The sequence below is a fragment of the Pseudomonas sp. COW5 genome, from assembly GCF_026240005.1.
GTDB lineage: Bacteria > Pseudomonadota > Gammaproteobacteria > Pseudomonadales > Pseudomonadaceae > Aquipseudomonas > Aquipseudomonas kribbensis.
Genome location: NZ_JAPHVP010000001.1, coordinates 5,231,085 through 5,346,427 on the forward strand (window position 1 = coordinate 5,231,085; position 115,343 = coordinate 5,346,427).

The 115,343-nt window shown below is 60.8% G+C and carries 92 protein-coding genes and 2 riboswitches (2 of these 94 cut by a window edge); of the genes, 46 read left to right on the forward strand and 46 right to left on the reverse strand.

Annotation, left to right across the window (positions count from 1 at the left end; genetic code table 11):
• The 5 genes from OQ248_RS23940 to OQ248_RS23960 all read left to right on the forward strand — a co-directional run.
• Positions 1 to 88: the 3' portion of a DNA polymerase Y family protein gene (locus OQ248_RS23940; protein WP_265814258.1), read on the forward strand. The gene continues 1,328 nt to the left of window position 1, outside the view; only the last 88 of its 1,416 coding nucleotides appear in the window; its start codon lies beyond the left edge, outside the window; its stop codon occupies positions 86 to 88.
• Positions 64 to 3,162 (forward strand): error-prone DNA polymerase, encoded by a 3,099-nt coding sequence (locus OQ248_RS23945; protein ID WP_265814260.1) that lies wholly within the window; start codon positions 64 to 66, stop codon positions 3,160 to 3,162. Before OQ248_RS23940 ends, OQ248_RS23945 begins: the two co-directional genes overlap by 25 nt.
• 255 nt (positions 3,163 to 3,417) lie before the next feature.
• The gene (locus OQ248_RS23950; protein ID WP_167748751.1) at positions 3,418 to 4,104 is read left to right on the forward strand and encodes a CsgG/HfaB family protein; all 687 of its coding nucleotides are present in this window, start codon (positions 3,418 to 3,420) and stop codon (positions 4,102 to 4,104) included.
• Between the two features lie 29 nt (positions 4,105 to 4,133).
• Positions 4,134 to 4,502, forward strand: coding sequence for a DUF4810 domain-containing protein (locus OQ248_RS23955; protein WP_192558170.1), 369 nt, complete (start codon positions 4,134 to 4,136; stop codon positions 4,500 to 4,502).
• Entirely contained in the window at positions 4,499 to 5,158 is a 660-nt protein-coding gene (locus OQ248_RS23960; protein ID WP_085710127.1) for a DUF799 domain-containing protein, read from the forward strand. The genes OQ248_RS23955 and OQ248_RS23960 overlap by 4 nt, the downstream gene beginning before the upstream one ends.
• 66 nt (positions 5,159 to 5,224) lie before the next feature.
• Here the strand turns inward: OQ248_RS23960 and OQ248_RS23965 are convergent, their stop codons facing one another.
• From OQ248_RS23965 to OQ248_RS23995, 7 genes are all read right to left on the reverse strand, one after another.
• Positions 5,225 to 5,887 carry a flavin reductase family protein gene (locus tag OQ248_RS23965; protein WP_265814261.1) on the reverse strand — a complete coding sequence of 221 codons (663 nt, stop codon included), beginning with the start codon at positions 5,885 to 5,887 and terminating at the stop codon, positions 5,225 to 5,227.
• Positions 5,888 to 5,898: 11 nt separating this feature from the next.
• A complete protein-coding gene (locus tag OQ248_RS23970) occupies positions 5,899 to 7,386 on the reverse strand; it encodes an amidohydrolase family protein (protein WP_265814262.1) in 1,488 nt (495 codons plus the stop codon).
• Complete coding sequence (locus OQ248_RS23975) at positions 7,383 to 8,579, reverse strand: amidohydrolase family protein (protein WP_265814263.1); 1,197 nt, start codon at positions 8,577 to 8,579, stop codon at positions 7,383 to 7,385. The genes OQ248_RS23970 and OQ248_RS23975 overlap by 4 nt, the downstream gene beginning before the upstream one ends.
• A gap of 260 nt (positions 8,580 to 8,839) precedes the next feature.
• Positions 8,840 to 9,892, reverse strand: coding sequence for an extracellular solute-binding protein (locus OQ248_RS23980; RefSeq protein WP_114883500.1), 1,053 nt, complete (start codon positions 9,890 to 9,892; stop codon positions 8,840 to 8,842).
• A gap of 15 nt (positions 9,893 to 9,907) precedes the next feature.
• A complete protein-coding gene (locus tag OQ248_RS23985; RefSeq protein WP_265814264.1) occupies positions 9,908 to 10,696 on the reverse strand; it encodes an ABC transporter permease in 789 nt (262 codons plus the stop codon).
• Entirely contained in the window at positions 10,693 to 11,610 is a 918-nt protein-coding gene (locus tag OQ248_RS23990) for an ABC transporter permease (protein ID WP_085710121.1), read from the reverse strand. Before OQ248_RS23990 ends, OQ248_RS23985 begins: the two co-directional genes overlap by 4 nt.
• A 1-nt stretch (position 11,611) precedes the next feature.
• Positions 11,612 to 12,697, reverse strand: coding sequence for an ABC transporter ATP-binding protein (locus OQ248_RS23995; RefSeq protein WP_265814265.1), 1,086 nt, complete (start codon positions 12,695 to 12,697; stop codon positions 11,612 to 11,614).
• Between the two features lie 139 nt (positions 12,698 to 12,836).
• Between OQ248_RS23995 and OQ248_RS24000 the strand changes: the two genes are divergently transcribed.
• The 3 genes from OQ248_RS24000 to OQ248_RS24010 all read left to right on the forward strand — a co-directional run bounded on the left by OQ248_RS24000 (position 12,837) and on the right by OQ248_RS24010 (position 18,430).
• Positions 12,837 to 13,526, forward strand: a complete 690-nt coding sequence (locus OQ248_RS24000; RefSeq protein ID WP_265814266.1) for a GntR family transcriptional regulator — start codon at positions 12,837 to 12,839, stop codon at positions 13,524 to 13,526.
• A 132-nt stretch (positions 13,527 to 13,658) separates the two neighbouring features.
• On the forward strand, positions 13,659 to 15,770 hold the full coding sequence (locus tag OQ248_RS24005; protein WP_265814267.1) for an ATP-binding protein: 2,112 nt from the start codon (positions 13,659 to 13,661) through the stop codon (positions 15,768 to 15,770).
• Positions 15,771 to 15,799: 29 nt separating this feature from the next.
• Positions 15,800 to 18,430: an excinuclease ABC subunit UvrA gene (locus OQ248_RS24010; RefSeq protein ID WP_265814268.1), complete on the forward strand. Its 2,631-nt coding sequence runs from the start codon at positions 15,800 to 15,802 to the stop codon at positions 18,428 to 18,430.
• A gap of 120 nt (positions 18,431 to 18,550) precedes the next feature.
• On the opposite strand, the gene OQ248_RS24015 is transcribed toward OQ248_RS24010, so the two are convergent.
• The 7 genes from OQ248_RS24015 to OQ248_RS24045 all read right to left on the reverse strand — a co-directional run bounded on the left by OQ248_RS24015 (position 18,551) and on the right by OQ248_RS24045 (position 24,739).
• Positions 18,551 to 20,494 carry a response regulator gene (locus tag OQ248_RS24015; RefSeq protein WP_265814269.1) on the reverse strand — a complete coding sequence of 648 codons (1,944 nt, stop codon included), beginning with the start codon at positions 20,492 to 20,494 and terminating at the stop codon, positions 18,551 to 18,553.
• The gene (locus tag OQ248_RS24020) at positions 20,484 to 21,359 is read right to left on the reverse strand and encodes an ATP-binding protein (RefSeq protein WP_265814270.1); all 876 of its coding nucleotides are present in this window, start codon (positions 21,357 to 21,359) and stop codon (positions 20,484 to 20,486) included. Before OQ248_RS24020 ends, OQ248_RS24015 begins: the two co-directional genes overlap by 11 nt.
• Positions 21,352 to 22,362, reverse strand: a complete 1,011-nt coding sequence (locus OQ248_RS24025; RefSeq protein WP_265815141.1) for an ATP-binding protein — start codon at positions 22,360 to 22,362, stop codon at positions 21,352 to 21,354. Before OQ248_RS24025 ends, OQ248_RS24020 begins: the two co-directional genes overlap by 8 nt.
• Entirely contained in the window at positions 22,359 to 22,763 is a 405-nt protein-coding gene (locus OQ248_RS24030) for an anti-sigma regulatory factor (RefSeq protein WP_265814271.1), read from the reverse strand. Before OQ248_RS24030 ends, OQ248_RS24025 begins: the two co-directional genes overlap by 4 nt.
• A complete protein-coding gene (locus OQ248_RS24035; RefSeq protein WP_007959463.1) occupies positions 22,760 to 23,122 on the reverse strand; it encodes an STAS domain-containing protein in 363 nt (120 codons plus the stop codon). The genes OQ248_RS24030 and OQ248_RS24035 overlap by 4 nt, the downstream gene beginning before the upstream one ends.
• Positions 23,123 to 23,125: 3 nt before the next feature.
• Positions 23,126 to 23,977, reverse strand: coding sequence for an STAS domain-containing protein (locus tag OQ248_RS24040; protein ID WP_265814273.1), 852 nt, complete (start codon positions 23,975 to 23,977; stop codon positions 23,126 to 23,128).
• Positions 23,978 to 24,217: 240 nt separating this feature from the next.
• On the reverse strand, positions 24,218 to 24,739 hold the full coding sequence (locus tag OQ248_RS24045; RefSeq protein ID WP_265814274.1) for a DUF4142 domain-containing protein: 522 nt from the start codon (positions 24,737 to 24,739) through the stop codon (positions 24,218 to 24,220).
• Positions 24,740 to 24,944: 205 nt separating this feature from the next.
• On the opposite strand from OQ248_RS24045, the gene OQ248_RS24050 reads away from it, so the two are divergent.
• The gene (locus OQ248_RS24050; protein ID WP_085710111.1) at positions 24,945 to 25,187 is read left to right on the forward strand and encodes a DUF465 domain-containing protein; all 243 of its coding nucleotides are present in this window, start codon (positions 24,945 to 24,947) and stop codon (positions 25,185 to 25,187) included.
• Positions 25,188 to 25,296: 109 nt separating this feature from the next.
• Complete coding sequence (locus tag OQ248_RS24055; protein WP_265814275.1) at positions 25,297 to 25,464, forward strand: hypothetical protein; 168 nt, start codon at positions 25,297 to 25,299, stop codon at positions 25,462 to 25,464.
• Between the two features lie 137 nt (positions 25,465 to 25,601).
• On the opposite strand, the gene OQ248_RS24060 is transcribed toward OQ248_RS24055, so the two are convergent.
• From OQ248_RS24060 to OQ248_RS24075, 4 genes are all read right to left on the reverse strand, one after another.
• On the reverse strand, positions 25,602 to 26,678 hold the full coding sequence (locus OQ248_RS24060) for an SMP-30/gluconolactonase/LRE family protein (RefSeq protein ID WP_265814276.1): 1,077 nt from the start codon (positions 26,676 to 26,678) through the stop codon (positions 25,602 to 25,604).
• A complete protein-coding gene (locus OQ248_RS24065; protein WP_265814277.1) occupies positions 26,675 to 27,820 on the reverse strand; it encodes an SRPBCC family protein in 1,146 nt (381 codons plus the stop codon). Before OQ248_RS24065 ends, OQ248_RS24060 begins: the two co-directional genes overlap by 4 nt.
• Positions 27,821 to 27,929: 109 nt before the next feature.
• On the reverse strand, positions 27,930 to 28,793 hold the full coding sequence (locus OQ248_RS24070) for a LysR family transcriptional regulator (protein WP_085710108.1): 864 nt from the start codon (positions 28,791 to 28,793) through the stop codon (positions 27,930 to 27,932).
• A 238-nt stretch (positions 28,794 to 29,031) separates the two neighbouring features.
• Positions 29,032 to 30,750 (reverse strand): hydrogenase maturation protein, encoded by a 1,719-nt coding sequence (locus tag OQ248_RS24075; protein WP_265814279.1) that lies wholly within the window; start codon positions 30,748 to 30,750, stop codon positions 29,032 to 29,034.
• Positions 30,751 to 31,047: 297 nt separating this feature from the next.
• Here OQ248_RS24075 and OQ248_RS24080 point away from each other — a divergent pair, with 297 nt between their 5' ends.
• From OQ248_RS24080 to OQ248_RS24140, 13 genes are all read left to right on the forward strand, one after another.
• Positions 31,048 to 31,554, forward strand: a complete 507-nt coding sequence (locus OQ248_RS24080; RefSeq protein WP_265814280.1) for a sigma-70 family RNA polymerase sigma factor — start codon at positions 31,048 to 31,050, stop codon at positions 31,552 to 31,554.
• Positions 31,551 to 32,501 (forward strand): FecR family protein, encoded by a 951-nt coding sequence (locus OQ248_RS24085; RefSeq protein ID WP_265814282.1) that lies wholly within the window; start codon positions 31,551 to 31,553, stop codon positions 32,499 to 32,501. The genes OQ248_RS24080 and OQ248_RS24085 overlap by 4 nt, the downstream gene beginning before the upstream one ends.
• Positions 32,502 to 32,592: 91 nt before the next feature.
• The gene (locus OQ248_RS24090) at positions 32,593 to 35,514 is read left to right on the forward strand and encodes a TonB-dependent receptor (protein ID WP_265814283.1); all 2,922 of its coding nucleotides are present in this window, start codon (positions 32,593 to 32,595) and stop codon (positions 35,512 to 35,514) included.
• A 249-nt stretch (positions 35,515 to 35,763) separates the two neighbouring features.
• The gene (locus tag OQ248_RS24095; RefSeq protein WP_248742166.1) at positions 35,764 to 36,255 is read left to right on the forward strand and encodes an MbcA/ParS/Xre antitoxin family protein; all 492 of its coding nucleotides are present in this window, start codon (positions 35,764 to 35,766) and stop codon (positions 36,253 to 36,255) included.
• On the forward strand, positions 36,252 to 36,755 hold the full coding sequence (locus tag OQ248_RS24100) for an RES family NAD+ phosphorylase (protein ID WP_119428384.1): 504 nt from the start codon (positions 36,252 to 36,254) through the stop codon (positions 36,753 to 36,755). The genes OQ248_RS24095 and OQ248_RS24100 overlap by 4 nt, the downstream gene beginning before the upstream one ends.
• Positions 36,756 to 36,871: 116 nt before the next feature.
• Positions 36,872 to 39,526 (forward strand): TonB-dependent receptor, encoded by a 2,655-nt coding sequence (locus OQ248_RS24105; RefSeq protein ID WP_265814284.1) that lies wholly within the window; start codon positions 36,872 to 36,874, stop codon positions 39,524 to 39,526.
• 114 nt (positions 39,527 to 39,640) lie between these two features.
• Positions 39,641 to 41,491: an extracellular solute-binding protein gene (locus OQ248_RS24110; protein WP_265814285.1), complete on the forward strand. Its 1,851-nt coding sequence runs from the start codon at positions 39,641 to 39,643 to the stop codon at positions 41,489 to 41,491.
• Positions 41,478 to 42,542, forward strand: a complete 1,065-nt coding sequence (gene yejB / locus OQ248_RS24115; protein WP_265814286.1) for a microcin C ABC transporter permease YejB — start codon at positions 41,478 to 41,480, stop codon at positions 42,540 to 42,542. The genes OQ248_RS24110 and yejB overlap by 14 nt, the downstream gene beginning before the upstream one ends.
• The gene (locus tag OQ248_RS24120) at positions 42,542 to 43,564 is read left to right on the forward strand and encodes an ABC transporter permease (RefSeq protein ID WP_265814287.1); all 1,023 of its coding nucleotides are present in this window, start codon (positions 42,542 to 42,544) and stop codon (positions 43,562 to 43,564) included. The genes yejB and OQ248_RS24120 overlap by 1 nt, the downstream gene beginning before the upstream one ends.
• Before the next feature lies 1 nt (position 43,565).
• On the forward strand, positions 43,566 to 45,200 hold the full coding sequence (locus OQ248_RS24125; RefSeq protein WP_265814288.1) for an ABC transporter ATP-binding protein: 1,635 nt from the start codon (positions 43,566 to 43,568) through the stop codon (positions 45,198 to 45,200).
• 35 nt (positions 45,201 to 45,235) lie between these two features.
• Positions 45,236 to 45,763 (forward strand): PAAR domain-containing protein, encoded by a 528-nt coding sequence (locus OQ248_RS24130; protein ID WP_134826519.1) that lies wholly within the window; start codon positions 45,236 to 45,238, stop codon positions 45,761 to 45,763.
• A gap of 12 nt (positions 45,764 to 45,775) precedes the next feature.
• A complete protein-coding gene (locus OQ248_RS24135; protein ID WP_265814289.1) occupies positions 45,776 to 46,828 on the forward strand; it encodes a hypothetical protein in 1,053 nt (350 codons plus the stop codon).
• Positions 46,825 to 47,415, forward strand: a complete 591-nt coding sequence (locus tag OQ248_RS24140; protein ID WP_265814290.1) for a hypothetical protein — start codon at positions 46,825 to 46,827, stop codon at positions 47,413 to 47,415. The genes OQ248_RS24135 and OQ248_RS24140 overlap by 4 nt, the downstream gene beginning before the upstream one ends.
• 56 nt (positions 47,416 to 47,471) lie before the next feature.
• Here OQ248_RS24140 and OQ248_RS24145 read toward each other — a convergent pair whose 3' ends face one another.
• Together OQ248_RS24145 and OQ248_RS24150 are read right to left on the reverse strand one after the other, a co-directional pair.
• Entirely contained in the window at positions 47,472 to 47,789 is a 318-nt protein-coding gene (locus OQ248_RS24145) for an SCP2 sterol-binding domain-containing protein (RefSeq protein ID WP_114883460.1), read from the reverse strand.
• Between the two features lie 48 nt (positions 47,790 to 47,837).
• Positions 47,838 to 48,548 (reverse strand): histidine phosphatase family protein, encoded by a 711-nt coding sequence (locus OQ248_RS24150; protein ID WP_265814291.1) that lies wholly within the window; start codon positions 48,546 to 48,548, stop codon positions 47,838 to 47,840.
• Positions 48,549 to 48,753: 205 nt separating this feature from the next.
• On the opposite strand from OQ248_RS24150, the gene sohB reads away from it, so the two are divergent.
• Positions 48,754 to 49,776: a protease SohB gene (sohB, locus tag OQ248_RS24155; RefSeq protein WP_085710096.1), complete on the forward strand. Its 1,023-nt coding sequence runs from the start codon at positions 48,754 to 48,756 to the stop codon at positions 49,774 to 49,776.
• Positions 49,777 to 49,837: 61 nt separating this feature from the next.
• Here sohB and OQ248_RS24160 read toward each other — a convergent pair whose 3' ends face one another.
• Both OQ248_RS24160 and OQ248_RS24165 read right to left on the reverse strand, forming a co-directional pair.
• A complete protein-coding gene (locus OQ248_RS24160; protein ID WP_085730747.1) occupies positions 49,838 to 50,332 on the reverse strand; it encodes a DUF934 domain-containing protein in 495 nt (164 codons plus the stop codon).
• Complete coding sequence (locus OQ248_RS24165) at positions 50,316 to 51,974, reverse strand: nitrite/sulfite reductase (protein WP_265814293.1); 1,659 nt, start codon at positions 51,972 to 51,974, stop codon at positions 50,316 to 50,318. Before OQ248_RS24165 ends, OQ248_RS24160 begins: the two co-directional genes overlap by 17 nt.
• A gap of 525 nt (positions 51,975 to 52,499) precedes the next feature.
• On the opposite strand from OQ248_RS24165, the gene OQ248_RS24170 reads away from it, so the two are divergent.
• Complete coding sequence (locus tag OQ248_RS24170) at positions 52,500 to 53,573, forward strand: ABC transporter substrate-binding protein (RefSeq protein ID WP_248740626.1); 1,074 nt, start codon at positions 52,500 to 52,502, stop codon at positions 53,571 to 53,573.
• A gap of 6 nt (positions 53,574 to 53,579) precedes the next feature.
• Here the strand turns inward: OQ248_RS24170 and OQ248_RS24175 are convergent, their stop codons facing one another.
• The gene (locus tag OQ248_RS24175; RefSeq protein ID WP_065257810.1) at positions 53,580 to 53,798 is read right to left on the reverse strand and encodes a DUF2970 domain-containing protein; all 219 of its coding nucleotides are present in this window, start codon (positions 53,796 to 53,798) and stop codon (positions 53,580 to 53,582) included.
• A gap of 100 nt (positions 53,799 to 53,898) precedes the next feature.
• The gene (gene metH, locus OQ248_RS24180; RefSeq protein WP_265814294.1) at positions 53,899 to 57,609 is read right to left on the reverse strand and encodes a methionine synthase; all 3,711 of its coding nucleotides are present in this window, start codon (positions 57,607 to 57,609) and stop codon (positions 53,899 to 53,901) included.
• A gap of 158 nt (positions 57,610 to 57,767) precedes the next feature.
• Between metH and OQ248_RS24185 the strand changes: the two genes are divergently transcribed.
• The 3 genes from OQ248_RS24185 to nfuA all read left to right on the forward strand — a co-directional run bounded on the left by OQ248_RS24185 (position 57,768) and on the right by nfuA (position 61,798).
• Positions 57,768 to 60,062 (forward strand): fatty acid cis/trans isomerase, encoded by a 2,295-nt coding sequence (locus OQ248_RS24185; protein WP_192551833.1) that lies wholly within the window; start codon positions 57,768 to 57,770, stop codon positions 60,060 to 60,062.
• A 59-nt stretch (positions 60,063 to 60,121) separates the two neighbouring features.
• Positions 60,122 to 61,123 (forward strand): acyltransferase, encoded by a 1,002-nt coding sequence (locus OQ248_RS24190; protein ID WP_265814295.1) that lies wholly within the window; start codon positions 60,122 to 60,124, stop codon positions 61,121 to 61,123.
• A gap of 90 nt (positions 61,124 to 61,213) precedes the next feature.
• Positions 61,214 to 61,798 (forward strand): Fe-S biogenesis protein NfuA, encoded by a 585-nt coding sequence (gene nfuA / locus OQ248_RS24195; RefSeq protein ID WP_007959519.1) that lies wholly within the window; start codon positions 61,214 to 61,216, stop codon positions 61,796 to 61,798.
• Positions 61,799 to 61,941: 143 nt separating this feature from the next.
• Here the strand turns inward: nfuA and cobM are convergent, their stop codons facing one another.
• The 4 genes from cobM to OQ248_RS24215 form a co-directional block, all read right to left on the reverse strand.
• Positions 61,942 to 62,688, reverse strand: coding sequence for a precorrin-4 C(11)-methyltransferase (cobM, locus tag OQ248_RS24200; RefSeq protein ID WP_265814296.1), 747 nt, complete (start codon positions 62,686 to 62,688; stop codon positions 61,942 to 61,944).
• 91 nt (positions 62,689 to 62,779) lie between these two features.
• Complete coding sequence (locus OQ248_RS24205; protein ID WP_085710087.1) at positions 62,780 to 63,193, reverse strand: cobalamin biosynthesis protein; 414 nt, start codon at positions 63,191 to 63,193, stop codon at positions 62,780 to 62,782.
• Entirely contained in the window at positions 63,190 to 63,891 is a 702-nt protein-coding gene (locus tag OQ248_RS24210) for a CbtA family protein (protein ID WP_265814297.1), read from the reverse strand. The genes OQ248_RS24205 and OQ248_RS24210 overlap by 4 nt, the downstream gene beginning before the upstream one ends.
• Positions 63,892 to 63,902: 11 nt before the next feature.
• Positions 63,903 to 64,100 carry a CbtB domain-containing protein gene (locus OQ248_RS24215; protein ID WP_016983301.1) on the reverse strand — a complete coding sequence of 66 codons (198 nt, stop codon included), beginning with the start codon at positions 64,098 to 64,100 and terminating at the stop codon, positions 63,903 to 63,905.
• Positions 64,101 to 64,220: 120 nt separating this feature from the next.
• A riboswitch (cobalamin riboswitch) is annotated at positions 64,221 to 64,442 on the reverse strand.
• 894 nt (positions 64,443 to 65,336) lie between these two features.
• Positions 65,337 to 65,547, forward strand: a riboswitch (cobalamin riboswitch).
• Between the two features lie 98 nt (positions 65,548 to 65,645).
• Here OQ248_RS24215 and cobW point away from each other — a divergent pair.
• The 6 genes from cobW (at position 65,646) to OQ248_RS24245 (ending at position 76,603) form a co-directional block, all read left to right on the forward strand.
• Positions 65,646 to 66,719 (forward strand): cobalamin biosynthesis protein CobW, encoded by a 1,074-nt coding sequence (gene cobW / locus OQ248_RS24220; RefSeq protein WP_085710085.1) that lies wholly within the window; start codon positions 65,646 to 65,648, stop codon positions 66,717 to 66,719.
• Positions 66,720 to 66,722: 3 nt separating this feature from the next.
• Positions 66,723 to 70,571, forward strand: a complete 3,849-nt coding sequence (cobN, locus tag OQ248_RS24225) for a cobaltochelatase subunit CobN (RefSeq protein WP_265814298.1) — start codon at positions 66,723 to 66,725, stop codon at positions 70,569 to 70,571.
• Between the two features lie 2 nt (positions 70,572 to 70,573).
• Positions 70,574 to 71,587 (forward strand): AAA family ATPase, encoded by a 1,014-nt coding sequence (locus OQ248_RS24230; RefSeq protein WP_265814299.1) that lies wholly within the window; start codon positions 70,574 to 70,576, stop codon positions 71,585 to 71,587.
• A 101-nt stretch (positions 71,588 to 71,688) separates the two neighbouring features.
• Entirely contained in the window at positions 71,689 to 72,252 is a 564-nt protein-coding gene (locus tag OQ248_RS24235; protein WP_265814300.1) for a VWA domain-containing protein, read from the forward strand.
• 40 nt (positions 72,253 to 72,292) lie between these two features.
• The gene (locus tag OQ248_RS24240) at positions 72,293 to 73,936 is read left to right on the forward strand and encodes a phospholipase D-like domain-containing protein (RefSeq protein ID WP_265814301.1); all 1,644 of its coding nucleotides are present in this window, start codon (positions 72,293 to 72,295) and stop codon (positions 73,934 to 73,936) included.
• A gap of 69 nt (positions 73,937 to 74,005) precedes the next feature.
• On the forward strand, positions 74,006 to 76,603 hold the full coding sequence (locus tag OQ248_RS24245) for a P-loop NTPase fold protein (RefSeq protein ID WP_096821600.1): 2,598 nt from the start codon (positions 74,006 to 74,008) through the stop codon (positions 76,601 to 76,603).
• Positions 76,604 to 76,614: 11 nt separating this feature from the next.
• Here OQ248_RS24245 and OQ248_RS24250 read toward each other — a convergent pair whose 3' ends face one another.
• Positions 76,615 to 77,841 (reverse strand): NADH:flavin oxidoreductase/NADH oxidase family protein, encoded by a 1,227-nt coding sequence (locus tag OQ248_RS24250; protein WP_265814303.1) that lies wholly within the window; start codon positions 77,839 to 77,841, stop codon positions 76,615 to 76,617.
• A 79-nt stretch (positions 77,842 to 77,920) separates the two neighbouring features.
• On the opposite strand from OQ248_RS24250, the gene OQ248_RS24255 reads away from it, so the two are divergent.
• Both OQ248_RS24255 and OQ248_RS24260 read left to right on the forward strand, forming a co-directional pair.
• Positions 77,921 to 78,331, forward strand: coding sequence for a MerR family transcriptional regulator (locus OQ248_RS24255; protein ID WP_085710079.1), 411 nt, complete (start codon positions 77,921 to 77,923; stop codon positions 78,329 to 78,331).
• Positions 78,332 to 78,626: 295 nt separating this feature from the next.
• Positions 78,627 to 80,183, forward strand: coding sequence for a TerC family protein (locus OQ248_RS24260; RefSeq protein ID WP_119428364.1), 1,557 nt, complete (start codon positions 78,627 to 78,629; stop codon positions 80,181 to 80,183).
• Positions 80,184 to 80,188: 5 nt separating this feature from the next.
• Here OQ248_RS24260 and OQ248_RS24265 read toward each other — a convergent pair whose 3' ends face one another.
• From OQ248_RS24265 to OQ248_RS24285, 5 genes are all read right to left on the reverse strand, one after another.
• Entirely contained in the window at positions 80,189 to 81,265 is a 1,077-nt protein-coding gene (locus OQ248_RS24265; protein WP_265814305.1) for a diguanylate cyclase, read from the reverse strand.
• Complete coding sequence (locus OQ248_RS24270) at positions 81,249 to 82,127, reverse strand: DUF4434 family protein (protein WP_265814306.1); 879 nt, start codon at positions 82,125 to 82,127, stop codon at positions 81,249 to 81,251. Before OQ248_RS24270 ends, OQ248_RS24265 begins: the two co-directional genes overlap by 17 nt.
• Positions 82,127 to 85,285 carry a phage receptor gene (locus OQ248_RS24275; RefSeq protein WP_265814308.1) on the reverse strand — a complete coding sequence of 1,053 codons (3,159 nt, stop codon included), beginning with the start codon at positions 85,283 to 85,285 and terminating at the stop codon, positions 82,127 to 82,129. The genes OQ248_RS24270 and OQ248_RS24275 overlap by 1 nt, the downstream gene beginning before the upstream one ends.
• Positions 85,282 to 87,456 (reverse strand): cyclic di-3',5'-guanylate-activated glycosyltransferase NrfB, encoded by a 2,175-nt coding sequence (gene nrfB / locus OQ248_RS24280; protein WP_265814309.1) that lies wholly within the window; start codon positions 87,454 to 87,456, stop codon positions 85,282 to 85,284. Before nrfB ends, OQ248_RS24275 begins: the two co-directional genes overlap by 4 nt.
• 335 nt (positions 87,457 to 87,791) lie before the next feature.
• Positions 87,792 to 88,223, reverse strand: a complete 432-nt coding sequence (locus OQ248_RS24285; protein ID WP_265814310.1) for a thioredoxin family protein — start codon at positions 88,221 to 88,223, stop codon at positions 87,792 to 87,794.
• A 334-nt stretch (positions 88,224 to 88,557) separates the two neighbouring features.
• Here OQ248_RS24285 and OQ248_RS24290 point away from each other — a divergent pair, with 334 nt between their 5' ends.
• From OQ248_RS24290 to OQ248_RS24325, 8 genes are all read left to right on the forward strand, one after another.
• Positions 88,558 to 89,406, forward strand: coding sequence for a transporter substrate-binding domain-containing protein (locus OQ248_RS24290; protein ID WP_265814311.1), 849 nt, complete (start codon positions 88,558 to 88,560; stop codon positions 89,404 to 89,406).
• 51 nt (positions 89,407 to 89,457) lie between these two features.
• A complete protein-coding gene (locus tag OQ248_RS24295) occupies positions 89,458 to 90,120 on the forward strand; it encodes an amino acid ABC transporter permease (protein ID WP_007960243.1) in 663 nt (220 codons plus the stop codon).
• Positions 90,121 to 90,129: 9 nt separating this feature from the next.
• Positions 90,130 to 90,792 carry an amino acid ABC transporter permease gene (locus OQ248_RS24300; RefSeq protein ID WP_265814313.1) on the forward strand — a complete coding sequence of 221 codons (663 nt, stop codon included), beginning with the start codon at positions 90,130 to 90,132 and terminating at the stop codon, positions 90,790 to 90,792.
• The gene (locus OQ248_RS24305; protein ID WP_134020291.1) at positions 90,789 to 91,586 is read left to right on the forward strand and encodes an amino acid ABC transporter ATP-binding protein; all 798 of its coding nucleotides are present in this window, start codon (positions 90,789 to 90,791) and stop codon (positions 91,584 to 91,586) included. The genes OQ248_RS24300 and OQ248_RS24305 overlap by 4 nt, the downstream gene beginning before the upstream one ends.
• 31 nt (positions 91,587 to 91,617) lie before the next feature.
• Entirely contained in the window at positions 91,618 to 92,007 is a 390-nt protein-coding gene (locus tag OQ248_RS24310) for a RidA family protein (RefSeq protein WP_007912330.1), read from the forward strand.
• 78 nt (positions 92,008 to 92,085) lie between these two features.
• Positions 92,086 to 92,850 carry an IclR family transcriptional regulator gene (locus OQ248_RS24315; RefSeq protein WP_134827127.1) on the forward strand — a complete coding sequence of 255 codons (765 nt, stop codon included), beginning with the start codon at positions 92,086 to 92,088 and terminating at the stop codon, positions 92,848 to 92,850.
• A 39-nt stretch (positions 92,851 to 92,889) separates the two neighbouring features.
• Positions 92,890 to 94,110 carry an amino acid deaminase gene (locus tag OQ248_RS24320; RefSeq protein WP_265814317.1) on the forward strand — a complete coding sequence of 407 codons (1,221 nt, stop codon included), beginning with the start codon at positions 92,890 to 92,892 and terminating at the stop codon, positions 94,108 to 94,110.
• Positions 94,110 to 95,045 carry a sugar kinase gene (locus OQ248_RS24325; RefSeq protein WP_265814318.1) on the forward strand — a complete coding sequence of 312 codons (936 nt, stop codon included), beginning with the start codon at positions 94,110 to 94,112 and terminating at the stop codon, positions 95,043 to 95,045. The genes OQ248_RS24320 and OQ248_RS24325 overlap by 1 nt, the downstream gene beginning before the upstream one ends.
• A gap of 48 nt (positions 95,046 to 95,093) precedes the next feature.
• Here OQ248_RS24325 and OQ248_RS24330 read toward each other — a convergent pair whose 3' ends face one another.
• Both OQ248_RS24330 and OQ248_RS24335 read right to left on the reverse strand, forming a co-directional pair.
• Complete coding sequence (locus OQ248_RS24330; protein ID WP_065260528.1) at positions 95,094 to 95,369, reverse strand: peptidylprolyl isomerase; 276 nt, start codon at positions 95,367 to 95,369, stop codon at positions 95,094 to 95,096.
• A gap of 50 nt (positions 95,370 to 95,419) precedes the next feature.
• On the reverse strand, positions 95,420 to 97,957 hold the full coding sequence (locus OQ248_RS24335; protein ID WP_134827099.1) for a PAS domain-containing protein: 2,538 nt from the start codon (positions 97,955 to 97,957) through the stop codon (positions 95,420 to 95,422).
• A 127-nt stretch (positions 97,958 to 98,084) separates the two neighbouring features.
• Here OQ248_RS24335 and OQ248_RS24340 point away from each other — a divergent pair, with 127 nt between their 5' ends.
• Together OQ248_RS24340 and OQ248_RS24345 are read left to right on the forward strand one after the other, a co-directional pair.
• Positions 98,085 to 99,194, forward strand: a complete 1,110-nt coding sequence (locus OQ248_RS24340; RefSeq protein WP_265814319.1) for a PilT/PilU family type 4a pilus ATPase — start codon at positions 98,085 to 98,087, stop codon at positions 99,192 to 99,194.
• A gap of 263 nt (positions 99,195 to 99,457) precedes the next feature.
• On the forward strand, positions 99,458 to 103,255 hold the full coding sequence (locus OQ248_RS24345; RefSeq protein ID WP_265814320.1) for a hypothetical protein: 3,798 nt from the start codon (positions 99,458 to 99,460) through the stop codon (positions 103,253 to 103,255).
• 27 nt (positions 103,256 to 103,282) lie between these two features.
• On the opposite strand, the gene OQ248_RS24350 is transcribed toward OQ248_RS24345, so the two are convergent.
• The 10 genes from OQ248_RS24350 to OQ248_RS24395 form a co-directional block, all read right to left on the reverse strand.
• Positions 103,283 to 105,247, reverse strand: coding sequence for an acetoacetate--CoA ligase (locus tag OQ248_RS24350; protein WP_265814321.1), 1,965 nt, complete (start codon positions 105,245 to 105,247; stop codon positions 103,283 to 103,285).
• A 121-nt stretch (positions 105,248 to 105,368) separates the two neighbouring features.
• On the reverse strand, positions 105,369 to 106,142 hold the full coding sequence (hbdH, locus tag OQ248_RS24355) for a 3-hydroxybutyrate dehydrogenase (RefSeq protein WP_119428349.1): 774 nt from the start codon (positions 106,140 to 106,142) through the stop codon (positions 105,369 to 105,371).
• A gap of 7 nt (positions 106,143 to 106,149) precedes the next feature.
• On the reverse strand, positions 106,150 to 107,541 hold the full coding sequence (locus OQ248_RS24360) for a GntP family permease (RefSeq protein WP_265814322.1): 1,392 nt from the start codon (positions 107,539 to 107,541) through the stop codon (positions 106,150 to 106,152).
• Between the two features lie 275 nt (positions 107,542 to 107,816).
• Positions 107,817 to 109,232, reverse strand: coding sequence for a sigma 54-interacting transcriptional regulator (locus OQ248_RS24365; RefSeq protein ID WP_265814323.1), 1,416 nt, complete (start codon positions 109,230 to 109,232; stop codon positions 107,817 to 107,819).
• A 40-nt stretch (positions 109,233 to 109,272) separates the two neighbouring features.
• Entirely contained in the window at positions 109,273 to 110,847 is a 1,575-nt protein-coding gene (locus tag OQ248_RS24370; protein ID WP_265814324.1) for an ABC transporter ATP-binding protein, read from the reverse strand.
• 13 nt (positions 110,848 to 110,860) lie between these two features.
• Complete coding sequence (locus OQ248_RS24375; RefSeq protein ID WP_114883385.1) at positions 110,861 to 111,883, reverse strand: ABC transporter permease; 1,023 nt, start codon at positions 111,881 to 111,883, stop codon at positions 110,861 to 110,863.
• A complete protein-coding gene (locus OQ248_RS24380; protein WP_265814325.1) occupies positions 111,883 to 112,944 on the reverse strand; it encodes a microcin C ABC transporter permease YejB in 1,062 nt (353 codons plus the stop codon). Before OQ248_RS24380 ends, OQ248_RS24375 begins: the two co-directional genes overlap by 1 nt.
• Positions 112,944 to 114,812, reverse strand: a complete 1,869-nt coding sequence (locus tag OQ248_RS24385) for an extracellular solute-binding protein (protein WP_265814326.1) — start codon at positions 114,810 to 114,812, stop codon at positions 112,944 to 112,946. Before OQ248_RS24385 ends, OQ248_RS24380 begins: the two co-directional genes overlap by 1 nt.
• 135 nt (positions 114,813 to 114,947) lie before the next feature.
• On the reverse strand, positions 114,948 to 115,229 hold the full coding sequence (locus tag OQ248_RS24390) for a peptidylprolyl isomerase (protein WP_041478733.1): 282 nt from the start codon (positions 115,227 to 115,229) through the stop codon (positions 114,948 to 114,950).
• Between the two features lie 96 nt (positions 115,230 to 115,325).
• Positions 115,326 to 115,343, reverse strand: the 3' end of a protein-coding gene (locus OQ248_RS24395; RefSeq protein WP_119428342.1) for a triacylglycerol lipase. The gene runs 852 nt beyond the window's last position; 18 of the gene's 870 nt are visible here — the last part of the coding sequence; its start codon lies off the right edge, out of view; its stop codon occupies positions 115,326 to 115,328.

The following is a 115,343-nucleotide window of genomic DNA, read 5'->3' on the forward strand; positions in this document are numbered from 1 at the left end:
GATCCAGAACCGCGCCGGCCAGCAAGGCTGGGCGTACCGGGCAGTGGGCGAGGGCGGCCCGTTGTGGCTCCAAGGCTGGTTCGCGTGAATCAGGGGTATGCCGAGCTGCACTGCCTGTCGAACTTCAGCTTCCAGCGCGGCGCGTCCAGTGCGCTGGAATTGTTCCAGCGGGCGAAGAAGCACGGTTATCAGGCGCTGGCGATCACCGATGAGTGCACTCTTGCCGGGATCGTCCGTGCCTGGCAGGCGGCCAGGTCCGTAGAGCTGCCGCTGATCATCGGCAGCGAAATCCGCATCGAGAACGGCCCGAAACTGGTGTTGCTGGTGGAGAACATCGAGGGTTATCAGGCGCTATGCGGCTTGATCACCCAGGCTCGACGGCGAACCCAGAAAGGTCAGTATCAAATACTGCGCGAAGATTTCAGTGAACCGCTGCCGGGGTTGCTGGTGCTGTGGGCGCCGGATACGGTCGATGACGTGGAAGAGGGCCGCTGGCTGAAACAGACCTTCGGCGAGCGGCTGTGGCTGACGGTGCAGTTGCATCGCGGGCAGAACGATCAGCAACGACTGGCGGCACTGCTGAGTCTGGCGGATGAACTGCAGATTCCGGCCGTGGCCAGCGGCGATGTGCACATGCACGCCCGTGGTCGCCGGGCCTTGCAGGACACCATGACCGCGATCCGTCATCACGTCCCGGTGGCCGAAGCCGGGTTGCGCCTGCACCCCAATGGCGAGCGGCATTTGCGCAGCCTCGATGTGTTGAGCGAGTTGTATCCGCAGATCTTGCTGGAAGAGTCCGTGAAGCTGGCCCGGCGCTGCACGTTCGACCTTGGCCAGTTGCGTTATCAATATCCGAAAGAACTGGTGCCCGAGGAACATGACGCCAGTTCCTGGCTGCGCCACCTGACTGAACAAGGCATCGCCTGGCGCTGGCCGAAAGGCGCGCAAGCCAAGGTGCTCAAGCAGATCGACGATGAGCTGGAGCTGATCGCCGAACTCGGCTACGAAAGCTACTTCCTCACCGTGCACGATGTGGTGCGCTACGCCCGGGAACAGAAAATCCTCTGTCAGGGCCGCGGTTCAGCGGCCAACTCGGCGGTGTGTTTTGCCCTGGGCATCACCGAGATCGACCCGGATCACACCACGTTGCTGTTCGAGCGTTTCATGTCGAGAGAGCGCAACGAGCCGCCGGACATCGACGTGGATTTCGAGCACGAGCGCCGGGAGGAAGTCCTGCAATACGTGTTTCGTCGTTATGGCCGCCGTCGTGCGGCGCTGACGGCGGTGGTCAGCACCTATCACGCCGCCGGCGCAGTGCGCGACGTGGCCAAGGCCCTGGGTCTGCCGCCGGACCAGATCAATGCGCTGGCCGACTGCTGCGGCCACTGGAGTGATGAAACGCCGCCCGTGGAGCGCCTGCGCGAAAACGGCTTCGACCCGGACAGCCCGATCCTGCACCGGGTGCTGAGCCTGACCGGGCAACTGATCGGCTTTCCCCGGCACCTGTCGCAGCACCCCGGCGGTTTCGTGATTTCCGAGCAGCCGCTGGACACCCTGGTGCCGGTGGAAAATGCCGCCATGGCTGACCGCACCATCATCCAGTGGGACAAGGACGACCTCGATGCGGTCGGGCTGCTCAAGGTGGATATCCTCGCCCTCGGCATGCTCAGTGCGATTCGCCGCTGTTTCGACCTGCTGCGCCGTCATCGCCATCAGGACCTGAGCCTGGCCAGCATCCCGCCTGACGATCGCCCGACCTACGACATGATCAGCCGCGCCGACACCATCGGCGTGTTCCAGATCGAGTCCCGGGCGCAGATGTCGATGCTGCCGCGCCTGCGCCCGCAAAACTTCTACGATCTGGTGATCGAGGTGGCCATCGTCCGGCCGGGGCCGATCCAGGGCGGGATGGTCCATCCGTATTTGCGCCGGCGGAACAAGGAAGAAAAGGAAACCTATCCGTCGCCGGAGCTGGAGGTGGTGCTTAAACGCACCCTTGGCGTGCCGCTGTTTCAGGAACAGGTGATGCAGATCGCCATTGTCGCTGCCGACTACAGCCCCGGCGAGGCCGACCAGTTGCGGCGTTCCATGGCCGCGTGGAAACGCCACGGTGGCTTGGAGCCGCACAAGGAGCGGTTGGCCGCCGGCATGAAAAAAAACGGCTACAGCCCGGAATTCGCCGCGCAGATCTTCGAGCAGATCAAGGGCTTCGGCAGTTACGGTTTTCCCGAGTCCCATGCCGCCAGTTTTGCCTTGCTGACCTATGCCAGTTGCTGGCTCAAGTGCCATGAACCGGCAGCGTTCGCCTGTGCGCTGATCAACAGCTGGCCGATGGGTTTCTACAGCCCGGATCAGATTCTTCAGGATGCGCGCCGGCATCATTTGCAGATCCGCCCGGTGGACGTGCGCGCCAGCGACTGGGATTGCAGCCTGGAGCCGATCACCGGCGAGCAACCGGCGATTCGCATGGGCCTGCGCATGATCAAGGGCTTTCGCGAAGAGGATGCACGGAACATTGAAAAGGCTCGGGCGAGGGGCGCGTTTGCCGATGTCGCCGATCTGGGTGACCGGGCCGGGCTCGACAGTCGGGCCCAGGCGTTGCTGGCGGACTCAGGAGCGCTGCGGGGCCTGGCCGGGCATCGCCATCGGGCACGCTGGGAGGTGGCCGGAGTGCAGAAGCAGCTCGGACTGTTTGCCGGGTTGCCGAGTCAGGAGGAGCCGGATGTGCGGCTGCCCACACCGAGTGTCAGCGAGGACCTGTTCACCGACTACGCCACGCTGGGCACCACGCTGGGACCGCACCCGCTGACGTTGTTGCGCGACGAGTTGCGGGCGCGGCGCTGTCGCAGTTCCCGGGAGTTGCTGGAGGTCGAGCACGGCCGGCCGGTCAGCGTGGCGGGGCTGGTGACCGGCCGCCAGCGACCGGCCACCGCCAGCGGCGTGACCTTTGTGACCCTGGAGGACGAGTTCGGCAACGTCAACGTGGTGGTCTGGCGCGATCTGGCCGAGCGTCAGCGTCAGGTGCTGGTCGGTTCGCAACTGCTCAAGGTCGATGGCCGCTGGGAGCGCGAAGGCGAGGTGCGGCACTTGATTGCCGGACGCTTGAGCGATCTCAGCCCGTTGCTCAACGGGATTCGGGTGCAAAGCCGCGATTTCCACTGACAACCTCTGAACCTGTGGGAGCGAGCCTGCTCGCGATGGCGTCCAGTCAGCCGATAGTTATTTCGTCTGATGCATCGCTATCGCGAGCAGGCTCGCTCCCACAGGATTTTGTGTCTGACATTAAGCCAATTCAATGGCGTCAAAAAAACCTGTCCTCACTGATGGCACTTTGGCATAATGCCGGCCCTTTCCCGATCCCCCACGATTTTTGCCGTGCCGGGACACATCATTTTTCAGAAGGAATGCACAGTGAGAATGATCTCCCGGATGTTGGTCTCGGGCGTTGCGATTGCCGTCCTCGGCACCCTGGCCGGCTCGCTTTCCGGTTGCGCCACCGAAAGCTCCCGCGCATTGCCGGTGGCCAAAGTGGAAAGCGCCACTCAAGCCTGGACCGGTGTCCGTATCCCGATGGCCGTGGGCAAATTCGACAACCGTTCGAGCTACATGCGCGGGATCTTCTCCGACGGCGTCGACCGTCTCGGCGGTCAGGCCAAGACCATCCTGATCACTCACTTGCAGCAGACCAACCGTTTCTCCGTGCTCGACCGCGACAACATGGGCGAGATCCAGCAGGAAGCGGCGATCAAGGGCCAGGCCCAGCGTCTGAAAGGCGCCGATTACGTGGTCACCGGTGACGTCACCGAGTTCGGCCGCAAAGAGACCGGCGATCATCAGCTGTTCGGCATTCTCGGCCGTGGCAAGACCCAGGTCGCCTACGCCAAGGTCAACCTGAACATCGTCAACATCAGCACTTCCGAAGTGGTGTATTCGACCCAGGGCGCCGGCGAATACGCCTTGTCCAACCGCGAAATCATCGGCTTCGGAGGCACCGCTGCCTACGACTCCACCCTCAACGGCAAAGTCCTCGATCTGGCCATGCGCGAGGCGATCAATCGCCTGGTCGATGGCATGAACGCCGGCGCCTGGAAACCGGGCAACTGATAGACGCCCAACGCAAGGAGCAACACACCATGAATCTGTCCCTGTCCCGGCCGCTGATGGCCATGACACTGGCTGCCAGCGCGTTGCTGGCCGGTTGCAGCAGCCCGCAAACCCTGTACCAGTGGGAAGGCTACCAGCCACAAGTCTACGAATACTTCAAAAGCGAAACGCCGAAAGAGGCCCAGGCCGAAGCGCTGGAAGCCGATCTGCAAAAGATCCGCGCCAGTGGCAAGCCCGTACCGCCGGGTTACCACGCACACCTCGGTCTGCTGTACCTGAGCATGGGCAAGGACGATCAGATGGTGCAGCAACTGCGCACCGAGAAGACCCTGTTCCCCGAGTCCGGCACCTACATGGACTTCTTGCTCAAGAACGCCAAGACCGGAGACGCCAAATGATCTCCCGTGCCTTGAAACTGCTGGCCGCCGGCCTGGCGCTGACCGTTCTCGGTGGCTGCGTCGCACCGAAAACCGTGGACTATTCGGCGTACAAGCAAGCGCGTCCGAAGTCCATTCTGGTGCTGCCGCCGCTGAACACCTCGCCGGACGTCAAGGCGTCCTACAGCTTGTTGTCGCAAGTGACGTTCCCGCTGGCCGAGGCCGGTTACTACGTGCTGCCGATTACCCTGGTCGACGAGACGTTCCGCCAGAACGGCTTGACCACGCCGGATGACATCCATCAGGCGCCGGTCAACAAACTGCACGAAATCTTCGGTGCCGACGCGGCGCTGTACATCACCGTCAGCGAGTACGGCACGCGCTACATGGTGATCAGCAGCGAAACCGCCGTCACCGCCAGCGCCAAACTGGTGGACCTGAAAACCGGCGCCACTTTGTGGACCGGTGCGGCCCGGGCGTCGAGCGAAGAGGGTGGCAACAACAGTGGCGGCGGCCTGATCGGCGCGCTGATCACCGCGGCGGTAAAACAGATCGTCAACAGCTCCACCGATGCCGGCTACCCGATTGCCGGTGTGGCCAGCAATCGACTGCTGTCGGCCGGTCATCCGGCAGGCCTGCTGTACGGGCCACGGTCGCCGAAGTACGGGACTGATTGAGCAAACGATGTAAATCCCTGTGGGAGCAAGCCCGCTCCCACAGGGGTAATGCGTTGCTCTGTTGATTTATTTGGCTGCGGGCCAGAACCGTTCGCCACCCCCCGGTGCCTCCGTCCACGCTTGCAACGAGCGGGTCGGCAGATCGAAGTAATCCCGGGTCCGCGCATAACCATGGCCGCCCATGCGCCCGATCGCATCCAGCCCCAATTGATCGATGTACAGGGTTTTCGGGTCGATCAACTCGTCGCGCACGTGCGCCATCAACACCTCGCCAAAAATGATCTCCCGTGATTGGCCGATGTTCAGCGCCATCATCCGCCGACATTCCAGCGCCACCGGTGCTTCGCCGATTCGCGGGCATTTGACCGAGGTGCCGGGGATCGCCGTCAGGCCGGCAGCCGTCAACTCATCGAAGCCCGGCGCGAACGGCACCGCGCAAACGTTCATGGCCTCCACCAGTGCATCGTTGACGATGTTGACGGTGAACTCCTGGTTCATCTGGATATTGCGCGTGGTGTCCTTGGGGCTCTGGTCGCCGTAGTTTTCGACACCGAGCGCGAGAATGGGCGGGTCCGCCGACAGCGCATTGAAGAAACTGAACGGCGCCGCGTTGACCCGGCCTTCGCCGTCGATGGTGGTGACCAGAGCAATCGGGCGCGGCACCACGCTGCCAATCAGAATCTTGTATTTTTCCCGTGGGCTCAGTTGGCTGAAGTCGAAGCTGTGCATGGCAGTGTTCTCTAAAGAAGTGGATCGATGGCGCTCAATGGCGCCTCGGCGCTGTAGTCGTCGGCAAAGGGAATGGCCGGCTGGAACAGGGTTTTCCAGTCCGGTCGGCCAAAAGCCCGGTCGCTGTGGCTGCGCATCAATTTTTCGTATTGGCGTTGGGCCTGGCGTTGCAGGGCCGGGTAGTCGACGCCGTTGACCTGACCGTCGTGCATCACGCAGCGACCGTCGATGTAACTGGCGATGCAGTCGTCGCCGCGCCCGGCCAGCAGCAGGTTTTTCAGTGGATCGAACAGCGGGCCCAGATGCAGACCACGCAGGCTGAATACGGTGATGTCGGCTTTGGCCCCCGGTGCCAGGCGACCGAGGTCGTCACGGCCCAGCGCCTTGGCGCCGCCGAGGGTTGCGGCGTTGTACAGGTCGAGGCTGCTGGTCAGCGATGGCCCGCCCTCCATCAACCGGGCGATGTTCAAACCGTGGCGCATGTTGGCCAGCAAGTCCGCCGGCCAGGTGTCGGTGCCGAGGGCGAAGTTGATGCCTTTGGCCCGATAACGGCCGAACGAATTCAGCGCCTCGCCATCGCGGGCGAACACCAGCGGGCAGTGCACCAGACTGGCACCGCCGTCGATGACTCGTTGCAGATCGTCATCGCCCGAGGTGTAGATGCCGTGGGGCAACAGGCTGCGCGGGCTGAGCAGGTCGAGTTGTTGCAACCAGCCCAGCGGAGAAGCACCGCGCAATTGCTCGACCATCGCGACTTCACTGGTGGCCTGACAGCAATGCAGACGCATCGGTGCATTCAGTTCGCGGCTCAATGCGGATGTGCGTTGCAGCAGCGCAGGGGTGCAGGTCTGGATGCGATCCGGCAGCAGTGCGCCACGAATCAGCCCCGCGTGCGCGCCATCGAAATCCTTGAAAAACCGTTCGGCCGCGTTGAGCCCGGCCAGGCCCCGCGCCTCATCCCAGTGATGGGCGAGGGTGCCGTCGGCGCGCCAGTAACTCATGCCGCTCATGTAGCAGGGGCCGAGATAGGTGCGCAGCCCCAGTTCGCCCGCCACGTCGGCGACAGCGGCGAACTCGTCATAGGTCTCCGCCCATTCGCGGTAATACATCGAAGTGATCGGCATCGCCGTGGTGATGCCGTTGTGGATCAACTGGGTGAAGGCGTAACGGTATTTGAAGATTTCTTCCTCAGGGCTGAACGACTCACGCGGGCCGGCCGCCAGATACTCCGCCGACCACATCCGGCCCATGGCGCGTTCATCGCCGTTGTCCAGGGTCAGCACCGTGGAGTCGAGATCGCCGAGGGCGTCGAGGTCGATGAAGCCGGGGCCGATCAGTGCATTGCCGTAGTCGATCCACTGATCCACCGGCCCTTGGTAACCGCGTCCGACAAACTCGATGCGCGAGCCAGCGAAAACCACTTCGCCGTCGCGCCACAGCACATGTCGCGTGCCGTCGAAGCCGACCACGCAACCGGCCTTCAGGCCGATCCGTTTCACAGACGGCTGCCCAGTAAACGACCGCCGCTGGCGATCAGTTCACCGCCGCGATAGACCTGACGCACCGGCCGCGCGACCACGGCTTCACCGAGGGTTTCGACCGGCATCAGCAGAAAATCCGCCGGCCGGCCGATGTCGAAACCGTAATCCTCGATCCCCAATGCAAGTGCACCATTGACCGTTGCCGCTTCGAACGCCGCCGCCAGTTCATCGTCCTTGCCCAGGTCGAAACGGAACGCCAGCAGCATCGCCCGTTCGAGCATGTCGCCGTTGCCCATCGGCGACCACGCATCACGGATACCGTCGGAGCCGAGGCACACGTTGACCCCGGTCTCGCGCAGCGCCAGAAACGGTGGCACTGCGCAGTCCGCCGGCGCCGAACTCATCAGCGAAATCCCCAGCGCAGCGAGGCGTTCGGCGACGGGTCTGACCTGGCTCCACGGCAGCATGCCGAGGCAATAGGCGTGGCTGATCATCACCCGGTTTTGCAGGTTGAAGCGCTCGGTGTAATCGGCGATCCGGGCGATCTGCCACAGGCCCAGTTCGCCCTTGTCGTGCAGGTGAATATCCACGCCGCGCTGGAATTCGCTGGCCAGTTTGAATACGAAATCCAGCTGCGCGATCGGGTCGTTATCGATGCCGCACGGGTCGAGTCCGCCGACGTTTTCCACGCCCAGGGCCATGGCTTCGCGCATCAACTCGGCGGTGCCGGGACGGCTGATCAGGCCGGTTTGCGGGAACACCACCAGTTGCAGGTCGATCAGGTCTTTGTAGCGTTCGCGCAGTTGCTGCATGGCTTCGACGTGACGCAGGCCGAATTCCGGATCGATGTCGACGTGGCAACGCATGGTCAGCGAACCCCGGGCGATGCAGTTTTCCAGCAGCGCGCCGGCGCGTTCGGCAATCGGCGCCTTCACTTCGCGCAACACGCGGCGCTCGTTGCTGATGTAGTCCTTGAGCGTCGGGCCGGCGCTGTTCGGGCGCCAGGGTTGGCCATAGAGCGTCTTGTCGAGGTGGACGTGGCTTTCCACCAGCGGGGCCGTGAGCAGCTGGTTCTGGCCGTCGATGTCGGTGGCGGCCAATGGTGCGTTGGAGGCCGGACGGCGTTGGGTGAACTTGCCGTTTTCGATCAGCAGGTCTTCGGCGGAGGCGCCGTAGGGGCGGATGTTTCTGAGCCAGCGGGGGGCAGTCATTGGAACCTCGTTTGTTCTTTGGATTTATTGCCCTCACCCTAGCCCTCTCCCGGAGGGAGAGGGGACCGAATGGGGGATATTGATGAGCTACGCCGACCTGAACGAATGGCTCTGAATCCATAATCGACTTGAACGATCAGGTCGATGTATGACGCCAGACACCTCGATCAGTCCCCTCTCCCTCGGGGAGAGGGCTAGGGTGAGGGGGTTCTCCAGGTCGGTCTGGGTGGTCGGCGTTCAGATAAACCGGCGACCTCAGATCAACCCTTGAGCTTCGACCAGATCCGATCCTGCAGCTCCCGCGCCTTGTTGCTGCATTCCTTCTCCGGCCGCAGCCGCGAGGCGTATTCCTCGGGCATGTTGATCGCGTCCATGACCTTCCATTTCGCATCCAGCAACTGATCGCTCTGAATGCCGTTGGCATAGGCAATCGCGTTGGACACGGCCGCAGCGTTCTCGGGTTTCATCATCCAGTCGATGAAGATCTTCGCGTTGCCCGGATGCGGCGCGCTTTTCGGTACGGCGAAGTTGTCCTGGAACATCGCCACGCCTTCACGCGGGTACACGTACTTGATGGTGTTCTTCTGCAAGGTGGCGCGGGCCGTCGAGCCGTTCCAGTTCTGCATCATGATCACTTCGCCCGAGGCCATGCGGTCGACGGTGTTGTCGGAGCTGTACATCTTCAAAAACGGTTTCTGCTTTTGCAGCAGCTCAAGAATGCGCTTGGCGTCCTGCGGGTTTTCCGTGCATTCGTCGACGTTCAGGTAATGGCTCGCGGCATTGATCACGCTGCTGGAGGTGTCGAGGGCGGCGAGCTGGCCTTGCAGTTCCTTGCGTGGCTCGAAGAACTCTTTCCATGAATCGTCGAGCTTGCCCCCCGGCACCCGGGCGCTGTCATAAGAGAACCCGGTGGTGCCCCACAGGTACGGCGCCGAATATTTGCGCCCCGGATCGAAGCTCGGATCGCGGAACGGGCCTTTGACGTACTGGAAATTGCTCAGGGTCGGGGTGTCGATTTCCAGCAGCAGGTCCTGCTTGATCAGCGTCTGCATGATCGACTGCGACGGCACGATCACGTCATACGCCGCGCCGCCGGCCTGCAATTTGGCGAGCAGGGTTTCGTTGCTGTCGTAGCCGTCCATGGTGACCTTGATCCCGGTCTCCTTTTCGAACTTGGCCAGCAGGTCCACCGGGTAGTAATCGGTCCAGTTGTAGAAAAACAATTCCTTGGGCTCGGCGGCGTGGGCGCCGAACGCGGTGAAACAACTCAGGGCCAGACCGGATACTGCCAGACGCATGTTTTTGACTTTCATGAGCGCGCTCCAGGTTTATTGTTGTTTGCCGCGTTGGCCGAGCCAGAAGGCCAGCACCACGAGAACGATGGAAATCACCAGCATCAGGGTCGAGATCGCGTTGATCTCCGGTGTCACACCGGCCTTGATCGCCGAGAAGATGTACACCGGCAACGTGGTCGAACCGGGGCCGGCGACGAAGAAGGTCATGATGAAATCGTCGAGGCTGACCACGAACGCCAGCACCGAACCGGACAACACCGCCGGCCACAACAGCGGCAAGGTCACGCGACGGAACACTTGCCACGGGTTGGCGTACAGGTCGTTGGCGGCTTCCAGCAGGCTCTTGTCCAGATCGTTGAGCCTTGCGCGGATCGGCAGGTAGGCGAACGGAATGCAAAAGCCGATGTGCGCGACGATCACCGTTATCAGGCCGAGCTTGATCCCCAGCGCCATGAACAGCAGCAGGGTGGCCACGGCGGTGACGATCTCCGGCAGGATCAGCGGCAGGTTGATTCCGCCCTCGACCATTTTCTGCCCGTAGAACGGCCGGTAAGTCGCCAGCGCCGCCAGCAGCGCAATCGCTGTGGCGCACACGGTGGCGATGGTCGCGACGATGATCGAATTCAGCGCCGCCGTCTGGATCGACGGGTTGGCCAGGATCCGCCCGTACCAGGCGAACGAGAACTCGGTCCACACCGTCGCCGAGCGGTTGGCGTTGAAGCTGTAGACGATCAACACCAGGATCGGCACGTACAGGTAGGCGAGGATCAGCAGGCTGACTTCCCGGGTGGCCGGGAGTTTTTTCAGGTGCAGAGAGATCATGCTTTCGCTCCCCGGTTCAGGGTTTTCGCCGCACTGCGGCTGTAGAGGGCGTAGAGCACCAGCGACAACAGCAGAATCCCCAGCAGCAGGAACGACAGCGAACTGCCCAGCGGCCAGTTGCGTGCGGTGCCGAATTGCTGCTGGATCAGGTTACCGATCATCAGGGTCTTGCCGCCGCCGAGGATCGCCGGGGTAATGAAGGCGCCCAGGCTCGGCACGAACACCAGCAACGCGCCGGCAATCACCCCGGGCATCGACAGCGGCAGGATGATCCGGCGCAGCGCGTGCCAGCGGTTGGCGCCCAGGTCATAGGCAGCTTCCACCAGACGCCAGTCGAGTTTTTCCAGGGTCGAGTAGATCGGCAGGATCATGAACGGCAGGAAGCTGTAGACCAGACCGACGCTGACGGCGAAGTCGTTGTAGAGCAGGGTGATGCCGCCGGCGCTCGGGAACAGCGCGTTGAGGCTCTGGGCGACCCAGCCCTGTTCGCGCAGGATGATCAGCCACGCGTAGTTGCGGATCAGCAGGTTGGTCCAGAACGGAATGGTGATGAGCAACACCATCAGGTTGCGCCGGCGCGGGGTCAGGCTCGACATCCACAACGCCACCGGAAAGCCGAACAGGAAGCACAACAGCGTGGTGCCGCCGGCCTGGAACACCGAGCGCAACAACGCCTGGGCGTAGACCCAGTTCAGCTCCAGCTCGCCGTCGAAGCCTTCCTGGAAAAACAGCTGCACGTAACTCTGCAGTTGCCATTGGGCCTGCCAGTCCACACCGCCATAGGTGTTGCGCGGCAGCAGGCTGATGTAACCCATGATCCCCAGCGGAATGGCGATCAGGGCAAGCAGGGTCAACACCACCGGGCTGAGCAACAGCGCACGGTTGAGGGAGGGGGAAGTGCTGCTGACGCTCATCTCAGGCCTCCATCAACAGGCAGGCCTGGGGCGGCAGGTGCACCGCCACGGGTTCACCGACCGCACGGCAAGCACTCAGACCCTCGTTGTTTTCCCGCAGCATGACTTTGATGTCGTTGTTCAAACGGCACTGGTACAGGGTTGCGGTGCCGACATACAGCACCGCCTCGATCACCCCGCGCAGATGATGGGGCTGGTCCGCCGTGACCAGTTGCGAACGCTCGGGGCGAAACGCCAGTTGCACGCTGCTGCCATTGACGCCTTGTGGCGGACAGGGGATTTCCACCGGCATGCCGTTGGGCACGAAGAGGTTCTGGTTGTGGTCGCCGCGCTTGAGCTGGCCGGGGAGAAAATTGATGTCGCCGATGAACTGGGCGACGAACCGGTGCTGCGGGCGTTCATAGATGTCGGTCGGGGTACCGATCTGCAGGATCTTGCCGGCGGACATCACCGCAATCCGGTCGGACAGGGTCAGGGCTTCTTCCTGATCGTGGGTGACAAAGATGAAGGTGATCCCGGCTTCCTGCTGCACGCGCTTGAGTTCGACCTGCATTTCCTTGCGCAGCTTCAAATCCAGCGCCGACAGCGGTTCATCCAGCAACAATACTTTCGGCTTCGGCGCGAGAGCCCGGGCCAGAGCCACGCGCTGTTGCTGGCCACCGGACAATTCCGCCGGTTTGCGCCCGGCCAGGTGCTCCATTTGCACCAGCGCGAGCATCTCGTCGACCCGTCCGGGGATCGTCTTGCGATCAAGACCCTGCATCTCGAGGCCGAAGGCGATATTCTGCGCGACACTCATGTGCGGAAACAGCGCGTAACTCTGGAACACGGTGTTGACCCGACGCTTGAACGGCGGCAGGTGATTGACCGTTTCGCCTGCCAGACGGATTTCGCCGTCGCTGACGTGTTCGAATCCGGCGATGGTGCGCAGCAAGGTGGTTTTGCCGCAGCCCGAGGGGCCGAGCAGGGTGAAGAACTCATTGTCGGCGATGTTCACCGAGACATTGTCGAGGGCTGGCGCGAGGCCGGGATCGTCGGAGTACCGTTTGGAGACATTACGCACTTCAATTGCTATTGGTTGACCCATAATGGTGCAATCCTCTAATTATTGTATGCAATATCTGAATGCAATTTAGAAATACCCGGATTAATCTGCTTGTGCAACCCCCATTTCCCTGGCTGAGTCTTTCGCCGGGTCGCGTTGCCAGCATCGAAGGAGTTTTCAGATGACCGAAAAGAAAACGGAAACCACGGTCGACCGCGTCTACCAAGGGGTTTACGAGGCGATCAGCAAGCGTTCGCTGCGTCCGGGAATGAAACTGGGTGAGGCGTCGCTGGCGGAATTGTTCAACGTCAGCCGCACGTCGGTTCGCGCGGCGCTCAAGCAGCTGGAAGCCGACGGACTGGTCACCACCGAGCCCAATAAAGGTGCGTCGGTGTCGCTGCCCAGCGATGAAGAGATCCGTTCGCTGTTCGAAACCCGGCGCCTGGTCGAGATCGGCATCGTCACCGAGCTGTGCCGGCGCAAGGACTCTGCCGCGATGCAGGACCTGCGCGAGCATTTGCTGCTGGAAGATGAAGCCCATGCGGCCGGAGACCACGAGCGGCTGATCCACCTGCTCGGCGAGTTCCACCTCAAACTGGCCCGCAGCCTGAACAACCCGGTGCTGCTCGACTGGTTCCAGAAGCTGATTTCCCGCGCTTCGCTGTACGCCGCCGCACTGGATGACGACAGTCACGAAGCCTGCCGCGACGACGAGCACCTGCGGTTGATCGAGTACATCGAGGCCGGTAACCAGAGCGCTGCAATCGAACTGACCTGCATGCATCTGGATGGCATCCAGAAGGCGATTCTCGACGTCGCAGCGAAGCTCAAGACCGGCTACCACCCGCTCAAACACCTGATCGAAGTCTGAGCGTCGGGCAAGGGTGAAATCGGCTATACCTCTAATGAAACCATCGTCGCCCGGTGCGCTCGAAACAGACGGGCGCGACGCTTGACCGCGCAGCGATTGAACCGGATCAACCACAAGGCGTTGAAGCAGCCAATGCAGTTTTTATCCGATAGCCATGGGTGTGACGGCTGGCAAGGCGAGATGGCCGGGCGAATCCGTGCGTTCGACTGGAGCGGCACGGATCTGGGGCCCCTCGAAACCTGGCCGGCCAGCCTGTGCAACACGGTACAACTGATGCTCGCCTCGCCGTTGCCGATGGTGATGCTTTGGGGCCACGCCGGTTACATGATCTACAACGATGCCTATTCGCGCTTTGCCGGCGGGCGTCATCCGTACCTGCTCGGTGTACCGGTGGAGCTGGGCTGGCCGGAAGTCGCCGACTTCAACCGGCATGTGGTCGATACCTGTCTGGCGGGCGGTACGCTGGAGTACCGCAACAAGGTGTTGGTGCTGTTGCGCGACGGTGTCCCCGAAGATGTCTGGCTCGACCTTTATTACAGCCCGGTGGCCAACGATGCCGGGGTTCCGGCAGGCGTCATGGCGATGGTGGTGGAAACCACCGAACTGGTGTTGTCCGAACGCCTGCGCCAGGCTGCCGAAGACGCCTATCGTGCCGACAACGAGCGAGTGCGCCTGGCATTGAATGCCGGGGCATTGCTCGGTTCGTTTGTCTGGGACGTGAGAAACAATGTGCTGTCGGCGGACGAGCGCTTCGCCCGGACCTTTTCCTTCCCCCCGGATCAGGACCTGACCAACCTGCCGCAGCACATTGCCGAGGCGCACATTCATCCTGATGATCGCCCCTGGGTGCAGGAGTGCGTCGAAAACTCGGTGCGCACCGGCGAGCCCTACAACGCCGAATACCGGGTGATCCGCGCTGACGGCAGCCATCTGTGGGTGCTGGCCAGCGGCTGTTGCGAGTTCGATGAACGGGGGCAGCCGTACCGTTTCCCCGGCGTACTGATCGACATCCATGAACGCAAGACCGCTGAAGAGTCCCTGCTCAAATTCACCCGCAACCTTGAGCAGCGCGTGGCTGATGAAGTGGAAGCACGCCTCAACGCCGAAGAGCAATTGCGCCAGTCGCAGAAACTCGAAGCCATCGGCGGTCTCACCGGCGGCGTGGCTCACGATTTCAACAACCTGCTGCAAGTGATCGCCGGCAACCTGCACTTGCTGGCGCGGCACGAACCGAACAATGCCAACGTGCAACGTCGGGTCAGCGCCTCGCTGGCGGCGGTGGAGCGCGGCGCCAAGCTGTCCTCGCAACTGCTGGCGTTTGCCCGGCGCCAGCCGCTGTCCCCGGCGGTGTGTGATCCACGGCAGATCTTCGAAGGCGTCGGCGAATTGCTGCAACGGGCACTGGGGGAAACCATTCAGATCGATGTGCAACTGCCCGAAGAACCGTGGCACATCAACGTCGATCGCAATCAACTGGAAAACGCCATTCTCAATCTGGCGATCAACGCCCGGGATGCCATGAAGGGCGAGGGCACCATCGTGCTCGGTGCCGCCAACACGTCGCTGGATCGGGCGTTCTGCGCCGGCAAAGGCATCGTGCCGGGGGATTTCGTAAGGGTCTCGGTCAGTGACAGCGGCGTGGGTATTGCGCCGCATATGCTGGAGCAGGTGTTCGAACCGTTCTTCACCACCAAGGCCGATGGCCAGGGCACCGGCCTGGGACTGAGCATGGTGTTCGGCTTCGTCAAACAGAGCGGCGGGCATGTCGAGATCGACAGCCAGATCGGCGAGGGCACGCGGGTGCAGCTGTATTTCCCGCGCAGTTTGCGGCCGCTGATCAATGAGACCGCTGGCGTGCGCCGTCCGCAGGCCGGTGGCAACGAAACCATTCTGGTGGTCGAGGACAACGAAGCCGTGCGCACTTCGGCGGTGGAACTGTTGCGCGAAGAAGGCTACCGCGTGCTGATCGCCGGCAATGGCGACGCGGCCATGCAGATGCTGCTGGAGGGTGCCGGGGTCGACCTGATCTTCACCGACGTGGTCATGCCCGGGCTGATCAAAAGCTCCGATCTCGCTGCCTGGGCCAAAGTGCAAGTGCCGCCGGTGGCCGTGCTGTTCACCTCCGGCCACACCCGAGACATCATCTCGCGCAATCACCAGCTCAGCCCCGACACCCATTTGCTCGGCAAGCCCTACGGGCCCGAGGCGTTGTTGCAGATGATCCGCTCCGTGCTCAGTGCCTGAGCTTCGAATCCCCTGACCAAGGCTGGCCAATGACCTCCAAGCGCAGCTCCAATTCCGCCGCCGGCATGGTTCGCGTGCGCGGCGCCCGTGAACACAACCTGAAGAACGTTGATGTCGACATCCCCCGGGATGCGCTGGTGGTGTTCACCGGCGTGTCCGGCTCGGGCAAGTCATCACTGGCGTTTTCGACCTTGTATGCCGAAGCACAGCGGCGCTACTTCGAATCGGTAGCACCTTACGCGCGACGGCTGATCGATCAAGTCGGCGTGCCGGACGTCGACTCCATCGATGGTCTGCCACCGGCAGTGGCGCTGCAACAGCAACGCGGCACACCGAGTACGCGCTCATCGGTGGGCAGCGTGACCACGTTGTCGAGCCTGATCCGCATGCTCTATTCCCGCGCCGGCAGCTATCCGCCGGGCCAGCCGATGCTTTACGCCGAGGATTTTTCACCGAATACGCCGCAAGGCGCCTGCCCCGATTGTCACGGGCTCGGTCGGGTCTATGAAGTGACCGAAGCCTTGATGGTGCCCGATCCGGAGCTGACCATCCGCCAGCGCGCCGTGGCGTCCTGGCCGCTGGCCTGGCAGGGGCAGAACCTGCGCGACATCCTGGTGACAATGGGCATCGACGTCGATATTCCATGGCGCAAGCTGCCGAAAAAGCAGCGCGACTGGATCCTCTTCACCGAGGAAACGCCGACGGTGCCGGTGTACGCCGGGTTGACGCCGGAAGAAACCCGCGTCGCCCTCGAACGCAAGATGGAGCCGAGCTATCAGGGAACGTTCACCGGTGCCCGGCGCTACATCCTGCACACCTTCACCCATTCGCAAAGTGCGCTGATGAAGAAGCGCGTATCGCAATTCATGCTCGGGAGCCTCTGCCCGTTGTGCGATGGCAAGCGCCTCAAGCGCGAGGCTCTGTCGGTGACGTTTGCCGGGCATGACATCGGCGAGTTGTCGCGGATGCCGCTGCTGCAGGTCGCCGAGATTTTGAAACCGGTAGCTGACGCGAGCTGGCTGGAACACGCCGATGAAACCGGCGAAACCCTGTCCCACAACCAGACCCGCGAAGCCCGACAGCAGCGCGTGGCCCATGGCGCCAGCGGTCACGCCAACGCGCCGGACGTGCGCCATACGCCCAACCTGTCGCTGGAAAAACGCCTGGCGGCGCAGCGTATTGCCGAGGATCTGCTGGAGCGGGTCAGTACCCTGACCGATCTCGGGCTCGGTTATCTGGCGCTGGAACGCAGTACGCCGACTCTCTCGTCCGGGGAGTTGCAGCGCCTGCGCCTGGCCACGCAACTGGGCTCGCAATTGTTTGGTGTGATCTACGTCCTCGACGAACCCTCCGCCGGTTTACATCCGGCCGACGGCGAGGCGTTGTTCGAGGCCTTGCAGCGACTCAAGGCCGACGGCAACAGTGTGTTTGTGGTCGAGCACGATCTGGAAACCATGCGCCGCGCCGACTGGTTGATCGATGTCGGCCCGGCGGCGGGTGAAAAGGGCGGGCAGATTCTCTATAGCGGCCCGCCTGCCGGGCTGGCGGCCATCGATCAGTCCCAGACCCGGGCCTATCTGTTCGCCGAGCAACAGCGGTCAGCGCGAACTGCGCGCAAACCTTCGGGCTGGTTGAGGCTGGACGGTGTCACCCGCAACAACCTGAACAACCTCAGCGTCGAGTTTCCGCTGGGCTGCTTTACCTCGGTGACCGGGGTCTCGGGCTCGGGCAAGTCGAGTCTGGTCAGTCAGGCGCTGCTGGAGCTGGTCGGGGCGCAGCTCGGTCGCAGCAGTGACGCCGAGCCGGAAGAGCTCAATCTGGAAGACGATACCCCGACTGCCAGCACCGGCCAGGTCAGCGCAGGGCTGGAGTCGATCAAGCGTCTGGTGCAGGTCGATCAGAAGCCTATCGGCCGCACGCCGCGTTCCAATCTGGCGACCTACACCGGGCTGTTCGATAACGTACGCAAGCTGTTCGCCTCCACCCCTCAGGCGCAAGAGGCGGGCTACGACGCCGGGCAGTTTTCCTTCAACGTCGCCAAGGGCCGTTGCCCGACTTGCGAGGGCGAGGGTTTTGTCAGTGTCGAATTGCTGTTTATGCCCAGCGTGTATGCGCCGTGCCCGACCTGCCATGGCGCACGTTACAACCCCGAGACGCTTGCGATTCAGTGGCAGGGGTTGAGCATTGCTCAGGTGCTGCAATTGACCGTGGACGAGGCGGTGACGGTGTTTGCCGAACAACCGGCGATCCGCCGCTCACTGGAAGTGCTGCGCGATATCGGCCTCGGTTATCTGCGCCTCGGACAACCGGCGACCGAGTTGTCCGGCGGCGAAGCCCAGCGGATCAAACTGGCGACCGAATTGCAGCGCAACCAGCGTGGTGCGACGTTGTATGTGCTGGACGAGCCCACTACCGGGCTGCACCCGCGAGACGTCGACCGCTTGCTGGAGCAACTGGACAATCTGGTGAGCGCAGGGCACACGGTGATCGTGGTCGAGCACGAAATGCGTGTGGTGGCGCAGAGCGACTGGGTGATCGATATCGGTCCGGGGGCAGGGGATCAGGGTGGCAAAATTGTCGTGGCCGGCACGCCGCAGAAAGTGGCAGCGAGCAAGAAGAGCCGAACCGCGCCGTTTCTTGCCCGGGCTTTGAGCCGCTAACTGCCTCGTCAGGGCAGGCCTCATCGCGGGCAAGCCCGCTCCCACAGAGTCTGATGTGTTCACGAATTTGTGTACGGCACAAAAAACTGTGGGAGCGGGCTTGCCCGCGATGGCGGTGTATCAGGCACCGTCGAGGGTGCGGCGCACCTTGTCCAGCAGTTCGCTGATCTGGAACGGTTTGACCAGCATCTCCATACCGGCGCCGAGAAACACCTGACGGTTGATCGCGGTTTCCGCGTAACCGGTCATGAACAGGATCGGCAACCCGTCGCGCCAGCCCCGGGCCACGTCCGCCAGTTCGCGGCCGCTCATGCGCGGCAGGCCGACATCGGTCAGCAGCAGGTTGATCGACGGATCGTTCTGCAGGCGCTCCAGCGCGGTTTCGATATCGCCGGCCTGGGTGCAGCGATAACCGGCATCCTCCAGCACTTCGGTGACGAACAGCCGCACCGACGGCATGTCTTCGACGATCAGCACATGCTCGCCGGAACCTTGCGGATCGACCGCTGGTGGCACCAGATCGGCGGCGGTCGGGTCGCTGGTGGCCGGCAGCATGATGGTCACTTCGGTGCCGCGCCGGGCGACGCTGCGGATGTGCGCATCGCCACCGGACTGACGGGCGAAACCGTAAATCGTCGACAACCCCAGACCGGTGCCCTGACCCAATGGCTTGGTGGTGAAAAACGGGTCGAACACCTTGTCGATCAGGCTGTGTTCGATGCCGGTGCCGTCATCGCGCACCGACAGCGCCACGTAGGAACCATCGGTCAGGTTCGGGTCGCCATGGGAGTAGGCCGCATAGGTGCTGACCCAGATATTGCCGCCCTGAGGCAAGGCATCCCGGGCATTGATGACCAGGTTGAGCACGGCGCTTTCCAGTTGAATCGGATCGACCAGGGCGATGGCCGGTTTGGTGGTCAGCTCAAGCTTGAGGGCGATGCGTTCGCCAATGGTGCGCACCAGCAATTCTTCGAGCGAACGCACGTGATCGTTGATGTCCACCGGCCGGGTGTCCAGCGGCTGTTGCCGGGCAAAGGCCAGCAGGCGATGGGTGAGTGACGCGGCGCTCATCGCCGAATTCAGCGCGGCGTCGGCGTAGAACTGCACTTTGTCGAGACGGGCATCGGCGACGCGTTTCTGGATCAGTTCCAGACTGGTGATGATCCCCGTCAGCAGGTTGTTGAAGTCATGGGCGATGCCGCCGGTGAGCTTGCCCAGCGCGTCCATTTTCTGTACTTGCAGCAATTGCGCTTCGGCGCGTACCCGGTCGGCGACTTCCTTGGCCAGTTGCGTGGTGGTGTCGTCCAGCCGAGCCAGGTGTGAGCGTTCGCGGTGACGGTGTTCAGTGACGTCTTCGACGAACACCAGGCTCAGTTCCGGCGTGCGGTACGGGGAAATCTGCCACTGGGTTTCGCGGATTTCACCCTGCACGCGCATGTTCAGCGTGCCTTTCCAGCGCTCGCCGTCCACCAGCCGCAGACGCAGTTCCTCGAGGATGGCGCCCTGATCTTCGGCAAAGCACTCGTCGAGAATTTGTGAGTCGCGGTTGTCCTGGATCAGTTGGGCAAAGGCGTGGTTGCACTCGTGGACTTTCAGGGTTGCATCGATGACCGCAATCGGCGCCGAAACATTGACGAAGATTTCCCGGAAGCGCGCCTCGCTTTCGCGCAGGGCATTTTCCGTGTCGCGCACCCGCAGCAGGGTGCGCAGGGTTGCCAGCAGCACGTCCGGGTCCACCGGGTGAATCAGGTAGGCGTCGGCCCCGGCGTCGAGGCCGGTGATGATGTCGCCGGTCTGGATCGACGCCGCCGACACATGGATCACCGGGAGCAGGGCGGTGCCGGGATCGGCGCGCAGTTCACGGACAATATCGAAGCCGCTCATGTCCGGCAGGTTGACGTCGAGAATCAGCGCATCCAGCTCTTCGCTGGCAATCAAAGCCAGACCTTCGCCTCCGGTGCCGGCCTCCAGCACTTCGTAGCCGTGGCGCTCCAGGCGCCGGCGCAGGGCGTAGCGGGTGGCGACGTTGTCGTCGACGATCAACAGGCGGATGTCATGTTTCATCGACGTTCTCCAGAGCGATCGCCAGCGGGATGATCACGAAAAAGGTCGAGCCGACTCCCGGTGCGCTTTCCACCCCGACTTCGCCGCCCAGCAGCGCCGCAAAGCGCTTGCACAAGGACAACCCGAGGCCGGTGCCGCGCAGGCGTTTTTGCAGCGGTGAATCGACCTGGGAAAAGTCTTCGAACAGGGTGCCGTGCAGCTCGGCGGCGATGCCGATGCCGGTGTCGCTGACGGCGAAACGTACCTTGTCCTGGCCTTCAAGCCGTGCCGAGACCCGGACTTCGCCGCGAGTGGTGAACTTCAGCGAGTTGGAAATGAAATTGCGCAGGATCTGCGCGAGCTTCTTGTCGTCGGTGTACAGGCGCGGCAGGCCGACCGGTTCTTCGAAAATCAGGTCCACCGCCGTGGCGTCGACAATCGGCCGGAACATCCCGCGCAACGCCGCGAACAGGTCGAACATGTCGAACCACGCAGGGGAAATGGTAATGCGCCCGGCCTCGATCTTCGCCAGATCGAGCAGGTCGTCGACCATGTCGCTGAGCTCACGGGCGGCGCTGCTGACGAACGCCACCTGCTTGTGTTGCTCCGGGCTGAGCGGGCCGTCGAGTTCATCGGCCAGCAGGCTGTTGATGCTCAGGATCGAACCCAGCGGGGTGCGGAATTCGTGGCTCATGTACGACAGGAAGCGGCTTTTCAGGTCCGAGGCCTGGCGCAGTTGTTCGGCCTGGGTGTCGAGCTCGGCGTACAGGGCGAGGACGCCCTGATTGGTCTCGTCGAGTTCTTCGCGCAGCGCGGCGGTTTCGCTCTGCAACTGGGCGATCAACGCGCTCTGTTCTGCGCTGCTCAAGGTCGTGGACTCAGCCATGGGTGGCCTCCAGGGCAACGACCAGGACCGTTGCATCGTCGCGTCCGCGACTGAAGTCGCGGTGCAGGACGGTGGCTATCACGGCGGGATGGCGATGCACCAGGCCGGGGTAGTCTTGAAGGTTCCAACGGGACTGCAAGCCGTCGCTGTACATGATCAATAGATGTCCATTCACGTGAGCATAGTCAAAGGGCTGGGCTTTCCGGAATTGGGCGCCGACGATGCCCGGGTGCGAGGCCAGTCCACGGGATTTGTCGGCGGTGACGAGGCTGGCGCCGATGTTGCCGATACCGGCGAAGGTCAGGCTGTCGCGCTCGCCATGAAACTGAGCAAATGCTACTGCGCCGCCTCGGGTGCCGATCATTTCCCGGTGCAGTTCGTCCATCAGTAACACCGGGGGAGCGAACGGGCTCAGGGCGAAGGTTTTTTCTCCGGCCCGGGCGGCACGCTCGGCGTCTTCGCCATGGCCGAGGCCGTCGACGATCAGGGCGCTGATATCCGAACTGTTGATTGCCAGGTGCCAGACATCGCCGCACGCCGGGTCGTTGTGCAGTGAATGCTGACTGACGCCGAACCGTAGATCCGGCTGCCGGTCGGTGCGCGGGTACAGCCGTGCCAGCAATACCGCGCCCCGGGCGTCGGCGTAGACATCGAACACCTCGGTCTGGCGCGATACCGCGCCGAGCCCGATGCCCTGAGTGCCGCCCGTGGAGAAACCGTCGGCCATGCACGCATCGAGATCAAAGCCGCCAGCGCGGTCGATCGCGAGCATTTCGATGCCGAACCCATCAATGCGCTGCAACACCCGCAGATGCAATTCACCGTGGGTCGCATGCTTGAGCACATTGCTTGCCAGTTCCGTGGCGACCAGCGCGACACGCCCGGCATCGCGCTCATCGAAGCCATGCTGTCCGGCGAGTTGCTGTGCCGTGCGACGCGCATGACCGATCTGACTGAGCTCTTCGATCGGCAACACGCGGGTCAGGCTCCCGCTGATGTTCATGTCCATCGGGTAATCGTGACGCGAGTGCCCGCACCGGGCGCGGTGTCCAGCTCGAACTCGTCCACCAGCCGCTTGGCGCCGGTCAGGCCCAGGCCCAGGCCGCTGCCGGACGTCCAGCCATCGGTCATCGCCAGTTTGATGTCGGGAATGCCCGGGCCTTCGTCGCGGAAGGTCAGGCGCAGGCCGACCTTGTGGTTGTCGTCGAGGATCTGCCAGTCCATGTCGCCGCCCCCGCCATACACCATGGTGTTGCGCGCCAGCTCGCTGACGGCGGTCACCAGTTTGGTCAGGTCGATCAGGCGCATGCCGCACTCGGTGGCCAGTTTGCGCGCCAGTTGCCGGGCGAGCACCACGTCCTGCTCGATGTTGATCGGTTGCGTACCGCTGCTGCGCACCGTCATTGCTGGCGTACTCGTTCCTGCAGCAGTTTCATGCCGCGCTCGACATTCAGCGCGGTACTGACACCGGGTAGGTTGAGGCCGAGCTCGACCAGGGTGATCGCCACCGCCGGCTGCATGCCCACCAGCATGGTTTCGGCGTCCATGATTTTCGACAGGCCGGAGATGGTGCCGATCATCCGGCCGATGAACGAATCGACCATGTCCAGCGCCGATATGTCGATCAACACCCCGCGTGCCGAGGTCTTGCTGATGCGCTCGGACAGATCGTCCTGCAGGGTGAGGGCGAGCTGGTCATGCATGTCGACCTGGATGGTCACCAGCAGGAAGTCGCCCATCTGGAGAATCGGGATACGTTCCATCGCTTAAACCGTCTTGGCAAGGGTGATGCCCAGGCGGGTCAGGGCCAGTTTCAAGGCGTCGGCCAGATTGGCCTTGGTCACCACGCCTTGCAGGTCGAGGCCCAGGTGCACGATGGTCTGGGCAATCTGCGGACGCACGCCGCTGATGATGCAGTCAGCGCCCATCAGGCGGATCGCGGTGACGGTCTTGAGCAAATGCTGGGCGACGAGGGTGTCGACGGTTGGCACGCCGGTGATGTCGATGATGGCGATTTCCGAACCGGTGTCGACGATGCGTTGCAGCAGCGATTCCATCACCACCTGAGTGCGTTGCGAATCGAGGGTGCCGATCATCGGCAGCGCCAGTACGCCGTCCCAGAGCTTGACCACCGGGGTGGACAGCTCCAGCAATTCTTCCTGCTGACGCTTGATCACCGCTTCACGGGATTTCTGGAAGGTGCGGATGGTGTGCAGGCCGAAAGCGTCGAGCAGTTCGGAGATTTCCCAAAGCTGCTCGGCCAGCAGCGCCGGTTGTTCCCGGTAGTGACTTTGGAGCAAAGAGAAAGTCGGGCCCTTGAGGGCAAAGATGAACGTGGCGGTCTGTTGCGAGTCCTGGCCGAGCAGGGCGCGACTGTGGGACAGCCGTTCGAGGAAGTGACGGGTGGTTTCCCAGCCGGCAGCGGAAATGTCGGTACCGCTGTTTTTGGCCATGCCATCGACTACCAACTGCAGGAACTCTGTGGCCTGTTGCCGCACTTCCTGTTCTTTAAGGTGGCGCGTGGCACCGCTGTCTTCCATGTTTTGTATCCATTCACCCAGCAGCTGAGCCTGTTTGTTCTTCATCGCATCGAGTGTGCTGTTCTGCAGTGCTGCCATGTGGGTTTTGCTCCTTCGCGAGTGGGGCCGGTGCGACAGAAAACGACCGGCGCGAAATGAATGACATTTGCCGTATGAAATAGTTGTTCGTTCCCGAGTGGATATTTTTGATCTGCCGCAAGGAACGTTCCGGTAACTCTAGTCGGCATGGGGGGCGGTGGAGGTTTTTTGACGGATTTTGGGGGGGCAGAAATGAAAGGGCCGCACCCTCTGGATGCGGCCCCTTGGCGCGGTTGGCGTTTATTTGCTTGGGTGTTTGGCCTGCAGTTCCTTGGCGGCTGCCAAGTGTTTTTCCAGACCGGGCAGCATTTTCTGGGCGAAGCCCTTGAGTTCGGTGGCGCCTTTGACCTGGTCGTCGGTCACGGTGTTGGCTTCTTTCTTGAACAGTTCGATGGCTTCTTCGTGGGCCTTCACCTGATTGTTGGCGTAGGCGGCGTCGAAGGACTCGTCGCGCATGTCGAGGATCTTCTCCTTGGCCTGTTTCACCAGGGTGGTGGAGTCCGGGACTTTGATGTCGTGGGCCTGGGCAATGGCCGCCAGTTCATCGTTGGCCTTGCCGTGGTCGGTGATTATCATGTTGGCGAAATCCTTGATGTCCGCCGACTGGCTCTTTTCCAGGGCAAGGCGACTGGCTTCGATTTCGGCGATGCCGCCGGCCGCCGCGTTATCGACAAAACTGTTGGAGGTCGCGGCGAAGGCGCTGCCCATGCCGCTGCTCAAGGCGATCGCCAGGGCGAGATGACGCAGGTTGAATCCGTCCATTTGTGTTTCTCCACGCAGATGTTTTGGGGGTGTTACTCAATGGAGGGAAGGCTGCGGCACAAGGTTTTATCGTATTTGCCTCAGGGCGACGAACGGCCACCGCTGGTCTGACAGGTGGTCGACAGAAGGGTACAACCAAGGCCATTCTGGTAATGGCTGACGCAATCGGTCGCGTCGGCTGCCGATCAATTGACGGAGGTGTTCCATGCCGGTGACCCATGACCTGTATCAGGACTTGAAGCTTACGAAGGAAGAGATCCAGCAACGACGCACCGAGGATCCACATCTGGACGCACTGATCAACAAGTATTCCCAGGCGGACGCCGAGGTCGTCAAGGCCGAGACGGCAGCCTCGGATGCGCCCAGTGATGACGCACTGAAAAAACTCAAAGAGAAACGCTTGCAGGTCAAAGACAAGATCGTCGAGCAATTGCAGGCTCGAACCTGACCGTCAGTCGCGCCATCGACCTTCGGGGGTGGCACGACTGGAACGACAGCCACGACGGGCACCTCGAATGTACAGAGTCTTCACATAGCGACTCTTTGCGAGGTGCCTTATGAATCCCAAATTCCCCAGTGAAGAGCAGGGCGCATTCGACCCGGTTCCCACCCATCCCGAGCCCAACAGTCCAGCGCACACCGTCCGCCATCCGGAAGAAGAACGGAAGGACGACGAGGTGTCGGAGGATGATGACCCGGACAAGTTCGACCGATCAAGCAACTGACCGTCCGCCATCGCCAGCAGGCTGGCTCCCACATTTGGAATTCAATCCCACTGTGGGAGCCAATTTGCAATGTAGTCCACTGTGGGAGCCAGCCTGCTGGCGAGAGGGCCATTCGATTCACTACAGAACCCCGGGCTTCACTTCAAGGCTGCATCCAGCGGCATCCGCGCCATGTGCGTGGCCTTCAGCGAGCCGAAATACAACCAGTCGCCATACTCGCGAGCGGTGGTGATCGGCGAATAATTGCCGTCGCTCGCATCCTGCAAATTGGCGATGACCTTGCCGTCCAGATCCAGTCCCAGCACAAAACCGCGTTTCTCCACCGGTTTGGGCACGACGGTCATCGCCCGCACGATCATCTTGCGCACGAACGGATGCCCGGCGGTGCCATCGAGCAGCGGATTGCGCGGCGTGTACAGCGCCACCCAGAAACGGTCCCGGCCATTGAACGCGAGGTTGTCCGGCAGACCCGGCAGGTTGTCGATGAACAGGTCGTGGGTGCCGGCCTTCGGTCCGGTCAGCCAGTAGCGGCTGATGCGGTAGGCGCCGGTTTCATTGACCAGCACATAGGCGTCATCCGGGCCGAGGGTCACGCCGTTGGCGAATTCCAGCTTGTCGAGCAGGACGCTGGTCTTGCCGGTCTGGAAGTCATAGCGCAGCAGGCGCCCGTCACCGCCGTGCTCGATGATCGCCTCGCCGTCATGACCGTAGCCCCAGCGACTGCTGGCATCGCTGAAGTAGGCGTAATGCCCGGACTTGTCGATGGCCACATCATCAGTGAAGCCGAACTTCAGGCCATTGGCTTCAGTGGTCAGCGCGGTCAGCCGTCCTTGGGCATCAAGTGACAGCAAGCCCTTGACCCCGTCGGCAATCACCAGCAAACCGTTGGGGTGCCGTGCCAGGCCCAGCGGACGCCCGCCGGTATCGGCAAGTACCTGACGCTGCTGGCCGTCGAGGCTGGTCCGCAGCAGGCGCCCGTCATGCAGGCCGGTGATCAGAAAGTCGTTTTCCAGCAGCAGCGCTTCGGGGCCTTCGATATTGCCCGGACCGACCTGCTTCGCACTTTTGAGGCGTTGATTGTCCGCGTAAGGGCCTTCGGTCAAGGACGGGGCAACCTGTGGCTTCCACGCCACGGGCTGGACTTTGGTCGGCATCAGCAACAGGAAGGCCAGAATCAAAATCACCAGCAGCAGGATCAGATGGCGCAGCTTCACACGTGGGCTCCCGCGAGTGCGAGATGCCCGGTCGCCCTGTCGCGCAGGGCCAGCATCGAGGCGGCCGATTCACGTTCGATGCGGCGTTTGAGCAACAGCTGATTGGCGATGCGCATGCCCAGACTCTCGAAGTGGTAATCCAGCGTGCGCACAAAACGCGTGCCGTCGTTATGGGCCGAGCATTCATAGGTCAGCAGCAGTGACAGACCATGATCGCCCTGGGCCCGGGCACACCAGCGCCGCCCCGGCAGGTATTCGGTAACTTCCCAGCTCAAATGGCCTTCGCGGCCACCGGCATGAATGTCTTCCTCGAAACGGGCGCCGGCATGCAACGGGCCGGCAGGGCCGTCGATTTTCAGCGAGGACGGATGCCACTCGGGCCAGCGGCTGACGGTGGCGGCGTAGGCGAGTACGGCAATCGGCTCGCCGGCGATGTCGATCGGATGCTGCATGCGGGTCATGGGCGTTCTCGAATCGGTGAGGGGGACGGGCTCCGGCTCCCAATAGAGGGTGCCGAACAGGTAATCCATCAACGGCAGGACGATGTTGAAATTGCGCTCCTGCATGCGTTCACGCCGATGATGCAATTCGTGCAGACGGCGCATCTGGCGGATCCACGGCAGACGGCTCAGCGGATGCTTTTCCGGCAAGTGTTCGCAGGCGTGAAACACCTCATAGGTCAAATAACCCAGCACCATGCAGCCGCCGATCAGCCCGGCGACATTGGCGTTGACCTGTGCGAACAGCCACCACAGGGGCAGGGTGATCACCAGCGTGTGCACCACGATCAGCCACGCCGGAAACAGGATCACCCGCCAGTCGCGGGCGCTGTCCCAGGTCATGTGGCCGGGGGTGAAGAAGCTGTGATGGTCGCCGGCATGGCGGGCGTAGAACATTTTAGCGAAGGCTTTTTTGTGATGCCCGAGATGGCGGTGCACCACGTACACGCCGAAATTGAAGAACAGCAAGGTCAGCGGCACCGCCAGCCATTCCAGCGGACGCACCTGCTGCACGCTGCTCCAGAACGCGCCGATGGCCAATACGCCGAACAGCAGCACGAAGACACCGTGCAGCCACGGGTTGTACAGCGGATGAATCGCCGCGCGATAGCGGCTGCGAAATGCCTCGGTGGTCTGCCTCACTGCGGTCACCTGCGGATATTGTCGTTATCCCGGCAGATTAGCCGATCCCGCCGTTTGTGCAGTGTCTACCTTGAGGTCACAACTGCCATGCTCCGGTGCATAGCGGTCGTCAGCTCAACGGGTTCCAGCGCTGGGACCAGTCGTCATCGGCCTTGATCACTTCGCGCAGCAGATCGAACGCCTGCTGCAGGGTCGCCGAATCACGATCGCGGGAATAGACGAGGTAGGTCGGATAACCGAATTCCGGGGCTTTGGTCACGACTTCCAGGGCGCCGCTTTCCAGGTAGGTGCGAACGACACGGGTGCGGAAGTAGCCGCTGCCGCCGTTCTCCAGAATGTATTGCAGGGCCAGCGGGCCGAGGTTGAAGCTCAGGGCGGCCTTGGCTTTTTCCGGCAGTGCAGCATCGTGCTGACGGCGGAAGTCGGTGCCCCAGTCGATGTATACGTAGGGAGCGGGGCGGTTGGGTGTCCGGACCAGAATCAGTTTCTCTTCCAGCACTTGCTCGACCTGCAGGCCCGGCCAGTATTCCGGCTGATAGACCAGCGCGGCGTCGAGCACGCCGAGTTCCAGTTGACGCAGCAGGTTCTCGCCGTCGCGGATGTCCATGCGCAGGGCATGGCTGGGGATCTTCTCGCGCAGTTCGGCGGCCCAACTGAGCATCAACGGATTGCACAGGCTGACCTCGCCACCGATGTGCAGCACGTTGTCGTAGCCCTCGGGCAGCGGCAAGTCGCGGCGTGCGGCTTCCCAGGTCTGCACCAGCTGATTGGCGTAGACCACGAACGCCTCGCCATTGGCAGTCAGCCGCGCACCGGCTCGGTTGCGCACGAACAGCGTGCTGCCCAACTGGCTTTCGAGTTTTTGTACGCGGGCAGTGATCGCGGTCTGGGTGACGAACAGCTTTTCCGCCGCCGCCGCGAGGCTGCCGTGGCGGACGATTTCCAGAAAGGTGCGGGCTAGGTCGATGTCCATGGGGGCGCCGGTGTCTGAGGTGCCGGCATTGTAAGTCAAAAGCGCCCTCACCCTAGCCCTCTCCCGGGGGGAGAGGGGACCGATTCGGGGATATTGACGAGATACATCGACCTGAAAGTTCGGCTTTGAATCCATAATCGACACGATTTTTCAGGTCGATGTATAGCGCAAAACAACTCGGTCAGTCCCCTCTCCCTCGGGGAGAGGGCTAGGGTGAGGGGAAAGCAGACGCCACCGATCAACCAGCTAATTCAGCCTCACGCACCCGCGCCCAATCCTCCACCAACCGCGCCGGCGTGCAGCAAGTCTTGCGCTTGTACACGAAATTGCGGCACTTCTCGGCAAACTGATTGCGGTTGTAGAGCATGTCTTCCTGCATCTCTTGCAGCTCGGTTTCGCGGCATTGGCGGATCAGCTCATGATCGATCCGCAGCTTGCGTTCACGCACCGCCGCATACGTCGGATCGGTCAGTACCGAATTGGCCCGTTGCAGCAACCACAAACCAAACTCGTCCGGGCAACGCGGACCGATTTCCTGGACCATGCCCAGTTGCAACGCCTGGGCAGCGCTGACCGGCAGGCAGGCCTGGGTCAATTGTTCGGCCATGGCCGGGCCGACGGCGCGGGGCAGGCTGTAGGTCCAGTATTCCGAGCCGTACAGGCCCATGCTTTTGTAATGCGGGTTGAGCACGATGTCGGCGCGGGCGAACACGATGTCAGCCGCCAGGGCGAGCATCACACCACCGGCGCCGGCATTGCCGGTGACCCCGCTGACTACCAGTTGCCGTGCACTGAGCAACTCTGCGCAGACATCATCGATGGCCTGGATATTGGCCCAGGCTTCGGCGCCCGGATCTTCGGCAGCCTGAATCACATTCAAATGCACACCGTTGGAAAAGCTGCCGCGCCCGCCCTTGACCAGCAACACCTGGGTGTCGCGGGACTTGGCCCAGCGCAGAGCTTCGACCATGCGTTGGCACTGCTCGGTGCTCATGGCGCCGTTGTAGAACTCCAGCGTCAGCTCGCCTACTCGCCCGGACTCGCGATAGCGGATCGGCTGATACGCCTCATCGCTGAATGGTGCGTTGGCGATCGACCAGTCCAGCACCGGTACATCGGCCAATTGCCCGGCCAGCACATGCCGCGCCGGACGCTTGAAGGTTTCTTCGCCCGGTTGCGGTTTGCGTCGCAGTGAGCCGATCCACAGGCTGTGATCACCGGTCGCCACCAGCACCGCATCGTCGTGTACCGCAAGAATCTCGCCGGGGATGCCGGTGCGCTGATCGAGGTGCGCGTCGTACACGTAATACTGGCCGCCGGCGAGGCTGGCGAGCACGCCGGGCTGGCCGTCCGCCGCATCGATGCAGCGTTTGATGAAGCGCGAGCAGTCGTGCCAGCTGAAGGTGCGGTCGTCCTGTTTCATGTTCGGTTGCAGGCAGCCGCGAACCTTGGGATCGGTGTAATCCAGAGGCGTCGGGACGAAGCCGTCGATGAATTTTTCCACCACTTCGCGGATGCAGCGAATCGCCGCGTCACTGACCCGGCCGTTGTACAACTCGGATTTACGCAGGCCTGCCGGCAGGTTGAATTCGCAGGTGGCCCAGACCGGGCCGGCGTCCATTTCTTCCACCGCTTGCAGCGCGGTTACGCCCCAGGTTGGCAGCTCGCGCATGATCGCCCAGTCCAGCGCGCTGGCGCCGCGATCACCGACGATGCCGGGGTGAATGATCACCACCGGACGTTGCGGATTGCTCCACAGCGCATGGGGGACACGATCCTTGAGGAACGGACAGATCACGAGATCAGCGCCGCTGTTTTCGATCTGCTCGCACACGGCGGCTTCATCGGTGAACAGCACCACGCTCGGCGAATGGCCGGCCTGACGCAGCTCCAGCCAGGCACGTTGGGTCAGACCGTTGAACGCCGAAGACAAAAGAATGATGTTGAGTGATCGCATGATTGCTCTTCCTTGAAAGGTCAGCCGCAGGCTCCGGTGAGCCGTCCGTGGCTATCGATGGAGGCGCAAGGTTAGAGAGTGGCGTGGCGGGCGCCACTGATCGAGATCAACGTTGTGTCAGCCAATGTTGCCGTGGCGACAAAGCGTCTTATGCTCAATGGTTTGCATATCCTGATTTTTTATTACTTCAAATGTCCGCGACGCTATTGCACAGTCGCAGCCCTGATCAACGCCGGACGATCCCGGCGTATCCATGGATTTTCGCAGCGGGTGGAGCCCGTTTTCAGGGAGTAAGGCATGGGGAGTCACAACCCGCATTACCAGGTCATCGGGCAAATGTTCCAAAAGGACTACCGATGGTTGTGCGCCGCAGTCAGCCGTACCCTCGGCTGCCCGCACAGCGCACAGGACATTGCCTCGGAAACCTTTCTGCGGGTGCTGGCATTGCCTGACCCGCTGGCCATTCGCGAACCTCGCGCACTGCTGACCACGATCGCCCGGCGTTTGGTCTACGAGGGCTGGCGCCGACAGGATCTGGAGCGTGCCTATCTGCAAAGCCTGGCGTTGGCGCCGGAGCCAGTGCATCCGTCGCCGGAGGAAAGGGAACTGGTGATTGAAGCGCTGCTGGCGGTGGATCGCCTGCTCAATGGCTTGTCAGCAAAGGCCAAGGCTGCGTTTCTCTACCATCAGCTCGATGGCCTGACCTACAGCGAAATCGGCGAACGCCTCGGCGTCTCCACCAGTCGGGTGCAGCAGTACATGGTCGAAGCCTTCAAACGTTGCTATCAGGCGATGCAGGCATGAGACCGGACGAAACGCTGATCGATGAGGCAGCGCAATGGATGGCGTTGTTGCAATCGGGGGATGTCAGCCTGCAAGAGCGCGCAGCCTTCGACGCCTGGCGTGCAGCGGATCCACGGCATCAGCAGATCATCGAGCAAATGGGCGGCGGGCTGAGCCTGTTGCGCCATGCGAACCTGCGCGGGCTGCCCCGCGAGAGTGTGCTGCACAGCCTGAATGCGCCCTCCAGCAGCCGTCGTCGATTCATCAGCGGTAGCCTGAGCGTGCTCGGCCTTGCGGTGCTGGCCGGGTTGCTCGGGCGACGTTATGGCTGGTTGCCCGAGGACGGCGAATTGTCGACCGGAACAGGCGAGCGACGTGAATTCACGCTGGAAGATGGCAGCACCCTGATGCTGAACGCCCGCAGCCGCGTGGTGCCGCGATTCGACAGCGCAGAGCGTCTGCTGGCCCTGCGCAGCGGTGAACTGCTGGTCGATGTGGCGAAAAATCCGGCCCGGCCTTTTGTGGTCGAAACCGGACACGGGCGGATGCGCGCCCTCGGTACGAAATTCCTGGTGCAGCGCGCTGAGGATTCGACGCGGCTGGTGATGCTGCATTCGCAAGTCGAAGTGGTCACTGCCGGCGGCGCGCGGCAAGTGGTGGAGGCGGGCGAAAGCCTGTTGTTCAACGAACGTGAAATCCTCGCTCTGGAACGCAGCAAGGGACAGGAAAGTGCGTGGGTTCAGGGACGTCTCGAAGTGCGCGACCGTCCTCTGAGCGAGGTCATCGACAGCCTGCGCAGTTACCGTCGCGGCATCTTGCACCTGAGCCCCGAAGTTGCCGGTCTGCGTCTCAGCGGCCTCTATCCGCTAGACGACAGCGACCGAACATTGCAGCTGCTCGAACGCTCGCTGCCGATCCGCGTGACCTGGCACAACTTGTACTGGGTCAGCATCGAAGCGCGGTTATAAAACCATAACTTCCCGGTCTATCCGCCACCCTATAAAAAGCGCCGGCCCGCTGCTCATTCCCTGCAGACGCCTTCAACAGGGAAGCCCCTCGATGTTCTCATTCAAACAACAATCAACCCGTCTGACGCTGGCCGCCGCGCTGGCGATGGGCATCGTGCCTTCGGCCGTTCTGGCGCAAGACGCCGCCCCTCAGGTGTTCACTTTCGACATCGCCCCGGGTGCGCTCGACGAGGTGCTGCTGGATATTTCGCGCCAGACCGGCGTGCCGATTTCCTTCAGTCAGAATCTGGTTCAGGGCAAGCGCAGCAGTGCGGTGCACGGTGCGTTAGGCGGCCGGCAGGCGGTGGAGAAGGCGTTGCTCGGCAGCGGTCTGCAAGTGGAGCAGGGCACTCAAGGCCTGAGCATTCGCCAGGCCGACGCGCCAGGCGCCGCACCGGTCAAGGCTGCCGCCGTGGTGCCCGCCAGCAGCGCCGATTACCGCATGGAAAAGGTCACTGTCACCGGCTCGCGGATCGCCCGGGCGCAGTCCGATGGCGCGACGCCGGTCAACGTCATCACCCACGAAGAAATGGAAGCGCGGGGCTACAAGAACGTCTACGACGCCCTCGCCACGCAAACCCAGAACACCGGCATGACCCAGGGCGAAGACTACGGCAACACCTGGCAACCGGCCGCCAGCGCCCTCAACCTGCGCGGCCTGGGTCCCAACCACACACTGGTGCTGATCAATGGGCGACGGGTCGCCGATTACCCGACGCCGTACGACGGCAAGGTCAACTTCACCAACCTGGCGAACATTCCCTCGGCGATCATCGACCGCATCGAAATCCTCAGCAGCGGCGCCTCGGCGATCTACGGTTCGGATGCGATTGCCGGGGTGGTGAACATCATCCTCAAGGACAAAATGAATGGCGTCGACGTCAACCTCAAGGGTGGCACCAGCGAGCGCGGTGGCGGTGACAATCAGCGGTTGCAGATCAGCGGCGGCGGCAGTTGGGGTGACTTCGACGGCCTGTTCGGGCTTGAGCTGACCAATCGCGATCCGATCTGGGCCGATGACCGAGGCTTCATGCAGAGCGGGCCGCTGGCGGATGTCGGTTATCGTCGCGACCTGAGCAATAACCGATACCTGGGGCCGGGCTGCGGCGCTTATCAAGGCACGTTCGACAACAAGTTGTTCAACAATGGCGGGCGCTGCCGCACCGACCAGATGTACAACGATTACTGGACGATCCAGACGCAAAAGGAAAACTACGACGGCTACACCCGTGGCACCTGGCATTTCAGCGACAGCGGTCAGGTGTTCGCCGACTTGATGTACGGCCTCGATCACATCCAGAACAACACCCGTGGCCCGACCTTCACGTCGCCGGACTTCATCAACCAGAACAGCGGCAATCTGGAGCGTTGGTATCGGCGTTTCGGTGAAGAGGAAATCGGCGGGCGCACCAGTAACAACAGCAAGTGGCGCGATACGTCATGGACAGGAACCCTCGGGCTGTCGGACAAGATCGCCGACACTGGCTGGCACTATGATCTGGCGGCCAATCGCTCGGAATATAAAAGCGTGCGCACCACACGCTATACGCCGCTGTCGTCGATCCAGGACTTTTACCTCGGCCCGCAGCTCGGCACACGCGGCGGTTACCCGGTGTTCTCTCCTGATGCTTCACGTCTTGATCGACCGCTCACACCGCAGGAATGGCAGCAGTTTCGTGGTGACCTGACCCAGAGCAGCAAGTCGGTGTCCACCAGTTACAACGCCTCGGTCAATGGCGATCTGTTTGACCTGCCAGCCGGCCCGGTCGGATTTGCCGGCGTACTGGAAGCCGGCAAACAGGAATACCGCATCGACCCGGACGACAGTCTCAACGATGGCAGTTTTTATGGCGTGACCCCGGCGCAAAGCTCTGGCGGTTCGCGCAAGCGATACGCAGCGGGCGGTGAGTTCAGCATTCCGGTCACCGACACCGTGCTGGCGACAGCGGCGGGGCGCTGGGACCAATACAAATTCAGCGGCCGCACCGAGCAGCAGAAAACCTACAACCTCGGCCTGGAATGGCGCCCGATCACCAGCCTGTTGCTGCGCGGCAGTTACGGCACCAGTTTCCGTGCGCCGGACCTGAACTACATCTACCAGTCCGACAGCAACGGCTACTACCCGGCGCAGATCGACTACTACGGTTGCAGCCAGGGCGTGGAGGGCGCCTGTGATCGCGGGCGGGTCGACTACACCCAGAGCGGCACAGCGGATCTGGCATCCGAACGCGGAAAATCCTGGACGTACGGGTTTGTCTGGTCGCCGTCGCGCAATTTCGATTTCTCCACCGATTTCTGGCGCGTGGAAATCGACGACCTGCTGACCACCGTCGACGAAAACCGCCTGTTGCAGGAAGAGAACGAATGCCGCAACGGCACTCAGGACATCAACTCGGCCAACTGTCAGTCCACCCTGGCACGCGTCGATCGTAATCCCGGTAATGCCGCCATTGATCCAAACCAGTTGCAGCGAGTGCGGGTCAATGCGATCAACGCCGCCAGCGAGCGGGTCAGCGGTCTGGACTTCAAGAGCAACATTCGCTGGGGCGCCGGGCAGTACGGAGCGTTCAGTTCGGCGTTGGGATACACCCTGGTGCTCTCGCATTTCTACAAGGAATCGGACGAAGCCCCGACCCAGGACTTGCGCACTTCGCGCAGCAACTACGACTGGCGCAGCAAGGTCAACGCCAGCCTAACCTGGGATTATCAGAAGGCCACGGCGACCCTGATGGGCATTCGGTATGGCTCCGTCACCAACGGCGCGGGTGACGGGCGCCTGTCGCCATGGACGGTGTTCAATGCCAGTGCGCGCTATCGCTTGAATGACCGGGCGAGTGTCGGATTGACCGTGAACAATGTGCTCAATCAGGTCAAGCATGACGACTCGGCCGGCTGGCCGTATTACCCCACCGGCAACTACGACCCGTATGGGCGGCAGTGGTGGCTGGATGTGAGTTATCACTTCGGAGGTTAAGCATCTGCTTCGGGAACGTCCTACGGAAACAAGCGGGTTTTGCGTGAAAACGGGGATATTTCCGACGACTTTTTCAGGTTGGTCGTCGGAAGCGTGATCTATAGCATCGGCTGTGACATTGAAGTCGTAAACGGCCTGGACGTTCAGGCCTCTGATAATGGATGGATCATGCGTACTGCACACCTCGAATACGAAACGCCTGCTTATTCCACCTGCCATCAATGGCGCGCTGATCGTGCCAGATGCCCCATGGAGGACGTCGCGTTGCCCAGTGCAAAGGTACCCCGGTTGACGGGTTTGAAGAAGGTCGCGGGCAAACCTGTCGAATTGCTCGTACATGGCCGGAACATCGGTGATGACGCCATGATGATCGTTCACCTTACGAATGAAGGCTTTGAGTTGAAAGACGTCGTCGACATGCTTTCAACCTCCGGGCTTTACCAGCAAGGCGACGTGGTCAAACTCATCACTGGCAAGTCGGTCAGAACGATCCGGCGACTGCTGAAAGAAGATGAACCGATACGGCTTGACCCACAGCAGAGCGTCATCGCCTACCAATATGCATTGGTGCTGGAGCTGGCCATTCGGGCCTTCGGGGGGCAACCACGGGCGGAGGACTGGATGCAGAAACCCTCTACCTATTTTCACGGCCATGTGCCGCTGGAATTGACCCTGCATCCATTGGGTTTTCAGATGGTGGAGCAGTATCTGGTGCAGCTGATCTACGGGGTTTACCCATGAACCCCTTGCCGTGGGACAAACATTGGTATGCATGGCGGCTTGATCGCGAGGTTTATGGAAGAACGTGGGATAGCGGGATGGGGTCAAAGATGAGAGGAGGTCGATGGAACATTCCCGGACGACGCGTCGTGTATGCATCCGTCGATCCGTCGTCGGCCATTCTCGAGGTGGCAGCCAACCATAGTTTCGATGCTCTGGACCGCGAGCCTTATGTTTTGACGTGTTTCGAAGTCATCAACAATGCGAAGGTAAAAATCGTGCAGCCCGAAGAGGTGCCGAACCCTTACTGGCTGAGCCCTGCACAGCCTTCACCCAATCAGCAATTGTTTGCCGACGCGTTGCTGGCCGAGCACCCGTTTGTACTGATTCCCTCGGCGGCAACCCGGCATTCGTGGAACCTGCTGGTGAGCTGCGATTTGGCGGAGGGGCAGTTCAGGATGGTCTCACAGGAGCGGTTCGGGCTTGATACCCGTTTGCTCAAGGAGATGGTTTTGAGTTAATGAGTTGGCTTATCGATTTGCATAACCTCATCACCCAACGGTCTAAACCGCGCCCTATAAATCCCTTCATGCCATCGCACATCCCTGCATAAACCAAAACGCAGGGATGGCTGTTCATGATTCGATTTTCACCCGTTAAATCCCCGTTGAGCGCGGCCTTGCTGCTGGCGATCAACACACTGCCGGCGATAGCTGCCGAAAGCAGTACTACAGAACCGACCACTCAACTGCAACGGGTCGAAGTCACCGGCACCGCGATCCGTCGGGTCGACGCCGAAACGGCGGTACCGGTCACCATCCTTCGGGTGGAAGAATTGCAGAAGCAAGGTGTGACGACCACAGAAGAGCTGGTCAACCGGATCTCTGCCAACCAGTCGTCCGTAGGTTCAGGGCGTTCGGTGGGTTCGAGCAGTGGCGGGGCGTCTTATGCCGACCTGCGCGGTATCGGCCCGAACAAGACCCTGGTGCTGCTCAACGGGCGCCGCTTGAGCAACAACGCGACCAACGCCATCAATGGCTCCGGTGTGGATCTCAACACCATTCCGTTCGCCGCCATCGACCGGGTGGAGGTGCTGCGTGATGGTGCCTCGGCGCTGTACGGCACCGATGCCATTGGCGGGGTAATCAACTTCATCACCAAGACCAGCCTCACCGAAGGTCAGATCAGCACCAACTACGACACGCCGACTCATTCCGGCGGCGGTGAAAGTCGTAATTTCAGTGGCAGTTGGGGATTCGGTGATTTGCAGGACGATCGCTTCAACGTCTTCGGTGTCGTGAGTTACGACAAACAGCAACGGCTGGCCGCTGAAGATCGTGGTTACACCTACAACTACCAGCCGGGGCGAGGGCTCGATTACACCTCCGGCACGGCATCACCGGCCAACTGGAGCCAGGGCAGCAACGCTACCAACCCGTTGGCCGGTTCCGGTTGCAATGCACCGGGGCTGCTGTCACGCAATGGCATCTGCCGCCAGAGCCTTTGGAATTACCTGGATCTGGTGCCGGAAACCGAGAAGACCTCGGCCTTCGCCAAAGCCACCGGCAAGCTGTCGGACGACCATAACGTCAGCCTCGAATACTTCTGGGCACGCAATGAAAACCGCACCCAGATCGGTCCCGGCACCCTGATGGGTAATCAGGTCAATCCCGGCACGGCGTTTTATCCGGGCAACGGCATCACCCCCGGGCCGAGCGGCTTTGCCCTTGATCCGACGCAACCGGTGGACGTGAACTGGCGTGAAACGGCGGTCGGCGCCCGCCGCCACGAAGACGACAACACCGGTCAGCGCCTGCTGCTGAGTTTCGACGGCACGCTGGTTGGGTGGGATTACAACCTTGGTGCTTCGTACAACCAGAACAAAGTGGTCAACACGATCCGCAGTGGTTACGTGAACGACCGCGCCGTCAGCCAGGGGATCGCCAATGGCGTGATCAACCCGTTCGGGCCGCAGACGGTTGCCGGTTCGGCATTGCTGGCCGCCAACGCGGTGGACGGTGATTACGCAACTGCCGTGGGCCGGGTGAAGGCGATTGACGGTCGTGTCAGCCGCGAGATCGGCGACTGGTTCGGTGCCGGTCCATCGGCATTGGCGCTGGGCGGCGAGTACCGCAAGGAAGACTTCCATCAGGATTTCGCCGCGTTTGCCGGTGATGTGCAGAGCCTCGGCGTGGACCCCAACGGCAGCGTGTCAGGGGATCGCAGCGTCTCGGCGCAATATGCCGAGGTCAATGTGCCGGTGCTCGACAGCCTGGAGTTGTCCGCTGCCCTGCGGCATGACAAGTACAGCGATTTCGGCAGCACGACCAACCCGAAATACTCGTTCCGTTTCCAGCCGTTCAAGGAGCTGGTGGTTCGCGGCGCTTACAGCGAAGGTTTCCGCGCACCGTCGCTGTATGAACTCTATAACCCGAATTTCACCACCTTCACCAACGCCAACTACAACGACCCGCGCCTGTGTGCCGGCGGCAATCCGAGCAACGGCGGGATCGCCAACCGCGACTGCGCCCAGCAGTTCAACCGGACCACGGGCGGCAACACGGACCTGAGCCCGGAAACCGCGCGCAACGTGACCGTCGGTTTCGTTTATCAGCCGTTCGATCGCCTGACCACCGTGCTGGATTTCTGGTGGATCAGCATCGCCAACCAGATCGCCGAGTTCCCCGAGTCGGCGGTGTTCGAGAACCCGGAACTGTATCCGGAACGCTTGATCCGCAAGCCTGACGGCTCCATCGATCACGTCGTCACCGGCCTGGCCAACCTCGGCAAGATCAAGACCAACGGCGTCGACGTGAGCTTCGACTATCGCCTGCCGAGCACGTCCTACGGTGATTTCGGCATCGGCCTGCAAGGCACCTATGTCAGCCGTTATGAGTATCAGCAGCAGCTCAAGGGCGATTTCATCGACAAACTCGGAGATTTTCGCGGGGGTGACTTCGCGTCGGCCGGCGCGGTGGCCCGCTGGCGTCACAGCCTGACCGGCAGCTGGAATTACGGCCCGTTCGGCGCGAGCCTGACCAACCGCTACACCAGCGGTTATCACGACTCGGACCGGGAGACCCACGACTACGTTGGCTCCTACAACGTCTGGGACGTGGCCGGCACTTACACCTGGCGCAAGACTCTGGCGGTGACGCTGGGGGTGAAAAACCTGTTCGATCGCGAGCCGCCATTCAGTAACCAGACCTACACCTTTCAGAGCGGCTACGACCCGAAATACGGCGACCCGTTCGGGCGCACGCTATTCACGCGGCTCAACTACAAGTTCTGAGAATGCCCAGACATGGCCGGTTTTAGTAACCCATCGTTCTAAAACCGGCCCTATAAAAAGTGCCCGCCTGTTGCACAACACAATCAGGCAGGCACGCGGTTAAAGGATCTGCCCATGTTTTCCAGACTCACTTTGCTGGGCGTATGTCTTCTGCTGAGCCCTGCGATATTTGCGCAGCCTCAGCATGCCCTCACGGTCTACGGCGAAGCGCCGAAGTACGCTGCGGATTTCCAACACCTGGCCTACGCCAATCCCGATGCGCCCAAGGGCGGCAGCCTGCGGCGTTCTTCGCTGGAAAGCGGTCCGTTCGATCACCTGATTCCCTACATCGATAAGGGCACCGGCGTCGCCGAACTCGACGGCTGGCTTTATGCGCCGCTGGCTTATCGCAGCAAGGACGAGCCTTACAGCGTCTACGGTCTGGTGGCGCAGCGGATGGAGCTGGATGCGGATCGGCGTTGGGTACGTTTCTATCTCAATCCGCAAGCGCGTTTTGAAGACGGTACGCCGATCACCGCCGAGGACGTGCGCTACACCTTTGAACTGCTCGTCACCAAGGGCAGCCTGAAATACCGGCAGCAGTTTCGCGATGTCGCCGAGGTCCAGGTCGAGTCGCCAACCCAGGTGCGCTTCGTGTTCAAGAACAACGACAGCCGTACCTTGCCGCTGGACCTGGCGGTACTGCCTGTTTTACCAGAGCACTGGTGGCGCACCCGGGACTTTGCCGAAGGCGCCGGTTTCGAGCTTCCGCCCGGCAGCGGTCCTTATCGGGTGAGCGCAGTGGATGCTGGTCGCAGTGTGAAATTTCAACGGGTCAAGAACTGGTGGGGCAAGGATTTGCCGGTCACCCGCGGGCTCTACAACTTCGATCAGTTGAGTGTGGAGTTCTTCGCCGACACCGACGTATCGCGACAAGTGCTCAAGGCCGGCGGCTTCGATTACAACCGCGAATTCTCCGCCACTAGTTACACCATCGGTTATGCCGGCGCGGCGCTGGAGCAGGGCAAATTGTTGCGTGAACACCTCGCACCCGGCGCGGCTCAAGGGGCTCAGGGTTTCGTGTTCAACCTGCAGAAGCCGATGTTTCAGGATCGCCGGGTGCGGCAGGCGATTGCCATGCTCTGGGATTTCGAATGGAGCAACCGGCAGATGATGCGCAGCATGTACCTGCGCCAGCGCAGTTACTTTTCCCATAGCGCACTGTCGGCCACTGAATTGCCGGACGCCGAAGAGCTGAAAATCCTCGAACCCTGGCGCGGCAAGATCCCCGATGAAGTGTTCAGCCAGGTGTTCGAAGCGCCCCGCACCGACGGCAGCGGCAACATCCGTGCGCAACAGTTGCAGGCGTTGAAACTGCTGGCGGCCGCCGGCTGGAAACCCCGGGGCGATCAACTGGTCAACGCTGCCGGCGAGCCGCTGCAATTCACTTTTCTCAACGGCCAGAAAGGCTTCGAGCGCCTGCTGCTGCCGTTCAAACGCAACCTGGCGCAGATCGGCATCGGCTTCGATATCCGTCAGGTCGACACCGCGCAATACACCAATCGCGTGCGCAGTCGCGACTACGACATGATCGTCGTCGGTTATCCGGTGAGTCAGGCGCCGGGTCGTGAAATGTTCAACTACTTCGGCTCCGACGGTGCCGATGATCCGGGCTCCAACAACTACATGGTGCTGCGTGATCCGGCGGTGGATGCGTTGCTCGAAGGCGTGGTGCAGGCCGACAGCCGTGAGAGTCTTTTACACCATGCCCGGGCGCTGGATCGGGTGCTGCAGTGGGGCTACTACTGGATTCCCAACTATTACCCGCCGGGTATTTCCACGGTGTGGTGGAACCGCTTCGGCCGGCCGGCGATTGCGCCGCTGTACGACGCAGGCCTGGATACCTGGTGGGAAATCAGCCCCACGGCGTTGACCGCCACACAGGTACAAAAACAGCAAAAGGAGTTCGCCCATGTGGGGTTATAGCCTGCGGCGTCTGCTGCTGATCGTGCCGACCCTGCTGGCGATCCTGCTGGTGAACTTCGTGATCGTGCAGGCCGCGCCCGGTGGACCGGTGGAGCAGGCCATCGCCCGATTGCAGGGGATCGGCGTCGGCGGAGCAGTGGGCGCAAGTCATGTCGAAACCATTGGCGGCGAGTCCCGTGCGACCCGTGGCCTGGACCCGAAACTGGTGGCCGATATCGAGCGCCAGTACGGCTTCGACAAACCCGCCAGCGAGCGCTTGTGGCTGATGCTCAAGAGCTACGCACAACTGGATTTCGGCAAGAGTTTCTTTCGTGGCGCGACGGTGACGGAATTGATCTGGCAGAAATTGCCGGTGACCTTGTCGCTGGGGTTGTGGGCGACGTTGATCACCTATCTGGTGTCGATCCCGCTGGGCATCCGCAAGGCCGTGCACAACGGTTCGGTATTCGATGTCTGGAGCAGCGCGGCGATCATCATCGGTTATGCGATGCCGGGGTTTCTGTTTGCGCTGCTGTTGATCGTGGTGTTTGCCGGCGGTACGGCGCTGGACTGGTTTCCGGTGCGGGGTCTGGTTTCGGATAACTTCGCCGAGCTGACGCCGTGGGGCAAAGTCGCGGACTACTTCTGGCATCTGGCGCTGCCGGTCTGCGCGTTGGTGATCGGCGGTTTCGCGACCCTGACGATCCTCACCAAGAACAGTTTTCTCAACGAGATCTCGCGGCTGTATGTGGTCACGGCTCGGGCCAAGGGGCTGAGCGAGCGGCAAGTGTTGTATGGGCATGTGTTTCGCAACGCGATGCTGCTGGTGGTCGCCGGGTTGCCCCAGGCACTGGTGACGGTGTTCTTCGGTGGCTCGCTGCTGATCGAGGTGATTTTTTCCCTCGATGGTCTCGGGCGCCTGAGCTACGAAGCGGCGGTGTCGCGGGATTACCCCGTGGTGTTCGGTTCGCTGTTCATCTTCACCCTGTTCGGGCTCTTGATAAAACTGCTGGGCGACCTGTGCTACACGCTGGTCGATCCGCGTATCGACTTTACGGCGAGGGCCGCCTGATGCTGACACTTTCTCCCATCGGGCAGCGCCGCTGGGCGCGGTTCAAGACTCACCGACGCGGCTGGTGGTCATTGTGGCTGTTTCTCGCACTCTTCGGATTGAGCCTTGGAGGTGAACTGGTCGCCAACGACAAACCGCTGTTGGTGACGTATCAGGGCGAATGGTATTTCCCGGCCTTCAAGCGTTATACCGAGCAGGATTTCGGCGGCGAGCTGCCGTTCCAGCCTGACTATCGCAGTGCCCAGGTGCGCGAGCTGATCGAGGGGCAGGGCGGCCGCATATGGTTTGCGCCAATCCCGTTCAGTTTCGACACGGTCAATTACGACCTCACGGAACCGGCACCGAGCCCGCCCTCCGGCGAGAACTGGCTGGGCACCGATGATCAGGCGCGGGATGTGCTGGCGCGGGTGATCTTCGGTACGCGGGTGTCGTTGCTGTTTGCCTTGGCATTGACCGCCACCAGTGCGCTGATCGGAATCGCCGCCGGTGCCTTGCAGGGTTATTACGGCGGTTGGGTCGATCTGGTCGGGCAGCGTTTATTGGAGGTCTGGTCGGGGCTGCCGGTGCTGTATCTGCTGATCATTCTGTCCGGATTCGTCGAGCCGAATTTCTGGTGGCTGCTGGGGATCATGGCGCTGTTTTCCTGGCTGAGCCTGGTGGACGTGGTGCGTGCCGAGTTCCTGCGCAGTCGAGGTCTGGAGTACGTGAAAGCCGCGCGGGCGCTGGGTGTCGGCGATGCGCAGGTGATCGTGCGGCACATCCTGCCCAACGCCATGAGCGCGACGCTGACGTACCTGCCGTTCATTCTTACCGGGGCGATTGCGACCTTGTCGGCACTGGACTTTCTCGGCTTCGGCATGCCGGCGGGCAGTGCTTCGCTGGGTGAGTTGATCGGTCAGGGCAAGACCAATCTGCAAGCGCCGTGGCTGGGCCTGACGGCGTTCTTTGCGCTGGCGCTGATTCTTTCATTGCTCGTCTTCATCGGCGAAGCCTGCCGTGATGCCTTCGACCCGAGGACTTGATATGCGTGAACATTTGATCGAAATACGCGACCTGCGGGTTGCCTTCAAAGGCCAGGAAGTGGTCCACGGCATCGACCTCGACATCCGTCCGGGTGAATGCCTGGCGCTGGTGGGCGAGTCCGGTTCCGGCAAGTCGGTGACGGCCCACAGCATCCTGCAACTGCTCGATCCGAACATCACGCAGATCGAAGGCAGCATCCGCTATGGGGGTGAAGAGTTGCTCGGCGTGCATGAGCGTTATCTGCGGCAATTGCGCGGCAACCGGATTGCGATGATCTTTCAGGAGCCGATGAGTTCGCTGAACCCGCTGCACAGCATCGAGCGGCAACTGGGTGAAAGCCTTGCGTTGCATAAAGGCCTGGCCGGGGCTGCGGCGCGGGAACGGATTCTGGAGTTGCTGGAGCTGGTGGGCATTCAACGCCCCCATGAACGCTTGAAGGCTTACCCCCATCAGCTTTCCGGTGGGCAACGGCAACGGGTGATGATCGCCATGGCGCTGGCTTGCGAACCGCAACTGCTGATCGCTGATGAGCCGACCACTGCCCTCGACGTTACCGTGCAACGCAAGATCCTGCTGTTACTCAAGGACCTGCAACAACGACTGGGCATGGCGCTGCTGATCATCAGTCATGACTTGAACCTTGTACGCACGATTGCCCAGCGTGTTGCGGTGATGCGCGCGGGCGAGATCGTCGAGCAAGCGACTTGCGAGCAGTTATTCCGGGCGCCGCAGCATCCCTACAGTATCGAGTTGCTCAATGCCGAACCCGGCGGCGTGGCGCTGCACAGGGTCAGTGCGGAGGATCTGCTGCAAGTGCGCGATCTCAATGTGCGCTTCCGGCTCGGTGGTGGCTGGTTGCGCCGCAAGTCCTGGCTGCACGCGGTCAATGGCATTGACCTGAGCCTGCAACGTGGACGGACCCTGGGAATCGTCGGTGAATCCGGTTCGGGAAAATCCACCCTCGGACAGGCGATCCTGCGCCTGATCGATGCCGAGGGCAGTATCCGTTTCGAGGGGGAAACGCTGGAACATCTGAGCGGCAAACAACTGCGACCATTGCGCAAACGCCTGCAAGTGGTGTTTCAGGACCCGTTCGGCAGTCTCAGTCCGCGCTTGTGCGTGGAGCAGATTATCGCCGAGGGTTTGCAGGTTCACAGTGACTTGAATGTGCAGGAACGCGAGCAGGCCGTGATCGATGTCTTGCGGGACGTGGGCCTCGACCCGGCGACACGTCATCGCTATCCCCACGAGTTTTCCGGCGGGCAGCGGCAACGCATCGCCATCGCCCGGGCGCTGGTGCTCAAGCCGGATCTGATCCTGCTGGACGAGCCCACTTCGGCACTGGATCGCACCGTACAGAAACAGATCGTCGCGCTGTTGCGCCGGTTACAGGAGGAACACGGTCTGACGTATCTGTTCATCAGCCATGACCTGGCGGTGGTGCGGGCACTGGCCCACGACCTGATTGTGATGAAGGACGGTGAGGTCGTCGAGCGTGGGGAAACGGCCGAATTGTTCCGTTCGGCGCAGCATCCCTATACACGGGAGTTGCTGGCCGCTTCGTTTGTGACAACGGTCACGAGGGTGCAGGCCGTGCCGGAGAGCAGCCTTTCATCAATTGAACATATCCGGTAAATTTCGCGTCCCCAGCCCTTACACGGAAGTAAACGATGGCAAAGCCTGCCGCGCGCCTGAGCGATCTCAATGCCTGTCCGGTCACTGGCCACGGTACCAACCCCAGCACCAGTGGCTCACCTGATGTGAACATCAACGGCATGCCCGTGTTGCGTGTCGGCGACACCACGGCGTGTGGTGATACGGTCACCGAAGGCATCGGCAACATCCTGATCAATGGCAAGCCCATCGCCTTTCTCGGCAGTGCCACCGCTCATGGCGGGATGATCATTACCGGTTCCGGCGATGTGTTCGTTGGCACTCAGGTCGGCTCCGCTCCTTTCACGCCAATCATTACCGTACCCAAGCACAGTGAACGATTCCAATTGGTGGACGAAGGGACCGGCGAAGCCATTCCCGACATGCTCTATTGCATTGAAACCGGCGATGGTCAGCGTCTGGTCGGCCACACCGACAATCACGGTAACGCGGCACGGGTATTCACAGCCGATCCGACATCGATTGTCGTGCAATGGGGCAAGGAAGCCGCCGCTCACCTGGATGCCCTGGGCATTGATTACTAAGGAAAGTTGAACGTGCCACCACCGAAGAAAAAGCAGGGACAGACCAGCGACCAGCACGGAACTACTCAGGTCACGGGAACGCTCAAATACGATTATGTGACGGTGGTAGGCTCCTATCACATCAGTCGCTGGACCGAGTTTCGCGGAAATTACGGCAACAAGATGAGCTTCATCAACCAGGGTGTCGGGCAGTTGAGAGACTATCTGGGCATTAAAAAGGGCGCTGCGGACAAAACCTTCTTTCTGTTGTTTACAGCCGAGTACGATCCCAAAATGCGCGCGACGCTCAAAGAGCTTGTCGTCAACAAATACAAAGCCGAATACTTGGAGATCGATTCCGCCGACGCACTGGTTGCCTTTATAAACAAGCGGGTCGAAGAAAAGCGCGAGATCAAACAGCTCGACATTTTTGCCCATGGCGTGGTGTTCAATATCGAGTTCGGTTATGAAATCGAAGGCAAGGACGCTACCTATCGCTTTGGGCCAGCCCAGGCCAGTCAGCTGAAGCCTGAGGCCTTTGCTCTGGGCGCCAACATCTTTTCTTATGCTTGCCGAACCGGATTGGGGGTGGATGAGACGGCGCTGGTCAGCGAAGGTCAGGAACATTACGAACTCAGCCTTGCGCAGAAACTTGCCGATGCTACGGGGGCAACCATTCATGCCTACCCACGCCGCAGTCTTTATGACCAGACGTATGGCAGTGAAAAAGATCGCGACGGCCTGGATGGAGCGCGCGAACGTGTGGCGTCGGATGCCAAAGCCAAATCGGCATTCAGGATCAGGCAGCGCGGTTATGAACGACGTCTTGCTGAATACAGATTGTCCAAAAAGGACGATACCCTGGCACTCCCGGGCGAGTCGGCCCCGGTCCAGCCGCCGGAGCAGGCGAGCGAAAACGATAAAAAGCTGTTGTTGCATGCGGACAGTCGAGCGAAGAACGAAAAGAACATGAAATTTCCGCTGGACGATTACGGCGCTGTCGGAAAGGTTCGTTCAGGCAGCACGCCTTTGGGGCCGCCGAAGCAGCAACTAAAGTTTAAAAAGGGGCAGTTGGCACAACCATGACTGTTAGTTTTCGCACGCGCGTTGGCGTGATAGCGGCTTTTTTGCTGGTTTTTAGTGCAATGGGTTTGTATCTGCACACAAGGGAAGATGCGATGAGCGAGAAAGTAATGATGTATTACGGCGACTGGAGCCCGGAAGAAAACCGTTTTGATGCAACAAAATGGTTTCGTAACGACCTGTACCGTCGTGATGTTGTCGAGGGTAAGGCAAGCACCGTAACCATGTTGCGTAACCGCCCATTGCCTTTCAAGTCGAGCGACAACGATGAAGTGGTAGCGGCTGCCATTGTGGCGCTCGAAGCGGCTGATCCGGCGGTCAATGGCGACTCGCTCGGCAATACCTGGCCGATGCTGGTTCCGCGAGTTCGTTATCGCTACAGCGCATTCGCAGCGCCGGATAAACCGAAGGATTATTACAATATTTACTTGAAGTATCAGGGGGAGCGGTATGTCATCACCTTCGCCCGTGATGGGCAAACAGGTGAAATCATCCCCGGGGGCAACGTCCAGTTGATGTACCCCGACAGTGAGACCCAAATCGCCGATCGTGAGGTCTTCAAGGAGCTGGACGCCGCTGGCATCCAATGACGCTGAAACGAAAAATCCCGCCATCAAGGCGGGATTTTTTTTGGCTTGCCTGCGACTTACGCCGGGAACAGCTCGGACAGTTTCATCGACAGCATCATGTCGCCTTCAACGCGCAGTTTGCCGCCCATGAAGGCCTGCATGCCGTCGGTTTCGCCGCTGACGATGCCTTTCAGGGTTTCGCTGTCCAGCACCAGTGTGCAGTTGGCGTCGGCGTTCTCGCCTTCCTGGATGTCGCAAGTGCCGTCTTTGACGATCAGAGCGTATTGCTTGTCTTCGTCAGTGATGTTGAAACCGAAGACCAGATCCAGGCCGGCAGCAGCGGCTGGGTTGAACTTGGCTTGCATTGCTTTTACGGCATCAGCTACGGAGGTCATGGTTCGATCCTTTTTGGTTGATTGCAGCAGGGTCACAGTAATCCGGACTCAGCGAAAAGTGATGAGTTCCGGGGCCTTCAGCAGTTGCAGGTGTGCATGACTGTTGAAGGAAGCCAGAGCCACCTCGCGACCGCGGAACTTCAGCTGGTTGAGCGAGGTGTTGACGATTTGCCAGTTCAGTTCAAAGGCCTGTCGGGCAGGCATTTGCGTGATCAGGTGGAGCAGGGCGGTGATGGTGCCACCGGAGGTGAACACCGCGATTTTCTGGGTGTTGTCGGCCTGATCGAGAATACGGTTCAGACCGGCCTGGACCCGTTCGACGAACCCCAGCCAGCTTTCCAGGCCGGGCGTGTCGTAGGTGCCGGCCAGCCAGCGTTCGATGATCAGGGCGAAGATGCGCTGGAACTCGCCACGGTTCTGTGCGGCGTTACGCAGGATGTCCAGTGCTTCGGGTTCTTCGGGCAGCATGGCCGGCAGCAGGGCGCGGATCACGGCGTCGGCGTCGAATTCGTTGAAGGCTGAATCGATTTCCAGAGCAGGAACCGGCAGACCGGCACCGGCGAACTGTTCCAGTGCGCTGTTGGCCGTGTGCTGCTGGCGGCGCAGATCACCTGACAGGCAACGGTCGAAGCTGACGCCGAGTTCGGCGAGGTGGCGGCCGAGGATCTCTGCCTGGCGCACACCCGTCGGCGACAGGACGTCATAGTCGTCTGCACCGAAGGAGGCCTGGCCATGTCGAATCAAGTAGATGCTGCCCACGTCCGCGTCATCCCGGTACGTTGAAGGTTGTGGCGAGGTTATGGGGATGATGGAGAGCTGTCAATGAAAAAACATACGCTTGTTTGAAATGCCCGTTACAGGGCTGTTTCCAGAGGTTTCACGGCTGGCCGACGAGGCGGTGCATGGGTATGCTGGAAGCATTCCGCGCCTGGCAAGCAATGGCGCATCGTTTGAAGGAGTCACTGTGGAGTTTTTGACTGAATACGCCAGTTTCCTGGCCAAAACCGTCACACTGGTCATCGCCATTCTGGTGGTGCTGGCCAGTTTCGCTGCATTGCGCAGCAAGGGCCGGCGTAAAGCCGCGGGTCAGCTGCAGGTCAGCAAGCTCAACGATTTCTATAAAGGCTTGCGTGAGCGCCTGGAGCAAAGCCTTCTCGACAAGGATCAGCTCAAGGCTCTGCGCAAGGGCGAAGCCAAATCTGAGAAAAAACAGAAAAAGCATCCCGAAAGCAAACCCCGGGTGTTCGTGCTGGATTTCGATGGCGACATCAAGGCGTCCGCTACCGAGAGCCTGCGTCATGAAATCACTGCCTTGCTGACCCTGGCCACACCGAAGGACGAAGTCGTCCTCCGTCTGGAAAGCGGTGGCGGCATGGTGCACAGCTACGGTCTGGCCTCGTCGCAACTGGCGCGTATCCGTGAGGCCGGCGTGCCGTTGACCGTGTGCATCGACAAGGTGGCGGCCAGCGGCGGCTACATGATGGCGTGCATCGGCGAGAAGATCATCAGCGCGCCATTCGCGATTCTCGGCTCCATCGGCGTAGTCGCGCAGTTGCCGAACGTCAACCGCCTGCTGAAAAAGCATGATATCGACTTCGAAGTGCTGACCGCCGGCGAATACAAACGTACCCTGACCGTGTTCGGCGAAAACACCGAGAAGGGCCGGGAGAAATTCCAGGAAGACCTGGACATCACCCATCAGTTGTTCAAGAACTTTGTCGCCCGTTATCGCCCGCAGTTGGCGATCGACGAAGTCGCCACCGGTGAAGTCTGGCTTGGCCTCGCGGCGCTGGAAAAACAACTGGTGGACGAACTCAAGACCAGTGACGAATACCTGGCGGACCGGGCGAAAAAATCCGAGGTCTATCACCTGCACTATGCCGAGCGCAAAAGCCTGCAGGAACGTATCGGCATGGCGGCCAGCGGTTCGGTGGACCGTCTGCTGTTGAGCTGGTGGAGCCGGTTGACCCAGCAACGTTTCTGGTAAAACGGGCATAAAAAAACGCCGGTCGAATGACCGGCGTTTTTTTTGAGTACGACTCGAGGATTTACCGGCGACGGAACAGCGGCAGCGGTTCGTCAGTGGCGGCCTGATAGGTCACCGAGAAGTCCTTGAGGCTTTCAAGGGCGTCGTACGGGTCTTTGTCCGCGCGCAGGGCGAAGGCATCGAAACCGCAGCGGCGCATGTAGAACAGCTGATCGCGCAGCACGTCGCCAATCGCCCGCAATTCACCTTTGAAACCGTAACGGTCACGCAGCAGGCGGGCGTTGGAGTAGTTGCGGCCATCGGTAAACGCCGGGAAGTTCAGGGCGATGACCTGGAACTGATCCACGTCGTCACCGATTTCCTCGGCTTCTTCGTCAGCGTCCAGCCACACACCCAGACCACCGTCGCGGGCCTTGAGCATGCGGGCGTGTTCACGCCACAGCTGCAACGGGACGATCAGGTCGTCGCAGTTGCTGATTTCGTCGATGTTGAAATCCTTGGGCAGCAGGTGCCAGGTTTCGTCGACGACCTCGTTGTTCTTAATGATTCGCTGCATAGACGCGTTCCTTGAAGAGGTCGATGCCAATACGCTGGTAGGTGTCGATGAAGCGCTCGTCTTCGGTGCGCTGTTCCACGTACACGTCGATCAGCTTGGAGATCACATCCGGCATGTCGTCCTGGGCGAACGACGGGCCGAGGATCTTGCCCAGGCTCGCATCACGGCTGGCGCTGCCGCCGAGGGAGACCTGGTAAAACTCTTCACCTTTCTTGTCCACACCGAGGATGCCGATGTGGCCGACGTGGTGGTGACCGCAGGCGTTCATGCAGCCCGAGATGTTCAGGTCCAGCTCACCGATGTCGAACAGGTAGTCCAGGTCGTCGAAACGGCGCTGGATCGATTCGGCGATCGGGATCGACTTGGCGTTGGCCAGAGAGCAGAAATCACCGCCAGGGCAGCAGATGATGTCGGTCAGCAGGCCGATGTTCGGCGTCGCGAAACCGCCTTCACGCAACTCGCCCCACAGGGTGAACAACTGGCTCTGCTCGACGTCGGCGAGGATGATGTTCTGTTCGTGGGACGTGCGCAGTTGACCGTAGCTGTAACGGTCCGCCAGATCGGCGACGGCGTCGAGCTGTTTGTCGGTGATGTCGCCCGGTGCAACACCGGTCGGCTTCAGGGACAGGGTGACGGCCACATAACCCGGCTTCTTGTGCGCCAGGGTGTTGCGGGTGCGCCAGCGGGCGAAGCCCGGGTGTTCCTTGTCGAGGGCGGCCAGTTCGGCGGTCTGGTTTTCCAGCGCCTTGTAGTCCGGGTCGACGAAGTGTTTGGCGACGCGATGCACTTCGGCTTCAGTCAGGGTGGTCTGGCCGCCGCGCAGGTGTTCCATCTCGGCATCGACTTTCTGGGCGAAGACTTCCGGAGTCAGCGCCTTGACGAGGATCTTGATCCGCGCCTTGTATTTGTTGTCACGACGGCCGTAGCGGTTGTAGACCCGCAGAATGGCGTCGAGGTAGCTCAACAGGTCCTGCCATGGCAGGAACTCGTTGATGAATGCACCAACAACCGGAGTACGACCCAGACCACCGCCAACCAGCACGCGGAAACCGAGTTCGCCAGCGGCGTTGTGCACCGGCTCGAGACCGATGTCGTGGACTTCGATGGCCGCACGGTCGGAGGTCGAACCGTTGACGGCGATCTTGAACTTGCGCGGCAGGTAGGCGAATTCCGGGTGGAACGTGGTCCATTGACGGACGATTTCGCACCACGGACGCGGGTCGATCAACTCGTCGGCCGCGACACCGGCGAACTGGTCGGTGGTGACGTTGCGCAGGCAGTTGCCGCTGGTCTGGATCGCGTGCATCTGCACGGTGGCCAGCTCGGCGAGGATGTCCGGGATGTCTTCGACCGCCGGCCAGTTGAACTGCACGTTCTGGCGAGTACTGATGTGGGCGTAGCCCTTGTCGTAGTCGCGGGCAATCTTGGCCATCATGCGCATCTGACGCGAGGTCAGCTGGCCGTAAGGCACCGCCACCCGCAACATCGGCGCGAAACGCTGGATGTACAGGCCATTTTGCAGGCGCAGGGGGCGGAATTCTTCTTCGCTCAGCTCACCTGCCAGATAGCGTCGGGTCTGATCACGGAACTGCTTGACGCGGTCCTCGATGATCCGCTGATCGTACTCGTCGTATACGTACATATAAGTCCTGTTCTCAGGCTTTGGGCTACTCGGAAAACGCTGCGTTTTCGCTTGCTGGAGTCCGATGGTGCCTCGGCAATTACGCGCGCACGGCCGCGCACTCCCTAATGGAGCCGGGGCAATATACCCGTTTGCAGTTATGCGCAAAAGTGATGTTTGAGTATATGTAAAGAACCAAATCGCCTAACGAGAACGGGTGTCAACTAACCCACATTTGTCGTGCGGACAATCATCGTCTTAACTGTGGTCGAGTCTTTCTGCAATCACCGATAAAACCGACAAGAGGCGATGCAATGAGCAATCCAACCAAGGCAAGGAAAAGCGATAGCAGTGTCGATGCGTGGGCCATTCTGTTCCTGATCATTCTGGTCGTGGGCACAGCGGTGTTCTGGGTCAGTCATCAGTAAAACGACCCCTCCGGGCCCGCTTCCGACGATTGTCGGACAAAAAGCGGGATCAGGCGCTAATGGCCGGCGATTGAATGGCTATAATGCGCGGCCATTTTCCCCCGGGCCCGGATGTTTCATGTTCAAGTTTCTCCACATCAGTCTGCTTGTGCTGGGCCTGGCCTTTGGAGCCGGCGCGCGGGCAGAGTCTGTGCTGTTTCTGAATCCGGGTGCCACCGACGAAGCTTTCTGGGTCAGCTACTCGCAATTCATGCAGGCTGCCGCGCGAGACCTGGGTGTCGATCTGCGCATCCTCTATTCCCAGCGCCAGCCCGAGATGACCCTGGCCCAGGCCCGGGTAGCCCTGCAGGGCCCTGATCGCCCCGATTATCTGATGTTCGCCAACGAGCAATACATCGCGCCGCAGATCCTGCGCATGGCCAACCAGAGCGGGGTGAAGCTGTTTATCGTCAATGCTGCCCTGACCCCCAATCAGCAAGCGCTGGTCGGGGACCGGGCCGACCGCATCGGCAGCCTCGTGCCCAATGACGAAGAGGGCGGTTACCTGTTGATGAAGGAGCTGATCCGCCTGCATCCACCGGTGGCCCCCGGCGCCAGCATTGAATTGCTGGCGTTCTCCGGCCTGAAGATCACGCCGTCGTCGCAGTTGCGCGAGCAAGGCATGCAGCGGGCGCTGGCCGAACATCCTGAAGTCCGTTTGCGGCAACTGGTCTACGGCGGCTGGACACAGCAGCGCGCTTACGAGCAGGCCCGGCAGTTGCTGGTTCGTTACCCCAAGGTGTCATTGGTGTGGGCGGCCAACGACGAAATGGCCTTCGGTGCGATGCGAGCGGTTTCCGAGATCGGGAAAGTGCCGGGCAAAGACGTGCTGTTCAGTGCGGTCAATACCTCGCCTGCGGCGTTGCAGGCCATGATCGACGGACGCTTGAGCGCATTGCTCGGCGGTCATTTCACCCTGGGAGGCTGGGCGCTGGTGGAAGTGCACGATCATGCGCAGGGCGTCGACCTGAACCGCTACGGTGGCCGCGACCGGCAGATTCCCTTGCTGCAATTGATCGACAAGGATCATGCCCGCCGAATGCTGGCCATGGGCACGTCGCCGGATTACGGCGTGCACTTTCACAAGATGTCGGCGAAGGGCCGCCCGGCCTCGTACCGCTATCCGTTCAACCTGCAGACGCTGATGCACTGAGGCTGTTCAGGCGCCCGCCAGATGCACCACCAGTTGCACGATGCCAAACAGCGTCAGGGCGAACACCGCTGTGAACGCAATGCCCAGGAAGATGAAATGGCTGGGCTTGCCATGGGTGAAGTCCCTTGCCCGGTTCTTGCCGCTCTGCACGCCGAACGCTGCCGCCATGACGCTGTGCAGCATCTGCCAGAAGGTCGGTGGCTTGTTGTCGACTGGATCGTCCATAAATCCCTCGTCTGCCGTGTGTGTCAGACAAGCATAGCCAACCCATGAAAAAAGACCGCAGCCTGCGGGGCAGGCTGCGGTCTTTTGTTCGGGCTCCGGGTTAGTTGTCGTAACCCAGGTTCGGCGCCAGCCAGCGTTCTGTCAGGCTCAGTTCCTGACCTTTGCGCGAGGTGTAGCTCTGCACCTGATCCTTGTCTATCTTGCCCACGGCGAAGTATTGCGCCTGCGGATGGGCGAAGTACCAGCCGCTGACCGCTGCCGCCGGGAACATCGCGTAGTGCTCGGTGAGGAACACGCCGCTGCGGCCGGCGCGCATTTCCTGCGCCTCGGGGTCGAGCAGGGCGAACAGGGTGGCCTTCTCGGTGTGATCAGGGCACGCCGGGTAACCCGGGGCAGGGCGAATACCGGAATACTGCTCTTTGATCAGCGCCTCGTTGTCGAGGGCTTCATCCTTGGCGTACCCCCAGTGCTCTTTACGCACTTGCTGGTGCAGCCACTCGGCGCAGGCTTCGGCCAGACGGTCGGCCAACGCCTTGACCATGATCGAGTTGTAGTCGTCGCCAGCGTCCTGATAGGCCTTGGCCACTTCTTCGGCGCCGATCCCGGCGGTGGTGATGAAACCACCGACGTAGTCGGTCACTTCGCTGTCCTTCGGCGCTACGAAGTCGGCCAGGGAGAAGTTCGGCTTGCCGTCGGTCTTGATGATCTGCTGGCGCAGGTGATGCAGGCGCGCCATTGGCTTGCCGTCATCGCCGTACAGCTCGATATCGTCGTCGTGCACCTGATTGGCCGGCCAGAAACCGAACACCGCACGGGCGCTGATCAGCTTCTCGTCGATCAATTTGGTCAGCATCTCGCGGGCGTCCTTGTACAGCGAGGTCGCCGCTTCACCGACCACTTCGTCTTCAAGGATGCGCGGGAACTTGCCGGCCAGGTCCCAGGAGATGAAGAACGGCGTCCAGTCGATGTATTCGGCCAGAACGTTGAGGTCGATGTTGTCCAGCACGCGGGTGCCGGTGAAGGTCGGTTTGACCGGAGTGTAGGAAGCCCAGTCGAACTGCGGTTTTTTCGCAATCGAGGCGGCGTAGCTCAGGCGTTCTGTGCGGGCGCTGCGATTGGACGTGCGCTCGCGGACGTCGATGTACTCTTCGCGGGTCTTCTCGACGAAACCGGCCTTGAGCTCCTTGGACAGCAACTGCGTCGCCACGCCCACGGCGCGGGAAGCGTCGGTGACGTAGACCACCGCGTCGTTGCTGTACTTCGGCTCGATCTTCACCGCCGTGTGTGCCTTGGAGGTGGTCGCGCCGCCGATCATCAGCGGCAAGTGGAAGTCCTGGCGCTGCATTTCGCGGGCCACGTGGACCATCTCGTCCAGCGACGGAGTGATCAGACCGGACAGGCCGATGATGTCGCATTTCTCTTCGCGGGCCACCTGCAGGATCTTCTCCGCCGGCACCATCACGCCGAGGTCGACGATGTCATAGCCGTTGCAACCCAGCACCACGCCGACGATGTTCTTGCCGATGTCGTGCACGTCGCCTTTAACGGTGGCCATCAGGATCTTGCCCTTGGCTTCCGGTTTGTCGCCTTTTTCCAGTTCGATGAACGGGATCAGGTGGGCCACGGCCTGTTTCATCACGCGGGCGGATTTCACCACCTGCGGCAGGAACATTTTGCCGGCGCCGAACAGGTCACCGACGATGTTCATGCCGGACATCAGCGGGCCTTCGATCACTTCGATCGGACGAGCGAAGGACTGACGGGACTCTTCGGTGTCCTCGACGATGTGGGTGGTGATGCCTTTGACCAGTGCGTGCTCCAGACGCTTGTTGACGTCCCAGCTGCGCCATTCTTCGGTCTCGGCTTCCTTGACGCTGCCGTCGCCCTTGTACTTGTCGGCGATGGCGAGGAGAGCGTCGGTGCCTTCCGGGGTGCGGTTGAGGATCACGTCTTCAACGGCGTCGCGCAGTTCCTGCGGGATCTGGTCGTAGATCTCCAGCTGACCGGCGTTGACGATACCCATGGTGAGGCCGGCGCGGATCGCGTACAGCAGGAACACCGAGTGGATCGCCTCACGCACCGGGTTGTTGCCGCGGAACGAGAACGACACGTTGGACACGCCGCCGGAGCTCAGGGCATACGGCAGTTCGTCGCGGATGTAGGCGCAGGCGTTGATGAAGTCCACAGCGTAGTTGTTGTGTTCTTCGATACCGGTGGCCACGGCGAAGATGTTCGGGTCGAAGATGATGTCTTCCGGCGGGAAGCCGACTTCGTTGACCAGAATGTCGTAAGAGCGTTTGCAGATCTCTTTCTTGCGCGCTTCGGTGTCGGCCTGGCCGGCCTCGTCGAACGCCATCACCACCACGGCAGCGCCGTAGCGTTTGCACAGTTTGGCGTGGTGGATGAACTGCTCGACGCCTTCTTTCATGCTGATCGAGTTGACGATGCCCTTGCCCTGAATGCACTTCAGGCCGGCTTCGATCACGTCCCATTTCGAGGAGTCGATCATGATCGGTACGCGGGAGATGTCCGGTTCACCGGCAATCAGATTGAGGAAGGTCACCATGGCCTTCTTCGAATCGAGCATCCCTTCGTCCATGTTGATGTCGATCACCTGGGCGCCGGCCTCGACCTGCTGCAGAGCGACTTCCAGGGCTTCGGTGTAGTTGTCTTCGCGGATCAGACGGGCGAATTTCGCGGAACCGGTGATGTTGGTCCGCTCGCCGACGTTGACGAACAGCGAGCTGCGATCAATGGTGAACGGCTCCAGACCCGACAGGCGGCAAGCCTTGGGAATGTCCGGAATCTGCCGTGGCGCGTAACCGGCGACGGCTTTGGCGATGGCTTCGATGTGGCCAGGGGTGGTACCGCAGCAGCCGCCGACGATGTTGAGGAAACCACTCTGGGCGAATTCTTCGATGACTTTGGCAGTGTCCACCGGCAGCTCGTCGTACTCGCCGAACTCGTTCGGCAGGCCGGCGTTCGGGTGCGCCGAGACGTGGGTGCTGGCCTTGTCCGACAGCTCTTCCAGGTACGGACGCAGTTCACGGGCACCGAGGGCGCAGTTCAGACCGACCGAAATCGGCTTGGCGTGGGCCACGGAGTTCCAGAACGCTTCGGTGGTCTGGCCCGACAGGGTACGGCCGGAGGCGTCGGTGATAGTGCCGGAAATCATGATCGGCAGTTCGATGTGCAGCTCTTCGAATACGCCTTGCACAGCGAAGATCGCTGCCTTGGCGTTGAGGGTGTCGAAGATGGTTTCGATCAGGATCAGGTCGGCGCCGCCCTCGATCAGGCCTTTGGTGGCCTCGGTGTAGTTTTCCACCAGTTCATCGAAGGTGACGTTGCGGTAGCCCGGGTTGTTGACGTCCGGCGACAGCGAGCAGGTACGGCTGGTCGGGCCGAGGACGCCGGCGACGAAACGCGGCTTGTCCGGGTTCTCGGCGGTCTTGGCGTCGGCCACCTTGCGCGCCAGTCGTGCGCCTTCTACGTTGAGTTCGTAGGCCAGCTCTTCCATGCCGTAGTCGGCCATGGAAATGCGGGTGGCGTTGAAGGTGTTGGTTTCCAGGATGTCGGCGCCGGCGTCCAGATAGGCTTTCTCGATGCCGCCGATCACGTCGGGACGGGTAATGACCAGCAGGTCGTTGTTGCCCTTGACGTCGCTCGGCCAGTCGGCGAAGCGCTTGCCGCGATAATCCTGCTCTTCGAGCTTGTAGCTCTGGATCATCGTGCCCATGCCGCCATCGAGTATCAGGATGCGCTCTTTGAGGGCTTGCTTGAGAGCTTGAAGGCGGACGCTGCGATCGGACATTGGGACTACTCGAAAAAGACCATGACGAAGGAGCGGGATCATAACAAACCTGTGCGGATTTAGAGCATGTGGCGCTTTTGCATGAATATCGCTCATGTTGGCACGGGCGTCATAACGGTAGAATCGCGGCGTTTTTATTCAGGATCAGGATCAGGGATATGTCGTACCGCGTCGTCAGCATGGTGTTGCTGTTTTTGAGCTTTGGCGCGGCGGCGCAAAGTCCTGCGATCTCGCCTGCCATTTCTTACACCCGCGACATCCAGCCGATCTTCACCGAGAAGTGCGTGGCCTGCCATGCGTGCTACGACTCTGCCTGCCAATTGAACCTGGGCAGCGGTGAAGGCGCGGCCCGTGGCGCGAGCAAGATGCCGGTCTACGATGGCGAGCGCACCCAGGCAGCGCCGACCACGCGGCTGTTCTACGACGCTTTTGGCAAACGTGCCTGGCAGCAGAAAGACTTCTATTCGGTGCTCGACGCCCAGGGCAGTCAGGCGGCGCTGATGGCGCGCATGCTGGAGCTGGGGCACAAAACGCCGCTGACACCCAACGCCAAACTGCCGGAAGACATCGTCCTCGGCCTGCAACGGGAAAACATGTGTGCGATGCCCGCCGAGTTCGACGGCTATGCCGGCGCTCACCCGAAAGAGGGCATGCCGCTGGCGGTGACCGGCCTGACCGATCAGCAATACCAGACATTGCAGCGCTGGCTGGCGTCCGGCGCGCCGATCGATGAGCAAGGCCTGGCGCCGAGTGCCAAGGAAGCGCTGCAGATCGTGCAGTGGGAAAACCTGCTCAACCAGCCGGGTGCGCGGGAAAGTCTGGTCGGGCGCTGGCTGTTCGAGCACTGGTTCCTGGCGCACATCTACTTCAAGGACGGCGAATCGGGGCATTTCTTCCAGTGGGTGCGTTCGCGCACGCCGACCGGTCAGCCGATCGATCTGATCGCGACCCGCCGTCCCAATGACGACCCGGGCACTCAGGTGTATTACCGCCTGTGGCCGGTGCAGGGCGTGATCGTGCACAAGACTCACATCACCTATCCGCTGAGCGCGGCGAAGATGGCGCGGGTCAAGAGCCTGTTCTACAACGGCAACTGGCAGGTGCATGCGCTGCCGGGCTACGGGCCGCAGAGCCGGGCCAATCCGTTCGCCACCTTCGAGGCGATTCCGGCGCAGGCGCGGTATCAGTTCATGCTCGATAACGCCGAATACTTCGTGCGTACCTTCATTCGCGGCCCGGTGTGCCGTGGGCAGATCGCGACCGACGTGATCCGCGACAACTTCTGGGCGCTGTTCCAGGCGCCGGAACACGACCTGTACATCACCGACCCGAACTATCGCGGCCAGGCCACGCCGTTGCTGGCCATGCCGGGGCAAAACGACGATGTCGGCAGCGTCCTGAGCCTGTGGCACGACTACCGCAACAAGCGCAACAAGTACGAAGCCCTGCGTCGGGACAGCTACGCCGATCAACCGGCGCCGAGCTGGTCGACCCTGTGGGCGGGCAACGACAATGCGCTGCTGAGCATCTTCCGCCACTTCGACAGCGCCTCGGTGACCAAAGGCCTGATCGGTGAAGTGCCGCAGACCATGTGGCTGTTCGACTATCCGTTGCTGGAACGCACCTATTACCAGTTGGCGGTCAATTTCGACGTGTTCGGCAACGTCTCCCATCAGGCGCAGACCCGGCTGTACTTCGACTTGATCCGCAATGGCGCCGAACAGAACTTCCTGCGCCTGATGCCGGCCGATTCCCGCGAGGATTACCTCGACGATTGGTATCAGAGCAGCGGCCAGTTCAAGATGTGGCTGGATTACGAGTCCATCGATGACGACAAGCCGACCGCGCTGAAACTCGACGAAAAGGACCCGAAACACGACTTCGCCATGCAGTTGCTCGCTCGCTACGGCGACCTCAACGCGCGGCCCGATCCGATCAACCGCTGCGTGGACGCCTATTGCTCGCGGCCGAACATCGACCCGGCGCTGCAAAACGCCGAACAGGCCCTGAGCCGCCTGACCGCGCGTCCTGCAGCCGGTCTGAAGGTGATCGACCAATTGCCGGAAGCGACCATGCTGCGCATCGAAACCCGCAGCGGCAAACGTGAGGTCTACAGCCTGCTGCGCAACCGCGCCCACAGCAACGTGGCGTTCCTGCTCGGCGAATCGCTGCGCTACCAGCCGGGGCTCGACACCCTGACCATTTATCCGGGCGTGCTCAGCAGTTATCCGAACTTCATGTTCAACATCCCGGCGGATCAGGTGCCGGCGTTTGTCGATGCCATGGAAAGCGCCAAGGATGCGCCGCAGTTCGAGAAGATCGTCGAACGCTGGGGCATCCGCCGAAGTCATCCGCAGTTCTGGTTCTATTTCCATGACCTGAGCCAGTACATCCACGAAACCGACCCGGTGGAAGAGGGCGTGCTGGACATGAACCGGTACGAGAATCTTTGATCGTTTGAACGATGGCCGCTGTCCCAATCCTGTGGAGTACGGGATCGGGAGCGCCATCGATGTTGATTTCAGTGCAGGCCCTGCGAGCGCTCGCCGCGTGGACGGTGGTCTGCCATCACTTCATGCAGATTTTCTTCGACTTCGAGGCGCGCGGGCCCATAGGGCAGCTGTTCATCGACAAAGGTGCGGTGGGCGTCGATATCTTTTTCGTGATCAGTGGACTGGTGATTTTCCTCTCCACTGAAGGCAAGGCGCTGCCGCCGGCGCGGTTTCTGCTGTATCGACTATTCCGTATTGTCCCGGCGTATTGGCTCTACACCGTGCTGATGGCGTTGCTGGTGGTGTTTGCCCGGCCGCTGCTGCCGGATCAGACGGTGGACTGGCGTCATTTGGTGCTGTCGTTGCTGTTCATCCCGACCGAAAACCCCGGTGGCTACGGGATCTATCCGACCCTGAATGTCGGCTGGACGCTGAATTACGAAATGCTGTTCTACGTGTTGTTCGCCTGGGCGCTGCTGTTTCGGCTGCAAGTGCGCTTGCTGGTGGTCGCGGCGCTGTTGTTTGCGGTGTGTCAGGCCTGGACCGGGTTTGGCTGGGTCAGCGAGTTTTATCGCTCGGACATCGTTTATGAGTTCCTGTTGGGGATCGGCATCGGCATGCTCTATCGTCGCGGCTGGATCGGGCCAGCGCTCTGGCTGCCGTTGCTGGGGATCGGTGCGGCGCTGCTGGCGATCTATCACCTGCCGCCGCAACCCCGATTGCTGAACTGGGGCGTGCCCGGCGCGGTGCTGGTCATGGGATGCATGGCGCTGGAGCGTTATGTCGAACGCAACAGGCTGCTCAAGTTGCTGGGCGATTGTTCGTACTCGGTGTATTTGATGCACGTGCTGGTGCTGTCAGCAGGCGATTATCTGGCCCGGCGCTTTGGGATCAATCCGTATTTGATGTTTTTTGTCTGTGCCTTGGCCATCGGTCTCGGTTCGTGGCTGAGTTACGAATGGATAGAAAAACGCAGCTATCAGTGGCTTAAAGCACGGATTGACGGCGAACCTGGCGCTTAGCCGATTTGCGAACTATTCCTACGTAAATACTAGGACTTTGTGCCGCGCGCCGATTGGCGTAAACTCCGCCCAAGCCTGCGAGGAGTTTCCATGACCGCTATTACCATTACCGACGCCGCCCATGATTACCTGGCCGATCTGCTGTCCAAGCAGAACACCCCGGGCATCGGCATCCGCGTCTTCATCACCCAGCCTGGCACCCAGTACGCCGAAACCTGCATTGCCTACTGCAAGCCGGGCGAAGAGAAACCTGAAGATACCGCGCTGGGGCTGAAAAGCTTCACTGCCTATATCGACTCGTTCAGCGAAGCGTTTCTCGACGATGCTGTCGTCGACTACGCCACCGACCGCATGGGCGGCCAGCTGACCATCAAGGCACCAAACGCCAAGGTTCCGATGGTCAACGCCGACAGCCCGATCAACGAGCGCATCAACTATTACCTGCAAACCGAAATCAACCCGGGGCTGGCCAGCCACGGCGGTCAGGTCAGCCTGATCGATGTGGTTGAAGACGGCATCGCCGTGTTGCAGTTCGGCGGCGGCTGCCAGGGCTGCGGCCAGGCGGACGTGACCCTGAAGGAAGGTATCGAGCGCACCTTGCTCGAGCGCATTCCCGAGCTCAAGGGCGTTCGCGACGTGACCGACCACACGCAGAAAGAAAACGCCTACTACTAAGGCGTTCGCTGCGGCATGAAAAACGGCGCCCCGTGAGCGCCGTTTTTTTATGCGTGAGATTCAATGACGCCTTCGCGGGCAAGCCCGCTCCCACACTGGATCGCATTCCAAATGTGGGAGCGGGCTTGCTCGCGAAACGGCCGTCATGGGCGGTAAATATGCGCATGCCCCGCGCGATACAGCGACGATTCACTGAAATGATCGCTGCCCAACACCCGCCCGACCAGAATCAACGCTGTACGCCGAAACCCCTTGGCGATCACCTTCGCGGCAATATCCTCCAGCGTCCCCGTCACCCAGTCCTGATCCGGCCACGTCGCCCGGTGGATCACCGCAATCGGGCAATCCGCGCCGTAATGCGGCAGCAGCTCGGCGAGGATCTTCTCCAGATGATTGACCCCCAGATGAATCGCCATGGTCGCCCCGTGCTGCGCCAGGTCGCCCAGTTCCTCTCCTGCGGGCATCGCAGTCTTGTCCGCGTAACGGGTCAGGATCACGCTCTGCGAGATGTCCGGCAGCGTGAGTTCGGCACCCAATAACGCCGCGCAGGCAGCGGTGGCGGTGACACCGGGGATGATTTCGAACGGGATTTGCAGCTCGCGCAGATAACGAATCTGCTCGCCGATGGCGCCATACAGGCTCGGATCGCCCGAATGCACCCGCGCCACATCCTGGCCCTTGGCGTGGGCGGTCTTGATCAGGTCGATGATCTGTTCCAGATGCAATTCGGCGCTATTGACCACGGTTTCTGCCGAATGACCTTCCAGTACCGCCGCCGGCACCAGCGAACCTGCATAAATGATCACCGGGCAGCTGCGGATCAGTCGCTGGCCTTTGACAGTGATCAATTCCGGGTCGCCGGGGCCGGCGCCGATGAAGTAAACGGTCATCGTTGGATCCTGTGAGAGTAGGGCGGATCGAGGCTTCAAGAGCACTTCAGATGAACAATGCTCATGATCGAAAGCGGGGATTATCGGGAATTTACGCTGCGCCGGCCAATGCCAGGGTTGCCTGGGCGTACTTTTGCCGGGAAATCAGCAGTTTTGCCGGGGCCTGAATCAACTGTTCGGCAAGCGCCAGTGCAGCGCTTTCCGCCACGCCGTAGCAACCGGTGCGTTCGAAAGCGATCTGCGAATGATGACTCAGTCGTTGCTGATAACTGGCAAGTTCTTCGCTGCTGAAGTACAGCAAGGGCAGCGCCAGTTGTGCCGCCAGTTCCTGCAGGCCGGGTTCGTCGCGTTTCAGGTCGATGCTGGCCAAAGCCTTGACCGCTTCGAGTTCGATACGGTGGGCTTGCAAGGCCTGGTCGAGCAAGGCGCGCAGCGTACTGGCCGGGCAGCCGCGCTGGCAGCCCAGGCCGACCACGAAGGTCGGCGCTGCGCTGTCATCGGTCATGCGTGGTATTGACCATCGCTTTTGCGGCGGAACAACCAGGCGCTGATCAGGCCCAGGGCCAGCCAGAACGCCACGTTGGTCAGCTGCGAAGCGATTTTGAACTGAGCTTCCAGCGCTTCCGGGGCGAGCATCGAGTGCACTTCCGGTTGCGGTGCGCCGATTACATGCGGCACAGCGAGGATCGCCACGCCGAGGATCTTCAGCAGCCAGTTGCCGCCAAACGCGATCAGCGCCAGGCCGACAGCGGTCGATGCGGCAGTGCCGATCCACCACATCTGGCGCGATGCCAGGTCTGCGGCAGCGGTGCCCGGCAGTTCAGGTGGCAGGCCCAGTGTTGGAGCGAGTACGAACGTCGCGTAACCCGCCAGTCCCCAGAGCAGGCCTTGCGAAGTCTTGGTCGGCGCACGCAGGGTATACAGGCCCGCCAGCATCAGGGCGAAACCCACGGCTACCACCAGGTTGCCGCCCGTGGTGGAGACCACGCGCTGCCAGCCGTTTTCCGGTTCCCAGGCTTCGGCATCATGGGTGTGGGCGGCGGTGCCGGCGGCGTGCTCGTGAACTTCGGCCACCGGTTCGGATTTCTCGTAGGTTTCAGCCTGAAGAATCAGCGGTGAAACCCAGAAGCTTTGCAGCAAGGTCAACAACAGGGCGGCCAGAAGGCCGGTGAAACCTGCGGTCTGCGCAATACGCTTGATCATGTCGTCAGGTCTCAGTGGCACGGGAACGCGGCGCTGTGGCGGGTATCGTGCGCGGCGTTGTGCACCGCTTCGATGTGCGAGAAACCGGCGAAGTAGACCAGGCTGGCACCCAGGATCGACGCGAAGATCGCAGCGGTCAGGCGTTGGCTCAGGGTGGTGGTGCTGGAGATTTTGTCCGTGTTGCTGCCGGTGCTGCTGATGATCGACATGGCGCTTCCCTCTGGAGTGTCAGCGGGTGAATGGAGCGCATGAAAACCCCTGCGAGCGGGCACGCAGAGGTTCGAACAGCGCCCGCCCACCGCGGGTTTGTTATGTTCAGTGACGCAGGATGCGCACTGTGTGTTGCGGGCCGGTCTCCGGGCTCACGAGGGGTTGGCGTCAGGCCGACCTGCAAGCGTCACCTTCCCATGCCCGTGGGCACAGTGGATCTGACGCTCTCTCGCTTACCGTTGCGGGGGCAGCACCGGACTGACATGGCTTTAGAGTAAAGCACATGATTCACCGGTTTCCCGTTTCACCCTTTGCAGGGCACCCGTAACAAGTTGTGTAGGAGACCATGGGCTGGGGTTTTTAGTCAATTGAATGGGGTGAGGTGTGTTTGGATAGGGGGGGCATATCCGTTGCTTCGGGTGCTGCCGCTGGCGGTTTCGCTCTTACAGCGAGTCACTTTTGGCAAACGCCCCAAAAGTAACCAAAAGGTCTGTGCCCTGACGTTCGGCACCTCGCTTTGGCTCGGTGTTCCTTCGTTCCGGGATTGATCCGGGGGCATCGCCTACGGTTTGCTTCGCTGCACCTCCTCTCGATGTATGCGGCTTCGCCGCACAGCGCTGCGCGCCTACCCCCTGATGGACACCTCCGCTCGGCCTGCCGAAGGGGCTGGAGAGCAAAAGCAAGATCAAGAGCCCCTCACCCTAGCCCTCTCCCGGAGGGAGAGGGGACTGACCGAGTTGTTTGGGAGAGATACGCCGACGTGCGATACCGCGTTGAACTCAGGTTTTGAAAAGAACACCAATCGGCTCCATCTCCCTCTGGGAGAGGGTTGGGGTGGGTAAACCCACCACAAAACCAAAGCCGAACACGCCCCGCTCCTCCCCACTCAACACGATGAGCGTTAGCTCGAGTACCGCTTTTGATCGCGAGGCCCGTCGGCAGGCTGAGTGGAGGGATTGATCCGGGGTGGGAGCGCAGCGACCGTTTGGCGAAGCCAAACACATCGAGAGGAGGTGCAGCGAAGCAAACCGTAGGCGATGCCCCCTGATGGACACCGTAGCGAGGGAACACTGAGCCTCAGCGAAGTGCCGTACGCCGGGGGAAGCCTTTTTGGTTACTTTTTCGGCGTTTGGAAAAAGTGACCCGCCGTAAGGGCGGAGCCCTAAGTGGCCATAACCGCAGCAACGGATATGCCCACAAAACCAACCTCCCATTGACCCATCACGAACCCATGCGTAGCCTTGCGCTTTCGAGGTTCTTCGGCCCACGCCGAAGCTAAGAAGGGAACGCGGTCCAAGCCGCGGCTGCCCCCGCAACTGTGAACGGTGCTGTTCGCTGCCACGCCACTGCCAGCTCAATCCAGAGCCAGCGGGAAGGCGCAACGAATACCGGGCCAAGGCCCGAACACCGTCAGCCAGGAGACCTGCCTCGTCACAGATTCTCACTTTCAACCGGGCGGGGTGATCCGGTGGCGAACTCTCCAGGCACGCACCCGCGTTGCCGGTCTCGTCCCGTATGCCCGCCACCTTGCCAAAGGGCATCCGATGAAAACACTGGCCAAACTCCCCGTCACTATCGTCACCGGCTTCCTCGGCTCGGGCAAAACCACCTTGCTGCGGCACATGCTCGACAACGCTCAGGGCCGCCGCATCGCAGTGATCGTCAACGAGTTTGGCGAGCTGGGCATCGACGGTGAAATCCTCAAGCAGTGCACCATCGGCTGCACCGAAGAAGAAGCCACCGGTCGCGTCTACGAACTGGCCAACGGCTGCCTGTGCTGCACCGTTCAGGAAGAGTTCTTCCCGGTGATGCGCGAACTGGTGGCCCGTCGCGGCGACCTCGACCACATCCTGATCGAAACCTCGGGCCTGGCCCTGCCGAAACCACTGGTGCAAGCCTTCCAGTGGCCGGAAATCCGCAGCGCCTGCACCGTGGACGCGGTGATCACCGTGGTCGACAGCCCGGCCGTGGCCGCCGGCACTTTCGCCGCGTTCCCGGATCAGGTCGATGCCCAGCGTAAACTCGACCCGAACCTGGACCACGAATCGCCGCTGCACGAACTGTTCGCCGACCAACTGGCCAGCGCCGACCTGGTGATCCTCAACAAGGCCGACCAGACCAGCCCTGAAGACCTCGCTCGCGTACGCCTGGAAGTCGCCGAAGAGCTGCCACCAGCGGTGAAAATCATCGAAGCCAGCAACGGTCGCCTGCCGCTGGACGTGTTGATCGGCCTCGGTGCCGGTTCCGAAGAACACATCGACAGCCGCCACAGCCATCATGATCACCACCACGGTGAAGGCGATGACGATCACGATGACCACGATCACGACGCTTTCGACTCGATCTCCATCGAACTGCCGCAAGCCGACGAAAGCCTGCTGCTCGATGCGCTGACGCAACTGGTGGTCCAGCACGGCATCCTGCGGGTCAAAGGCTTCGCGGCGATCCCGAACAAGCCGATGCGTCTGCTGATTCAAGGCGTGGGCACGCGTTTCGACAAGCACTTCGACCGTCAGTGGGGCGCGGATGAAGCGCGTATCACCCGTCTGGTATTGATCGGTCAGGAGCTGGACGCTGCCCAGCTCGAAGCGCAACTGCGCGCCGCGCTCAGCGTTTAAGCCATGCACCTGCTCAGGACCCAGCCCGGCGGTTTCGTGTCGGATGACAACATTGCCGACCTTGGACAAACCCCCGCCGAGCTGGTGATTCTGTGCAGCGGCGACTCCAGCCTGGCGCTGCTCGCCGAAGCAGCGCAGCAACTGCCCGACGATTACCCGAGCGTGCGCCTGGCCAACCCGATGCAGGTGCAGAACCATGCGTCGGTCGACCTGTACGTCGACGAAGTGCTGCGTTACGCCAAGGTCATTCTGATTTCGCTGCACGGCGGCATCGCTTATTGGCGTTATGGCGTCGAGCGGCTGGTCGAGTTGTCCGAGCGTGGCGTGCAGGTGATTCTGGTGCCGGGCGATGATCGTCCCGACCCGGAGCTCAGCGACTTGAGTACCGTAGGCGCCGAGGATCGCGACCGGCTCTGGCAGTTCCTGCGTCAGGGTGGCATGGGCAATGCGCTGGATTTCTTCCGCTGTCTGGCCAACCGCTGGCTGGCGCGGGACTACGTGTGGGGCGAGCCGCAAACGCTGCCGCGCACGGCGATTTACCACCCGAACAAGAACACCGCTGCACTGAGCGACTGGCAAGCCGATTGGCTGCCCGGTCAACCGGTGGCGGCGGTGTTGTTTTATCGCTCGCATTTGCAAGCGGCGAATACGGCGTTTATCGACGTGTTCTGTCAACGGTTGCAGGCTGCCGGACTCAATCCGCTGCCGATGGCCGTGGCCAGTCTGAAAGAGCCCGGCTGCCTGTCGGTGGTCGAGGACTGGCTGGATGAGGTCGAAGCCTCGGTGATCCTGAACACCACCGGTTTTGCTCAATCCAGCCCGGAAGCGCCGCATCTGCGGCCGTTCCGTCGCAACATTCCGGTGATCCAGGCGATCTGCGCCCAGGACAACGAGCCCGGCTGGCGCGACAGCGAGCAGGGCCTCGGCCCTCGGGATCTGGCGATGCACATTGCCTTGCCGGAACTCGACGGCCGGATCATCAGTCGGCCGATCAGCTTCAAGGACCTGGCCTGGCGCAGCGAGCGCAGTCAGTCCGATGTGGTCTGCTATCGGGCGCAGCCGGAGCGTATGGATTTTGTGGCCGAACTGGCGCGGCGCTGGGTCGATCTGGCGCGGGTGCCGAACGCTGAAAAACGTATCGCGCTGATCCTTGCCAACTACCCGACCCGGGACGGACGCATCGGCAATGGCGTCGGCCTCGACACGCCAGCCGCCGCGCTGAATATCCTGCGGGCGTTGCAGACCGAGGGTTATCCGCTGCCGGCCGAACTGCCTGATAGCGGCACCGAACTGATCCGCCAATTGCTCGGCGGCGTCAGCAACGACCTCGACACCCTCGATCAGCGTCCGTGCCAGCAAAGCCTGGCGATGGACGATTACCTGACGATGTTCAACGCGCTGCCTGAAGCCAATCGCACGGCGGTGCTGGAGCGTTGGGGTTCGCCGCACAACGATCCGATGTGCCGTGGCGGGCGCATGATGATCGCCGGCCTGCGGTTTGGCCTGACCTTCGTCGGCATTCAGCCGGCGCGGGGTTATCAGGTCGATCCAAGCGCGGTGTATCACGACCCGGATCTGGTGCCGCCGCACGCTTACCTCGCGTTCTATTTCTGGCTGCGCCAGACCTACGGCGCCCACGGTGTGATCCACGTCGGCAAGCACGGCAACCTCGAATGGCTGCCGGGCAAAGGCGTGGGCCTGTCGGAGAATTGCTGGCCGGATGCATTGCTCGGGCCGCTGCCGAACGTCTATCCGTTTATCGTCAACGACCCGGGCGAGGGCGCCCAGGCCAAGCGTCGCACCCAGGCGGTGATCATCGACCACTTGATGCCGCCGCTGACCCGTGCCGAAACCTACGGCCCATTGCGCAATCTCGAACTGCTCGCCGACGAGTATTACGAAGCGCAATTGCTCGACCCGCGTCGCGCCCGTGAATTGCAGCGCGACATTCTGCAACTGGTGCGGGATACGCAGATCGATCGCGAACTGCAACTCGACGAAGCCCTCGACAGCGATGCCGATGCGGCAATCTGGTTGCCGCGGCTGGATACTTACTTGTGCGATCTGAAGGAATCGCAGATCCGCGATGGCCTGCACATCTTCGGTGAGTCGCCGAGCGGACGGCTACGTATCGACACTCTGCTGGCGCTGCTGCGGATTCCTCGTGGCGATGGCAAGGGTGCGCAATCGAGTCTGTTGCGGGCGCTGGCCAAGGCGTTTCAGTTGGGGTTCGATCCACTGGATTGTGCGCTTGCTGATCCTTGGATCGGCCCGTGCCCATCGGAACTGCTTTCGGTCAGCGACGAGGTCTGGCGCACGGCGGGGGATACCCGTGAACGTCTGGAACTGTTCGCGGCTCAATCGATCTCGCAAGCCGTGAGCGATTCCTGTGGGAGCGAGCTTGCTCGCGAATGCGGTATGTCAGTGTCCAAAATATCGACTGACACGACGCCTTCGCGAGCAAGCCCGCTCCCACAGGGTCCTCACTGGTCTGAGGTGAGTGCCATTCTTGCTCATCTGCGCGAAGTGATCGCCCCGCGCCTCGACGCCTGCGGCCCGGCCGAAATGCGCGGCCTGCTCGACGCCCTGAGCGGTCGTTTTGTCCCGGCCGGCCCGAGCGGGGCACCGAGTCGCGGTCGCCTCGACGTGTTGCCTACCGGGCGCAATTTCTATTCGGTCGATGTGCGCAACCTGCCGACCACCACGGCCTGGCGGATTGGCTTCCAGTCGGCCACGTTGATTCTGGAGCGACACCTGCAGGACCACGGCGATCACCTGCGCCAGCTCGGTCTGTCGGTCTGGGGCACCGCGACCATGCGCACTGGCGGTGACGACATCGCTCAAGCCATGGCGTTGATGGGTGTGCGTCCGGTTTGGGCGACGGGCAGTCAGCGCGTCGATGATTTCGAGATTCTGCCGCTGAGCCTGCTCGACCGGCCTCGGGTTGATGTCACGTTGAGGGTCTCCGGTTTTTTCCGCGATGCATTCGCCAACCTGATTCGCCTGTTCGACGCCGCCGTGCAAGCCGTGGCGGAACTGGACGAGCCGGACGATCTCAACCCGCTGGCCGCCAAAGTACGTGCCGAACGTGAGGCGCTGCGGCAATCGGGGCTGGATGAAGAAGCGGCGCGGCGTCAGGCCGGCTGGCGGATCTTCGGTGCCAAACCCGGCGCTTATGGCGCGGGCGTGCAGGGCGCCATCGACGGTCGCCTGTGGCAAAGCCGCGAGGATCTGGCCGAGGTCTACCTGAACTGGGGCGCCTACGCTTACGGTGGTTCCGACGAAGGCACCGCCGCCCGCGAGCAATTCGTCCAGCGCCTGAGCCAGGTACAGGCCGTGCTGCAAAACCAGGACAACCGCGAGCATGATTTGCTCGATTCCAATGATTACTACCAATTCCAGGGTGGCATGCTCGCCGCCGTGGAAAGCCTGCGTGGCGAAGCGGCGGCCAGTTATCACGGCGATCACAGCCAGCCGGATTTGCCGAAGATCCGCACCCTGAAGGAAGAGCTGAACCGGGTGATTCGTTCCCGGGCGGCGAATCCGAAATGGATCGACGGCGTCAAACGCCACGGCTATAAAGGCGCGTTCGAACTGGCGGCGACCATCGACAACCTGTTTGCCTTCGACGCCACCACCCAACTGATCGACGATCACCAGTACGCGTTGCTGGCCGACGCCTATCTGCTGGACCCGGCGACCCGCGAGTTCGTGCACGAGCATAATCCCCACGCCTTGCGCGACATGACCGAGCGCATGCTCGAAGCGCAGCAGCGCGGGATGTGGCAGGAACCGGGTGCTTACAAAGAAACACTCGAGAACCTGCTGCTGGATATAGAAGAAGAGAGCTGAACATGACCGATACCCCACATTTCCCGCTCTCTGCGGTGGTCGGCGCCGATGATCTGAAACTGGCGCTGTATCTGACCGCTATCGACCCGAAGATCGGCGGCGTGCTGATCGAAGGCCCGCGTGGCATGGCCAAGTCAACGCTGGCCCGAGGGCTTGCGGATCTGCTGGCAAGCGGTCAGTTCGTCACGTTGCCGTTGGGCGCGACTGAAGAGCGGTTGGTAGGGACACTGGATCTGGATGCGGCATTGAGCGACGGCCGCGCACAATTTTCTCCCGGTGTACTGGCCAAGGCTGACGGCGGCGTGCTGTATGTCGATGAAGTGAATCTGCTGCCGGATCATCTGGTGGACTTGCTGCTCGATGTGGCCGCCAGCGGCACCAACCTGATCGAGCGCGACGGCATTTCCCATCGGCATTCGGCGAAGTTCGTGCTGATCGGCACGATGAACCCGGAAGAGGGCGAGTTGCGTCCGCAATTGCTCGATCGCTTTGGCCTGAACGTCGCCTTGAGCGGTCACACGGCGCCGGTCGAGCGCGGGCAGATCATTCGCCGTCGACTGGATTTCGACAGTGATCCGCAGACCTTCTGCGGACAGTGGGAAACCGAGCAGCAAGCCCTGCGTGAGCGTTGTGAAAACGCCCGCAATGCCTTGGCGAATATTCCTCTCGACGATGAAGCGTTGGCACAGATTACCGAGCGTTGCTTTGCTGCCGGTGTCGATGGCCTGCGTGCCGATCTGGTCTGGCTGCGTGCTGCGCGGGCTCATGCGGCTTGGCGTGGTGCCGAAACCATTGCCGAGCAGGACATCGATGCCGTGGCTGAATTTGCACTGCGTCATCGTCGACGCGAACAGTCCTCATCCCATGCGCAGTCTCCAGCGCAATCGCCATCCGGCTCTCAGACCGAGCCGAGTGAAGGGCAGGGGCAATGGGGTGAAATGCCGGCGCCGGCCCTCGCCACCGGCGCGCGCCGCGAAGTGCCGGTCTGGCCGCCACACCTACAAAAAAAGCCCTAGGCATTCGCCCCCGATCCGACGCGGGGGCGAATGCCAGACCCCGCGCCGGACGCCTGGACAATGGCCGACAAGGCAAACGCCATGCGGCTCGCAGCGGTTCGGTGAACTGGCCGGGCACCTTGCTCAATGGCCGCCCGAAAGTACGCGCGGACCTGCTGTTTCAACTGCGTACCCGCACCCCCCATGAACTGTGGCTGGTGATTGTCGACGCTTCGGCCTCGACCCGTCGTCATCAAGCGTTGAGCGATGCCAAGGGCGTACTCGCGCAATTGTTCGACAACGCTTACCGGCAACGGGCGCGGCTCGCCTTGCTGACCGCCAGTGGCTCAGCGCCGAAATGGCAGGTGCAGGGATTGAAAGCTTCCAGCGGATTGCGAGCCTGGCTCGATGAGTTGGGCGCGGGAGGCGGCACGCCATTGCTGGCGGCGTTGAACGAGGCCGAACACTGGCTGACGGTGCGTCGCAAACGATTCCCCGCCGAACAACAGCGCCTGCTGGTGCTCACCGATGGTCGTTTGAAAGAATGCTCGGGATTGCCGGTGCTGGCCTGTCCGGGCCTGTTGATCGATATCGAACGCGGGCCGATCCGGTTGGGCCGGGCCAGACAGTTGGCGACCGCACTGGACGCGGATTACCGGCATATCGACGACCTGCTGTCTGTCTGAGGACTATGCTGCATCCAGCCCACATCACAAGGAGTGAATCATGCGCGTACTGGTTGCCAATCCTCAGGACGATTTTCGCGTAAAGGCATACGCCGGCACCAACGGCGTGCTGCTGGCGATGGACCTCGCCGAACCCCGTCGCAAAGGCCTGCTGGGGTTTGCCATCGAGAAACAGCAGGGCGAAAAGCCGTGGCAGTTCTTGTTCAACAGCCTGACCTTTCCCGGCAAGGCTCACACCTTCCCGCAGTTTCACGCCACGCCGAGCGATATCGCGCCCCTGCAGAAATTTCGCTGGGCCGATTACGCCGTCTATCCCGGGACGACCATGCATTACCGCGTGCACCTGGTCTATGGCACGGCCGATGCGCCGGCGCTGGGGGAGTCGCTGGAATTGAGCATTACTTCAGACGATGGTCAGCCGGCCAATCAAAGCGTGATCTTCAACCGCGCCGTGGCCGCCAGTCAGGCGTTCCAGCGCAAGTTTCCGGATCTCGACGCGCAGATCAGCGCCAACAAGAACATGCCCATCGAAGCCTGGCCCGACGCTGCACGGCAATGGCTGGAGAACGGCCTGCTCGGACGCCTGCAGGGGTTCATCGAATGTGCGCCCGATGGCGAATGGGCGCTGGACATCGCGATCTACGAGTATCAGTTGCAAGCCATCGTCGACACGGTGAACGCGGCCTTCGATCGCGGCGTGCAGGTACGGGTGCTGTATCACGCCAAACCCGGTGACGAAGACACCACGATGAACGAGGCCAGCCTCGCCAGGTTGCCGGAAGCCAACAAGCTCGGGCGTGTGACCCACGATATTTTCCATGACAAGTTCATCGTCCTCAGCCGTATCGCTGGCGGTGAGCGGCAGCCCCAGGCCGTGCTGTGCGGCAGTACCAATTTCACCGCCAACGGTGTGTATCGTCAGGCCAACGTCGTGCACGTTCTGGACGACACCGCCGTCGCAGCCAGCTATCTGCAGACGTTCGAGCAGGTCTGGGCGACGCCGGCGGATGTCGGCGCCACCCGCGACTGGATCACCCAGCACAACCCGATGAACCCGACGCAACCGCTGTTTGCCGGGTTCTCGCCGCGCAGTGGTGGTGCCGATCTGCGCGAGTTCGTCGACATCATCAATGCGGCGAAGAAGGACGTGCTGTTCGTCACCGCGTTCACCTTGCCTGATGCGATTCTCAACGCGTTGCTCGGTCAGCCCCACGACGACATCCTGCGTTACGGCCTGCAAAACACCGCCAGTCGCATCACCGGATTCCATGCCGATCGCACGGCCGAATTCGCTGCCACTGCGCTGCTCAACACCGGGTTGGAAGGCTGGCTGAAAGAGAACATGAAAGGCCAGAAGGGCAACCTGCTGGTGCACACCAAAGCCATCGTCACCGACTTCACCAGTGACAGCCCGACGATTATCAGCGGCAGCCATAACCTCAGCGCCGCGGCCAGCAACGGCAACGACGAGAACTTCCTGATCATCCGCGGCGACACCGAACTGGCGGACCGTTATGGCCTGGAACTGTTGCGGTTCTACGAGCATTACCGCTTCCGCTATTTCGCGAAAAAACTGGCGCTGAAGCAGGTGCAGCCGCTGGCGGCGGATGACAGCTGGACCAACGACTATTACGTCGAAGGGGATTTGCGCCAGCTGTCTCGTCTGCGGTTTGCCGGGCGATAGAGAGCTCGAGCGGGACTTATACATTTCTAGAAGGTGTTTTCAGCTAGCAGGTACGGGCGGAGGTCGAAAATGGATGACCAGAGCAAGAATTCGACGAGGTCGAACGAAGACGCAGCAAAGCGTGAAGAGAACTCGAAGAGGCCTGACGAGAATTCGGCAGGACACCCGCGTTTCAAGAGCGAAATGGACTATTTGGCGGGGCAATATGCGAGGCACGGCGTCCGACCTGAAAGCATAGTTCGTCCTCAAGAAGCCAAGCAAAAGGTGCATAAAGAGTCTGAGAGAGGGGCAAGTAAAACCAACGAACCATTTGAGAGTCACCGACCGGATCCACTTCAGGTCCCTCTGGATTCACCGGAGGTGATGCCAGTCGTGAAACCGGGTGAGGGAGACGGACCCAAACCCACGGCGACGACCTCCATTGCGATCGCTCAGAACGACGATCCGTGGGCATCTGATCTGGATGATCGTCTTGGGGCAAACGATGAGGCAAAGGCCTTTGCACGCCTGGCCGTCGCCAAGGATTTCACACCGCCTCTGGCAGTCGGACTGTTTGGCAATTGGGGTAGTGGCAAGTCGTTTTTCATGCGGCTCATCTATCAGCACATCGAGCGTCTGATCAAGGGAGAGCCGAGCCCTCAAGCTCCCGAAGCCGGTTCCAAGGCTTTCCATACGGATGTCGTGCAGATTCGATTCAATGCGTGGCACTACGCAGAAACCAATCTATGGGCGAGTCTGGTCAGCCATTTGTTCATTGAGCTGGATCGCTGGTACACGAAGTACAATCCTGAAGTGCGCGATCCTTTGCTCGAGCATTTATCAACTTCCCGGATGTTGACGCTGGATGCTGCCAAGGAGCTGGTTCGTCGCCGCCGTGACCAGCGTGCTGCAGCCGAGCAACTGCTCAAGGCTCGTAAAGAACTGGAGGATGCTCACGCAAAAACTGTTTCTTCGCCCTCGGTCTACCTTGCAACTTTGAGCAAAATACTGAGTGGCGAGAGTACAGATGAGAAAATTGAAACTGCAAAAGCCGATATGAAGAACGCCGCCAGGGTACTTGGGATCGACACATTGGCCGTGAACGTAAAAGACTTTCAAGAAGTATCCAATGCCCTGCGTAACGAAACCGAAAAGGCAAAATTACTCGCCAGCGGTTACAAGTCTCAATTGCTGAGTTGGTGGAGCGTGGGGGCCTTCGTCGGGTTCGTGTTTGCATTGCCATGGATCGCAACAGGACTGACTTCGCTAAAAAACCATGTTCCTGCGCTGGGTAACCTGCATGAAGATTTGATTCTGTTGAGTGTCGCAGTGACGGCTGTCACTGCGCGCCTGCGTTTCGTCTGGGGCAAGGTTCGCGACGCATTGAAAAAGCTGGAGTCGGGAAAGAGGGTACTGGATGAGGTCATCGACCGTCGCCTTGACAAGGAGTTAGAGATAGTTGAGGTGGCAAGCCAAGAGCTGGCCAGGATGAATGCATCCGTCGATGAAGCCAAGGCTTTGGTGCAAGTCACCAGCGAACAATTGGCGCATGCGACACACGATTTTTCTCAGGGGACTGGTGCCGGGCGCTTGAAGAAATTTGTTCGTGCTCGTGCGACTGACGGTGACTATGCGCAACACCTTGGATTGATTGCCACAGTACGCAAGGACTTCGAAGAGCTGGCCTTCAATGTGGCCGAAGCGGGCAGTCTTCGTGAGTCTGTCGAGGCAGAGCGAGAGGCATTCGTGGCGAAGATGGAGGCTTTTCTGGAAGCCAACAGCGGGCTGCTGGAGGACGGTGACATTGAGAGGTTGCGCGCCGCAGCAACACAACCACCTGCTGACGTTCGATCATTCAAACGTATTGCACTGTACATCGACGATCTGGATCGTTGCCCACCGGATAAGGTCGTCGAAGTATTGCAGGCCGTGCATTTGCTGCTGACGTTTCCGTTGTTTGTGGTGATGGTTGCGGTGGATGTGCGTTGGGTGCGCAAGGCATTGCTTGAGCATTACCCGAATCTGATGACGGGAAATGAAGGGCAATCTCAGACAGCCTCGGTGTCTGATTATCTGGAGAAAATCTTCCAGATACCCTATTGGATGCGGCCAATGGACAGTGCATCAAGTGAGCAGTTTTTGCAGAGTCAGTTGGAAAGAATAAAAGGTGCCGACTTGGTGGATGGCCCTCTCCCCGCACCGGTTGACGATCTCACGGTCAAGCTCGTCAACGTTGAAGGTGTTACGCCTGAACTTATGCGTCTCACCTACGGCGAGACGCAAGCGCTGCAAAAACTGGCGCGGTTCATGGGGGCATCGCCTCGACGCGCGCTGCGATTCCTGAATGTCTATCGCTTGATTAAAGTCAGCCTCAAGCCCGATGATCTAAAGGTTTTGGAGGATAGGGAGTACAGTGCACTGCTCACACTTTTGGCGGTTGCAATGGCGACCCCAATATGTTTTTCGAACTTGCTGCGCTCCGTTAATGCGATGTCAGACAGCTTTGAGATGACAGCGATCAAAACACTGATCGCGACCAGTCAAGACGAAAAGAATATGGTCGAGTACAGCCGGCTTGACGAAATATTGAAGATTTATGATGGCTTGGTCTCGAAGCAGCAGGGCGGAGCAAGCCACCGGGTAAAAAATTACACAGCAATTATCCAACGTTACTCGTTTGATGGCTGACACATAGTGTGTCAGCCATTAGCGATCGCCTGGCGGTATTGACGGGTCCGGCGACTGAGGTACAAGCGGTCGCGGATCAGCGCCCAGAGTGCCGACACTTCGGGATGCGGCTTGCGACCCCGGCTCAGGCGCACCATCTGGAAGCGCACGACCGCCATGTTCGCCAGCGCGGCCAGCGGTTTGCGTTTCCAGCGGATCGGCGGTAGTTGCGGCTGACTGTGGCGGCCTTCGCGCCAGTGTTTGACCAGGCTCGGCTCAATGGCCATCGCCGTGGCGATGCCGGCCATGGCGAGGCCGCTGTCGAGCACCTGCTCAACCACGGGCAGGCGGCGGATGCCACCGGTGACCATCACCGGCATGCGGGCCACGCTGGCCAGTTCGCTGGCCATTTCCAGAAAAAATGCCTCACGGGCCAGGGTGCGTCCGTCGCGGGCTTCGCCCTGCATGGCAGGGGCTTCGTAGCTGCCGCCGGACAGTTCCAGCAAGTCGATTGGTGGCTCGTTGAGCCATTCGATCACTTGACGAGCGTCGTCCGTGTCGAAACCGCCGCGCTGGAAGTCCGCGGAATTGAGCTTCACTGCCACGCAGAACTGTGGTGAAACGGCCTGACGAACAGCCTCGATCACCGACAGCAGCAGGCGTGCACGGTTTTCCAGCGAACCGCCCCAGCGGTCGGTACGGCGATTGGTCAGCGGCGACAGAAACTGGCTGAGCAGATAGCCGTGAGCCGCGTGGATCTGGATGCCGGTGAATCCGGCTTTCTCGGCAAGCGCGGCACTCCTGGCGAAACGTTGAATGACATCTTCGATGTCGTCCTCGGTCATCGGTTTGGGCTCGGCGAACAGTTTCGAGAACGAACCCATTTCCAGCGCTACTGCCGACGGCGCCAGCGCTTGCTGGCCCATGTTGGCGAAGGTCTGGCGGCCGGGATGGTTGAGCTGCACCCAGACCTGGGCGCCGCCGCTGCGGGCGATTTCGGCCCATTGGCGGAAACGGTCCAGATGCCGCTCGTCTTCCAGCACCACGCCACCAGGGCCGGTCATGGCCCGGCGGTCGATCATGACGTTACCGGTCAGCAGCAACCCGGCGCCGCCGTCGGCCCAGGCCTGATACAAACGGAACAATTCGCGGGACGGTGCCTGGTTACGGTCCGCGAGGTTTTCTTCCATGGCGGCTTTGGCGATACGGTTGCCGACGGTCTGACCGTTGGGCAGTTTCAAAATCTGGAAGGGCGACATTGCTTGACTCCTCATCAGTGATGGAGAGAGGCTAAGCTTAAAGTTAACTTTAATGTCAAGCAGGCAATTCGAGGCTGAAATGAAAATTGGTGAACTGGCGCAACAGAGCGGGCTGAGCGCTTCGAGCATTCGCTTCTACGAGGCTCAGGGCCTGATTCCCAAAGTGGAACGCTTGGGTAATGGCTACCGGCGCTACCCGCCGCAAGTGCTGCAAACCCTGAACATCATCCGCAGTGCCCAGCAGGCCGGGTTTTCCCTGGAAGAACTCAAACAGTTGCTGCCAGCCGCCGGAACCGGTGAATTCAAGCACGAGGAGCTGGTGGAAGGCCTGACGCGCAAGGTCGAGCAGATCGAAGTCATGCAGCAGCATCTGGCCCAGAGCAAGGCGCGGTTGCTGGAGGTGATCGACAGCATTCAATCCAAGCCCGAAGGTATGAGTTGCGGCGCGAATGCCGAACGGGTCCTGGCCTCGATTTACCCGGAATCCTGACGCAGCGGCGAAGGCGTACAGATTTTGAAATGATTTCCAGCTGTAGGAAAAGTCATCTGAGCCTGTACGCTTCAAGGCCTTTTTTCATTCAGGATTTGCATGAACACCCTCTCGGAGCCTCCCAGTTCGACTCAAAGAACCACGTTCCCTTCGCGCCATGGCGCGGTCTTGACGCACTCGCAGCATCCGGTTTTCCGACTCCCGACTATCGTAGATGGCGCAGCCTTCGAGCTTTCGCGCCGCACTTTGCCGTGCCCGGCAGCCTGAAATCACTGAAGAGAGATAGAGACAGAATATGGAATGGTTAGCGGATCCCACGGCATGGCTGGGCTTGTTGACACTGATCGTGCTGGAACTGGTACTGGGTATCGACAACCTGGTGTTTATCGCGATCCTGGCGGACAAACTGCCGCCGCATCAGCGCGACCGCGCACGAATCATCGGCTTGAGCCTGGCGCTGATCATGCGTCTTGGCCTGCTGGCGAGTATTTCCTGGCTGGTCACCCTTACCGCTCCGTTGTTCGAAGTCTTCGGCAAGAGCTTCTCCGGCCGTGACCTGATCATGCTGTTCGGTGGTGTGTTCCTGTTGTTCAAGGCGACCATGGAGTTGCACGAACGGCTTGAGGGCCACGTCGGCGAGCGCTCGACCAACACCGCTTATGCGTTGTTCTGGCCGATCGTGGCGCAGATCGTCGTGCTCGACGCCGTGTTCTCCCTCGATGCGGTGATTACGGCTGTGGGCATGGTCGATGAACTGGCGGTGATGATGATCGCGGTGGTCGTGTCCATTGGCGTCATGATCGTTGCCAGCAAGCCGCTGACCCGTTTCGTCAACGCGCACCCGACGGTGATCATGCTGTGTCTGGGTTTCCTGATGATGATCGGTTTTGCCCTGACCGCCGAAGGCCTGGGCTTCCACATCCCGAAAGGCTATCTGTATGCCGCGATTGGTTTCTCGATCCTGATCGAGGTGTTCAACCAGATCGCCCGTGCTCGTCGCAAGCGTTCGATGCAGGGCTTGCGCCCGATGCGTGAGCGTACGGCCCATGCAGTGATGCGCCTGTTGGGTGGCCGTAAATTGGCGGTGGAAGAGGTCGGCGAAGAGATTTCCGACTTGCTGGATGATGGCGAAGCACCAAGCGCGGAGCTGTTCGATCGTCGCGAACGGGTGATGATCAGCGGCGTGCTGCAACTGGCAGAACGCCCGATCCGTACACTGATGACCGTGCGCGCGGATGTCGATCACATTGATCTGGCGGACGATGCAGCGGCGATTCGTACGCGACTGATGCATTCCTCCTACTCGCGCCTGCCACTGATTCGCAACGGCGCGGTGGATGAACCGTTGGGCTTCGTTCACAAGAAGGAGTTGCTCAAGGAATATCTGGCCGGCAACGAGCCAAACCTTGAGCACCTGGCGCGCAAGACGCTGAACCTGCTCGACAGCTATTCGATCCTCAATGCTCTCGAGCAGATGCGTGCGGCGTCGACCCACATCGCGTTTGTTGTAAACGAATTCGGTGATTTTGTCGGCGTGTTGACCATGACCGACATCCTCGAGTCGATCGCCGGTGAGTTGCCGGACGCCAGCGAAATCGCTGGCCCGGATGTGGTCGAAGAGCAGGGTGGGTTTGTGGTGAATGGTGCACTGAATCTGACGCAGATCCGCCAGCGCACCGGTTTCGTGGCGGAGCCGACCGAGGATTACCAGACCCTCGCCGGACTGGTCATGAGCTTGCTGGATCGCTTGCCGATGAAGGGCGATCGCCTGGAGCATGCCGGTTGGGGCATGACCGTGATGGCGGTCGAGGAGCGACGGGTAACGCGAGTGTTGCTCAAGCGTGAGGCCTGACGGCCTCACTGATGAAAGGTATACCGGTCTTTTCCGGTGTGCTTTGACTCATACAACGCTTCATCGGCCTTGATCAGCGCCTGGTTGAGGGTGTCGCCATCCTCAACCCGGGCCACACCGATGCTGATGGTCACCGGATGCCGGGTGGTTTGCTCACGCACCACCCGGCATAACTCACCGGCCAAGGCCTCGACGTCCTCGCGGCGAACGCCCGCCAGATAAATCGCAAATTCCTCGCCACCCAGTCGCGCGTACTCGAACGGTGCCATTACCGCTTTGATGTCGGCCGCGATCCGCTTGAGCACTTCATCGCCGATGTCGTGGCCGTACACATCATTCACTTTCTTGAAGTTGTCGATGTCGATCATCGCCAGGTAATGGTCGTGCTCGCGAGGCGCTGCTTGCAGGCTCTTTTCGGCGCGGGTCATGAACGAGCGGCGGTTGGGGATTTCAGTCAGCGTGTCGTTGTAGGCCTGATCCAGCAACAGCTTGGACATGATGTAGTTGTAGAGCTTGGTCTCGCGCAGTTTCAAAAACGTATAGATCGTTAAAGCACAGAGAAACACGCTGTAGGCGATGGTCATGACGCCTTTGAGTTCCAGCAGGCCGATACCGGTCCCCATGAAGGGGTTGAGCATCAGCCAGGTGACGACTTGCGCGCCGAAGAACGACCAGCGACTGAGTGGCAGCACGGAGGCGCTGTAAAGCGTGGTGGCGGCAGCGAGCACCAGCCAGATGCCGTGAAACGTCGGCGGCAGGCCGTCGATCACCAGCCGTATGCCCAAGGTGATGAGGAAAACGAACGTCAGGTTCAGCCAGTCGAAGTGACGGGCCTTGCGCGTGAACATCAATACCACGGCGAGCACGGCGAACGCTGCGATGAACACCATCGAGCGCCAGGTGAAGCCCTGATCGCCGAGGAAACTGACGATCAGGTCGAAGGCCAGCCAGATGCCCATGCTGGCCAGATAGATCAGCAGACAGAATGAATGCAGCCGTTCGAACTCATGCTGGATGAACTCGTCCCACAGCTCGGCGGGTGCGGTTCGCTTCAGGACTTCATCTTCAATGGTTTTGTACATTGCTGCCCGGATGCTTGCGCTGGTTGTCGAGAATCACCTGTCCCCACGGCCGGTATCGCAGGGAAAACACTGCACTTTGATGACAGCCGGTGGAAGTGGCATCCGGGGTTGCCGGTTCGGCGCGAAAAGCCTCGCCTTCACGGCTGACCTGGCGGAACGCTTCACGCACGATGCCGACGGAGCAGGGCAGTGCGCTGGCATAGCCGTTGCGCACCAGCACTGGCAGGCGCCCGGTGCCGGCGCCGTCCTGCCACCAGACCTGCGCGCCGGCGGCCGTCAGATCTCCCAGCCATTGGGCGTTGACTGTCGGGGCCAACTTGCCGGCGCTGAAGGCGCTGACATGCAGCGGTGCGTCCAGTTTTGCTACGAAATCCTTCAACTGACGCTGGAGCGTTGCCCGACGGTCGGCTGCCAGAAAGTGCAGATCATCCAGCTCCAGCGGCAGATACCAGCCGCTGACCGGCAGCTTCCACTCTTGGCTCAGCTTCTGTTGCTGCGCCAGCGATTGTCCCAGTTGCGCCTGCCAGTAGGCGCCGAGGCCGGCGCTGTCCAGTTCATCGATGCGCTTGTAATACGCCGGGTCCATCGACAGCCCGAGCACCAGTTGCAGGCCTTGCTGTCGGGCGAGTTTCAGGCTGTTGGCGAGCCAGCCATTGGCACCGCCAAAGTCCGAGTCACCGTACGAAGTCCATTGCACAATCACGGTTCGCGTGCCTTGCCGGGCCGCGTCCTGCCAGACTTTCTGCCATTGCGCCTGGGTCAGGCCGGCATCGACATTCAGCGGCTGATAGAACACCCGCTCATCGGCCCGTGCGAGAGTGGCGCCCAGCAGCAGGCAGAAAAACAATATCCATCGAGCCATCAGAAATTCCACTCCACGCCCAGCAGCACACCGTTGCCGCCTTCATACAGATTGCCGCCCAACGACTGTTGATATTCGGTGCGTACCGTCAGTTTCGAGCGGTAGGCGTTGTAGCGGTCTTCGTCGTACCACCATTGCCAACGCAGACCGACACCAGTGCGCAGATCCTGGCGCCAGTCGTTGCTCGGATCCTGGCTGGCGAATTCGAGGAAGCCATAAGGCATGATCGTCTGGGCACCGCTGTTCGGCAGCTTCCAGGCATGCCCCTGCTGGAACCGCGACAGCCACTGGTGATCGCCGGCCTTGGTCCACCACGCGGCATCGAGATAGAGAAAGCGCTCGTCCCAGTCGTTTTCGTCGACGCGCCAGTCGTTGCGGTACTTGCCCTGATCGAGGAACGAAGCGGTGGCGCGCAGCAGGTAGTCGGTGCTGGTGTGACCGTCCTGGCGATGATCATTGACCTGATCCAGCAACTTTTCCGGCACCAGCATCTGGCCGAGGCTCAGGCTGTGATTGTCGTCATCGTTGAACTGGCTCTGTTTGTAGATTTCGCCGTAGAAGTTGATGTTCTGCGTGCCCCACGGCTTGTAGCGCAGACCGACACCGGCGGCGAGGGATTCGGCGTAACTGGAGCGACCTTGTCCACCCAGCAGTACGCGACCGTACACCGACAGCGTACTGCCGGCGCGGCTCGGTTCATCGCCGAGGGCGTGATCCCACATCGCCAACTGCACGTTTTGCGAATCGGCGTGGCGGCGCGAGCCTTTGCTCTCGTCCGGTCGCACGAAGTCATTGGTCGACACTCCGGCCGGCGACCAGGTGCTGGCAATCGTCCGGCTGTCACGGCGGGAAAGGGTTTCATGGGCACGGCGCTGACGGTAGCGGCGCGCTTCCATGCTGCCATCCTCGTCGTCGGCGGCCACCGGGTTCTGTTCCAGATCGATCACCCGGCGCAGTTCCTTGCGGGCCGAGGCGCTGTCTTCCACTTCGTCATAACGCCAGGCCAGGGTTTCACCGAGTCGGTAATCTTCGGGAAAGTCACGGGTGGCCTGTTGCAGATAGGGGATTGCGGTGGCGCGTTCCTCGCGGGTTTCTGCACCGGACAAGCGCATGCCGTAATCGGCGCGGTAACGCGGGTTGCTCGGGTCGCGGCGTACCGCTTCGGCCAGCCACGCGGTGCTTTGCGGCAAGTCACCAGCCTTTTGTGCGGTGACCGACGCTGCGTAGAAGTGCCCGGCGTCCGGTGCTTGTTGCAAGGCTTTACGCTGTCGTTCGAGTGCCTGGACATGATCGCCACGGGCGTCGGCGATGGCCGCACCGAGGGCCCATTCATTGGCGCCACGCGTCGTACTTTGCTGCCAGTAGTCTTCAGCAGCCTGGCTATCACCTGCATTCAGGGCACTGCGGCTGGCGGTGAGGCGGGCGTTGTCGCTCAGTTCTGTTGCGGGAATGCTGCGCCAGATGGCCAGCGCACCAGCGGAATCACCAGCAGCTTCGAGAGCGTAGGCCAAGGGCAGCCGACCGTTGCGGTCACCGAGTTTTTCCGCTTGCTGGTAATACACGACCGCTTCGCCCGGTCGATCCGGCATTGCACACCGACCCAGGGCTCGATAATCGCCGGCGACCTGAGGGTGGTTGCCTATGGCTTGCTGAACGGCATCGCACTGGCCGTTTTCTGCGAGCTGCGCGAGCAGCTGACCACGGGTGGCGCCATCCACATGGGTGAGCAACGAAGCCATTCGCCGTTGTTGTTCCGGTGTTGTGGTTTTCGAAGCTGCATAAAGCCCGGCCAGACGTTGGAGTGCAGTGGCCGGCAAGCGTCCTTGATGTCGGTCGAAAGCGGTTTCCAGCAATTGCTGCGCGTGGTCGCGATCACCGTTGTTGACTGCCAGATAAGTGGCCTGATTCAGCGAGGCCGGATTGCCGGTCTGCCGGTAGTGAAGCTCCCACAAGGTCTGCGCTTCGGTCATGCGGCCCATGCGTTGCGAAAGTTCTGCCCGACGTTTGACGATTTCAGGCGTTTGCGTCTGGCCGGCCAGCCACGCATCAACCTTGTCGCTGCGCCCCTGATCCTGCCAGACATTCAACATTTGCTCCTGACGGCGACTGTCCCACGGCTGCGACAGTCGGGTGGTTTGCAACAGGTCGGTGGCTTGCAGGCGCTGGGCGAGTATCAGCCAGGTTTGCGGGTCGTCGTCAGGCGTGCAGCCGCGAAATTGCTTGAGCGCTGCTTCCGGATCCTGGCGCGACAACCATTCGGCGGTCTCCAGGCAAGGGCGTTGCAGATCGTTGCTCAAGCGCTGCACGGTCGGCACGTCTTCGGTCTTGCGCGCCAGTTCCCACAGGCGCTGGCGTTGTGCCGGGTCGGCCAGATCGGAGTCCGGCAACGACTGAATCCAGTGTTGTGCCTGTTGTTCGTGACCCATGGCGATGGCGCGGTCGACCATTGCCAGGCGGACTTTGCGTGCGGCCTCTGGACTTGGTGCCTGCTGCAGCAGTTGTTGCAGCGGTTTCTCGTCGAGGCGCTGCACGTAAGCATTGGTCAGACGTTGCCAGCCTTCGGCATCCAGCTGTTTGCGGGCGGCGAGCGGTGCGAGCTGGTCGATGGTGCCGCTCCAGTCGCGCAGTTGCTCCGACCAGTTGGCCCGCGCCAGACGCAGGATATTGTCATCGCCCTTGGGCGACAGTTGTGCCAGCCAGTCGTGAGCCTTGGCCGCGCCGCCGAACTTGGCCAGGCTCAGACTATAAGCCTGCCACAGGCGTACGCGGTCATTCAGGCTGCTGGTGGCCATCCAGCTTTCAACCTGAGTACTGGTGGGGGGATCCTGTTCGATCCAGGTCAGGCGCAGATCGAGAAGGGCGTCGCTGTTGGCCGGCAATGCTTGCATCGCATCTTTGTAACGGCGTTGTTTGGCCAGCGACTCAACCAACAGTGCCCGGGCTTCGTCGTTTTTCGGGACCTTTTCCAGCAAGTGGCGCATCAGACGCTCGACTTCTTTCCAGTTGCCCTTTTTCGCTTCGCGGTAACTGCGGTCCATGTAGGGATAGCTGCGGAACTGTTCAAAGTCGCTCAGCGGTGCAGCCTGTAGCGGATACGCAGTGCTCAGGCCCAGCAGAAGGCTGCCCATCAGCAGGGTGTGACGATGCACAGGCTTCATGCGACCTCCCGGACAATGCGGTAGGCGGCTTGTTGTTCACTGGCCTGATCGGCCAGGGCCTGTTCCAGGACTTCCTGGGTAATCATGCCCCGGGAAATCAGGTGTTCGCCGAGCGACATCTGTTCGGCGTCAAAGTCGATCAGCGCCTGATTGAAAAGAGTCGGCGGCACCATACCGCGTACCTGCAACAGATTGCCCAGCAGCACCTGATGGCGGCTGACCCGCTCCAGCAAGGCTTCATCGTCCTGATGGCGCTCAAGCACTTCGAGCATATGACGCACTTCCTCATTCTGGCGGGGACTGGCGTACCAGTAGCGAATCCCCAATGTGACGCGGCCCTGGGGTGCCAGACGGCTACGCACCGGGCGTTTCAATTGACGGCTGATGGCGCCGAGCGAGACCTGGCTGACCGGGCCTTCGGAGGCCAGAATCAGGGTGTCGCCGTCTTCGGCCACCGGCAGTACACCGTAGTGCGATGCGACCCGGCGTGGCACGGCATCGATCAGGCGCTTGTCGAGCTTGAACGGATTGAGCGGTGCCCATTCCATTTCAAGCTGTTCGGCAAGGGTTTGCACAAGTTGTGTGCTGTCGATGTATTCGCGCAGCAGCAGTTCGCGCCCCAGGCGACGGCGTACCGGGCTGGTGATCGCTGCTTCCAGTTGCTCTTCGGTCAGCAAGCCTTTTTCCACCAGTCGATGGCCGAGCGGAGTACGTTGCGCCTTGGTCAGTGCCGGGAATTCGTGGGTGGTCTTGTCCCAGGCCACGCGCCGCGAGTCGCCCATCTCCATCACCTGCCGCAGGGCGCGCAGGTTGGCGAAGAAGTTGACGAAGTTGCTCCACATCATGCGTGGTGCCGACAACAGACCTTCCACCAATCCGTAGTAACGAGTGACAAACCAGCCACGCTGGAACAGACGGTTGAACAACATCAGCCCGTTGAGCCACAACAGCACCGAGAGCAACGAGCTGTCGGCGAGGATCGACGGATAGCGCCACGAGTCAGGGGAAATTACCGTGACCACCCACATCGCCAGCAGCACCAGGAACAGCAGGTTCACCAGAAAGCTCAACAGGTAGGCGATCAAGCCGCGACGGTCACGCCACAGGAAGTAATTGAGCAGACCCTTGCGGCTCCAGCCGAGGTTCTTGGTGCCCTGGAACACGATGCCGACGATCCATCGCGACTTCTGCCGGATCGCGTGCTGCAGGTCCCGTGGGAAATGTTCCCGCACACAGATCACCTGGGAGAACTCGCGATTCATCCCGAACACCCAAGGTTGTTCCAGCGCCAGTTTCGGATCACTGACCGAGTAGCGGGCGAAGATGCATTTCATGCCTTTCTGCTTGAGGCGGAAACCGATGTCGTAGTCTTCGGTGAGACTCTGCACATCGAAGGCAATGCCGTCGCCGTCTTCCAGCAGGGCGCTGATGGCTTTACGGCTGAAGCAGGTGCCAACGCCGGCACTGGGCACCTGGCCGGTGAGGGCTTCGCGGACGATGACGTCCTTGCCGTGGTTTTCGGCGAATTCATCGACGTAGTGCCCGGCGGTGAAGCCTTTCCATTCCGGTGCGTAGGGATAGACCGGGATCTGGATCAGGTCCTTGTTCGGCAGCAGGTAGTTGTAGAGGCGCAATTCCATCGGCGAAATCACGTCTTCGGCATCGTGCAGGATGAACCCGGCGAACTGGATTTTCGCCTCGCTCTCGAATCGCAGGATCGCGTCGATGATGTTGTTCAGGCAGTCGGCCTTGCTGGTAGGGCCCGGTCGGGCGCAGACCACTTTGTGCACATTGGGGTAGTGCTGGCAGACCGCATCGACGTCGGCCTGGGTTTCGGCATCGTTGGGGTAGGTGCCGACGAAAATCTGATAGTTCTCATAGTCGATGGTCGAGGCGGCCAGACGCGCCATCTCGCCGACCACGCCGACTTCGTTCCACGCCGGCACCATGATCGCCAGCGGCTTCTCGGGAATCGAATACAGGCGTTCCTCGTCGGCACGTTTGAATTTCTCGTAGATCCGCCAGCGCCGGATGAACTTGCGGCTCCAGTACACGAGGTCGATGAACAGGTCATCGAGGCCGAGGATGAACATCAGCAGGGCGAGGATGATCGCCACATACTTCAGACCAAACAGTACATACGCAAAGAAGTCGACCCAACCCAGACTCATACGCCGTTACCCGCCGCCGAGCGTGCGCTCGACCGGGCGTGGAGAACGGGGTGACAGGTGTTGAACCGGACAGCGGGCCATTGACGCAGAACCCGGGCCAACGGGTCTTTTTCAACAACCCCCGGACGAGTACCGAAAACCATCATGACGTTAAAGGACATGAACCCCTCCTGGGACGTGCAGAGCTACCACTCGAAAGCCGGCAGCACCTATCTCTTTCTGAGAAATAAAGAAAAGCAGCCGGATGGGAGCTTGTCCAATCCGGCCTCGAGGCTAGTTGTTACAGATCAATTGGAACGAAAGTGCCATTACCTGATGGCTCTTAGGTGGCACTTTCAGGAAAAGTTCCATCGTTTTGCGCGGGGGATGGTGCAGAGGGTACGCAGGGTGTGGCGAAGCCAGCTCAGGTCATGGGCTGGTTTGCGTGGCGGGGCGGGATATCGGGTTTTGCCGAGGAATTGGGTGAAGTCTTGCAGCAGGGATTCATCCGTACCGATGCCTTTCAGTTTTTTGACCAGTACGCCTTCCTTGTAGAACAACACTGTTGGTGTACCCGTGACATCCGGATGTCGACACGACTGCGCGGTATCGAGCATGAAGATATCCATCCAGGGCCGGAAGGGCTTGGCGACTTCGAGAAAAACGGGGCCGGAGAACACACAGGCACCGCAATGCTCGTTGAAGAAGTACAGGACGACGAGGCGTCTGGCTTTCAAGACCTTCCGGTACGTCGGGGGCAACGCTGAATATCGAGTCGGCTTCGTCATTGGAGCCTCCTTTATTCGATGCACAAGACGTCACGACGTTAAAGGGGCTGCGGTCGCTGTCGCAACTGTCATAGTTGACAGGTGCCGAGCACATTTTTGTGACCGCGCACCGATATGTGGCCCGAATACTCGTCGTGTGTAGCCAACGGTAGCGCGGTGTTATGACACCTCGCGTAACACAGGCTTCACCATTCTTTTTATCCCTTTGATTCAAAACAAATTTAGATCCATTGCTGATTCCCCTCGAATCCCGTGGCACACTTTCTGCTGTCTATTCCGTAGTAACAAACCGAATTCCGGTATAGCGGAATAAACAATCTCTGGAGTGCTTGCCATGCATCGCCGACCATCCTTGTTCAAAGCGTGTGTTTTTGTTCTCGCGGCTTCGTCCGCTGTCATGGGCATGGCCCAGGCGGCCGACAGCAAGCTCGACAGCGTCCTGGCCCGTGGAAAACTGATCGTGGGCACCGGCAGCACCAACGCGCCGTGGCACTTCCAGGGCGCGGACGGCAAGTTGCAGGGCTTTGATATCGACATCGCCAGGATGGTGGCCAAAGGTCTGTTCAATGACCCGAGCAAGGTCGAGTTCGTGGTGCAGTCGTCCGATGCGCGGATTCCCAATCTGCTGACCGACAAGGTCGACATGAGTTGCCAGTTCATTACTGTCACCGCCAGCCGCGCGCAGCAAGTGGCGTTCACCCTGCCGTACTACCGCGAAGGCGTCGGCCTGCTGCTGCCGAACAACAGCAAGTACAAGGAAATCGAAGACCTGCAGGCCGCCGGCGACAGCGTGACCGTGGCCGTGCTGCAAAACGTGTACGCCGAAGAGCTGGTGCACCAGGCACTGCCCAAGGCCAAGGTCGATCAGTACGACAGCGTCGATCTGATGTACCAAGCCGTGAACTCCGGCCGCGCCGATGCCGCCGCCACCGACCAGTCTTCGGTCAAATACCTGATGGTGCAGAACCCCGGCCGCTATCGCAGCCCGACCTACGCCTGGAGCCCCCAGACCTACGCCTGCGCCGTCAAACGCGGCGATCAGGACTGGCTGAACTTCGTCAACACCGCCCTGCATGAAGCCATGACCGGCGTTGAGTTCCCGACTTACGCCGCATCGTTCAAGCAATGGTTCGGCGTGGATCTGCCATCGCCCGCCATCGGTTTCCCTGTCGAATTCAAATGATCCCGTGAGAGTGGGGCGCCCTGACGCGCCCCGCTCAAGGTACTGCCAACCATGAACTATCAGTTGAACTTTGCCGCCGTGTGGCGCGATTTCGACACCTTGCTGGCGGGGCTCGGTCTGGGCCTCGAACTGGCGCTGGTGTCGATCGCCATCGGCTGCGTGATCGGCCTGCTGATGGCGTTTGCCTTGCTGTCCAGGCATCGCGCCTTGCGGGTGCTGGCATCGGTGTATGTGACGGTGATCCGTAACACGCCGATCCTGGTGTTGATTCTGTTGATCTACTTTGCGTTGCCGAGCCTGGGGATCCGGCTGGACAAGATCCCGTCGTTCATCATCACCCTGTCACTGTATGCCGGGGCGTATCTGACCGAAGTGTTCCGGGGTGGTTTGTTGAGCATCCCCAAGGGCCAGCGCGAAGCTGGGCTGGCCATCGGTCTGGGCGAGTGGCAGGTGAAGGCCTACGTCACCGTGCCGGTGATGTTGCGCAATGTGCTGCCGGCGCTTTCGAACAACTTCATTTCGCTGTTCAAGGACACCTCGCTGGCCGCCGCGATCGCGGTGCCGGAGCTGACCTATTACGCGCGCAAGATCAACGTCGAGAGCTACCGGGTGATCGAAACCTGGCTGGTGACCACGGCGTTGTATGTCGCGGCCTGTTACCTCATTGCCATGCTGCTGCGTTACCTGGAGCAGCGTCTGGCGATCCGCCGATAGGAGGCTGCGATGTACGAATCCCCCAGTTGGTTGCATGAATTGTGGATTGCCCGCGAAGCCTTGTGGCAAGGCTTTCTGACCAGTGTGCAGGTGTCGGCGCTGGCGATTCTGTTCGGCACGGTTATCGGCGTGTTTGCCGGGCTGATTCTGACCTACGGCAGGTTCTGGATGCGCGCGCCGTTCCGCTTTTATGTCGACTTGATTCGCGGCACCCCGGTGTTCGTGCTGGTGCTGGCCTGCTTCTACATGGCACCGGCGCTCGGTTGGCAGATCAGCGCGTTTCAGGCGGGTGCCTTGGGTCTGACGCTGTTTTGCGGCTCCCACGTCGCCGAGATCGTGCGCGGCGCGTTACAGGCCTTGCCACGCGGGCAGATGGAAGCCAGCAAGGCCATCGGCCTGACGTTCTATCAGTCCCTCGGCTACGTGCTGTTGCCTCAGGCGCTGCGGCAGATCCTGCCGACCTGGGTCAACTCGTCCACGGAAATCGTCAAGGCTTCGACCTTGCTGTCGGTGATCGGCGTGGCCGAGCTGTTGCTCAGCACCCAGCAGATCATCGCCCGGACGTTCATGACCCTGGAGTTTTATCTGTTCGCCGGTTTTCTGTTCTTCGTCATCAACTACGGCATCGAATTACTCGGCCGGCACATTGAAAAGCGGGTGGCCCTGCCATGACTCAAGCTCAAGTTTCCAACGTCCAGAACGCTCAGCCCCTGCTGGACATCCGTGGCCTGCACAAACAGTACGGCGCGGTCGAAGTGCTCAAGGGCGTCGATCTGAGCATGCAGCGCGGCAACGTGGTGACACTGATCGGCTCCAGCGGCTCGGGCAAGACCACGCTGCTGCGTTGCGTGAACATGCTGGAGGAATTCCAGGGCGGGCAGATCCTGCTCGACGGGGAATCCATCGGTTATGACGAACTCAACGGCAAACGCGTGCGCCACCCGGAAAAAGTCATCGCCCGTCATCGTGCGATGACCGGCATGGCGTTCCAGCAATTCAATCTGTTCCCGCACCTCACCGCGTTGCAGAACGTCACCCTCGGCTTGCTCAAAGTCAAAAAGATGCACAAGGACGAAGCCGTGGTTCTGGCCGAGAAATGGCTGGAACGGGTCGGCCTGCTGGAGCGGCGCAATCACTTTCCCGGCCAGTTGTCCGGCGGTCAGCAACAGCGCGTGGCGATTGCCCGGGCGATTGCGATGAACCCGAGCCTGATGCTGTTCGACGAAGTCACCTCGGCCCTCGACCCGGAACTGGTCGGTGAAGTGCTGAACGTGATCAAGGGCCTGGCCGAGGACGGCATGACCATGTTGCTGGTGACCCACGAAATGCGCTTTGCCTTCGAGGTCTCGGACAAGATCGTTTTCATGAATCAGGGGCGTATCGAAGAGCAGGGGCCTCCCAAGGAGCTGTTCGAGCGTCCGCAATCGCCGCGGCTGGCGGAATTTCTCAAAAGCACGCGGTTCTGACTTTTCACTTTTTCAATCAGGAGACACATCCATGAGCATTACGCGTTACGGCACCGGTAGCACCGCCGCTGGCGGCCAGCCACGTCCATTCGCCCGCGCGGTCGAGGCCGATGGCTGGCTGCACGTTTCCGGCCAGGTGCCGGCGGTGGATGGCGAGATCATTGTCGGTGGCATCGTCGAGCAGACGCACCAGACCATGAAGAACCTGATCGCGATTCTCGAAGAGGCCGGTTATGGCCTGGAAGACGTGGTCCGTGCCGGGGTGTGGCTGGACGATCCGCGGGATTTCAGCAGTTTCAACAAGGTCTTCGGCGAGTACTTCAAGCCTGAACACGCACCGGCCCGGGCCTGTGTGCAGGCGAGCATGATGGTTGACTGCAAGGTCGAGATCGACTGCATCGCGTACAAGAAGAAGGCCTGAGCATTGACCGCTCCCGCGCAGAGCGTGGGAGCGATCTTTCGCGATAAACTCCCGGCACTTTGAATGGGAACCACTGAAATGACCGAAGACACCATCAAGCGCCGGGCACGCGGTCTGGACCGGGCGTTCGATATCCTCGATTTCCTCAAGGAGATCGGCCAGCCACTGCGCCCTAACGACATCGCCAACGGCATCGGCAGCCCGAAATCCACGGTCTACGAACTGGTGGCATCCTTGCTCGAACGGCGGATTCTGGAGCCGGTGGGCAAGGACGGTCACGTCTATCTCGGTCGTCAGTTGTACTTTCTCGGTCAGGCGCATTTGCGGCATTTCGACCTCAGTCGCGAGGCCGATCATGCGTTACAGGAGATCGTCAGCCAGACCCGGGAAACCGCGCAGATGTGCCTGCTCAACGGGCGCAAATACACGGTGGCGCTGATGAAGGAGGGCGAGCGGCATTTCCGCATTTCCTCCGATATCGGTGAGAACGCGCCGATTCCGTGGACCGCGTCCGGACGTTTGCTGCTGGCGCATTTGAGCGACCAGCAGATCAGCGACCTGATCGATCCCGACGATTTCATCCTGCCGGATGGCGAACGCCTGCCGATGGAGACGTTTCTCAAGGAAATCCGTCAGGCCGGCATCGATGGTTTCTTCTCGTTCGACAGTGTCGCCGACACCTTTACCCATTGCTTCGCCGCCCCGGTCAAAGACCCGAGCGGCGTGGCCATCTGCACCCTGTGCATCGTCGCACCGCGCGCCGATGCCAAGACCAACTACAACGACTATCGCCGGGTTCTGATCGAGAGCGCCAACAGCCTCGCCCGGCGTATCAACGAATAACTGCGCCCGCCAGCGGACGCGACTGTGAGGAGTTCGACCATGACGACTGCCAACAACACTGCTGCCGTGGAAAAGGGTGATGCCGCCATTGGCGCGCAATTGGTGCGTGACATCAGCCTGCCGGCGCTGGTGCTGCATCGCGAAGCGCTGGAGCACAACATCCTCTGGATGCAGAAATTCGTCAGCGACAGTGGTGCCGAACTCGCGCCCCACGGCAAGACCAGCATGACCCCGGCGCTGTTTCGTCGTCAGCTCGACGCCGGCGCCTGGGGCATCACCCTGGCCAGTGCCACCCAGACCCGTGCCGCTTACGCCCACGGCGTGCGCCGGGTGTTGATGGCCAACCAACTGGTCGGCACGCCGAACATGGCGTTGATTGCCGACCTGCTGGCGGCCGATTCGGGCTTCGATTTCTATTGCATGGTCGATCACCCGGACAACGTCGCCGATCTGGGCGCTTACTTCGCGTCGCGCGGTGTGCGCCTGAACGTGATGATCGAATACGGCGTCGTTGGCGGCCGTTGCGGTTGCCGCAGCGAGCAGGAAGTCATCGAACTGGCCAAGGCCATCGGTGCGCAACCGGCACTGGCGCTGACCGGTATCGAGGGTTACGAAGGCGTGATCCATGGCGATCACGCCGTCAGCGGCATCCGTGAATTCGCCGCCTCGCTGGTGCGTCTGGCGGTGCAGTTGCAGGACAGCGGCGCGTTTGCCATCGCCAAACCGATCATCACTGCATCGGGTTCGGCCTGGTACGACTTGATCGCCGAATCGTTCGAAGCGCAGAACGCTGGCGGGCGTTTCCTCAGCGTGTTGCGTCCCGGCAGCTACGTGGCTCACGACCATGGCATCTACAAAGAGGCCCAGTGCTGCGTGCTCGACCGTCGCAGCGATCTGCACGAAGGCCTGCGCCCGGCGTTGGAGGTCTGGGCTCACGTGCAGTCAATGCCGGAGCCGGGGTTTGCCGTGATTGCCCTCGGCAAGCGTGACGTGGCGTTCGATGCGGGCATGCCGGTGCCGTTGCTGCGTTACAAGGCCGGCGTTCTGCCAGCGGTGGGCGACGATGTCGGCGCCTGCAAGGTGACGGCGGTGATGGACCAGCACGCGTTCATGACCGTGGCACCGGGTGTGGAATTACGCGTGGGTGACATCATTTCATTCGGTACGTCGCACCCATGCCTGACCTTCGACAAGTGGCGCGTGGGGCTGCTGGTGGACGAGCAGCTGTCGGTGATCGAAACCATGGAAACCTGTTTCTGATGAACACGCTCAGTCCATTGGGGCCGAACACCCCGCGCATCGCCCTGATCGGGGAATGCATGATCGAACTTCAGCAGCGTGCCGACGGCAGCCTGCAACAGAGTTTCGGCGGCGACACGCTGAACACGGCGGTCTATCTGTCACGCGCCATGGGTGACAAGGCGCAGGTGGACTACGTTACTGCGCTGGGCGACGACAGTTTCAGCGACGCCATGTGCCGCAGTTGGGCCGCTGAAAACATTGGCCTGGGCCTGGTCCAGCGCCTGCCCGGTCGTTTGCCGGGCCTGTATTGCATCCAGACCGATGCTGCCGGGGAGCGGCGCTTTCTGTACTGGCGCAACGAAGCCGCCGTTCGCGACTGCTTCACCACGCCGGCCGCCGCGCCGATTCTCGCGGCGTTGCCGGACTACGACGTGCTGTATTTCAGCGGTATTACGCTGGCAGTGCTCGGTGCGCAGGGCCGGGAAAAGCTGATTCAGACCTTGATCGAGGCCCGCCAGCGCGATGCGCGAATAGTCTTCGACAACAATTACCGGCCACGGCTGTGGGTCTCGGTAGAAGAGGCGCGGGCGGCGTATCGCAGCGTGTTGCCCCATGTCGATCTGGCGTTGCTGACGGTGGACGACGAGCAGGCGCTGTTCCATTTCGAAGACTGTGACGCGGTGTTTGAAGCGTACGCGCAGATCGGCACGCCGGAAGTGGTGCTCAAGCGCGGTGCCGAAGCCTGTCTGATCCGTTGCGACGGGGAAGCGTTCGAAGTGCCGGCACAGAAGGTCGAGAAGGTAGTGGACACCACGGCGGCGGGGGATTCGTTCAGTGCGGCGTATCTGGCCAGTCGCTTGTCTGGGGCAAGCCCTGCGCAGGCGGCAGAGGCGGGGCATCGGTTGGCAAGTCGGGTGATCCAAGTGCCTGGAGCACTGATCCCCAGGGCGTGAATCCGATCCCTGAAGGCGCTGCCGAAGCTGCGCCTTCGGGGCGCTGCATCAATCGCGGAAAAACACCTGCACCAGGTGATAGCCGAATTTGCTCTTGATCGGCCCGTGCACGGTGCGCAGCGGTTTCTTGAAGATCACCGCATCAATCGCACCGACCATCTGTCCCGGCCGCACTTCACCCAGATCGCCTCCGCGCTTGCCGGACGGGCAGGTCGAAAACTTCTTCGCCAGCACATCGAACGCTTCACCGTTGGCGATGCGTTGTTTGAGTTTTTCAGCCTCATCGGCAGTCTTGACCAGAATATGGCGGGCTTGGGCTTTCATCGTGCAATACCTGTAGCGGGGTGACGGCGGGGCGCGGATTATGCCTCAAGTCACGGGTTTTGGCTGATCATCGTACGGATCTTGCCAGCCAGAAGATCAATGGAGAACGGCTTGGCCACCATATCCATGCCGTCCTCCAGAAAGCCCTGACGCTCGGCAGCTTTCTGCGCATAGCCGGTCATGAACAACACTTTGAGCCCCGGGCGATGCTGGCGGGCGATCTCCGCCAGTTGTCGGCCGTTCATGCCCGGCAGGCCGACATCGGTCACCAGCAGGTCGACACGCAGGTCGGACTCCAGCAACGGCAGGGCACCCTTGGCGTCTTCGGCTTCATGGGCGCGATAACCCAGCTCCTTGAGCAGGTCCATGACCAGCATGCGCACCGCCGGATCGTCTTCGACCACCACCACGGTTTCGCCGGTCGCAACGGCGGGTGTCTGCGTCACCGTTTCAGTCACCGCCGGCTCCGCCACCAGAGAATGCAGGCGAGGCAAGTACAGGCGCACACAGGTGCCCTGGCCCGGCAGGCTGTCGAGGCTGACGTGCCCGCCGGATTGCTGGGCAAAGCCATAAATCATCGACAACCCGAGCCCGGTGCCCTGGCCGATCGGTTTGGTGGTGAAGAACGGATCGAAGGCCTTGGAGCGCACCGAGGGCGTCATGCCGGTGCCGTTGTCGCTCACCGCGAGCATCAGGTAATCACCGGCCTTGACCGGTTCGAGGGTGGTGATGTCGTTGCCATCGAGATAAACGTTGGCCGTTTCGATCAGCAGCTCGCCGCCATCCGGCATGGCGTCGCGGGCGTTGATCACCAGGTTGAGCAGGGCGTTTTCCAATTGGCTGACATCGGTGCTGACGGGCCAGACGTTGTCGGCCAGGCGCAAGGTCAGTTCGATCGGATCGCCTTTGGTGCGGCGGATCAGGTCCTCCAGCGAATGGATCAGTTCATTGACGTTGAGGGTCTTGCGATCCAGCGACTGGCGCCGGGAGAACGCCAGCAAGCGGTGGGTCAACGCCGCGGCGCGATTGGCCGATGACACCGCGGCATCGGTGAACCGGCCAATCTCGTCGGCGCGACCGCTGGCGATGTAGCGCTGCATGAGGTCGAGGCTGCCGATGATCCCGGTCAGCATGTTGTTGAAGTCATGGGCGATACCGCCGGTGAGCTGACCGACCGCTTCCATTTTCTGCGCATGGCGCAACGCGTCTTCGGCGCGTTCGCGTTCGAACATTTCGTTTTGCAGGCGCTGGTTGGCCTGGGCCAGTTGCTCGGTACGCGCGCTGACGCGCTCCTCAAGGGTTTCATTGAGGTTGCGCAGGGCTTCTTCGGTCTTTTTGCGTTCGGTCTCGTCGATCACGAAGATGTAGAAACCGTTCACCGCGCCGTCCGGGCCGTGGCGTGGCAGGTAGTTCATCAGGGCATGGCGTTGAGTACCATCGCGATGGGGCGTGTAAAGGCTGAATGAACAGGGCCGGCCGGCGAGGGCCTCGGCGATGTACGGGGCGCGCAGAAAGTAGGACTCTTCGCCGATCACTTCGCGAATAGTGCGACCGTACAGCTCCTGCGGGGTCAGCCCGTACCAGTCCAGGTACGCGGCATTGTTCAGGCGAAAACGCTCTTCGCGGTCAACGTAACTGATCAGGATCGGCATCGCGTTGATGATCAGTTGCAGCTCGGTCTGGCTTTGGCGCAGAGCCTGCTCGGTGTGCTTGCGTTCGGTCAGGTCCAGTGCCGCGCCGAGAAACCGCATTGGCCGCCCGTGATGATCCTTGTAGCAACGCCCGCGAGCGAAGACCCAGCGCACGTCGCCATTGGCCTGCAACAGACGGTATTCCTCGGCGTATTCGGTGCCATGGGTGATGCAATGCTTGATGCTGCGGGCGATCAGCGCGCGGTCTTCCGGGTGCACGCCGTGCAGGTATTCACTGATCGGCAACTGGCTGGCCAACGCCGGGTCGACCCCGTGCAACTGGGCGAAGTGCGCATCGGCGATGAAGCGGTCCTGACCGATGTCCCAGTCCCAGGTGCCAACCGCGTCGGTGGCCGCCAGCGCCAGTTGCAGGCGCTCCTCGGTCTGTTTTTGCGCCTTGAGACTTTCTTCGGAACGCTGCTTGAGTTCCAGGGCGATGCGTCGGCGTTCATTGGTTTCGATGGCAGTGACCAGAATGCCGGCCACTTGCGCGCTTTCGTCGCGGATCGGGCTGTAAGTCAGGTCCAGCCAGAAGTCGGACTCCTTGCCGTCCCGTTGCAGGGTGAAGCGTCGTTCACTGTAGGTTCGCACCTGGCCCTGTAGGACGGCGCTGTAAATCGGGTCGGTAAAGTCTCGAAGTTCAGGCCATATCTGGTGCGCCGGCTGTCCGAAAGCGTGTGGATGCTTGTTGCCGGCCAGTACCGCGAAGCCGTTGTTGTAGATCTGGGTGAGCTGTGGACCCCACAACAGCAGCATCGGCATCGGCGAGTGAATCACGATGTCCACCGCGGTGCGCAGGCTCTGCGGCCAGGTGCCGGCGCTGCCGAGCGGGCTGCGGCTCCAGTCGGTGCGGGCGATCAATGCCTGGGCGTCGTTGGTGTTCGGTACAGCGTTCATCACATCAGTCCTGAGCGTCGGTCGGTGAGGCGGCGTCTACTATCCTAGTGCGGTAGACGCTGAAAGGCCCGTCGCGTCACGACGCACGGTCTTGTATTCATTGAAAGCTTCGCGGGTGTTACTGGCCATGGAAATCGACGCACTGCTCAAACAACTGGCGAGCCGACACGGCTCGGATCTGTTCCTGTCCACGGGCGCACCGCCGAGTGCGCGGTTTGACGGGGTGCTGACGCCTCTGGGCGAACAACCGTTCAAGCCCGGTGAGGTGGCGACTGTCGCCGCGTCCCTGATGGACGCCGAGCAGCGCCGGGAGTTCGACCGGGATCTGGAAATGAACCTGGCGATTTCCCGAACAGGGATCGGCCGCTTCCGGGTCAATATCTTCAAACAGCGTAATGACGTGTCGATCGTGATCCGTAACGTCAAGCTCGACATCCCGCGCTTCGAGGATCTCAAGTTACCCCCCGTGTTGCTGGAAACGGTCATGCTCAAGCAGGGGCTGATCCTGTTCGTCGGCGCTACCGATTCGGGTAAGTCCACTTCATTGGCGGCGCTGATCGACCATCGCAATCGCCATAGCTGCGGGCACATCATCACCATCGAGGATCCGGTGGAGTATATCCATCGCCACAAGAAATCGATCATCAACCAGCGAGAAGTCGGGGTCGACACCCGCAGCTTTCATGCTGCGTTGAAAAATACCCTGCGTCAGGCGCCGGATGTGGTGTTGATCGGCGAAATCCGCGACCACGAGACCATGGAGCATGCGCTGGCATTTGCGGAAACCGGGCATCTGGTGTTGTCGACGCTGCACGCCAATAACGCCAATCAGGCACTGGACCGAATCATCAATTTCTTTCCTGAAGAGCGCCGGCCGCAACTACTGCATGCGCTCGGCAATAACCTCAAGGCTTTCGTGTCGCAGCGTCTGGTTCGAGCAATCGACGGCCAGCGCAGGGCGGCAGTGGAAGTGATGCTGGGATCTCCGACCATCGCCGATTTGATCAGGCGCAACGAGCTCGGAGAGTTGAAAGGCATCATGGATAAGTCCGAGGATCAGGGGATGCAGACCTTCGACAAGGCTCTGTATCAACTGGTGGTCGAAGGTGCCATCGCTGAAGAGGAGGCTCTGAAATATGCTGACTCCATCAACAATTTGCGTCTGGCATTGAAGTTGGGAGGGGGAGGAATAGCCGAAGATAAAAGCGCACCAGGAACTTGGGGTTTAATGGATTGAAATAGCGTAAGTGAAGCTTTTTAATCTTTCAAAGGTTCTTGTTATTCAAGAGCTTTCGAGTTTTATTTAAGTGTCTGGATCGGTTTTTTTAGCGGTTTTGAATGAGTCGGAAAGATTAACTGACATCTTGGTGGTGGATATTAAACGCTTCGTGCCTGAGTCTGTGTGGGTTGTTTAATCATACCGTTAGTTGTTTTTCTTGAGAGTCATTTGAAATGAGAAGTGAGCTGGACAAGTTTTCTGTGAGAACTGCAGAAACTGATATGAAACAACGCGCCGCCGATGAGATAGAAAAAAGCAGCGTCGTATGGTGCCTGACTCGAATTGTCGAGAAGTATGGCAATGTCGATTCGGTGCGAGTCGATCTCGTCAATGAGTACTTCGACATGGTCGAGGGGTCGTCGCTTTACAGCTTGCACAGCCCCTTGGTAAAACTGGTCGAAGACTTCCAGGTACAGTCATTTGTTATGGCCAGAATTGAATCGCTCGGTATTGAATCGTATACAGCCTGCGCAGTAACGGAAGATTCAAGGTTATTGGTCGTTAGTGAAGGTGACCTACTGCCTGCATTGCGTCTCGACAGTCAGCAACCGGACGAGCAGAAGCAGATTGCTCTTTTGACCCAGTGCGCCAATCGGACCGGAGGATTTGTCTGGGACAGTCACGAGGGTTGCCTGGCCCAATGGCTGAAATTTTATGAATTCGATGTACCTACAACTGTGGGGGGATGTAAAAGGCTTATTGAGTATTTAAACATAGTGATACCCACTGCTGATCCGCTTGGGAATTATTGGGGGCAAATATACGCTGAAGATGAACTGTCTCTGGTACTCACCACCGAAGAAAAAATTCGAGTCAAGGCCGTTGCTGCCACTTTGATGCCCGGCAGTGCGCGATTGCTGGATAAAATCTACATTGAGGCGGGCAGGCCCCTGGTAAGTGGCAAGGCCAATATTGCTCGAACGATCAGATCGATACTGGCTCATGAAAAAGTTCAAAGTCTGGCATCCAGTCTAAATCAACAGTTGGGCTGGTATCGTGCGGGGGAGGATAAGTCAGTCACTTCTCAGGATCTGAGTCAGCTGATGATGACCGCTGTAATTCTCGATCTGGACGTCCCTGACGCGAACCAACGGCGTAATGTTGTTTGTGGGTATGACTTGTATCAGGTAGCGAATGCCGATCTTCATCCGGATGTCATCCTGAACTACTTCGAAAATCACTTAGTGTCCACTCGCTCGGTCGCGAGTGAAACAGCTGCTATGGCGGCATACATCATGCTTGCGGAGCAGGCCCCGGAATTTCTTGTAAAGAATATCGGCGAAGAGATGACAATTGGCTCGGTCGCATGGATTAACTTTTGCGCCACGGTGGCGACCCTTGAGTTGAAAGCACAGGGGACTGCTCGTGTGATGGATGCCGGCGCAATTCAGACTCTGTCCGGGCTCGAGCCCTGCAGTCAGGGCTTGCGTGAGTTGCAGTCTGTTGCACTTGTTGACCCGATACTGGACTGGGGGCTGGTCAACGGCATTGTTACCCATGAAACACTGGCTGCGAATGCCAAGGAGACTTCAGAGTTGTTACTTGCCCAATACGAGGCACATACGAATCTGTTGTCCGTGGCAGCCAACGATCTCGGCAGGCCTTTACCCGACAAGCAGAACATTGCATTGAAAACGTTGGAAAAGGTTCTCCCCAACTGTGACTTTCTTGAAGAGAGAGTTCTATATGAAAAAAACGCAGTCAACTTCCTGGGTTCTACGCTGGACTTTACGCCAGATGGTCTGAGGGAAGATCCCCATTCTAGCGCCAGGTCGATGGCTGAGGTGTATGCGTCCGGAGAGCTGCAGCCCACGCGCTGGGATCTGAGGGGAGGTCCAGGCATATTCAAACAATTCGGTGCCCCGTTGTATGCGCTGCCATCGATCGAGCCATGGGTGATCACACAAACCACGCAATGGTACGCCAGGCTCAAGGGCGCGCTGGCAATCACGCTCAGGCTGGCGGTCTCGCGGATGCCTCCTACTGATCGACGGGTGTTTCTGAATGGCGACATCAGCGTATTTACCCTGCGTCCCTCGGTTGCCGTCAGCTTCACTGGAACGACGTCTACCAGTGGCGGTTTGACGGGCGTCTCTTCGGTTTTGAAAACACGACTGATTGAAACGCAGGCAACGATAGATGAGTCGACGGGACGTTACGGGGTGGTGATATGTGCCCCTCGCCAAAATCAAGAGTTACTGTGTTACGAACTGCTCACTCTACGGGGGGAGTGCCGTAGAAATGATCGGCTCGCAGGTTTTGCTTCGTTTGCGATGAATAGAAGCTCACGAATCGAATTCGATGGCGACCCGCAAGAAAAGATAGCGGCAGCGGCAGTTGTGACTTTACCGACAGACTTGCGGTGTTATACGGAGGGACGACAATATTCCGAAAATGCCTCCAGCAAAGGTGTGATCGAAAAACTGGGAGTCGTGCGCAAAATAACCCGGGTTTCCGAGTTCGACGGCACTGCGTATCAAGGTTTTAATGACATACAGATGAAGGCACTGGTGAATTTCGTCATTGATCATCACCCTCCGGCGACTTACAAGGATGTCGAGGCTGTGGCGTTGAAACCCACGTCCCTGGAGGAAATGCGGCAAAAAACCGAAAAACTCAATGAGTACATTCTCAATCTGGTTGTGCCCTTCCGAAGTTGTATTGCCGACCTTGCATCCGGTGACAGAGACCGTGTTGGCAGTGGTGTGTTTGGCTGTGTCATGGACGCCATTGGGTTGCTCGGAACTGCAGTGGGTGTTGCCAGCAAAATCATGGGTGTGATGACCAAATCGGTATCGACCACGGCGAAAGTCGCGACACTTGCGAGGTTTGCCCTGACGACGACCATCTCTTTGTTCAATCCACTGGACGGTTTTTACGCAATGGCAAAAACCGGTGGGAAATTGCTCGGTCGCGGAGGCGCTCAACTGGGGCGCAGTGGAGTGCACGCGTTAACGTCGGCAAGATTCCAGCTGCGCCGGGTAATAGGGAGAGCCCGGTCCGTCGATCTGCTGAAAGCCAATGATTATGCGCGACTCTGCCAAGGAACGTGGCAACCCTTGGGTTCTGCCCAGCGGTTGAATGTGTGCGCGACTCAGCAAGGAACCAAGTGGTTCGCTACTAACCGTTTTGGCCGTCCCTGGGGACCGAGCCTGGAAAATTTCGCGTTCAGTCACGCATTACGGCCATTCAAATCCAGAAAGATGCTACCGGATGTCTACACCGGTCATATCATCCGGCAGGCTTTGCCTCAAGCTGGCGCAAAAATCGATAGCGCTTTGGGGGCCTTGGTCAAGTCTGTCGATCAACTGAACACCCAGCTTGCCAACGGTCTATTGTTTGGAAGCACCGAAAAGGGGCGAGACAATATGCTGACGTTCCTCAAATTGATCAAAACGGATTTCCATGGATTCTCGTTCGGCAATTGCCTGCTGGAGGCCGTACAAAATGATCGACATACGATGGTTATAGACTCTACGACCTATGTGAGGTGGAAGGAAACGACAGGGCAGCAATCCAGTACTCATCGGTTCCTGAAAGTTTATGTGGAGAACATGCAGGAGCATTTTCACAACGAAAAATCCAGCACCAGCGTCATCGCCGGAGATCTGATACAGCAGCTGTCTCAGGTCGCGCCGACTACGAGGAGTATGGCCCTCGCATCCAGACCCAAGGATCGTTTCGGTGAACTCTATCAGTTGAACGTGACACCGCTGTTGAATCTGGCGCAGGGCAAGTTACCCGTTGCGTCAATGACGAACGTCGAGGGTAAGCCCTTTGCGGTATGGAACGGAGACAGTTTCAAGTCCTCCGCCAGTGAAGTGCAGTCCGGTCTCTACGACAAGGCACGGGCTATTGAAAACGCTGATACCTATGCGGTGATGTCCTTGCTGCTGGATCAGGCTTCGGGGGATCAGAGTTGGCGATTCCGTCGCAATGTGCAAACCATGCAGGAAGCCGTGACCGCCAGCAACGGCGAGAGGATTACCGGTGAGGTCCTGCTGGAGTTTGACCGATAGGAAAGGTGTTCTCTGACCAGACATCAGTCAGGGTGAGTCAATCTTCAGCTCTGGTCGATCCCGAAACTGTTCCAGCGCTTCGGGATTGGCCAATGCATCAGTGTTTTTGACTGGCTGGCCGTGCACTACATTACGCACGGCCAGCTCCACCACCTTGCCGCTGATAGTGCGTGGAATATCGGTGACCGCGACGATCTTCGCCGGCACATGGCGCGGTGTGGTGTTCGCACGGATCACCTGACGGATCTGCTGTTGCAGCGTGTCATCCAGCGTTACGCCTTCCTTGAGGCGCACGAACAGTACGACGCGCACGTCGTCCTGCCATTGCTGGCCGATGGCGACGCTGTCCAGCACCTCGGGGACTTTTTCCACCTGACGGTAGATTTCCGCCGTACCGATGCGCACGCCACCGGGGTTGAGCACTGCGTCGGAGCGGCCGTGAATCAGCATCCCGCCGTGGGGCAACTCTTCGGCGTAGTCGCCCTGGGCCCAGACGCCGGGGAACTGGCTGAAATAGGATTTGCGCAGTTTCTCGCCGTCCGGATCATTCCACAGTCCAATCGGCATCGCCGGAAATGGCCGGGTACACACCAGTTCACCTTTCTCACCGATCACCGGTTGCCCGGCGTCGTTCCACACTTCGACCGCCATGGCCAGGCTCTTGCCCATGATTTCGCCCCGGCGTACGGCTGACATCGGATTGCCGTTGACGAAGCAGGACACGATGTCCGTACCGCCGGACATCGAGGACAGACAGACGTCTGGTTTGAAATCACGATAGACAAAATCGTAACTCTGCGGCGACAACGCAGAACCCGTGCAGAGCAAGGTTTTCAGGTGGCTCAGGTCATGGCTTTCACGGGGCTTGATGCCGCTGCTTTCCAGGGTCGCGAGGAATTTAGGGCTGGTGCCGAACACGCTGACCTGCTCGTCGTCGAGCAGCTCCAGCAATCGCTGGTTGTCCGGATAAAACGGTGAACCGTCATACAGCACCACCGCGCTGCCGACCGCCAGCGCCGACACCAGCCAGTTCCACATCATCCAGCCGCAGGTGGTGTAGTAGAACAGTCGATCACCGGGGCCCAGATCCACATGCAAACCGTGCTCCTTGACGTGTTGCAGCAACACGCCGCCGGTGCTGTGAACGATGCACTTCGGCACGCCGGTGGTGCCGCTGGAATACAGCACGTACAGCGGATGATCGAACGGTACCTGGACGAATTGCGGTTCATCGCCCGGTACATAGAAGTCGTCCCACAGCGTGACGTTGGCGGGTGTCCGGTAATCCGTCGCATGGGCGTGAGGACGCGCGTAGGGCATGATGATCAGCTGTTGCAAGGTCGGCAGCTGTTCGAGGATTTCGTTGATCTTGACGGTCTGGTCGATCTCTTTGCCGGCGTAGCGGTAACCGGCGCAGGTGATCAGCACTTTGGGTTCGATCTGGCCGAAGCGGTCGATTACGCCGTGAGTGCCGAAGTCCGGCGAGGAGCACGACCAGATTGCGCCGAGGCTGGTGGTTGCCAGCATCGCGACCAGGGTTTGCCAGGTGTTGGGCATGCACGCTGCGACCCGGTCGCCGACCACGACGCCGGCTGCTTGCAGACTGGCCTGGAATCCGGCGACTTGCTGGGCCAGCTCTGCCCAGGTCAGCAGTTCACGCTGGCCGTTTTCCGCGATGGCGATTACGGCAACGGCATCGTCCCGTCGACTCAGCAGGTGTTCGGCGAAGTTCAACGTAGCGCCGGGAAACCATTCGGCACCGGGCATCTTCAAGCCTTCGCGCAGAACCGCGTCGGGCTGGGTGTGAAAACTGATACCAAAGAAATCCACGATCGCCTGCCAGAACGCTTCGCGCTGGTCGATGGACCATTGATGCAGGGCAGGGTAGTCGTCGAGGTGCACGTGGTGACGCTGAATGATGAAGCGCCGAAAGCCGTCCATGCGGGACCGGGCAATGCGTTTGGCATCGGGCTGCCAGAGAATGTCGGACATGGTTTGCCTCTTGTTTTTGTTGTTCACATGACCTGTGGGAGCCAACCTGCTGGCGATTGAGGTCAATCAGCCAAATGATGATCCGCTATCGCCAGCGGGCTGGCTCCCACAAGGACAGAGCTTACTGCGCCAGCCACCCGCCATCGATATTCCATGCGGCACCGCGCACCTGACTGCCGGCCTCGCTGCACAGAAACAACACCAGTTCACCGAGGTGCGCAGGGGTGACGAACTCCAGCGACGGCTGTTTTTCGGCCAGCAAGTCGTGTTGCGCCTGTTGCGGGTCGACACCCTTGGCCGCGCGATCGTCGATCTGCTTCTGCACCAGCGGCGTCAGCACCCAGCCCGGACAAATCGCATTGCAGGTGACGTTGCTGGCGGCGGTTTCCAGGCCGACCACTTTGGTCAGGCCGATCACACCATGCTTGGCCGCGACATAGGCGGCTTTGCCGGTGGAGCCGACCAGGCCGTGCACCGAGGCGATGTTGACGATCCGCCCCCAGCCCTTGGCGCGCATGCCCGGCAGGCTCAGGCGGGTGCTGTGAAACACTGACGACAGGTTGATGGCGATGATCGAATCCCAGCGCTCCACCGGAAATTCCTCAACTGCCGCGACATGCTGGATACCGGCGTTGTTGACCAGAATGTCCACGCCGCCGAACTCGCGCTCGGCGTAGGCGATCATGTCGGCGATCTGCTCAGGGCTGCTGACGTCCGCCGGGTGATGGCCGACCTTGCCGCCGAACTGTTCGACTTCGGCGATTACCTTCGAGGCATCGCCAAAGCCGTTGAGGATCAGGTTGGCGCCGGCCTTGGCCAGCGTGAGCGCGATGCCCAACCCGATGCCGCTGGTGGAGCCGGTGACCAGTGCGGTCTTGCCAGTAAGAGTCGTCATGAATACCTCACACAATGCCAGTGGCGTAGAAAGTGCCGATTACCACGAAAACCGCCAGGGTCTTGATCAGCGTAATACAGAAAATGTCCTTGTAGGCCTCACGGTGAGTCAGGCCGGTGACCGCCAGCAACGTGATGACCGCGCCGTTGTGCGGCAGGGTGTCCATGCCGCCGCTGGCCATCGCGGCCACCCGGTGCAGCACTTCCAGCGGGATGTTGGCGGCGTGGGCGGCGCTGATGAACTGTTCGGACATCGCCGCCAGGGCGATGCTCATACCACCCGAGGCGGAGCCGGTGATGCCGGCCAGCAGGGTCACGGTGATCGCTTCGTTGACCAGCGGATTGGGAATGCTCTTGAGCCAGTCGGCCAGCACCAGAAAACCCGGCAACGAGGCGATCACCGCACCGAAACCGTATTCCGACGCGGTGTTCATCGCTGCCAGCAGCGCGCCGCTGACGGCGCTTTTGCTGCCCTCGGCGAGCTTGCTTTTGATCGCTTTAAAACCGAATGCCAGCACCATCAGGATGCCCACCAGCAAAGCCGCTTGCACCGCCCAGATCGCGGTGAGCTTGGCGATTTCGGTGGTGACCGGCGCGGCCATACCCGGCAGCGCGAGGCTGTGGGTCTTGCCGTACCACTGCGGAATCCACTGGGTGAACAGCAGGTTCATGATGCCCACCGCCAGCAGCGGCGACAGGGCGATCCACGGGTTGGGCAGCTTCAGATCCTCGGCGGTTTCCGGTTCGTTGCGCAGTTCGGTGCCGTAGCCTTCACCGGCGCGTTGAGCCTTGTTGCGCTGGCGCTGCAGGAACAGCATGCCGGCGCAGAACACGAAAATCGTGCCGATCAGGCCCAGCCAGGGCGCCGCCCACGCGGTGGTGTTGAAGAAGGTGCTTGGGATGATGTTCTGGATCTGTGGCGTGCCGGGCAGGGCGTCCATGGTGAACGAGAACGCGCCGAGGGCAATGGTCGCCGGGATCAGGCGCTTGGGGATGTTGCTCTGGCGGAACATTTCCGCCGCGAACGGGTAGACCGCGAACACCACGACGAACAGCGAAACGCCGCCGTAGGTGAGCAGGGCGCAGACCAGCACGATCACCAGCATTGCCTGACGGGTGCCGAGCAAGCGAATCGCTGCCGCGACGATCGAGCGGGAGAACCCCGACAGCTCGATCAGCTTGCCGAACACGGCGCCGAGCAGGAACACGGGAAAGTAGAGTTTGATGAAACCGACCATCTTCTCCATGAACACCCCGGTGAACGCGGGGGCGACGGCGGAAGGATCGGTGAGCAGGACGGCGCCGAGGGCGGCGATCGGGGCAAAAAGGATGACGCTGTAGCCACGGTAGGCCGCGAGCATCAGCAGCGCGAGGGCTGCCAAGGCGATGATCGCACTCATGGTGTGCTCCTTCGATTGTTATTTTTGTGGGTGGAACGGGTGTGGGAAGGAGCTATAGCGAGATCTGTGCCATGCGTCTAAGTTATTGAAATATAAGGAAATAAAGTTTTGCTGTGCAACGTGCGGAAGAGGTTTGTCTCGTTTCAGAGATTTTCTGTGCCTGAGCGGGCGCCTTCGCGGGCAAGCCCGCTCCCACAGTCGAACGCGTACCCCTGTGGGAGCGGGCTTGCCCGCGATGCTTTTGATCTTTTCCCTTAATGGAGACTTGTGTCTCTTTATTGAGACTCCGCAATCCCCAGCGCAATCATCTTCTTGTACAGCGTCGAGCGCCCAAGTCCCAATCGTTCGGCTGCTTCGATGACTCTGCCCCCGCATTGCGCGAGAGTGGATTGAATCAGCTGCCGGTCAAACCGCTCGCGGGCCTGACTGAAGGTCTCACTGGTTAGAGGCTCTGACAGAGGCGTCGATACACGTTCAACCGGTGTAAACGTGCCGATTGCAGAACGAATGTCGTTCGCCGTCAGCATCAAGTCATCACTGAGCAACGCGGCGCGCTCCAGTACATTGCGCAACTCGCGAATGTTTCCCGGCCAGGCATGCTGACCCAGCAATTCCAGCGCTTCGCGATTGAGTTCATGCTGACTGCGCAACTCTTCAAGAATCGCCTCACTGAGCGCCGGCAGATCGTCCAGCCGTTCACGTAGTGGCGGTACCTGAATCGGCAGCACATTGAGGCGATAGTACAAATCCGCACGGAACTCACCACGCTTTATCGCCGCCTCCAGATCCGTCGATGTCGCGGCAATCACCCGCACATCACTCTGGATCACCTCGTTGGAGCCTACGGGTTCGAATTCTTTCTCCTGAAGTACCCGCAGCAATTTGCTTTGCAGTGGCAACGGCATGTCGCCAATCTCATCGAGAAACAGCGTCCCGCCCTGAGCAATCTGCAACTTGCCGGTGCGGCCCTTGCGGTCGGCGCCGGTAAAGGCGCCGGGGGCTGTACCGAAGAACTCGGCTTCGAGCAGCGCCTCGGGAATTGCCGCGCTGTTGATGCTGACGAAGGCCTTGTGCGCCCGAGGTGAAGCGCCGTGGATCGCCTGCGCCAGCAACTCCTTGCCGCTGCCGGTTTCGCCCAGCAGCAGGACTGGTGACTCGGCACTGGCGCTGCGCCGGGCACGGCGTTTGACCTCCAGGCTCGCAGCACTGGTGCCGATGAAATGGGCGAAGTTGTATTTGGTCTGCCGGGCGCGCAGCAGCGAACGGGTCGAGGCCAGTTCCTCCTGCATGCTCAGGTAGCGCTTGAGCATCGGCGACAGCGTGCGCAATTCGTCGAACAGGGCAAAACCGATGGCGCCGATTACCGATCCGGCGTCGTCGTGGATCGGCAGGCGCATCACTACCAGCGGTTCTTTCGGCGTGTCCTGCATGTCCAGCAGAATCGGCCGCCCGGTGCGTACCACTTCCCGCAGCAGACTGCCCGGAATCACGCTTTCGCAGGGCTTGCCGATGGCCCCGGCGGCGGAGTCGAGCCCGAAACGCCGGGCGTAGCGCTCGTTCATCCAGACGATGTTCGCGTCGCGGTCGACAATCACCGTGCCTTCACTGGATTGCTCGATGATCTCGAACAACGAACGGATCGCCAGGGTGCGAACCCGCTGGTAATCCTTGAGGCTTTCGGTGGTGTTCATGGCGGCGTCCATTGGCGGAAGTCAGGTGGCGCGATTATGCCTATCCCGGGTGCGCCGCGGCCAACAGCTCTTTGGTATAGGGGTGCTGCGGCGAGTCGAACACGTCATGACTGGCGCCGCTTTCGACCACTTTGCCGTCCTTGATCACGATCATGTCGTGGGCCAGTGCCCGTACCACCGCAAGGTCGTGGCTGATGAACAGATACGTCAGGCCATGTTTTTCCTGGAGTTGGCGGAGCAGGGCGACGACCTGCTTCTGCACGGTGCGGTCCAGCGCCGAAGTCGGCTCGTCGAGCAGGATCAGTGCCGGTTTCAGTACCAGTGCCCGGGCAATGGCGATGCGTTGGCGTTGGCCGCCGGAAAATTCGTGGGGGTATCGGTGACGGCTTTCGGGGTCGAGGCCGACCTCCTTGAGTACCCGGATCACCTGGTCGTCGCACTCGTCAGTCGTGGACTGGCAATGCACCTCCAGCCCCTCACTGATGATCTGCGCCACCGACATGCGCGGGCTGAGGCTGCCGAACGGGTCCTGAAACACCACCTGCATCTGCCGACGCCACGGCCGCAGCTGTTTCTGGTTGAGGCCGTCGAGGGACTCGCCCTGAAAGCGGATGCTGCCTTCGGAGTCGAGCAATCGCAGGATCGCCTGACCCAGTGTCGACTTGCCCGAGCCGGACTCGCCGACGATGCCCAGGGTCTTGCCGCGCTGGATGTTCAGGCTGATACCGTCCACGGCGCGCAAATATTGCTTGCGCTGGAACAATCCGCCGCCAACGACGAAATCCACCCGCAGGTCTTCGACTTCCAGCACGTTTTCACGCTCGTCCCGGGGCAATGCTTCGCCTTCCGGTTCGGCATTGAGCAACACGCAGCTGTAAGGGTGTTTCGGTTCGGTGAACAGGGTTTCGCACGGCGCCTGCTCGACAATTTCCCCGGCCTTCATCACGCACACCCGTTGGGCAATGCTGCGCACCAGATTGAGGTCATGGCTGATCAGCAGCAGCGACATGCCGAGACGTTGTTGCAGGGATTTGAGCAGCACCAGGATCTTGCGCTGCACGGTGACATCGAGGGCTGTGGTCGGTTCATCGGCGATCAACAGTTCCGGTTCGCAGGCCAGGGCCATGGCGATCATGACCCGCTGGCGCTGGCCGCCGGACAATTGGTGGGGGTAAGCCTTCAACCGTTCTTTAGGCTTCTGGATGCCCACCAGTTCAAGCAGTTCGAGAATGCGTTTCTGAGCTTCTTTGCCGCCCATGCCACGGTGCAGGAGGAGGGTTTCGCCGATCTGTTTCTCAATGGTGTGCAGCGGATTGAGCGAAGTCATTGGCTCCTGGAAGATCATGGCAATGCGGTTGCCCCGCAGGTCGCGCAAGGTCTTGGGATCGGCACCAACCAGCTCCTGGCCTCGATAGAGAATATTGCCGGTGGTTTGGGCTTCGCTATCCGGGAGCAGTTGCAGGATCGAGTGGGCCGTCACCGATTTGCCCGAGCCCGATTCGCCTACCAGCGCCAGGCACTCGCCGGGGCGGATGTCCAGGCACAGATTGCGCACCACGGTCTGGCCATGGAAAGCAACGCTGAGGTCACGGATTTCGATCAGGTTGTCAGTCATTTCAAGGATCCGTTCATGAGCGCGGGTCAAAGGCATCGCGCAATGCTTCGCCAATGAATACCAACAGGGACAGAATCAGCGCGAGGGTGAAAAACGCCGTCAATCCCAGCCACGGTGCTTGCAGGTTCTGCTTGCCCTGGCCGATCAACTCGCCCAGGGAAGCGCTGCCCGCCGGCATGCCGAAACCCAGGAAGTCCAGCGCAGTGAGCGTAGATATCGCCCCGGTCAGAATGAACGGCAGGTAACTCAATGTGGCATTCATCGCGTTGGGCAGGATATGTCGGAAGATCACCTTGCGGTCGGTCAGGCCCAGGGCCCGCGCAGCCTTGACGTATTCCAGGTTGCGCCCGCGCAGGAACTCGGCCCGTACCACGTCCACCAGCGCCAGCCAGGAAAACAGCGCCATGATCCCCAGCAGCCACCAGAAGTTCGGCTCGACGAACCCCGACAGAATGATCAGCAGATACAGCACCGGAAGCCCCGACCAGACTTCGAGCAGACGCTGACCCATCAAGTCGATCCAGCCACCGTAGTAGCCCTGCAGGGCGCCGGCGGCGATGCCGATCAGTGCGCTGACGAAAGTCAGCATCAAGGCGAACAGGATCGACACCCGCGCACCGAAAATCACCCGGGCCAGCACGTCCCGCGCCTGATCGTCGGTGCCCAGCCAGTTGACTGAAGTCGGCGGGCTCGGCGCCGGTTTGTTGAGGTCGTAGTTCGGTGTGTCGTCGCTGAACGGGATCGGTGGAAACAGCAGCCAGCCACCGTCCTTGCGAATCAGGTTTTGTACGTAGTCGCTGCGGTAATCGGCCTGAAACGGCAGTTGGCCGCCGAACTCCTGTTCGGTGTGGCGCTTGAATACCGGGAAGTACCACTGGCCCTGATAGCTGACGACCAAGGGTTTGTCGTTGGCGATCAGTTCGCCACCGAGGCTGATCACGAACAGACCAATGAACAGCCATAACGACCACCAGCCCCGGCGGTTCTTCTTGAAGCGTTCGAAGCGGCGGCGGCCCAGAGGCGAGAGCTTGAACATCAGGCGTTCCTCGCGGCGAAGTCGATACGCGGGTCGACCAGCGTGTAGCACAGGTCGCCGATCAGTTTTATCAGGAGACCGAACAGGGTGAAGATGAACAGCGAGCCGAATACCACCGGGTAGTCCCGGGACACGGCTGCTTCGTAGCTCATGCGCCCGAGGCCGTCGAGGGAGAAGATCACCTCGATCAGCAGCGAGCCGGCGAAGAACACGCTGATGAACGCCTGGGGAATGCCCGAGACCACCAGTAGCATTGCGTTGCGAAACACATGGCCATACAGCACCCGGCGTTCGCTCAGGCCTTTGGCGCGAGCGGTGACCACGTATTGACGGGTGATTTCATTGAGAAACGAGTTCTTGGTGAGGATGGTCAAGGTCGCAAAGCCGCCGATCACCAGCGCAGTCACCGGCAGAACAAGGTGCCAGAAGTAGTCGGCGATCTTGCCCAGGGTCGACAGCGATTCGAAGTTGTCCGAGACCAGCCCGCGCACCGGAAACCAGTTCAGTGACGTGCCGCCGGCAAACACCACGATCAGGAACATCGCGAACAGGAACGCCGGCATCGCGTAACCGATGATGATCGCCGTACTGCTCCAGATATCGAAATGACTGCCGTGATGCACGGCTTTGCGAATGCCCAGCGGGATCGACACCAGATAGGTGATCAGCGTGGCCCAGAGCCCGAGGGAGATGGTCACCGGCATCTTTTGCAGGATCAGGTCGGTGACCGTGGCACCCCGGAAGAAGCTCTTGCCGAAATCCAGTTGCGCGTAGTTCTTGAGCATCAGCCACAGGCGTTCATGGGCCGGTTTGTCGAAACCGTACTGTTTTTCGATGTCCTTGATCAGTTGCGGGTCGAGGCCGCGACTGGCGCGGGAGGTGCCGCTCATGGTCTCGCTTGCGCCGCCACCGACACTGGCGCCGCCGATTCCTTGCAAGTGGGCAATGGCCTGTTCCACCGGACCACCCGGCGCTGCCTGAATGATCACGAAATTGACCAGCAGAATGATCACCAGCGTCGGGATGATCAGCAGCAGACGCCGCAATATGTAAGCCCACATCAGTGCGGCCCTCCGGGTCTGCCACGGCTGATTTTCTCGGCCGTCATCTGCTGGTTGGTCAGCGGCGTGCTGCTGATTTCCCACCAGCTTTCGATCGCCTCGTCATTGCTCGCCTGCACGCTGGGAATGCCGAAACGGTTCCACCACACGGTCGAAGTGCCCGGCGGGTAATAGTTGGGAATCCAGTAGTAATTCCATTGCAGCACCCGATCCAGCGCATGGGCGTAATGCAGCATGTCGGCCTGGGTCGAGGCGCGGATCAGGCCGTTGATCAGGATGTCGACCGCCGGGTTCTTCAGCACCATGTAGTTGTTGGCGCCGGGATCGTTGGCCGACGCGGAACCGAAGTAGTTGAGCAGCTCACCGCCGGGCGACGTGGTGACCGGGTAACCGGTGACAATCATGTCGTAGTCGCGGCTCATCAGGCGATTGACGTACTGCGAAGAGTCGATGCGGCGGATATCGAGGTTGATACCGATCTGTTTCAGCGTGCGCTTGTAGGGCAACAGCAGGCGGTCCATGCCGTTCTGGCTGACCAGGAAGGTGAAGCTCAACGGTTCGCCCTGTGCGTTGACCAATTGGTCTCCGTCCGGTTTCCAGCCGGCCTGTTCCAGCAGTTCCAGTGCCTGAAGCTGCTTGTCGCGGATCAGGCCGCTGCCATCGGTTTTTGGTGCCTCGAAGACCTTCGTAAATACCTCGTCGGGAATCTGCCCGCGCAACGGTTCAAGAATCTTCAGTTCGGCAGCGTCCGGCAGTTCCCGGGCGGCGAGGGCACTGTTGGAAAAGTAACTCTGCTGGCGGATGTACATGTTGCGCATCATCTGCCGGTTGCTCCATTCGAAGTCCCAGAGCATGGCCAGGGCCTGACGTACGCGGCGATCCTGAAACATCGGTTTTTGCAGATTGAACACGAAGCCTTGCGCTGATTGCGGTGCTTCGGTGGCCAAGTGAGCCTTCTGCAGGCGCCCGTCGCTCAGGGCCGGGCTGTCGTAGCCGATCGAGTAGCCAGTGGCGGAGAATTCACGGTTGTAATCGTAGGCGCCGCCACGCAATACCTGACGGGCGACATCGGTGTCGCCGAAGTACTCGATGCTGAAATGGTCGAAGTTGTAGAGCCCGCGGCTGACCGGCAAGTCCTTGCCCCACCAGTCGGGGTTGCGCTCGAAGGTGATACTGCGCCCGGAATCGACCTTGCCTACCCGGTAAGGGCCGCTGCCCAGCGGTGGTTCATAGCCGCCACCGCCGGCGAAGTCACGGGTCTTCCACCAATGCTCGGGAAACACTGGGAGGGTCGCGATGTCCAGTGGCAGCGTGCGGTTTTCATTGCTCTTGAAATCGAAACGCACGGTCAGTGGCGCCTCCACCTCAACGCCTTTGACGTCGGCGAACTGGGTGCGATAGCGCAGGCTGCCTTGGGTCATCAACAAGTCGTAGGTGTAGCGCACGTCTTCGGCGGTGATCGGTTTGCCGTCGGCGAAACGTGCCTTGGGGTTGATGAAAAAACGCAGGGACAGACCGTCTTCGGAGCGCTCCATCTTCTGTGCCACCAGCCCGTAGACGGTGTAAGGCTCGTCCATAGAACGCTGGGCCAGCGGGGAGTACAGCAGGCCGTCGATCTGGGTGACGCCGATGCCCTTGTCGATGTAGGGCAGGACATGGTCGAAGTGACCGATCTCGATCGCCGAGCGGCGCATCGTTCCGCCCTTGGGCGCTTGCGGATTGGTGTAGTCGAAGTGACTGAAATTGGCCGGATACTTCGCCGGTTCGCCGTAAACGGTCAATGCATGTTGCGGTGCAGCGCTCACACCGGCGGCGCCCATCAGCAGAGCCACGGCAGTGAACATCAAAGTGGAAAAAGCCAGTCGCATTGTCAGCCTTAGAGCCGGATGATCGATAAGCGCAATTTGTACGCGAGCCCGACACTGTTCGCCAGCCGCGTGGTGTAACCAAAACACAACGGCCCGCCATCTGGCGGGCCGTTACACAGCGCAAGGGACTAAGGATCAGTCCTGACGGCTGGTGACTTCCAGCAGGTGATAGCCGAACTGAGTCTTGACCGGGCCTTGCACGACGTTGATCGGTGCGCTGAACACTACGGTATCGAATTCCTTGACCATCTGGCCCGGGCCGAACGAGCCCAGGTCGCCGCCCTGACGGCTGGACGGGCAGGTGGAGTTGGCTTTGGCGACTTCAGCGAAATCGGCGCCGGCTTCGATCTGGGCCTTGAGTTCGTTGCACTTGTCTTCGCTGGAAACCAGGATGTGGCGGGCAGTGGCTTTGGCCATGGGGAAATCTCCAATCAAATCAGTAAAGGGTGGAGCCTACCGGATTCAGTGGCCGATTTCTCGGCAAAGTTCCGTTCGGTTGTCTGACGCAGGCGCTCAGAGGTTGGCGGCCTG

Excerpts from the sequence above, each read along its gene's own strand:
- OQ248_RS24215 (WP_016983301.1), bottom strand. The coding sequence starts at position 64,100 with ATGTCGATCATCAGCAGCACCGGCAGCAACACGGACAAAATCTCCAGC.
- OQ248_RS24015 (WP_265814269.1), bottom strand. The coding sequence starts at position 20,494 with ATGAAACATGACATCCGCCTGTTGATCGTCGACGACAACGTCGCCACC.
- OQ248_RS23960 (WP_085710127.1), top strand. The coding sequence starts at position 4,499 with ATGATCTCCCGTGCCTTGAAACTGCTGGCCGCCGGCCTGGCGCTGACC.
- OQ248_RS24085 (WP_265814282.1), top strand. The coding sequence starts at position 31,551 with ATGAGACCGGACGAAACGCTGATCGATGAGGCAGCGCAATGGATGGCG.
- OQ248_RS24380 (WP_265814325.1), bottom strand. The coding sequence starts at position 112,944 with ATGTGGGCTTACATATTGCGGCGTCTGCTGCTGATCATCCCGACGCTG.
- OQ248_RS24020 (WP_265814270.1), bottom strand. The coding sequence starts at position 21,359 with ATGGCTGAGTCCACGACCTTGAGCAGCGCAGAACAGAGCGCGTTGATC.
- OQ248_RS24000 (WP_265814266.1), top strand. The coding sequence starts at position 12,837 with ATGACCGAAAAGAAAACGGAAACCACGGTCGACCGCGTCTACCAAGGG.
- OQ248_RS24170 (WP_248740626.1), top strand. The coding sequence starts at position 52,500 with ATGTTCAAGTTTCTCCACATCAGTCTGCTTGTGCTGGGCCTGGCCTTT.
- OQ248_RS24050 (WP_085710111.1), top strand. The coding sequence starts at position 24,945 with ATGCCGGTGACCCATGACCTGTATCAGGACTTGAAGCTTACGAAGGAA.
- OQ248_RS24160 (WP_085730747.1), bottom strand. The coding sequence starts at position 50,332 with ATGCAGCGAATCATTAAGAACAACGAGGTCGTCGACGAAACCTGGCAC.
- OQ248_RS23985 (WP_265814264.1), bottom strand. The coding sequence starts at position 10,696 with ATGATCTCTCTGCACCTGAAAAAACTCCCGGCCACCCGGGAAGTCAGC.
- OQ248_RS24030 (WP_265814271.1), bottom strand. The coding sequence starts at position 22,763 with ATGACGGTGCGCAGCAGCGGTACGCAACCGATCAACATCGAGCAGGAC.
- OQ248_RS24095 (WP_248742166.1), top strand. The coding sequence starts at position 35,764 with ATGGAGGACGTCGCGTTGCCCAGTGCAAAGGTACCCCGGTTGACGGGT.
- OQ248_RS24100 (WP_119428384.1), top strand. The coding sequence starts at position 36,252 with ATGAACCCCTTGCCGTGGGACAAACATTGGTATGCATGGCGGCTTGAT.
- OQ248_RS24110 (WP_265814285.1), top strand. The coding sequence starts at position 39,641 with ATGTTTTCCAGACTCACTTTGCTGGGCGTATGTCTTCTGCTGAGCCCT.
- OQ248_RS24295 (WP_007960243.1), top strand. The coding sequence starts at position 89,458 with ATGAACTATCAGTTGAACTTTGCCGCCGTGTGGCGCGATTTCGACACC.
- metH (WP_265814294.1), bottom strand. The coding sequence starts at position 57,609 with ATGTCCGATCGCAGCGTCCGCCTTCAAGCTCTCAAGCAAGCCCTCAAA.
- OQ248_RS24300 (WP_265814313.1), top strand. The coding sequence starts at position 90,130 with ATGTACGAATCCCCCAGTTGGTTGCATGAATTGTGGATTGCCCGCGAA.
- OQ248_RS24140 (WP_265814290.1), top strand. The coding sequence starts at position 46,825 with ATGACTGTTAGTTTTCGCACGCGCGTTGGCGTGATAGCGGCTTTTTTG.
- cobN (WP_265814298.1), top strand. The coding sequence starts at position 66,723 with ATGCACCTGCTCAGGACCCAGCCCGGCGGTTTCGTGTCGGATGACAAC.
- OQ248_RS24275 (WP_265814308.1), bottom strand. The coding sequence starts at position 85,285 with ATGAAGCCTGTGCATCGTCACACCCTGCTGATGGGCAGCCTTCTGCTG.
- OQ248_RS23975 (WP_265814263.1), bottom strand. The coding sequence starts at position 8,579 with ATGACTGCCCCCCGCTGGCTCAGAAACATCCGCCCCTACGGCGCCTCC.
- OQ248_RS24270 (WP_265814306.1), bottom strand. The coding sequence starts at position 82,127 with ATGGCTCGATGGATATTGTTTTTCTGCCTGCTGCTGGGCGCCACTCTC.
- OQ248_RS24340 (WP_265814319.1), top strand. The coding sequence starts at position 98,085 with ATGGAAATCGACGCACTGCTCAAACAACTGGCGAGCCGACACGGCTCG.
- OQ248_RS24145 (WP_114883460.1), bottom strand. The coding sequence starts at position 47,789 with ATGACCTCCGTAGCTGATGCCGTAAAAGCAATGCAAGCCAAGTTCAAC.
- nrfB (WP_265814309.1), bottom strand. The coding sequence starts at position 87,456 with ATGAGTCTGGGTTGGGTCGACTTCTTTGCGTATGTACTGTTTGGTCTG.
- OQ248_RS24385 (WP_265814326.1), bottom strand. The coding sequence starts at position 114,812 with ATGCGACTGGCTTTTTCCACTTTGATGTTCACTGCCGTGGCTCTGCTG.
- OQ248_RS23965 (WP_265814261.1), bottom strand. The coding sequence starts at position 5,887 with ATGCACAGCTTCGACTTCAGCCAACTGAGCCCACGGGAAAAATACAAG.
- OQ248_RS24080 (WP_265814280.1), top strand. The coding sequence starts at position 31,048 with ATGGGGAGTCACAACCCGCATTACCAGGTCATCGGGCAAATGTTCCAA.
- OQ248_RS24370 (WP_265814324.1), bottom strand. The coding sequence starts at position 110,847 with ATGACTGACAACCTGATCGAAATCCGTGACCTCAGCGTTGCTTTCCAT.
- OQ248_RS24285 (WP_265814310.1), bottom strand. The coding sequence starts at position 88,223 with ATGACGAAGCCGACTCGATATTCAGCGTTGCCCCCGACGTACCGGAAG.
- OQ248_RS23955 (WP_192558170.1), top strand. The coding sequence starts at position 4,134 with ATGAATCTGTCCCTGTCCCGGCCGCTGATGGCCATGACACTGGCTGCC.
- OQ248_RS24375 (WP_114883385.1), bottom strand. The coding sequence starts at position 111,883 with ATGTTCAAGCTCTCGCCTCTGGGCCGCCGCCGCTTCGAACGCTTCAAG.
- OQ248_RS24390 (WP_041478733.1), bottom strand. The coding sequence starts at position 115,229 with ATGGCCAAAGCCACTGCCCGCCACATCCTGGTTTCCAGCGAAGACAAG.
- OQ248_RS24045 (WP_265814274.1), bottom strand. The coding sequence starts at position 24,739 with ATGGACGGATTCAACCTGCGTCATCTCGCCCTGGCGATCGCCTTGAGC.
- OQ248_RS24210 (WP_265814297.1), bottom strand. The coding sequence starts at position 63,891 with ATGATCAAGCGTATTGCGCAGACCGCAGGTTTCACCGGCCTTCTGGCC.
- OQ248_RS24185 (WP_192551833.1), top strand. The coding sequence starts at position 57,768 with ATGTCGTACCGCGTCGTCAGCATGGTGTTGCTGTTTTTGAGCTTTGGC.
- OQ248_RS23950 (WP_167748751.1), top strand. The coding sequence starts at position 3,418 with ATGATCTCCCGGATGTTGGTCTCGGGCGTTGCGATTGCCGTCCTCGGC.
- OQ248_RS24265 (WP_265814305.1), bottom strand. The coding sequence starts at position 81,265 with ATGTACAAAACCATTGAAGATGAAGTCCTGAAGCGAACCGCACCCGCC.
- OQ248_RS24130 (WP_134826519.1), top strand. The coding sequence starts at position 45,236 with ATGGCAAAGCCTGCCGCGCGCCTGAGCGATCTCAATGCCTGTCCGGTC.
- OQ248_RS24230 (WP_265814299.1), top strand. The coding sequence starts at position 70,574 with ATGACCGATACCCCACATTTCCCGCTCTCTGCGGTGGTCGGCGCCGAT.
- OQ248_RS24260 (WP_119428364.1), top strand. The coding sequence starts at position 78,627 with ATGGAATGGTTAGCGGATCCCACGGCATGGCTGGGCTTGTTGACACTG.
- OQ248_RS24070 (WP_085710108.1), bottom strand. The coding sequence starts at position 28,793 with ATGGACATCGACCTAGCCCGCACCTTTCTGGAAATCGTCCGCCACGGC.
- OQ248_RS24335 (WP_134827099.1), bottom strand. The coding sequence starts at position 97,957 with ATGAACGCTGTACCGAACACCAACGACGCCCAGGCATTGATCGCCCGC.
- OQ248_RS24240 (WP_265814301.1), top strand. The coding sequence starts at position 72,293 with ATGCGCGTACTGGTTGCCAATCCTCAGGACGATTTTCGCGTAAAGGCA.
- OQ248_RS24315 (WP_134827127.1), top strand. The coding sequence starts at position 92,086 with ATGACCGAAGACACCATCAAGCGCCGGGCACGCGGTCTGGACCGGGCG.
- OQ248_RS24010 (WP_265814268.1), top strand. The coding sequence starts at position 15,800 with ATGACCTCCAAGCGCAGCTCCAATTCCGCCGCCGGCATGGTTCGCGTG.
- OQ248_RS24255 (WP_085710079.1), top strand. The coding sequence starts at position 77,921 with ATGAAAATTGGTGAACTGGCGCAACAGAGCGGGCTGAGCGCTTCGAGC.
- OQ248_RS24105 (WP_265814284.1), top strand. The coding sequence starts at position 36,872 with ATGATTCGATTTTCACCCGTTAAATCCCCGTTGAGCGCGGCCTTGCTG.
- OQ248_RS24165 (WP_265814293.1), bottom strand. The coding sequence starts at position 51,974 with ATGTACGTATACGACGAGTACGATCAGCGGATCATCGAGGACCGCGTC.
- OQ248_RS24305 (WP_134020291.1), top strand. The coding sequence starts at position 90,789 with ATGACTCAAGCTCAAGTTTCCAACGTCCAGAACGCTCAGCCCCTGCTG.
- OQ248_RS24175 (WP_065257810.1), bottom strand. The coding sequence starts at position 53,798 with ATGGACGATCCAGTCGACAACAAGCCACCGACCTTCTGGCAGATGCTG.
- OQ248_RS24310 (WP_007912330.1), top strand. The coding sequence starts at position 91,618 with ATGAGCATTACGCGTTACGGCACCGGTAGCACCGCCGCTGGCGGCCAG.
- OQ248_RS24005 (WP_265814267.1), top strand. The coding sequence starts at position 13,659 with ATGCAGTTTTTATCCGATAGCCATGGGTGTGACGGCTGGCAAGGCGAG.
- OQ248_RS24290 (WP_265814311.1), top strand. The coding sequence starts at position 88,558 with ATGCATCGCCGACCATCCTTGTTCAAAGCGTGTGTTTTTGTTCTCGCG.
- OQ248_RS24120 (WP_265814287.1), top strand. The coding sequence starts at position 42,542 with ATGCTGACACTTTCTCCCATCGGGCAGCGCCGCTGGGCGCGGTTCAAG.
- yejB (WP_265814286.1), top strand. The coding sequence starts at position 41,478 with ATGTGGGGTTATAGCCTGCGGCGTCTGCTGCTGATCGTGCCGACCCTG.
- OQ248_RS24350 (WP_265814321.1), bottom strand. The coding sequence starts at position 105,247 with ATGTCCGACATTCTCTGGCAGCCCGATGCCAAACGCATTGCCCGGTCC.
- OQ248_RS24055 (WP_265814275.1), top strand. The coding sequence starts at position 25,297 with ATGAATCCCAAATTCCCCAGTGAAGAGCAGGGCGCATTCGACCCGGTT.
- OQ248_RS24025 (WP_265815141.1), bottom strand. The coding sequence starts at position 22,362 with ATGAACATCAGCGGGAGCCTGACCCGCGTGTTGCCGATCGAAGAGCTC.
- nfuA (WP_007959519.1), top strand. The coding sequence starts at position 61,214 with ATGACCGCTATTACCATTACCGACGCCGCCCATGATTACCTGGCCGAT.
- OQ248_RS24035 (WP_007959463.1), bottom strand. The coding sequence starts at position 23,122 with ATGGAACGTATCCCGATTCTCCAGATGGGCGACTTCCTGCTGGTGACC.
- OQ248_RS24345 (WP_265814320.1), top strand. The coding sequence starts at position 99,458 with ATGAAACAACGCGCCGCCGATGAGATAGAAAAAAGCAGCGTCGTATGG.
- OQ248_RS24360 (WP_265814322.1), bottom strand. The coding sequence starts at position 107,541 with ATGAGTGCGATCATCGCCTTGGCAGCCCTCGCGCTGCTGATGCTCGCG.
- OQ248_RS23980 (WP_114883500.1), bottom strand. The coding sequence starts at position 9,892 with ATGAAAGTCAAAAACATGCGTCTGGCAGTATCCGGTCTGGCCCTGAGT.
- OQ248_RS24245 (WP_096821600.1), top strand. The coding sequence starts at position 74,006 with ATGGATGACCAGAGCAAGAATTCGACGAGGTCGAACGAAGACGCAGCA.
- OQ248_RS24320 (WP_265814317.1), top strand. The coding sequence starts at position 92,890 with ATGACGACTGCCAACAACACTGCTGCCGTGGAAAAGGGTGATGCCGCC.
- hbdH (WP_119428349.1), bottom strand. The coding sequence starts at position 106,142 with ATGACGACTCTTACTGGCAAGACCGCACTGGTCACCGGCTCCACCAGC.
- OQ248_RS24330 (WP_065260528.1), bottom strand. The coding sequence starts at position 95,369 with ATGAAAGCCCAAGCCCGCCATATTCTGGTCAAGACTGCCGATGAGGCT.
- cobM (WP_265814296.1), bottom strand. The coding sequence starts at position 62,688 with ATGACCGTTTACTTCATCGGCGCCGGCCCCGGCGACCCGGAATTGATC.
- OQ248_RS24190 (WP_265814295.1), top strand. The coding sequence starts at position 60,122 with ATGTTGATTTCAGTGCAGGCCCTGCGAGCGCTCGCCGCGTGGACGGTG.
- OQ248_RS23990 (WP_085710121.1), bottom strand. The coding sequence starts at position 11,610 with ATGAGCGTCAGCAGCACTTCCCCCTCCCTCAACCGTGCGCTGTTGCTC.
- cobW (WP_085710085.1), top strand. The coding sequence starts at position 65,646 with ATGAAAACACTGGCCAAACTCCCCGTCACTATCGTCACCGGCTTCCTC.
- OQ248_RS24325 (WP_265814318.1), top strand. The coding sequence starts at position 94,110 with ATGAACACGCTCAGTCCATTGGGGCCGAACACCCCGCGCATCGCCCTG.
- OQ248_RS24365 (WP_265814323.1), bottom strand. The coding sequence starts at position 109,232 with ATGAACACCACCGAAAGCCTCAAGGATTACCAGCGGGTTCGCACCCTG.
- OQ248_RS24205 (WP_085710087.1), bottom strand. The coding sequence starts at position 63,193 with ATGACCGATGACAGCGCAGCGCCGACCTTCGTGGTCGGCCTGGGCTGC.
- OQ248_RS24075 (WP_265814279.1), bottom strand. The coding sequence starts at position 30,750 with ATGCGATCACTCAACATCATTCTTTTGTCTTCGGCGTTCAACGGTCTG.
- OQ248_RS24090 (WP_265814283.1), top strand. The coding sequence starts at position 32,593 with ATGTTCTCATTCAAACAACAATCAACCCGTCTGACGCTGGCCGCCGCG.
- OQ248_RS23995 (WP_265814265.1), bottom strand. The coding sequence starts at position 12,697 with ATGGGTCAACCAATAGCAATTGAAGTGCGTAATGTCTCCAAACGGTAC.
- OQ248_RS24040 (WP_265814273.1), bottom strand. The coding sequence starts at position 23,977 with ATGGCAGCACTGCAGAACAGCACACTCGATGCGATGAAGAACAAACAG.
- OQ248_RS24125 (WP_265814288.1), top strand. The coding sequence starts at position 43,566 with ATGCGTGAACATTTGATCGAAATACGCGACCTGCGGGTTGCCTTCAAA.
- OQ248_RS24250 (WP_265814303.1), bottom strand. The coding sequence starts at position 77,841 with ATGTCGCCCTTCCAGATTTTGAAACTGCCCAACGGTCAGACCGTCGGC.